The following is a 115,343-nucleotide window of genomic DNA, read 5'->3' as shown; positions in this document are numbered from 1 at the left end:
ACTACACATTAATACCTCGATACAAAAAAAATTACTTCTTGAAATAAATAAATTAGTTGGCTCAGATTGTCAAATTTGGATAACAACTCATAGTATTGGTTTTTTAAGAGCACTTCAAGACGATTTAAAAGATGAGTGCCAAATTATTCAATTCCAAAAAGGAATAAATTGGGCATCGACACCTCAAGTTCTTATTCCAATTAAAAAATCGTTAGTTAAATGGAAGGAGATTTTTGAAACAGCTTTAGACGATTTAACAGGATTAGTAAGTCCAAAACGTATTGTTTATTGTGAAGGTAAAGACAGGCCTGGTGTGAATGGGCTGGAAAAGGGATTTGATGCAAAGGTTTTCAATAATATTTACGGAGAAAAGTATCACAACACACTATTTATTTCAAGTGGCGGAAATACGGAACTTGACCAAAGAAGTGAAATTGCCTTGGCAATTCTCACAAAGGTATTTTCTGAAATTGAAATACTCGTTTTAAAAGACCGAGATGTTTCTTCGGGAAAACAAAGCAATGAAAACGATAGACAACAATACCTACAAAATAACCCGCAACATTTTAGAATTATGAAGCGTTGGGAAATTGAAAATTACCTTTATGACAAAGAAGTTTTATCGGCTTATTGTAGTAAGAATGGGCTGACATTCAATGAAACTGAATATGATAAATTTGTAACCAATATTACTGACCAAAATTTGAAAGACGAAACTGGACGAATTAAGAACTATTGTGGAATTACTACGAGTATAAATCCTGAAATATTCAAACTAACTTTATCACAGTATGTGACAGAAGAAATGGAAGTTTACAAAGAATTAGAGCAATGTATTTTTCACAGACAATAAAATTTAGAAAAAAGGAATAGCCAATAAAAAGTTTTGCAAGAGTGAATAGTCTTGTGACAAGTCTGTAACACCACAGCCCACCGCTTTAAGCAGTGGGCTGTTTCTTTAATTGACCGATACGGTTACAGTTCCAGACAATCAGCTACCCCTGATAGTTATCTTCCAACACCTTGCGAATATCGCTTTCACGGAAAAGTATTTTCCGTTCGAGCTTGATAAACGGTATCAGACCGTCATCTCTGTACTGTTGCAACGTCCGTTTGCTGATATGCAACATCTCGTAGACCTGTTCGCCTGTCAGGTAGATTTCCCTCCGCAACAGAGGGTGGAAATATTCCCTGATATACAGCAGTTCATTTTTGATACCTACCACAGCTTCGAGCAGGGCAAGCATATCCTCGTTTGAATTTCCAATCTGTTTCATTTCTTTTGCTTTTTTAATGGTCGCTCTTCCTGCATTAGTAATTCCACTTCGGATAATCTGAAATAGGTTTTCCGATTGATTTGCGTTGCCCCAAGAATACCCTTTGCCCTGTACGTCTGTAACGTGCGTTTGCTAATGTTCAGCAGTTGGCAGGCTTCCTGTTGGTCGAGCCATTTCGTTGCCTGTTGCAATGCCTTGTAGGGTGCAGTCATTTCCGCAATCAGGTTGGAAACTTCCTTCACTTCCCTATGCAATGCTTTCAAAATCTGAATGTCTAAAACTGTTATTTCCATATTCTAATCAATTTAGACTTCAAATGTATAAGGTGCTTATACAGGGCTTCCCAATGTTGCAGTCAGAGGTAGCATTTGGCGTTCAGTTGCCGAATTGAATAGTTGAAATTGTACCCAAAAAAGAACAAAAAGGTAGCAAAGGTAAGGCGGACAGCCACCGCACCGCCCGACCAAAAGACTACGGCATAATGGCAGGGCAAACAAGGTGGCTTCGCCGAGTTGTTGCGTGGTTGCCCTGCCACCCTTCGGGACTTATTCCGTTTCCTTTTGGTTTGTCAGCTTGTCCGCATTGTTAAAATGGCTTTCTTTTTTTCTGTTTTTTTCTTTTGGAAAATAATTTTAAGAGGGAACAACACACTATACCCGACACCGCACCAGTATCAAAACAAAAGCTTATGCTTAACCAAAATTATCAGCCTGCCTGCGAGCCGTCAGGCATTCTTGCGAGCCTGACAGCAGGAATGCAGGAGTATCAGCATTGCAGATAGTTATCAACTATTCCTGATTGCAGGACTGATAGACTTCCTGCCGACAATCTGATAGAAAAATCCTTTTTCTGTTTTATACGATTGGCAGCACTTGGCGTTCAACGGCTTGCGGTGTATCTGTTATTCTTTCCGAAATTTGATACAGGAAACGGGCATTTCCCTTGCTAACTACAATCCATCTCGAAGAGTGGATTATTGTGTTCATCGGAACACGGCAAGTTGTGTTTTGAGCTGCTCGAAATAAATTCCGCTGCTCAAAACCACTTGCCCTTACGCAGGGAGCTAAACCATTTCTCCGAAGTCGAATGATTACAAATTTCAAATGGATTGTTATAGACGGAAATCAAAGAAAAAAATGGAACAAAGGCGGTAGAAAACCAAAGCTTGACCCTGCACAAAACAGGTATATGTTCAGGCTTACCGATGAAGAAAATGCCCGATTTTTAGCAATGTTTGAGAAATCGGGTGTTCATACAAAGGCTAAATTCATTACTTCCGTGTTGTTTGGAAAAGAAATCAAAACGGTAAAAGTGGATAAGGTTACAATGGATTACTATATGCGATTAACCAATTTCCACAGCCAGTTCAGGAGTATTGGTGTAAACTATAACCAAATCGTGAAGATGTTATACCAGAATTTCTCGGAGAAAAAAGCGGCAGCTTTCCTTTATAAGTTAGAAAAACAAACGGCAGAAATGAGGTTAGCTCCTGTAAATCTAAATCGGTATCCTTTTTTTAAAAAAACAATCAGAGATTATGTTACAACTTCCCTTAATTGAGATACTTCTGCTGTTGAGATACTTCTGAAATTTGCAGTATAAAAATGATAACAATATGAGCATTATAAAAATTTTAATCATTGTTACCAATATCAATATATATGCAAGCGGTAACTATCCCACAGGATTGTGGTTGAGCGAACTCACCCATATTTATGAAGTTGCGAAAGCAAAAGGCTACGACGTTACCATTGCAAGTCCAAATGGTGGTGATATTCCCATAGACCCTGAAAGCCTGAAAACATTTACGCTTGATAAGGTTTCCAAAAAATACTGGAGTGATACTACATTCAGGGAAGAACTGAAACACACCAAAAGTCTGAAAGAGGTGGAAAATGAGAATTTCGATGTCGTATATCTTGCAGGTGGACACGGTACGATGTATGATTTCCCCGATGATAAAACGCTCCAAAAAATCATTTCTGAACAATACGAAAGCGGAAAAATGGTAGCTGCCATTTGCCACGGAGTTGGCGGATTACTCGATGTAAAATTATCCGATGGAAATTATCTGATTAAAGATAAAAAAGTGACTGGCTATAACTGGTTTGAAGAAAGTCTTGCTGGCAGAAAAAAAGAAGTGCCCTTTAACCTTGAAACAGGCTTGAAAGACAGAGGTTCTAATTACAGAAAGGCTCTTATTCCGATGACTTCAAAAGTTGTGGTTGACGGCAACCTGATTACAGGGCAAAACCCGTTCAGTTCAAAGAAAATTGCTAAAGTGGTGATGCGTGAACTGGAAAAACAAAACGCTAAACTGAAAAATTAAAACAATAAACATTAAAAATAATTTAAAATGAAGAAATTAAAAATTCTCGCAATTGTAGTAGTCATAGGTGTAATCCTGCTATTTACTCCCGGCTTTTTCTTAAGCAGTGCTATCGTTAACACTTCTTCAAATAAGGAAAGCGTAAAATCGATAACCAACAATCCTACAGAAAAGGATACGATAATTGAATTAGCGGGTCTTCAGATGCCGGTATTGAAAGGTGGGTTGTTCGATAGGTATCATTCCAATTCGCCGATGGACGTAATTGCAAAAGAAAGACCTGATATTGATTTGAGTTGGTTCAAGACCATTCAGAAAGAGAAAAAAGAAGTTGGCTTCACAACCTATTCTCCGAACTTTTATTACAGCAACAGCAGCATTACTGCCATTTACACAGCAGATATGGGGAAAATAAAAGAGCTAATTCCAAACGAGGTAAAAGATTTGGTAAAACCGATTTCTTATACGCCCGGCAGAGGATTGATAGCTATTACCTCTTATGCCTACCACTATTGTGACAACGATTTATATAACGAATTGTCGATTTCCATCGTAACGACAAAACCCGGTAGTAATAACTGGGGCTTGATTTCGCTGATGGGTGAGCTAAACGATAAAAACCTTTGGGGTTATGTTTTGAAGCTGCCCGTAAATACGGAGTTGGCAAGGGTTCGTGGATTTGTAGGCTACAATTTACCAAAATGGTTGATACCAATTGATTATACTAATGATGGGGACAACTTGACGTTCAATTATTACGATGAAAAAGGAAATTTCGATTTCTCGATGGCAGGGAAAAAACTGGATGTTTCTGCATCAGAACCGGAAATTACCCGTTCCAATTTTATCAATCTGAATAAGCAAGGTCAGCTAACACACGGTTATACTGATGTTCGTTCCGTAAAAAAAGCGAGCAGCAAAAGTGCGGATGACATTCAGTTAAACCTGTCGGATGGTCCTTTATCAACATTCATCAAATCGTTAGGTTTAAAGAAACTGGTTAAGTACGATTACCAACCCGAGTTTCAGGCGGCATTATATACGCCCGAACTGGTACAGGATGAAAAGAAATAATCCAATACTTAAAATTTACAATAATGGAAATCAGCAACACATTTCAATCGCAAAAGACGTTTTTCAATTCACACCAAACAAAAGACATTGGCTTTAGAAAGGAAACATTAAAAAAGTTGAAAGGCATTTTGAAGGACAATGAAAGCCGTTTGTACGATGCTATTTATAAGGATTTTAGAAAAGGAAAATTCGATACTTCTTTAACGGAATTAAATCTCATCTATAATGAAATTAATTTTTTCCTGAAGAACCTGGACAAATTGAGCAACCCCAAAAAAGTAAAAACAGCATTGAGCTTGCAGCCCGGTAAAAGCCATATCCACTACGACCCATTGGGTGTAACGTTGGTAATCGGTGCTTGGAACTATCCATATCAGCTTACACTGGTTCCAATGATAAGTTCCATTGCTGCGGGCAATACCTGTATTGTCAAACCAAGTGAATTGCCTGAAAATACAATGCACCTTTTATCGGAATTAATCAACAACAATTTTCCTTCTAATTACTTATTCGTGGCAGAAGGCGGTATTCCTGAAACAACAGAACTACTAAAGCTTCGTTTTGATAAAATCTTCTTTACCGGAAGTCCGAAAGTCGGGAAAATCGTTTATGAAGCTGCTGCTAAAAACCTGGTTCCTGTTGTGCTTGAATTGGGCGGAAAATCACCTGCTATCGTTACTGAAACAGCCGATTTGAAAATAGCTGCAAAACGACTGGTTTGGGGTAAATTCCTGAACGGAGGACAAACTTGTATTGCACCAGATTATCTTTTGGTAGAGGAAAGTGTCAAGCCAAAATTGTTACAACTGATAAAAGAAAAATTGGAGGAAACCAATTATTCTGATGGTGCAGAACATTACACCAGCATTATTAACAAAAGGAATTTTGACCGTGTTACTTCCCTTATTGATAAGGATAAAATCTTCTTCGGAGGTAAAACAAACGATGAGACTTTGTATATCGAACCTACAATATTGGACAATGTGGATTGGAATGATGCTGTGATGCAGGAAGAAATATTTGGTCCTGTATTTCCCGTCATCAGTTTCAATAACTACGATGATATATTGCAAAAAATAATAGAAGGAGAAAAACCGTTGGCAGCCTACCTGTTTACAAAAAACGATGAGGATAAATCAAAGTTACTCAACCTTGTTTCATTTGGTGGTGGCTGTATCAATGATACTTTGATGCACATTACCAGTGATTATCTACCATTTGGTGGAATAGGAAATTCGGGTATCGGCAATTACCACGGTGAATATGGCTTCCTCTCTTTCACGCACCAAAAATCAATTATTGAGAAAACAACCTGGGGAGAACCTGACTTGAAATATCCGCCTTATTCCGACAAAAAAATGAAGTGGCTGAAAAGGGTGATGTAACAGAGATTAAGTTACAAATCTCATTAATTCAGATACTCTGGTTTTATGTATGTTGCTGAACTTTGTACCACAATTAAAAAACAAAAAAAATATGCAAGTAATATTAGGAGCCAACGGACAAATTGGCGAAGAACTGGCAAGAGAATTGAAAAGAAATTTCACTTCAGATATTAGAATTGTAAGTAAAGAAGCTCAAAAAGTAAACGATACGGATGATGTTTTTTCGGCTGACCTGACCATAAAAGAAAAAGCTATTGAAGCAGTAAAAGGAGCAGAAATTGCTTACTTCACTTTAGGCTTACCGATTAGTTCGGACTTATGGGAAAACCTTTTTCCGAAAATCCTGCAAAACGTAATCGATGCCTGTAAAATTCACGGTACAAAACTGGTGTTTTTTGACAATACCTATATGTATCCGCAAGACGACAGACCACATACAGAAAACACAGCTTTTGAACCTTTGGGCAGAAAAGCAAGGGTAAGAAAACAAATGGCGGAAATGGTTTTGAAAGAAATGCAATCCGGTGGGTTGAAAGCGGTGATTTGCCGTGCTCCCGAATTTTACGGTCCGGGTAAAACGCAAAGCATTACCAACACGCTTATTTTCAATAATATCAAAGAGGAAAAAAAACTGAAAGTTCCTATCAGTGCCGACAAAAAACGAAGCCTGATTTGGACACCCGATGCAAGCCGTGCTACAGCTTTGATTGGCAACACACCAGATGCTTATGGACAAACCTGGCATTTGCCTGTGGATAAAAGCCACCCAACCTATAAAGAGTTTATTGGTTTAGCCTCTAAAGTATATGGAAGAGATTTAAAATTTTCAGTCGTTCCAAAATTTGTATTCCAAATTGGAGCTTGGTTCAATCCAAAAGTGAAAGAGCTATTAGAATTGCTGCCAAGATATGCGTACGATAATCTTTTTGACGACACAAAATTCAGGAAACGTTTTCCCGATTTTCAGGCAACCAGCTACAAACAGGGATTTGAACAAATTAAGTATGAGCAGAGTAGTAAAAAATAAATTAGTAATTTAGCAATGTATAAATGTGAAAATCAGCAAATGAAAGCTCCGTCAAAAGTTTCATCTATTAGTGCATTACATCAGTTCCTGGGGCTGGGCAAACCGTCCAACCCGCTGATTAGTGTATTTAATTTTGATGATGTGAAACTGCAGCCGGAAACCATTTTAAGTACAGTAACTACAGATTTCTATGTGGTTGCCTTAAAGAAAGACTGTGCAGGCGGTAAATGCAAATACGGGCAGCAATATTATGATTTTGACGATGGAATAATGTACTTCATCGCCCCACATCAGGTACTGCAATTTGAGGACGTACTGCTCAATGGAGTAAAAGGATTTGTTTTGGTAGTGCATCCCGATTTTCTGCAAAGCTATCCATTGGCTGCTGCTATAAAAGATTATGGCTATTTTTCTTATTCGACCAATGAAGCGTTATTTCTTTCAGAAAAAGAAGAAAAGTCGGTGATGGACATTGTAGAAAATGTATCCCGTGAGATAGATGCCAATATGGATGGTTTTACGCAGGATTTACTGGTGTCAAATATTGATTTATTGTTGAAGTATTGCGACCGTTTTTACAATCGCCAGTTTCTGACAAGAAAAAAAGCAAACAACGATTTGCTCGCTAAATTGGAAACACTGCTTGACGAGTATTTTAAAGGTGAACAATTATTGACAAAGGGCATTCCTACTGTTCAGTATGTTGCAGGGGAATTACATTTAAGCCCCAATTATTTGAGCGATATGCTCCGGGTGCAGACCGGGCAGACCACGCAACAGCATATACAGAACAGGGTAATAGAAAAAGCAAAAGAATTGCTTTCCACAACTAATAAATCGGTTTCCGAAATTGCCTACGAATTGGGCTTTGAGCATCCGCAATCCTTTCACCGCCTGTTCAAGAGCAGAACTTTGGTATCACCTTTAGATTTCAGGGCTTCGTTTAATTAATCACCAAAAAAAAGACAGATGAATTTAGCAGAAACCCTTGGTTTCCGACGCTCTGTGCGAGTATATGACCGGGAGAAACCCATCGATGCCGAAAAAGTAAAACAATGCCTGGAATTGGCAACACTGGCTCCCAACAGTTCCAATATGCAGTTGTGGGAGTTCCGTCACATAACCAATCCCGAACTGATGGCGAAAGTTTCAAAAGCCTGCCTCGACCAAACGGCTACTTCAACTGCTTCACAAATTGTAGTATTTGTTACAAGACGGGATTTGTTCCATAAGCGTGCAAAATTTGTGTTGGATTTTGAAAAAGAAAATATACGCCGCAATAGCCCGGCAGAACGACAGGCAAAACGTATTAAAGACAGGGAATTGTATTATGGAAAATTGATGCCATTTATTTATTCCCGTTTTTTCGGGATAATTGGTGCTATACGCGTTTTGTTAGCCAAAACGATTGGCGTTTTTCGTCCTATTATGCGGGAAGTATCAGAAAATGATATACGTGTTACAGCTCATAAATCCTGTGCATTGGCAGCACAGACTTTTATGATTGCAATGGCAAACGAAGGCTACGACACCTGCCCTTTGGAGGGCTTTGACAGTAAATTGTTGAAAAAAGCGTTAAAACTGACTTATGGAGCGGAAGTGAATATGGTGGTTTCCTGCGGTATCAGAAAGGGTAATGACGGCATTTGGGGAGAACGCTGTAGAGTACCTTTTGAGGAAGTGTATATCAGAAACTAATTCTCATTTTCAGAGATAAGGTTACAAACTTCTGTAATTGAGTTACAGGTGTCTTATTTTTTATAAAGAATTTTGTTACTCATAAATATCAAATTCTTGAAATGAAAAAACTCTTATTAATAGTAACAAATGTTGGTCATTATGCAAGTGGATTAGATACAGGCTTATGGCTGAGTGAACTAACCCACATATACCATACTGCAAAAGAAAAAAACTGGAATGTTACCATAGCAAGTCCAAAAGGCGGTGAAGTTCCCATTGACCCTGAAAGTCTGAAGCCATTGGTATTGGACAAAGTTTCAAAAGACTATTACGAAAGTAAGGACTTTATGGACGAGCTAAATCACTCCAAAAGCCTTTCTGAAGTACAGAACGAAAGTTTCGATTGTGTGTATTTGGCAGGCGGACACGCAACGATGTACGATTTCCCAGATAATGCCACTTTACAGTCCATTGTCAGCCATCAATACGAAAGCGGTAAAATAGTATCGGCAATATGCCACGGAGTGGGTGGATTACTAAATGCGAAATTGTCTGATGGGACTTATTTAATAAATGGAAAAAAACTAACGGGTTTTGATTGGTTTGAAGAAAGCATTGCCCGCAGAAAAAGAGAAGTTCCTTTTAATTTGGAAGCATCATTAAAAGAAAGAGATGTAATTTATGATAAGGCATTTATCCCGATGACCTCAAAAGTAGTGGTAGATGGTAATTTAATCACTGGACAAAATCCCTTTAGCTCAAAAGAAATAGCAAAAGTAATTACCCGTGAACTTGAAATGCGGTAAGAGCAATTATTAATTTTAAAAAATCAGTTATGGCACAGAACATCAAAGCGGAAAATGACCCGCAAATTCTTTCTGGTATCAGAGAGTTTTTAAAAGAGTTGAATAATAGTGGAAACCCACCATTGGAAACATTGCCTCCGCAGGAAGCAAGACAAGTGTTGGTCGATGCACAAAAGTCTGTAGAAGTAGATTATTCCGGCATCACTGAAGACGAAAGAGAAATTACACAGGATGGCATTACGGTAAATATCCACATCGTAAAACCTGCAAATGCCGCTTCGGAAAACCTCCCGGTCTTTATGTTTACCCACGGTGGCGGATGGATATTAGGCGATTATCCAACACACAGAAGACTGGTTAGGGATTTGGTAGTAAATAGTGGAGCTGCTGCTGTTTTTACAGATTATACGCCATCACCTGAAGCACAATACCCGGTAGCTATCAATCAGATTTATGCCGCTACAAAATGGGTAGCTGAAAATGGTGCTGAAATTGGAGTTGACGGCAAAAACTTAGCGGCAGCAGGAAACAGCGTAGGCGGAAATATGACCGCAGTACTTTGTTTGATGGCGAAAGATAAAGGTGGACCAAAAATAAACTTCCAGTTGCTTTTATGGCCTGTAACTGATGCCGATTTCAGCCGTGGTTCTTGGCACAAATATGCAGAAGGTAGATTTTTAACAGCCCCATTAATGAAATGGATGTGGGATAACTATTTACCCGATACGGAAAAGAGAAAAGAATACTATGCAACGCCATTCAACGCTCCGGCAGAAAAACTGAAAGGGCTTCCTCCGGCATTGGTGCAATTGGCAGAAAATGACATTTTATATGATGAAGGTCTGGCTTATGCCCGTAAATTAGACGAAGCGGGAGTTCCCACCACGATTGAAACCTACAACGGTTTTATCCACGATTATGGCTTATTAAATCCACTTGACCATATTGAATCCGTTAAGTTTTCTTCACAGCAGGGTGCTTTGGCTTTAAAGAAAGCATTGTTTCAATAAGAAATTAGAGTTTTTTGAAAATATAAGGCTGCATCATTCATTTGGTCAGCCTTTTTTATAGAATATTTTTTTAACAGGTTTAACAACATTCGGAATTGTGCTTATCAAGTTTTAAAGAACAATTAAAATCCTGCTTTTTAAAGAGCTCCAAATGTAAAGACGGAGCCTTTAGGTATTTGTAAATAATTATCTTAACGAATATTTAATGACAGAATATTATAGCAAAACGATTGATGATTTAGAAATCAAAATAAATGAATTACTCACGGAGGAAAACAATTTTTTGATTGCCTGTGAAAAGATTATAGAAATTATTGTGAAAGATATTTCTGAATTGAAAAAATATGTGATGAAAAAAGGATTTCAAAATGAACAGGAAGAAATCCATTTTTTCAAGTATCAGAAACCTGTTATTGTTTCAAAGCTCATTTACTATAACGCTATTTATAAAATCGAAACAAGAAGACCCTATGGGAACAAGCGCATAAAGAAATATTTTACCAAAGAACTGAAAAAGCTAAAAAGGTTCTTTGAAAATAACTTCGATTTTTACAAGTATTACCGCAGCAATAATTCTTTTGTGGACGAGAAATTTTTTTTGAGGGAAAAACACGATATAAGACTATGGTTAGACACGTTCTACTTTGAGGCAGACCACCGCTTTTCTACTTCGCACGATTATAAGGTAGCCAAGATAATTGCCAATGACCTGATACAAGTTTATTTGGAGGATAGGCTGAATAATTTCAACCTTAAAAAGAGTTTGGATGCTTCGCTGAACTGGACAGCAAGTAAAACAGCATTGATAGAACTTATATATGGGTTATATTCACAAGGTGTTTTTAGTAATGGAAATGCGGACATCAAAGTCATAGCCAAAACATTTGAAGATACGTTTAATATTGATTTGGGGGATTTCTACCATACCTACTTAGAACTTAAAAGCAGGAAAATAAACCGAACGAAATTCCTTGACAGCTTACGTGATACATTAATTAGGAAAATGGATGAGCAGGATGAGAGATAGGGTTTTGCTGTGTTCACTATGCGAAAAGGAGTTTAACCCTTTTTCTCTATCTCCCTATATGCAAAGCAATACTCGTCGCATTAAAATCTTGCTGTGATTTACAGAAATATTTTTTTGTATATTTGCTATGAGCGAATGGAAACGTATTGAAAAGCAAAGCAATAAGCACCGTTACCAAATCGTTACCTGACTTTTTTGACAATCTTTATAAAAGCTTAGTATTCAACCGATACAGCTTTTTCCTGAAAACTTTAAAATAAAAAACCTTCCTAATTCGGAAGGTTTTTATTTTTTTGCTCAATCCAAAGAGACATGTATTTTGTGCTTTGATTGAAATGATGTTGTAAAACTTGCCCAATAAAATTTTGATTTCGATGTTGAATTAAATTGTCTTCAACATATTTAATTTTCTCCAAAAACTCAGCCTCAAACTTAGTTTTATCATAGTTTTTATTCAGAATTTTGATTCCGTTTTTTTGTGCAATTTGCCACTCCTTCTCATTATTGTAAAGCAAAACAGCTTTCTCTACAAACGCTTCAAAATCATCTTCTACAAAACCATTCCAATCAAAATTATCTTTCATCGCTTCTGCTCCAACACTTGTAGTAATCGACGGTGTTCCGGTTTGCATCGCGTCTACAAATTTTCCTTTTACACCGGCTCCAAATTTAATTGGAGCTAATAATACCTTATAATTCGACATGGTTTCTTGTGCATTTTCCGCGCGACCTTTTACAAAAAAACGTTCTGTTGCATTATTCAATTGTAAAACCTTTTGCGTTGGATATGCTCCGTAAATATGCAATTCCGCTTTCGGGAGTTTTTTTCTTAAAACAGGCCAAATATCTTTTTTTAAGATTTGAACACAATTAAAATTAGGTTCATGAATAAAATTTCCAATAAACATAAAATGTTCTCTTTCATCGAATTTTTTCCAAGAATTCGTTTTTTCTTCAGTAATTTCATCCTCTAAAAAAGGTAAATAATACACGATTTTTTCATCAATTTTAAATTGGTTTTGAAGTATTTCAATTTCCTTTTTCGAAATTATTAAGGATAAATCACAGCGTAAAATTGATGCTATTTCACGTTTTGCCAAATCCGAAAATAACAACTTATCCGAAAAATCTATCCCTTTTTTAGTTGCTTCTTGTCGTGCATTTCGAAGAAAATGCAAATCTTCTGTATCCAAAATTTTAAGTGCATCTGGACATTCTTTCGAAACCCGCCAGCCATATTGCTCCTCAATCATAAAACGATCAAAAACAACAACTTTAGGATTCAACTCTCTCACAAAACCATTAAAACTTTCATCATTTAATTGAATCTCAACTTCGTTTACTCCTTTCGAAGTCAACTCAAAACTAAAATCAGATTTTGATGCTGCACAGGCAAATGTAATTTCAAATTCTGCCCTTCTAAAACAATCAATTAACTGAATCATTCGCGTTCCTGCCGCAGAAGAAGTTGGTTCTGGCCAAACCTGGCCTATGATTAAAAGTTTTTTCATGCAACAAAATTAAGCTTTCTGCACCTTAATTAGCATAATAATTATTTTACTTATCATTTGCTTTATTTTAATGTAAATTTGCAGTCCAAAATTATATAAAATGTCTTATCAATCTATTTTTGAAGAATTTTACGAGCACGTAAAATCAAGTATCAAAGAAGGAACTTTTGCAAAACTTACGATGGCCAAAACTATTGGAGATACTGATCTCAAAAATATTTTTGTTCGGTTACATCTTTTAGAGGATAATACATATAATTTTGCCTTTACTTTTCGATACAAAACTGAAGAAGTAGAGCAATTTCATGGAATTGATCAAACATTTTTGATTTTGAGTTCATACATCAAAAATCCATTTACAAATGCATTATTATTTACGACTGAAAAGGATTTAATATTTAAGGTGAATAAAAAGAATGCAGGAAGTTTAACTGAACAAGCACCTACTTTTAAACATGCTTCTGATGTAATGACCGAAATGATTGAGAAAAAAATCATTTAATAGACAATCTTAGACATTCTGTTTTAAACAATATAATTTCGTAAATTTGGTTTTTTATATTTTTCGAAAATGCTTGGATTAAAACTTTTAACAGACCCGCGTTGGGCTGATATTGCGGAAAGAAATTTAGAAGAAATTTTAACGGATCATGCATGGTGTGAGCAAAAAGCGGCAACAAATGCGATAACAATGATTGCGTATAATTCTGAACATGACGAATTTATCCAAGAGATGTCTGATATTGCAATTGAAGAAATGCAACATTTCAAAATGGTTGTAGAAATTATCGAACGTCGTGGTTATAAATTAGGGCGAGAACGCAAAGATGATTATGTAGGACAATTGATGAAATTTTGCAAAAAAGATGGCTCTCGTAATATGGCTTTTGTTGATCGTTTATTATTTGCAGCAATGATTGAAGCAAGAAGTTGCGAACGTTTTAGAACATTATCTCAAAACATCAAAGATGAGGAATTAGCCAAATTCTATTATGATTTGATGGTTTCGGAAGCCAATCATTATACAACTTTTTTGAATTTCGCACGTAAATTATCTACTGATGTGGATGTCGATAAACGTTGGAAAGAATGGTTGGATTTCGAAGGAAAATTGATTCAATCTTACGGGAACAAAGAAGCTATACACGGGTAAAAGCCGGTTTAAAAATAAGAAAAAAGAGTTCATTCAAATTAAATTTGAATGAACTCTTTTTTCTTTCCTATCCTACATCAATTCATAACTCAAATTCTATACGTAAATTTGAGTAAATCTTGAATAATATGGAATTAGGGATAGGAATGTTTGGTGATCTACATATTGATCCTAAAACCGGTTATACGCAAACTCCTCAACAACGTATGACTGAAATTATAGAGGAAGTAAAATTAATGGATGAAATTGGATTAGATTTTTTTGGCATAGGGGAACATCATCGGTCTGATTATGCTGTTTCTTCACCCGAAATTATTTTGGCCGCATTGTCTACAGTGACCAAAAAAATCAAACTTGGGAGTGCCGTTTCTGTTATCAGCTCAGCTGATCCTGTAAAATTGTATCAAGACTTTTCTTCTGTCGATAATTTATCAAATGGACGGGCTGAAATTATGGCCGGTCGCGGTTCTTTTATCGAATCGTTTCCTCTTTTTGGTTATGATTTAAATAATTATGACGCCTTGTTTGATGAAAAACTTCGTTTACTTTTAACACTGAATGAAAATAAGACTGTGAATTGGCATGGTAATTTTAGAATGCCATTGGTTAATCAAGATATTTACCCCAAACCTGTTCAAGAAAAGCTTCCTATTTGGATTGCTGTTGGTGGAACCAAATCATCTGTCATTCGGGCTGCAACATTAGGTCTACCAATTATCTTTGCTATTATTGGAGGAAATCCGGCTGATTTTAAGTTTCTATTTGATATATACAAACAAGTGTATCTTGAAAACGGGCACGCTCTTGATAAAATGCAAATCGGGGTTCATATGCATTCATTTTTTGGAGATAATAATGAAAAAATTGCCGAAGAATATTTTCCTGTTTATGGTGCTCAAATGAATAGAATTGGAGCAAGTAGAGGTTGGCCAAAATACACTAAACCTCAATTTGATTATGGGCGTTCTGAAAACGGACATTTGATTGTTGGTGATGCATCATTGGCCATTGACCGTATTTTAAAATACCAGGAAATGTTTGGTTTAACTCGTTTTTCTGCTCACATGGATGTTGGAGCTCCTGATCATTTGAATATGATGAGATCAATCGAGATTTTTGGGAAAGATATTCTACCAAAAGTAAAAGAAGCCACAAAATAAAATATTCATATCCTGACAAAAGACATGATTAATTTTCGTGTCTTTTTTTATTTTCGTTAAAATTGTACGAAATGAAGAAGGTTTTAACCGGTATTATTGTTTTAGGAAGTATGTGTATTCAAGCTCAGGAAAGTGACTTTAGAACTTGGGGAATTTTAAATATCAATCAAAAAATTGATAATGATTTTAGTTTCCAATCTGATATACAATACCGCGCATATGAGAATTTAGATCAACTACAGCAACTTTTAATTCGTGGTGGAATTGGGTACAATCTTACCGAAAATAACAATAATGTCTTAGTTGGTTATGCTTATATTCAGAATCGTACACCTTCCGTAGCAGATGACTATGCTCATAGCCACGAGCACCGTTTGTATCAACAATTCAATACAAAACATGCCATAGAACAATTTAATTTTGCACAACGCTTCCGTTTTGAAGAACGGTTTTTAGAACATGATACACAATTTAGATTTCGTTATCAATTGACAACGACTGTTCCTTTAAACAATCCAAAATTGATTGAAAATACATGGTATTTGAAAGCTTATAACGAATTGTTCTTACAGGCAGTTAAAAACCAAACATTTGACCGAAATCGTTTGGGATTAAATCTGGGGTATGTGATTTCTCCTGTATTTAGCTTAGAAGCAGGATACATGCTACAAAGTCTGAAAAAATCGCATACAGATCAATTGATGGTAGGTTTGACAATTAATAATCCTATTAAATAGTCTTCTCTTTTATTTAGGATTTTTTAATACTTAATGTATGAAAATTCATAAAATCTAAAAATCCGCTCAAAAGAGCGGATTTTCTATTTGTAATAAAATAAATATATCATTTCCTATTAAGCCTCACAAGAAGAACAAGAAACTAAGTTTGCAACTAGTTCTTTTGATACTGATTGTGAACGTTGATAGTACAATGTTTTCACACCTAATTGCCACGCTTCAATCATCAAGCGATTAACTTCTTTCACAGGTAAATCCGGTGGAATATTTAAGTTTAATGATTGTGATTGATCCACATATTTTTGACGAATTGCAGCTTGTTGTACAATTTCTAATTGAGAAATCTCTTTGAACGTTTTGAATACATCTTTTTCCTCTTTTGTCAGTTGATCAATGTGCTGAACAGAACCTCCATTTAGCATAATTTCACGCCAAATATCTTCGTTATCCAAACCTTTTTCTTGCAATAATTTTGTCAGATATTTGTTTTTACGCATAAAGTTTCCTTTCGACAAACCTGCTTTATAATAGTTGGAAGCAAATGGTTCTATCCCCGGAGATGTTTGTCCTAAAATTGCAGAAGAAGAAGTTGTAGGCGCAATTGCACATGTTGTCGTATTACGACGTCCATAACCTTTTAATACTTCTGGTTCTCCATAGATACGAGCCAATTCTTCTGAAGCTTTATCTGCTTTGGATTGAATATGTTTAAAGATTTCTGTTGTACGTAATTTCGCCTCCATTCCTTCGAAAGGAATCATATTACGCTGTAAATAAGAATGCCATCCCAGTACTCCTAAACCTAATGCACGATGACGTTTTGCAAAACGATTTGCCGAAGCTAAATAATAATTTCCTTCTGTTTTTTCAATAAATTCTTGCAAAACAGCATCCAAGAAAAAGATTGCTAAACGTACAGCTTCTGTATCTTTCCATTCGTCATATAATTCTAAGTTCATAGAAGATAAACAACAAATAAATGATTCGTCTGCTGATGAAGGCAACATAATTTCCGAACAAAGATTAGATGCATTAATAGACATTCCTAAATCTTTGTAAACTTGTGGTTTATTTTTATTTACATTATCTGTAAAAAATAAATACGGCAATCCTTTTTCTTGACGAGACTCTAAAACTTTAGCCCAAATTTGGCGTTTTTCAGCATCTCCATCAATCATCTCCTGCATCCAATAATCCGGAACACAAACCCCATAAAATAAATTCTGAATTGGGTTTCCAATCGATTTAATTTTCAAAAATTCTTCAATATCATCATGGTCAATATCCAAATAAGCTGCAAAAGCGCCACGACGAGTAGACCCTTGCGAAACAACATTCATCGCAGAATTGAACAATTCCATAAATGATACTGCTCCACTACTCTTTCCGTTATCTGTAATCGCTGCACCACGCTCACGTAAACCACCGAAATACCCTGAAGTACCACCTCCAATTTTTGTTTGCATGATGACCTCTCCTAATTTATGCGTAATTCCTTCAATACTATCAGGAATATGAACATTGAAACAAGAAATTGGTAAACCACGTTCTGTTCCCATATTTGCCCAAATAGGAGATGATAAACTCATCCAACCTCTTTCAATCATTTCTTTGAAAGATTCTTGTAGTTCCGGTTTGTATAAACGTCTTGCTGCCGCAGCAGTAATACGGTCTATTGCTCCCTCAACTGTTTCCCCTTTCAACAAATAACCTCTATTCAAAATTTGTTCAGATTCAGAATTTTTCCACCATAATTTTGGTGTTTCACCCTCAAAAAAGATGTTTTGAATGTCGTCGTGTGGTATCGGATTGTCCATAGTTTTAGAATTTATAATAATGTGATATTGTGAAATAATTTAACTTTATAGTTGTGTTTTTGATGAAAAGTTCCGGTTCTTAAAATAAATCGTCTGCCGAGATACTTTTATCGTGCTTTGTATAATCTACCGGTCTTTTTGCGAAAAAATCGTCTAAGCTGCTTGCAAAAACTTCTTCTTCGAACCACGCCATTGGTTTATATTGTTCTTGTGAAATATGGTATATTTTTTTGAAACCAATTTTCGTAATCGCTTCATCAATACGATACTTCATATAATTCAATAAATCTGCTTTTGTATAATAACCAAATTCTCCTTTTTCGAAAATCCAGTCTAACATCATTTCTTCCTGTTCGATGTAACCACGAACTGCAGTTTCCACCCAATTTTGGTCTAATTCATCTGGTAATAATCCTTCTTCACGAATTTTGTTAATCAAATAAATTCCGGCATTTGCATGAATTTGTTCATCTGTAGAAGTCCAGGCAATGATATTTGCTGTATTTTTCATTAAACCATCAAAGCGAGTGAATGCTAAAATGTTTGCAAATTTAGAAAACAAAGAACTATCTTCAATTACCAATGCAAAGAACAATAATTTTTCTACGATTGATTTATTCTCATCGCGCATAATCTCACCTACAAACGTATTATAACTTTTGAAAATAGGATTTTGCAAGGCTACATTAAATTCGTCTAAATAACCGTTTACTTCTAAAATCCTTGAATACGCTTCACTATGTCTGAATTCACATTCTGCAAAAGTAGCTCCTAATCCGTTTAATTCTGGTTTTGGAAAATAATGATATAAATCTCCCCAGAAGCCTTTCACTGTTACTTCAACTTGCGCTATAGACAAAATAGAACGTTTGTGTATTTCACGTTTCACATCATCTAAATTTGCATGATAATCTTGGATATCTGATGTAAAATCTACTTCTCCATGTACCCAATATGCTTTTTGGATGGCTTCTGTAAAGGTTAAAATTTCAGGATATTCAAACGGTTTATAATTTACTCTCTTATCAAAAATAGACATAGTTTTTTTTGGACTTTTTAGATTAATAAACTTTGATGAAAACGATTTTATTTCATGTAAAAAAATAAAGTTGATGGTCTTATTTTTTTTACAAATTGAACCTCAATAGGGTTACATTTTCGTTTCAATTATTCATCGATTCTTTCAAAATTAAGATAAGATTTCACAATTAAAAATTTTGTACTCTTAAAAATTAAAAAGGTTATCAACAAGTTGTTAATTATTTGATTCGAAGCAAATTAATCTCAATTATTCATCTGTTATAATTTAATTAAAATTATCAACACAACCACTATAACTTATATTATTTTTTCACAAATTAATATAAAAAAATAGGCAAGCCTTGATATAGACTTGCCTAAAGATATTGATTTTAATTCTAAATTTTATCTTGCAATATTTACCGCACGTGTTTCACGAATTACAGTGACACGGACTTGACCTGGATAAGTCATTTCATTTTGGATTTTGTCTGAAATTAAGAAAGATAATTCAGCTGCTTTTGTATCATCTACTTTATCACTTTCTACAATTACACGTAATTCACGACCTGCCTGAATTGCATATGCTTTTTCTACTCCATCAAAATTAAGTGCAGTTGCCTCCAAGTCTTTTAGACGTTGCATATACGACTCTACAACTTGACGACGAGCACCTGGACGAGCACCTGAAATCGCATCGGCTACCTGTACGATTGGTGAAATTAATGATGTCATTTCAATCTCATCGTGGTGGGCTCCAATTGCATTAATTACATCTGGGTGCTCCCCATATTTTTCAGCCCATTGCATCCCCAAAATTGCGTGAGGCAATTCTGACTCTTGCTCCGGAACTTTACCAATATCGTGTAATAAACCGGCACGTTTAGCCAATTTAGGATTCAATCCTAATTCTGCAGCCAATGTTCCGGCTAAATTTGCAACCTCTCGAGAGTGTTGTAATAAATTCTGTCCATAAGAAGAACGGTATTTCATACGACCTATGATACGAACTAAATCTTTATGTAAGCCATGAATACCTAAATCTAAGATTGTTTTCTTACCAACCTCAATAATTTCGTCTTCAATCTGCTTTGTTGTTTTCGCAACTACTTCTTCAATACGAGCCGGATGAATACGTCCATCTGTCACTAAACGGTGCAAAGATAAACGGGCAATTTCACGACGAACAGGATCAAAACATGAAAGAATAATTGCTTCCGGCGTATCATCTACAATGACTTCAACACCTGTAGCTGCTTCTATTGCACGAATGTTACGACCTTCACGACCAATAATACGTCCTTTTATTTCATCTGATTCAATATTAAACACTGATACCGCGTTCTCAATTGCCTGCTCAGTACCAATCCGTTGAATAGAAGAGACAACAATTTTACGTGCTTCGTTTTTCGCATCCAACTCAGCTTCTTCCATAATCTCTTGGATATGAGCCTGAGCTTTAGTTCGTGCTTCATCTTTCAAAACTTCTATTAATTCAGCACGAGCTTCTTCAGCAGAATAATTTGAAATTTTTTCCAGGATTTCTACTTGTTTTTTATGCATCGTATCCACTTCTTTTTGCTTAATATTAAGCTTTTCAGTGCGTGCTTGTATATTTCCTTTCTCAGATTTTATCTGATCTTTTTGTTTCTGAATTTCTGCTAAGTCCGTTTTGATTCTCTCTTCACGTTCTTTTACTTTAAGCTCAGCATCAGCTACTTTTCTTTCACGTTGGTTTACAACCTCTTCGTGTTTAGATTTTAATTCCAAAAATTTTTCTTTTGCTTGAAAAATTTTCTCTTTTTTAATGGCTTCACCATCTTTCTCAGCATCATTAATCAAAGTTTGTGCTTTGCGAGTTGCTTCATCAATCAGTTCTTGATTCTGTTTATCAACTGATTTCTTTGATAAGAAATAACCCACTACTGCACCTACGATTAATGTAACAATTGCAATAATTATTGTCATAATTGGGTCCATAGATTATGTAATGTTTATATATAAAAAAACCTACATTAGTAAAGTATGTTTTGAGTTAACTCCTGTAAACAGGATTTGAGTTAGTCCGTCAGTCAAGTATCCGCTGTCATATAAATGAACCAAAAGGTTGCGGCCCGCTTTCCGAACGGTGTTCACTCGGTAACAAAACTAGTGTTGAGTTAACCAAAATAGCTAGAACTAATGTAGGAATATTGTTTAATGGACAGTTTCACAACTGTCAGAACTTCTCTTATTTTGCGATTGACTGATCAATCAATTCTAATAACTTCGAAATACGCTCTGTTGTCATTTCTTCATTATCTTTCACTTGCTTTTTCAACTTTGCTTCACGTAAAGCTAATTGGATTGTCACCATAGCAAGGGCATCTTGTTTGTCAGAAACAGCGTACTTTTGTTCAAATTGTTTCAAAATACTATTTATCTCTTCTGCGCAAGAAAGTAACATTTCTTCTTCATCAGAATTAATCGTCATTGGATAATGACGTGAAGCAATTTTTATCTCAATTCGTTGAGTTGACATTCTTTTTATTAGTTATTTGTTTTAATTTGAGCGATGCAAGTATCGACTTCTTTTATTAATTTGTTCATTCTTTGCTTCATCATTTGTTTGTACTCCTGATTTCCACTCATTGCATTGACGACTTTTAATCGTTTTACTTCCTCATTTAAATTTAAATTATTCGCTTGCGAATCTCTCAATTTATTTTTTAATCTGGCATTTTCTTCTTTCAACGAATTGATTTCATTTTGCAATTTTTCCAATTCCTGTATCGAGTTTTCAGCGCCTTTTAATATATCTTTATAATTCCCAAGTTGGCCTAAAACACTTAAAACTTTGTTTTCAAGTTCATTAAATTTCACCATTTTTTCCATCTCCTGAGAATTTCAATTATTCTAGCTTCTATTGCAAAAATAGTATTTTTTTGTTTCTAATCAATAGAAAAACCTAAATATTATCAGTTTTTTCTTATTCATTTGACAAATAGAGATTTACTTAGTTTTTTTGGTTTGATTCTCTTTTCTTCACTATTCTTACAACATACTTGATTCCAAAAAACAAAAACGATACCGAAAGAATTGTTGGCAGAAATTGACAAAAAACAATCAGTATCGATTTGAAATAATATAATCCATCTTCCCAACTTTGTTTTAACTCATATCCTAAATTGATTTCTCTGTATGTTTTAAGTTCTGTTTGAGGTAAAACATTCGTTACAATTCGGGGTTCTTCCGATAAACGATAAGCTATAGTCGCATAACTTGTGGTATCATGAATCAAAGCTTTGTTTACTTTATTTTCAATTTGTGTCGAAATTTTAACCGAATTATTGTGTGCATTTTTCAAATCATTTTCATATTTCTGAAATGTCATTTCTTCATTATTAATTAAAATATGCTCGATGATTAATCCTTTTTCTACTGCAAATTTGACATGTTCACGCAGTTGGTTGGAAGGCACTTTAAGTTCTATCAAATAGGTTCGTTGAATTTTATCCATTTTCTTGACACTGTCTTCTGATAATTCAACCTTATCAGAATCTAAGACCTGATTCGCCATTTCACTATTTAAAACAAATCCTTTAAGATTTATCGCGTTCTCTTCAATTTGCTGAGCATCTTTCATCGCATCTTTCACTTTCATGTCAATCAAAGCATTCGATGTAAAAATTTTCCCCTCCACTTCAGGGTTTGCTGCATTAGAAACGATCATCTCTTCTTTGGCTTCCGAACTAATCTCCCTGCTATTTGCACCTTCGTTTTTATTACAACTTGTTATTGATGCAATCACAAAAATTGCTAAAATCATTTTTCGCATAACTGTATTTTTTAAGTTTGATTTAAAAGTAGTTGCAACATTTTTTAACCTTTAACCAAAATACTTTTCTTTTCCTTGTTTATTATTTTACAAATACAAAAAACTACTAATCAAGGTTTTAAATTTATTTTACAAAGAATTATTGTGAAATAGTTTTCAGAAATTCAAAAGATTAAAGATGTTTGTAAAAGATTTAGTTTATTTTTAACTAATTGTTAATTTTTGAAAAGAAAAATGAAAGTGATTAAACCAATTATCCTGAACTTAGTATTAAGCTCTGTTGTGTTTGGACAACGGGCAGAACAACCAAAATCTGAAAATTATCCAAAAAATATATTTCAAAACCCATTAGAAATCACTAATTATTTAGCTGGTAATTTTGGAGAATTACGCTCCAATCATTTTCATGCGGGACTAGATATCAAAACACAACAACGGGAAGGTTTGAAAGTAAAAGCTGTTGGCGACGGATACATCTCTCGTATTAATGTTTCACCAACTGGTTATGGAAATGCTTTGTACATCGATCATCCCAATGGTTACACTTCTGTTTATGCTCATTTGAGAGAGTTTACTCCGGAACTTCAAGCTTATGTTCGTAAACAACAATATGCGAATGAAACATTTAAAATAGAACTTCATCCGAAACCAAATGAAATCCCGGTTAAAATGGGAGATCTAATTGCTCTTTCAGGGAATTCAGGAGGTTCTGGGGGTCCGCATTTACATTTCGAAATTCGTGATACAAAATCTGAAGAACCTATTAACCCATTCTATTTTGGTTTTGATATTCCGGATACACGAAAGCCAAGCATTTTAGGACTATATGCTTACCCTATTTATGGAGATATCAATCAAAAAACAAGTCGGGTTGTAGTGGCTAACGGAGGAACTCTTTCAGCTTCAGGAGCTATCGGATTTGGTGTAAAAGCTTATGATAAACACAATGGAGCAGAAAATAACAATGGAGTTCATCAAATTAATATTTACGTGAATGATGAACCTATTTATACTTTTACTTCCAATCGCTTTTCATTCGATGAGGCACGAGCGATAAATAGTGTTTGCGATTATGGCGATATTCAAAAAAATAACAGCTGGGTCTATCAAGGGTTTGTAAAAGATGGAAATCCTGTAAGAATGTATTCGAATTTAAAAAATAATGGTGTTTTAGAAGTGGAAGAAGGGAAATCGTACAAGATAAAAATTGAAGTTTCCGATTATGCAGGTAATTTATCGACACAATCCTTTACTGTGAATGGAAAACCTTATATAGATTCAGCTAAACTTCCTGAAACGAATCCTATATTTTGGAACAAAGAAAATCATTTTAAAAATCAAGGTATCGAAATCTTTTTTCCAAAAAATATTTTCTATGAAGATTTTGATCTAACCTACAAGTTTCAAAATGGTAAACATTGGGTTGGAGATTACTATATGCCCGTTCATCAATCCTATACACTTGTAATAGAACCAACTGTTGAAATTCCGACTGCTCAATTGGATAAAGCTGTAATTGTTCGTGAATACCAAAAGAGAGGGGGTTGGAAAAAAGATTATTTGACAACAGAACTTAAAAACGGAAAGCTTGTAGCAAATCCAAAAGATTTTGGTGTTTTTTCTGTTATGATTGATAATACTAAACCAACAATTACTCCGTTAAATATCAAATCAGATAGTCAATTTACTCAATCAAATGGCATCATCAAGTTTACAATTAATGATGCGCATTCCGGAATAAAAGACTACAAAGCTTATATCGATGGAAAATGGGTTTTGGCCGAATATGATCAAAAAATTAAACGATTAACAATTAATTTGAATCAAGAACAAATTTCGGTTGGTGACCATCAATTAGAATTAAACGTGAAAGATGAAAAAAACAACACAGCAACGTACTCTACAACATTCAAAAAGATTTCTTAGTACCATAAGTTTATCTCTTTTGGGTGGAATTTTATTTGCACAAACTGCACAAATTAATGGTAAAGTTGTCGACGAAAATAGAATTCCGATTAGTGAAGCGGAAATTATTATAGGTGATCAATCATTTTTTACTGATCAAAATGGTAATTTCAAACTTGACATCCCTTCTAATCAATCGGTCACCATAACATTCAATACGAATGGTTATCATTCGTATGCGCAAACTTTTACTTTAAAAGATAAAAACAAAAAGGAAGTATTTGTCCAATTGGTTCCTGATCAAACCAATGCTATTCAACTAGGAGAAGCGGTTATTTCTTTTCAATCAAACAAAAATAAACCTTTACAAAGCACTGTTCTGAGTGCTGCACAAATGCAGCAAGGACCTAGTTTAACAGGTGGAGTTTCCGATTTATTAAAAACGTTGCCGTTTGTAAACTCAAATACCGAATTGAGTTCACAGTACATGGTTCGCGGAGGAAACTATGATGAAAATTTAATTTACGTTAATGGAATTGAAATTTATAAACCTCAACTCATTCGCTCCGGAGAGCAAGAAGGTTTAGGCTTTGTAAATCCTGCCATGACAGAATTTATCAATTTTTCTGCTGGAGGTTGGGAAGCAAAGTATGGTGATAAAATGTCTTCTGTTTTAGATGTTACCTACAAACGTCCAAAAAAGTTTGAAGGTCAGTTAGAAGCAAGTCTAATGGGAGGAAGTTTAACATTAGGTGGTGCTTCAAAAGACAAAAAACTTTCGGCTATCGTTGGTGCACGTTATCAAAATAGAAATTTAATTTTAAATACCTTAAAAGGTGATACCAACTTTAATCCTGAATATTATGATGTTCAGGCAAATATCAATTATAAATTAAATGACAAATGGAATGTTGCTTTTTTAGGAACAATGTCACGTTCGCGTTACGAAATGTTCCCTATAAAACGTGATACTTATATTAATGCAATGGACAACCCATTGTTGTTAACTGTTCATTACAATGGGAAAGAAGATGACAAATTTGCAACAGAAACAGGAAGTTTATCTTTTACATATCAACCAAATTCTAAATTGGATCTAGGATTGGATATTTTTGCATATCACTCTAAGGAACGTGAATATTTCGATATTCAAGGTTCTTATTTTATTTCACAAGTCGACGACAAAGGAAATGCAACTTCTACCAATGATGTTGGTTCACAAATTGACCATGCTCGAAATAATTTTGATGCATTAGTCGCAGGAATACAGCACAAAGGAAAATACAAAATCAACGGCAACAATGATATTGAATGGGGAATAAAATTTCAGCAGGAGGATATTCGTGATTTATTAGGAGAGTGGCAAGCTATCGATTCTACCGGATATGTGGTTAATCCTGATCCAACGAGTGGTTTGAATTTGAGTTATTATGTTAATTCAAAAAATAAATTAAAAACCAATCGCTTTTCTGGTTACGCACAATACACCAGTAAGTTCATGTGGAATGACGCTAAAGTATTATTCAATGCAGGTGTAAGAGCAGCATATTGGGATTTTAACGAAGAAACAACTATTTCGCCTCGTGCTCAGATTGCGATTAAACCAGATTGGGAAAGTGACATGTTGTTTCGCTTTTCAACAGGTTTATATTATCAGCCCCCTTTTTATCGTGAAATCCGCCGTTTAGATGGTTCTCTGAATGATAAAGTAAAATCACAACAATCGATTCATTTTATTCTTGGAAACGATTATGAATTTAAATGGATGGATCGTCCGTTCAAACTAACAACAGAAGTTTATTACAAAATATTAAATGATTTAAATCCTTATTATGTTGACAATGTAAGAATTCGTTATACAGCAGATAATAATTCGAAAGGTTATGCATATGGTATCGACATGCGCTTATTTGGGCAATTTGTTCCCGGAATTGATTCGTGGTTCTCTGCTTCCTATGCACGCGCTTATCAAAATATTGACGACAAAGGAAATATTCCGTTACCAACAGACCCACTCTTCAAATTATCTGCATTTTTCCAAGATTATATGGAGTTTTTACCTTCATTCAAAGTCAATGTCAATTTGATTTATGCATCAGGTTTACCAAATGGAGCACCTCAGTTTGCTGATCCTTATAATTATCAAACGACTTTATCAGATTACAAACGGGTAGATATTGGTTTTGTAAAGGAAATTATCAATCAAAAAGAATTAAAACCTTCAAAAGGAACATTTTGGAGTAATTTCAAAGAAATTTCAATTGGTGTAGATGTTTTCAATGTGTTTGATATTAAAAACGAAATCAGTAACTCATGGATTCGCGATGTCAATTCAAACGCTGTTTATACAATGCCAAATTATTTGACTGGACGATTTTTTAACGGAAAAATTAATTTCAAATTCTAATCCGAAAAAATATTTATACTTTTACCAAGCACTTCTCACGACAGAAGTGCTTCTTTTTTATCTAAAATCTGACAAAACGACACACAATGGGCATTGGCAAACTATTTGATTCAATCAGAAACAAAAAAACGAATAAGAATATGTCTGACCAAAATATACACGAAGAATTAGAGAACGAAAATCTTCAGGACAACGTTCAAGAGACGGAAAGCAATGTAGAACAGCCACAGGCAGAAACTTCTGAAAAATCAGAATTAGAAATCGTTAAAGAACAATTAGCAAAAGAAAAAGACCAATATTTGCGTCTGTTTGCTGAATTTGACAATTACAAAAAACGTACTTCACGTGAGCGCATGGATATTTTTAAAACAGCAAATAAAGAAGTTATCACCTCTTTATTACCAGTTTTAGATGATTTTGGGCGCGCTTTAAATCAAATTGAAAAATCCGGAGACGACAATTTAACTCAAGGTATTGAGCTGATCAATAATAAATTAACGGAAACGTTACGTGGAAAAGGTTTAAAACAAATGGAAATTAAACCTGGTGATGATTTTGACACTGACTTCCACGAAGCAATCACTCAAATTCCTGCTCCAACAGAGGATTTAAAAGGTAAAATTGTAGATATTGTAGAAACAGGTTATTTATTAAATGACGTTGTTGTTCGTTACGCTAAAGTTGTTGTTGGATTGTAATTTAGATTAAAAAATGTCATCAAAAAGAGATTATTACGAAATATTGCAGATCGAGAAAACTGCAACTTCTGAGCACATTAAGAAAGCTTACCGTAAACTTGCCATTAAATATCACCCTGACAAAAACCCTGGTGACAAAGAGGCAGAAGAAAAATTTAAAGAAGCTGCAGAAGCTTACGAAGTTTTAAGTGACGACCAAAAACGTGCGCGCTATGACCAATTCGGACATGCCGGAATGGGTGGTGCCGGTGGATTTGGCGGTGCCGGTGGCGGAATGAATATGGAAGATATTTTCTCTCATTTCGGCGATATTTTTGGAGGTGGATTCGGTGGCGGATTTGGAGGCCAATCTCGTGGTCCTCGCCGAATGAAAGGTTCTGATTTGCGTATTCGCGTAAAATTGAACTTGGAAGAAATGGTGAACGGAACTGAGAAAAAGGTAAAAGTTAAACGTTTCAAACAAGCTGATGGTGTTACTTCTAAAACATGTCCTTCTTGTGGCGGTTCAGGACAACAGGTTCGGGTAACCAATACATTTTTAGGACAAATGCAAACCGCGACAACTTGTTCGACTTGTCAAGGTGTTGGAAAAGTTGCAGATAAAATTCCTCCGGGAGCAAACAATCAAGGTTTAATTAAAGTTGAAGAAACAATTGACCTTAAAATTCCTGCAGGAGCAAGAGAAGGTATTCAATTACAAGTTCGAGGAAAAGGGAACGATGCCCCATTTGATGGAATTCCCGGTGATTTACTTGTTATCATTGAAGAAGAAGAGCACGATACATTAAAACGTGACGGAAACAACTTACATTTTGATTTATATGTTTCTGTTCCTGATGCAATTCTAGGTACTTCAAAAGAAATTCCTACCGTTAATGGAAAAGTAAAAATTAAAATTGACAAAGGGACTCAATCCGGAAAAGTTTTACGCCTAAAAGGCCAAGGTTTACCTGATTTGAATGGGTATGGAAAAGGTGATTTGTTTGTTCATGTTAACATTTGGACACCTACCAATTTATCAAAAGAACAAGAAGCTTATTTTGAAAAAATGAGAGATGATGATCATTTTTCACCTGAACCTTCAAAAAATGAAAAATCTTTTTTTGAACGTGTAAAAGATATGTTCCAATAAATATAATCAGCATCCAGATGTTCTCTGGATGCTTTTTTTGTATTAAAAAAAGAATTGCCCCATTTTTCGGGATCTATATATCCTAAAAAAGGAAGTCAATAGACTTCCTTTTTTAGGATATATTACATTAGTTGTTTAATCACAATTTCCTTCAACATCACAAGATGCTCCATTTTCGGCATCTTTTAAATGATCCTTTTCATAAGCCTGTGTCAAAGCAGAAACAAAGTATTCTACCGGCTGAGCTCCTGAAATAGCATATTTTCTATCTATGACAAAAAAGGGAACTCCTGAAACACCAATGTTACGCGCATCTAAAATATCAGAAGCTACTTCAAAAACATTTTCATCAGAATTTAACATACCAAGAATTTCAGTTTTATTCAAACCAATTTCTTCACCCAATTCTGCCAATGTTTCGGTATCAGCAATGTTTTTTCCTTCTGTAAAATAGGCTTTAAAAAGTCTTTCTTCTGCTTCAGAACCCTGCCCTTTAGCTTGGGCAAAGTGAATTAACCGATGTGCATCTCCTGTATTGATGACTTTCGAATGCTGTTGCTGAAAATCAATTCCGACTGTTTTCCCCATTTCAGCCAATTGATTATTCATTGCAATCACCTGCTCTTCAGAAATTCCTTTTGCCTGAATCAAATAATCATTGACTGATGTAATTTCAGTTTTAGATAAATCAGGATTGAGTTGAAAACTTTTCCATTCAACTTCTATATTCTCTTTATAAGAAATTTGTTCTAAAGCTTGTTCAAAATGTTTTTTTCCGATGTAACAGAACGGACACATTACATCCGACCAGATTTCAATTTTCATAATGGAAATTTTTGGTGTAAAAGTTTGTAAAATTACGTTATTTATTTCAATGGATTCGGTTATTTTTCGGTTAATTTAAAGTTGAAAAATTATTAACAAAATCTTGAAAAATAATCATGCTAAATTGAGTTTAAAATTTGTTTAAGAAAAGGTTTAAATTACCTTTGCAGTGAACCAGATAAAATGAATTATTTCATTTTTATTCCATAACAAATAACGAACAAACAATATGTCAACACACGTAGTAGTCGGTCTTCAATGGGGTGACGAGGGAAAAGGAAAAATTACAGATGTATTAGCCGAAAAATCAGATTATGTTGTACGCTACCAAGGTGGTAACAATGCTGGTCATACGGTATATGTAGGTGACGATAAATTCGTATTACACTTACTACCTTCTGGAGTTTTACAATGCAAAGGAAAATGTATTATCGCAAACGGTGTCGTGGTAAACCCTGAAGCTTTCTTCTCTGAAATAGAAAAATTAGAAGCAAGAGGTTTATCTACAGATCACGTATTTATCTCAAGAAGAGCGCATATCATTATGCCTTATCACATTTTGTTAGACGAATATCGTGAAGAATTTGCCGGAAAAGATAGTCAAATCGGAACTACAAAACGTGGAATTGGTCCTTGTTATGAGGACAAAGTTGCTCGCGTTGGTATTCGTGCTATTGATTTATTAAATCCTACAGTTTTAGCAGAAAAAATCAAAGAAAACTTAGTGGTTAAGAATGCTTTATTCGAGAAATTATTCAATAAAGAGCCATTAAAATTTGAAGATATTTACGAAAAATACTTAGCATATGGTGAGCGTTTGAAAGAACGAATCATTGATTCTGAGTTAGAAATCAATCAAGCAATAGACGAAGGTAAAAGCGTCCTATTTGAAGGTGCTCAAGCCTTGATGTTAGACATTGATTTTGGTACTTATCCATTCGTTACATCATCATCTCCAACAACTGGTGGAGCTTGTGTTGGCGCTGGTGTTCCTCCTACAAAATTGAAGAATTTAATCGGAGTTTCTAAAGCATATTGTACACGTGTTGGTAATGGACCATTTCCAACAGAATTAGACAACGAATTAGGAGAACAAATCCGTCAGGTTGGTCATGAATTCGGAGCTTCTACAGGTCGTCCTCGCCGTACAGGGTGGTTAGATTTAGTTGCACTGAAACATGCTTGTATGATTAATGGTATTACACATTTAGTCATTACTAAATTAGACGTTATGTCTAATATTGAAGCAATAAAAGTTTGTACAGGTTATAAAACAGAAGATGGAAAAATTATTGATTACTTCACTTCTTCTACAACAAAATTAGCAGACTATGAAGCTCAATATGATGAATTACCAGGATGGAAGGAAGACATTACAAACGTAAAGTCGTTTGATGAACTACCACAAACTGCACAAGATTACATCCACTACATTGAGAAATATTTAGGAATCGAAGTTTATTTAGTTTCGGTTGGTCCGGAGCGCTCTCAAAATATTATTAGAACAACTTTATTTTAATAAATTTACCGTATAGCCTGACATTTTTGTTAGGCTATACCTTTACGAAATATTTTTATGAATGAAATTTTAGAACGATTAAAACAATTGAATTTAGGTATAGATTCTATCGTCCCTATAAAAGGAGGTGATATTAATGACGCTTTTCGATTAGAATCGTTTGATAAAAAATATTTTTTAAAGGTTAATTCCGCCAACAACTTTCCTCATCTTTTCAAGAAAGAAGCAAGAGCTTTAGACGCCATCAAAAAAACAAAAACATTTTCTGTTCCGAAAGTGATTCATGTTGGCGAAGCTGGAAAAGATTTTCAATTTTTGTTATTAGAATGGATAGAATCTTCTACTCCAACTGTAGTGAATTGGGAAAACTTAGGAAGAAACTTAGCAAAACTTCATCAAAATACAAATAAACAATTTGGTTGGTCAGAAGATAATTATATCGCTATTGTTGTGCAACCAAATAATTTTACAACTACTTGGAGTGATTTTTATGCCAACAATCGCATTATGCCGATGATGAAATTGTTGCAGAACAAACAACTCATTACTTCAAAACAAATAAAATCTGCAGAGAATTTATGTAAACAGCTCCATTCTATATTTCCTGAAGAAAAACCGACTCTAATTCACGGTGATTTTTGGAACGGAAATATTTTAGCAAATCCGAAAGGAGAATTTACAGTCATAGATCCTGCAATTTACTATGGTCATCGTGAGATGGATATTGCAATTGCTAAACTTTTCGGTGGATTTGACGAAGCCTTTTTTGATGCTTACCATGAAAGCTTCCCTCTTGAATCCAATTACGAAGAACGTTTACCAATAGCACAATTATTTCCATTACTCATTCATGCTTATCTTTTTGAAGGATATTATGTGAAAGACGTACAAACCATTTTGAAAAAATTTTAAAACAAAACAAACAAAATACAATGAACAAGTATCAAAATCCTTTAGAATCTAGATATTGTAGCGACGAAATGCTGTATATCTTTTCTCCTGAAAAAAAATTCACTACATGGAGACAGCTTTGGATTGCTTTAGCAGAAATAGAAAAGGAACTTGGATTAGATATTACAGACGAACAAATTCAAGAATTAAAAGATAATGCAACAAATATTGATTATCATGTTGCAGCAGCTTATGAAAAGAAATTTCGTCACGATGTGATGGCTCACGTACACACATACGGAGATGTTGCTCCCAGTGCAAAAGCAATTATTCATCTCGGTGCGACTTCTGCTTTTGTTGGCGATAATACAGACTTGATCCAAATTCGTGATGGTTTTCAACACATCAAAGGACAATTAATCAATGTGATTGATGGTTTAGCAAAATTTGCTCGTCAATACAAAGACTTACCTACTTTAGGATTTACACATTTTCAACCGGCACAATTAACAACCGTTGGCAAACGCGCTACACTTTGGTTGCAATCTGTTTTATTAGATTTAGAAGAATTAGAATTCAGAATAGATACATTACGTTTCCGTGGTGTAAAAGGAACTACTGGTACTGCCGCTTCTTTCAAAGAATTATTTGACGGAGATTACCAAAAAGTAAAAACATTAGACAAAAAATTATCTGAACGTTTCGGATTCAAAAATGTTTTCGCCGTTTCAGGACAAACATATGACCGTAAAATTGATGCACAAGCGTTAGAACTATTGTCTAACATTGCTCAATCGGCACATAAATTCACAAACGATTTGCGTTTGTTACAAAATTTAAAAGAGATTGAAGAGCCATTTGAGAAAAACCAAATCGGATCTTCTGCAATGGCTTACAAGCGTAACCCTATGCGTTCTGAGCGTATTGCTTCGTTAGCAAAGTATGTCATGTCTTTGGCTACTTCTCCAGCAATGGTTGCTTCCACTCAATGGTTTGAAAGAACGTTGGATGATTCAGCTAACAAACGTTTAGCTGTTCCTCAAGCTTTCTTAGCAATTGATGCTATTTTAATCATTTGGAACAATATCTTAGATGGTTTAGTCGTTTATCCTAAAATCATCGAGAAACATATCGCAGAAGAATTACCATTTATGGCCACTGAATATATTATTATGGAAGGTGTGAAAAATGGTGGAGATCGTCAGGAATTACACGAAATCATCCGAACTCACTCTATGGAAGCTGCGAAGCAAGTGAAAATGGAAGGAAAGTCGAACGATTTGATAGAACGTATTATTGCAGATGAAAATGTGAAAATTGACAAAGAAAAATTGGTTGAATTATTAGATCCGAAAAACTTTACAGGATTTGCTTCTGAACAAACAGAAGAATTCTTAAAAGATTTGGTTGATCCAATTATCGAAGAAAATAAAGCACTTTTAGGTGCACATACAGACCTTAAAGTGTAAAACACGCTTAAGACAACACATGAAACAAAGAAAGACGTTCGATTTGAACGTCTTTTTTATTTTACTTGGCCATATAAAAATTAGATAAATCGAATAACCAACCTCTCAGAATATTTTGAACTTTTTTTAACATTTTCACTACAAAAAATGAGTATAGCACAAAGCCAACTTTTACAAGTTGGCTTTGTGCTATACTTTGAAACAATAACTCGTAAAAAAGCGACACGAAGTGTTGATCTATTTATGAATATTTTTTTAGGCTTGCATCACAAAAATTGCGGGACGTTTATGAAAATCATACTTTTCATTTTTCCATTCTTTGATGGATAGCGTACGGATATCTTCGTCCTCTAATGTAATGTGACACGCGACACAAATCTTCGTTTCAGTACGAAGAATTTTTGTTAAATCATCCACCATTTGATTATTGCGATATGGTGTTTCCATAAAAATTTGAGCAATTCCGGTTTTAGCACTTTCAGCTTCCAAATGCGCCAATTTCTTTTTGCGTTCTGTTTTATCAATTGGTAAATAACCGTGGAAAGCAAAATTCTGCCCATTCATACCAGAAGCCATCAATGCTAATAAAATGGAAGAGGGACCAACCAAAGGCACAACCTGTATGCGTTTTTGCTGCGCAATCTTAACCAATTGCGCCCCTGGATCTGCAACCGCAGGCAAACCAGCTTCAGAAATAATTCCTAACGTTACGTTTTGATCCAATAATTTAATCAAATCGAACATTTCTTCAGGTTCGGTATCTTTATTCAGAATATAAATATCTAAATCTGCTTGAACTTTTTCCGGACAAACTTGCTTGATAAATTTCCGTGCAGATTTTTCGTTTTCAACGACAAACGTATCAATTGCACGAATAACGTCAAGATTGTATAAGGGCAATACTCTACTGTGTTCACTTTCACCTAAAAGTGAAGGAATCAAATAAACTTTAGCCGTTTTCATTGTATAATTTTAAAGATTGTATTTTTTGATGATGCCGTCTGTAGCTTCATCTAATAATTGATAAACATGTTCGAAAGCATCTTCATCGTTGTAGTACGGATCCGGAACATTCTGTATTAAACCTGTTCCTTCTTCTAATATTAATTTAACTTTAGTTCTTTCCTCTTCAGTCTTGGCTAATTTTTGTAAATCGATAGCATTCTGCTCATCCATTGCTAAAATCAAATCAAACTCTTCAAAAAAGATAGGATTGAAATGCATGGCACGTTGATCAGAAATATCTACACCGTATTTTTTAGCCACTGCGATTGAACGTCTGTCCGGTTGTTCGCCAATATGCCAATCTCCGGTTCCTGCAGAATCAATCAAATGCTGCTCTCCTACCTTCGATTGTAAAATTCCTTCTGCCAACGGAGAACGACAAATATTCCCCAAACAAACCATTAAAATTTTCATCGTAGAAAAGTTTTTGTTTAATCTGCAATTTTGCGTGAAATATCTTCAATATATCCACGGAACTGCTTATCTGTTTCTTGCAAATTTTTCACTGTTTTACAAGCATGTAATACCGTTGCGTGATCACGCTTCCCGATTTGAGTTCCGATACTTGCCAATGAAGCTTTTGTGTACTGTTTTGCAAAATACATCGCCAACTGACGCGCTTGTACAACATCACGCTTACGTGTTTTTGACTGTATATCTTCAATCTTCACTTTAAAGTATTCGCAAACTGTTTTCTGAATATAATCTATCGAAATTTCCTTACGGGCTGTTTGCACTAATTTAGAAAGCGTACGAGCTGTTAAATCTAATGTAATTTCTCGTTTATTTAATGTTGCTTGTGCAATGATAGAATTCAAAGATCCTTCTAATTCACGCACATTCGTATCAATGTTTTGTGCAATATAATCCATTACCTCATCAGGAAACTCAATTCCATCATTTTCTAATTTTTGTTTTAAAATAGAAAGACGGGTATTGTAATCAGGATTTTGTAGGTCTGCTGACAATCCCCATTTGAAGCGAGAAATCAAACGATCTTCCATATCCTGGATATCTGCAGGAGATTTATCAGAAGTTAAAATAATTTGATTTCCTCTCTGATGTAAATGGTTAAATATGTGGAAGAAAACTTCTTGTGTTTTTGCTTTTCCTGATAAAAACTGAATATCATCCATAATCAAAACATCAATCATTTGGTAAAAATGAATAAAATCATTTTGATTATTATTCTTCACGGCTTCTATAAATTGCTGAGTAAATTTTTCCGTCGAAACATACAGAACTGTTTTTTCAGGATGTAATTCTTTCACTTCTAAACCTATTGCATGCACCAAATGCGTTTTTCCTAATCCTACTCCTCCATAGATAAAAAGTGGATTAAACGACGTTCCTCCCGGGCGTTTCGCAATTGCACGACCAGCAGCGCGGGCTAATCTGTTGGATTCTCCTTCAATAAAATTATTGAACGTATAATTGTGATTCAATTGTGAATCAACTTTTAATTTCTGCAATCCAGGAATGATGAATGGATTCATCATTTTACCAGCTTGTAAACTCATTGGAGCTTCAACCTCTTGTGGGCGAGGTTTTTCTTTGTTAGAGCTTGGAATACGAACTGTAAATGGTTCACGTCCTTGCGACTTTTGATCCATCAAAATACTGTATACTAATTTTGCTTCAGAACCAAGTTCTTTTTGTAAGGCACTTTTTAAAATTTTGATATAATGTTCCTCTAACCATTCGTAAAAAAATTTACTTGGTACTTGTATCGTTAAAACATTATGATTTAGTTTGCCCGGGCGTATCGGAACAAACCAAGTATTGAATGCATCTTCCGCAATGTTATCTTTTATAAAAGACAAGCATTTTTCCCACACAGAATTTGCAGTTATCATAGTAATATTGTCCAAAAGTGCTTAAGTTTTAATGTAAATTATTGATATACAGCGAAGTTTCTTAACAAAAGCTTCCCTACAAAATTGTGAACAAATTTTGAATAAAAAAAATGAAATGGGTATTGATATATTAAAAAATACTTTGTATAATCCGGAAAATTCAACAAGTAATTTTAGATAAAATAAAAGTACTGCAAAGATAATCTTTTCGGTCATATTTTGTCTGATAAAACTAATAATTCTTATTTTTGTATGACTATGGAAATTACACAAGAAAAAATTGACTTTGCTACAATCAAAGTAGAAAATCATTTAATTGATTTGGGCATTAAAAATAATTTTTCTCTTTTACGAATCGAAGAAAGTGAAGAAAAAAATATCAGGATTTTTTATTATGAAATTGCAAATCCTACTTTTAAAACAATTATTCAAATTCAATACGACTTCTTAAAAGAAGAACAGAAAGATTCTTCTCAAACTTCTTTTAGTTGGATGGATTACAAAAAAATTACAGAATAGACTTATTCATTTTTTATCAAATTAATGAATAAGTCTTTTTTTTGTGCTTTACTTTTGAATAATAAATGATGTTTTACAACAATTATGGAGAAGATAGAACAAACTGAACAATTAAATGTATTTCGGATCAAAACTCGCATTCTATATAAACATACAGATCAGATGAAAGTTGTTTATTATGGAAACTATCCTGAATTTTATGAAATCGGTCGGGTAGAATTAATGAGAGAGAGAGGTTTTCCTTATGCTGAATTAGAAGCTATGGGAATTCAGATGCCCATCATTGAAATGCATACAAAATATATAGGAAGTGCTCTATATGATGAATTAATCGAGATTGAAGCTACTGTTCCGGAACGTGACAAAGGGGTTCGTATTCGTTTTGACTATAACATATACAACGAAACAGGTAAATTAATTAACCAAGGTTACACCATTTTATGCTGTATTGATGCCGAAACTCGTCGTCCGGTTCGTATCCCTGAACGTATTTGGACAAGTTTAGGTTTATAGATTTATTTAGAATCATTAATTATTTATTAAAACAAATTCTTGCAAATGATTTCTCATTAAATTTGTCTCCTAATAAAACATGATAAAAAACAAATGTCAACACTTCAAGAAAAAATCAATCAAACGATTGTAGACGTTATCGATTTTCCTAAAGAAGGAATTGTCTACAAAGATATCACTCCACTGTTCTTAAACCCTGAACTATCAAACGAAATTGTAGACGCTTTTGTAGATAAAGCAAAAGGCAAAGTAGATGTTGTGTGTGGAATCGAAAGCCGTGGTTTTTTGTACGGAATTCAAATTGCTCAAAAATTAAATGTTCCTTTTGTCTTGATTCGCAAAGCGGGTAAACTCCCTCCTCCTACTATTAGTCAATCATATGATTTAGAATATGGACAGGCTACAATAGAGGTAAATTCAAATTATATAAAAGATGGAGCGCGTGTTTTGATTCATGATGATGTTTTAGCAACTGGAGGCACAGCCGAAGCTTGTGCTAAATTGGTTGAAAAATGTGGAGGAAAAACAGTTCAATTCTCTTTTATTGTCGACTTAACGTTCTTACATGGAAAAAATAAATTGACAAGCTATACAACAGATATTGTTACATTGACTGAATATTAAAAAATAAAATCCACTCATTTATTGAGTGGATTTTATTTTTTCGGTTCTATGATTACCTCTGGTGCCCGGTCCTTACCTATATCCAGCAATGCTTTTATATTAGCCAATACTTCTCGAAAACTCTGTCTATTTTCCGTTTTATAAGGTCCGCTATCCGCATTATATCCAATACAATCTAACCCAAAAACTTTTCCTAAAAAAAGTGCCCTTTTGAGGTGATAAGATTGTGAAATCAAAATAACTTTATTGAATTGAAAAATATTTTTGGTTCGATAAATTGTACTATATGTGTCTAAACCGGCTCCATCCAAATATGTATCTTCAATTTTGACACCTCTCTCTATCAGATACTTTTCCATCACATCAATTTCATTAAAATTTTCATGAATTTTTTCTCCGGATAGTAAAATGACGTCAACCTGATCTTCCTTGTATAACCTAATTGCAGCATCCAAACGATCTTTCAAAAAACGGGTTGGTTGACCATTTTCTTGAACTTTAGCTCCAAAAACAACAGCAATTCGGTAATCTTGAGGAATATTTCCTTGATAATTATAAATGCAATAGGATGTAAAAACTTGTATCATTAACGCGACAATTAATGTAAATACAGCAATTAATCCCGAGATTACCAAACTCTTACGTACTACAAACCTTCCTATTTTTACAAGTCTACTCAAATATTTATAGGCTTAAAATCTTTTAAGATTCAAAAGTCTATAAGATTAGTGATATTTAAAAATTATAAATGTGAAAATTATTTTAAATTTTTCATCGTAATTTTAGACAATGAATAATATTGAGTTAAGAACAGTTACCGTAGAACGTTACTTACAACCTTTGCGTGAAGGGGGTTCTTTACCTGCATTAGCTGATGCAGATGATGGTTTTAAATATGTATTGAAATTTAAAGGAGCCGGACATGGGCCACGAATGTTAATCTCCGAATTATTAGGAGGAGAAATAGCACGTGTATTGGGGTTTAAAGTTCCGGAATTGGTTTTTGCTTTACTCGATGAATATTTTGGTCAGTCAGAAGCAGATGAAGAAATTCAAGATTTATTAAAATTCAGTGAAGGAACAAATCTAGCTTTACATTATTTATCTGGTGCGATAAATTATGATCCTGCTGTCATGAAGATTGAGGACAAATTATCTTCTCAAATTGTTTGGTTAGATGCTTTTTTAACAAATGTCGATCGGACTTTCCGAAATACAAACATGCTGATGTGGCACAAAGAATTATGGTTAATCGATCATGGTGCGTCCTACTATTTTCATCATTCCTGGGATAATTGGGAAAAATCGGCATTGACTCCTTTTCAACCAATCAAAGACCACGTTTTATTAAAAAATGCAACAAAATTAGAAGAAGTTGACACAGAGTTCAAAGCTATTTTGAATGACGAACTTATTGATAAAATAGTCGATTTGATTCCTGATGAATGGTTAGAAACAGAAGTCACACATGCTACTTTTGATGAAATGAGAACAGTTTACAAATCATTTATCAAAACACGATTACAACATTCCGAACTTTTTATAAACGAAGCGAACAATGCAAGAAAAAATCTTATATGAGTATGCCATTCTTCGTTTAGTTCCAAAAGTTGAACGCGAAGAATTTATCAATGTCGGTGTCATTCTATTTTCAAAGAAAGAAGATTATTTGAAAGTCAAATACTTTATCAATGACCAACGAATCAATTCTTTTTGCCACGAATTGGACCTTAATTTTATTGACAGCAATCTAAATGCATTAGCTAAAATCGCGGAAGGAATTCATCCGGAATCGGCAGTTTCCAATTTTGAAACACCAGAACGTTTCAGGTGGTTAACAGCGGTTCGAAGTTCATCTATACAAACATCTCGTCCACACCCCGGAAAAACTATTAATCTTGATAAAACATTGGATAAATTATTCAAAGAACACGTTCTATAAAACATTAAACGTTTAAAAACGAGTGTTTTATTTCTAATTCTTTAACTTTGGTCATACATTAATTTAAAATTATTTATTGCCATGAGTACATTAAGAAACAAGGTTCAATTAATTGGGAATGTAGGAAACAATCCTGAGATTAAAACATTTGAAAACGAAAAGAAATTTGCAAAATTCAGTCTAGCTACAAACGAAAGTTATACCAATAACAAGGGCGAAAAAGTTCAACAAACAATTTGGCATACTATTATTGCTTACGGGTCAATTGTAAATGTCATCGAAAAACATGTAGAGAAAGGCAAACAACTTGCTGTCGAAGGTAAATTAACTTACCGGAATTATCAAGATAAGGACGATCAATCAAAATCGATAACTGAAATTGTATTAGATGAACTTGTACTTCTTTAGCGTTTAAAATAAAAGGGAAACGAACCAAATCGTTTCCCTTTTATTTATTTTATTATCCTAACATTCTAATCGCCGTTTTTAAACCATCGATAAATGTATCTATTTCTTCTTTTGTGTTGTAAACAGCAAACGAGGCACGAACTGTTCCCGGAACCTTAAAATGTTGCATAATCGGCTGTGCACAATGATGTCCTGTACGAACAGCGATTCCTTTTTTATCTAAAATCATTCCGACATCTGAAGAATGCACTCCATCAAATTTTAAGTTGAAAGAAACAGCTCCGGAATGTTCTGCATCTTTTGCATAAATCTCGACTTCATCAAATTCTGAAAGACGTTGAATCGTATAATCCACCAATTCTTTTTCATAATCATGGATATTTTCTATTCCGATCGAATTGATAAAATCTACAGCAGCTCCAAGCCCAATTATTCCTGCAATATCAGGTGTTCCGGCTTCAAATTTGAAAGGTAAACAAGCGTAAGTCGAAATTTCCATCGTTACATCTTTTATCATCTCCCCTCCTCCATGAAAAGGCGGCAATTCGTTCAAAATTTCTTCTTTTCCGTATAATACACCAATACCTGTTGGTCCGTACATTTTATGTCCGGAAAAGACCAATAAATCACATTCCATTTCTTGCACATCAATCGCCGTGTGTGGAGCAGATTGTGCGGCATCAATCAAAACCCAAGCACCTTTTGAATGCGCTTTTTCGATAATCGTTTTGATTGGATTTACAACACCTAATGCATTCGAAACTTGATTAACACAAACTAATTTTGTTTTATCCGTCAATAAATCATCCAACTTCTCAATATCCAAAATGCCTTCTGCTGTTAACGGAATATATTTCAGTTTTGCGCCCGTTCGCTGACACAGCAGTTGCCAAGGAACAATATTAGAATGATGCTCGATTTCGGTAATAATAATTTCATCATCCGCCGTTAAAATATTACGGAGTGAATTTGATACTAAGTTAATTCCTTCTGTTGTTCCACGCGTAAAAATGATTTCGTGATCATGTTTTGCATTGATAAATTTTTGAATTTTACGACGTGACTCTTCCATCAAATCTGTCGCTTCCTGACTTAATGTATGAATTCCACGATGTACATTTGCATTGTACTTTTCGTAATATTCGTCTAAAATATCTAAAACAACTTTCGGTTTTTGAGAAGTTGCACCATTATCTAAATAAACCAACGGTTTTCCGTTGACTTCTCTCTCTAAAATTGGGAATTGACTTCTTATTTGTTGAATATCTATTGACATTTTTTTAAGTTTTGAGTGATGAGTTTTGAGCTATGTGTAATAAAAAAGTAAGTATTCAAAAATAGTTTCAAATACTTACTTTATATTTCAAAATAAGTTCAACTTAAAACTTATTACGTATAACTCGGAACTATATTTTATAATTCGAAATCTAAACTAACTCCTAATTTTTTTGCAATTATAGAGTTTACTCGATTTGAGATTTGTGGAATTTGTACATGTCGCAGAGCGTCTGCAGCAAAGGCATACAATAACATTGCTTTTGCTTCTTTCTTCGGAATACCACGTTGCTGCATATAGAATAAAGATTCCTCCTCTAATTGCCCGACTGTACATCCGTGAGAACATTTTACATCATCAGCAAAGATCTCTAATTGAGGTTTTGTATTAATTGAAGCTCCATCAGATAATAAAACATTATTATTTTGTTGGAATGCATTCAATTTTTGCGCTTCTTTGTGTACATAGATTTTACCATTGAAAACACCTTGTGCTTTCTCATCGTAAATCCCTTTGTACAATTCGTGCGACTCACAATTCGGGAAATTATGCTCTACAAATGTATGATGATCGATATGTTGTTTTCCGTCAATCACCGTGATTCCGTCCATTACAGAGTTACAATTTTCTCCATTTTGGAAGAAGTTCAAATTGTTGCGTACAATTTTCCCTCCAAAAGCGAACGTAAATACATTAGCGCGAGAATCTCTTTCTTGGTTGATGTATGTGTTATCAACTAAAGAAACATCATTAGAATCATTTTGGAATTTGTACCAATGAATCTCAGCATTACGACCAATGTTTACTTCAGTAACTACATTTGTTAAGTTTGCTTTATCGTCTAGTGTTTGATGTCTTTCGATAATTTGAACTTGTGCATTATCTCCAACTACAACCAAATTACGTGGTTGGTACATGGCTTCTTGAGAAGCTCCTGTTGAGAAATAAACAATCTGAATGGGCTTTGACAAAATAACATTATTTGGAATATAAATGTAAGCTCCGTCTTTTGCAAAAGCTGTATTCAAAGCAACTAAACTTTCGTCCTTTTTTGCAATTTTCCCGTAATAATTTTCGATTACCGCTTGATGAGTTGTTTTATGCATTGCGCTTGATAAGACACAAATATCAGCTTCATCATGTGTTGTATTTGACAAAAACGAAGAATATTTTCCATTAACGAACACGATTGTATATGTATCGATATCATTAATCAAATATTTTTTGATGTCTTTGTACTCAATTGCAACTTCATCTTCCGGGAACAATTTGTAATCCACCTTCAACAAAGGAGCAAGATTTGTATATTTCCATTCTTCGTCTTTACGTGTTGGAAAACCTTTTTGATTAAAGATTTCGATAGCTTCTTGACGTAAACCTTCGATTCCTTTATTCACTTTGTTTTTTTCGTTGAACACTAAATGACGAGAAACTAAATTTTCTTTTAAATCAATCATTTTAGATATTGTATTAATGTATTATGTAAGAAGTAAAAAGTACTTTGGACTTAATACATTTTACATTTTACAAAATGTTTAGATTCCTGCTTCTTCTTTTACCCAGTCGTAACCTTTTGCTTCTAATTCTAAAGCCAATTCTTTACCACCAGATTTAATGATTTTTCCGTCTGCTAAAACGTGTACAAAATCAGGAACGATATAATCCAATAAACGTTGGTAATGTGTAATGACCAATACGCCATTGTTTTCATTTTTGAATTCGTTTACACCGTCTGCTACAATACGTAAAGCATCAATATCTAAACCAGAATCCGTTTCGTCTAAGATCGCTAATTTCGGATTTAACATTAACATCTGGAAAATTTCGTTACGTTTTTTCTCACCTCCGGAGAAACCTTCGTTCAGAGAACGTGACAAGAAATCTTTTTTGATTCCTAATAAATCTGCTTTCTCACGAATTAATTTCAACATTTCTGACGCTCCCATCTCTTCTAAACCTTGTGCTTTACGCGTTTCGTTTATAGAAGTTTTGATAAAGTTTGTAACAGAAACACCTGGAATTTCAATTGGATATTGAAACGACATAAAAATTCCTTTTTGTGCTCTTTCTTCCGGTGCTAATTCTAAGATTGATTCATCTAGAAATTCAATTTCTCCATCTGTTACTTCGTACTCTTCTTTACCGGTAATCACATTAGATAAAGTTGATTTTCCAGCTCCATTTGGTCCCATGATTGCATGCACCTCACCTGGATTAATTTGAAGGTTTAAACCTTTTAAAATTTCACGCTCTTCAATACAAGCGTGTAAGTCTTTTATATTTAATAACATTTTATCTTAAATTTTAGATTTTAGGTGTCAGATTTTAGAATCCTCCAACTATGTTATCTATTTATTATTGTTAATTTCTAATTTCTCAATTCTAGTTTCTAGTTTCTAGTTTCTAAAAACTATCCTACAGAACCTTCTAATGAGATTTCTAATAATTTTTTCGCTTCAACGGCAAACTCCATTGGTAATTTGTCTAATACTTCACGGCTAAATCCATTAACGATTAATGCAATCGCTTTTTCTGTATCAATACCACGTTGGTTGCAATAGAACAATTGATCTTCACCAATTTTAGAAGTTGTTGCTTCGTGTTCTAATTGAGCCGATTTATTTTCGATCTCGATGTAAGGGAAAGTATGTGCACCACACTCATTACCCATCAACAATGAATCACATTGTGAGAAGTTACGTGCTCCTTCGGCATTTTTCATTACTTTCACCAAACCACGGTAAGAGTTTTGAGATTTACCAGCAGAAATACCTTTCGAAATAATTGTCGATTTAGTATTTTTACCGATATGAATCATTTTTGTTCCTGTATCCGCTTGTTGGAAATTATTTGTTACCGCAATTGAATAAAACTCACCTACCGAATTATCTCCCTTTAAGATACAAGAAGGATATTTCCACGTCACCGCAGAACCCGTTTCAACTTGTGTCCACGATACTTTTGCGTTTTTCTCACAAACTGCACGTTTTGTTACAAAGTTGAAAACTCCACCTTTTCCTTTATCATCTCCTGGATACCAGTTTTGTACTGTGGAATATTTGATTTCAGCATCATCCATAATGATTAACTCAACTACAGCAGCGTGTAATTGGTTTTCATCACGCATCGGCGCTGTACAACCTTCTAAATACGAAACATAAGAACCTTCATCCGCAATTAATAAAGTACGTTCAAACTGTCCTGTTCCTGCAGAGTTGATACGGAAATATGTTGATAATTCCATTGGACAACGAACACCTTTTGGAATATAACAGAATGATCCGTCTGAGAAAACGGCTGAATTTAAAGCTGCATAAAAGTTATCTGTTGGCGGAACTACTTTACCAATGTATTTTTTTACCAATTCCGGATGCTCTTTAATCGCTTCTGAAATTGACATGAAAATAATTCCTTTTTCTGCTAACGTTTCGCGGAAAGTTGTTTTCACAGAAACTGAATCAAAAACTACATCAATTGCAACTCCGGACAAACGTTTTTGTTCATCTAAAGAGATTCCTAATTTCTCGAAAGTTTTCAATAATTCCGGATCAACTTCATCTAAACTTGCTAATTCTTTTTTAGGTTTTGGAGCTGCATAATATGTAATTGCATCAAAATCTGGTTTTTCGTAAGTCACGTTCGCCCATTCCGGTTCTTCCATTTTAATCCAAGCACGGTAAGCTTCCAAACGCCATTCCGTCATCCATTCCGGTTCCTCTTTTTTGGCTGAAATAGCACGCACGATATCTTCATTCAATCCGACAGGGAAATCTTCATATTCCATTTCAGTCGTCCAACCAAACTCATATTGTTTTTGGCTGGCAAGATCTTCACGTAGATCGTCTTCTGTATATTTTGTGTTACTCATCTTATTATTTATAAAATGTATAGGTAAAATTAAACTGTAAAGGTTGTTGTTTATCAGTTTTATTTCCTAAAAATTTGAATTCCTTTAACCGTTGATTCTGATCTAAAATCACCTCAAATTGTGGATGATTATTTCTCAAAATGTGGTATTTATTTAATGAAATTAATTTAATTTCAGACCAAGGTCCTTCGATTAAATTAACTTTCTCACTTTTAGGTTCAACATCTGGTGTATATTCTTTTGTTTTGAATGGCACCTTAAATATTGAACTGCTATAACAAATCTTGTTGATGTCTTGTCCTAATGATTTTGTGATTCTACAATCGTGCATCAATCGGTCTTCAAAACCTATTTTTTGTTCCAAATATGTTTTTTTCAACATTACATCTCCTTCTAACCAAACGACATCAAAAAGTTTATTTCCATTTTTGACATACATTTTATCTTGGTCATAAAAAAAGTGATTTATTATTATCTCACTTCCTTTTCGTTCTACTGTTTCAGAAGCTATCACACCATCTTTATAGGTATATTTCACTTTTGTTGGTGTTGCCACTTCGTCTGTCAATTCGAAATCTTGAAGGTTTTCGTTTACATCATAATTTGCTTTGTACGCAATTTTCTTGTTTGATGCATTTGTAACTGTAACCGTTTTGATTTTTGATTCATTTAGGTCCAACGCTTTTACAAAAGCTTTTGTTCCAAATAAACCAAAAAACAGATGTTCTGAGTATGCTTTATTCAACTTTTTAGAAAAATCTGTTGGTTGATAAACCATCAAGTCTTTCTCTACGATTGTCTGCTGTCCGAAAGCAACAACACCAATCAAAAGTGTGAAGAATAAAACAATTTTTCTCATATTATACTGCAAAACTTTCTCCACAACCACATGTACGCGACGCATTTGGATTATTAAAGATAAATCCTTTTCCATTTAATCCTCCGGAGTATTCCAACGTCATTCCGACAAGGTATAAAAATGATTTTTTGTCCACCAAAATTTTCACTCCGTTGTCATCAAACACCTTATCTTCTGGTCTTTGTTCTTTTGTAAACTCTAAATTATAGTTTAAACCTGAACATCCTCCACTTGTTACTCCCACACGAACGAAAGATTCTTCGATAGAAGTTCCTTCTTCTTGTAAAAGTGCTATTATTTTATTTTTTGCTGATTCTGAAACTTTAATCATTTGATTTTTATTTTATACGGCAAAGGTACTTATTTAAAATGACTTCAAATAATGAACAATATAAATATTAACAATCGCTTAAGTTTTATAATTTATAACTTTCTTCATCTATTCATTTTCATTCAGATAGTATCGTGAAATACAGTCAGAATTATTCCTTATTTTTTTGAATATCAGAAAAAATCAACTTATTTTAAGCCTAATTTATTTCTTGTACGTTTCAACACTTTTTGCGCTACATCTCTTGCTCTTAAAGCTCCGTTTTCTAGGAATGCATCCAATGTCGCTTTATCATTCATCAACTCATCAAAACGAGTTCTTGCATCAACATACTTTTCTAAAATCAATTCAAATAAAGCTTGTTTTGCATGGCCGTATCCATAACCACCTTTTAGATAATTTTGACGCATTTCCTCTGTTTGCTCAGGAGTTGCAATCAATTTATATAAAGCAAACACATTATCTGTATCCGGATTTTTAGGTTCTTCTAATGGCGTAGAATCTGTTTCGATAGACATTACTTGCTTGCGTAATTGTTTCTCCGGCAAGAAAATATTAATAAAATTATTTCTGGATTTAGACATTTTATGACCATCTGTTCCTGGAATCAACATAATATTTTCGTCGATTGCTGCTTGCGGCAAAACAAATGTTTCTCCCATTTGGTGATTAAATTTCTCTGCTACACTACGTGTAATTTCCAAATGTTGTAATTGATCTTTGCCAACAGGCACAACTTCTGCATCATACAATAAAATATCAGCAGCCATTAGAATTGGGTAAGTAAACAATCCGGCATTAACATCTGCTAAATAATCTGCTTTGTCTTTGAAAGAGTGTGCTAATGTTAAACGTTGAAAAGGGAAAAAGTTCAATAAATACCAAGTTAACTCTGTCGTTTCTGTTACATCTGATTGACGATAAAAAACCACTTTCGACGGGTCTAAACCTAATGCAAGCCATGTTGCAGCCACTTCGTACGTATTTTGTTTTAACACTTCCGCATCTTTAATTTGCGTTAAAGCGTGTAAATCAGCAATAAAAATGAATGAATCATTCCCTTCTTTCTTTGTTAATTCGATAGCTGGTGAAATTGCTCCTAAAATATTTCCTAAGTGCGGAGTTCCAGTAGCTTGAACTCCCGTAAGTATTCTTGGCATTTGTTTAAAAATTTTAAGGAACAAAGATAAACTTAATCAACGAAATGGACTAATTGTAATAAAAGTTTATTGGAATAAATGGAAAAGACTGACGAAAAACATATCGATGAACTAAAAAAGCTTCCCAATTTGTTTAAAGGGCCATGCGATTGTGCGAAATGCTTTTCGAAGAAGTAATGATTTTTTATGATAAACGACTTCTCCTAAAATAACATCACCTATTTCAGTTTTTATATTCTGACATACAGAAGGATTTGTGAAAGTAAATTCTTTAATTCCATAGCTATCATATTCTAAAGTATAAGAATCTTGATTAATCGGAACCTTTATTTTAAACTCACCATTTTCATTTGTATATACAATATTTTTCGAATTTTTAAGATTTACTGGAATGTCATATTCTGGAAAACCATTATCATCATTAATAATTCCTTGTACAACTATTGAGTCATTTTCAGTTTGTGCTTTTGTGATAATTGAAAAGCTTAAAAATCCGATTAAAGATGAAAGTTGTAACCATCTTTTAGATTGATTAGAAATAGATTTTGATTCTTCATATGAATTAAACTGCTCTAAATTTCTGGTTCTAATTTTTACACAAACAGTAGGATTATCATTCAGAAAAGTTTTTAATTCTTTGAATGAATAATGATCCAAATCGTGAACACATTTAGAACAAACATCACAAAACTTTTGTTGCGCGTTTGCATCAGCCATTTGCTTCCAATTCTGATTGCATTTTTCATCAATTTGTAGCTGCATAAAAATCTCCTTTTCAATAAAATTAACCTTTTTTCAAAAATTTCTCAAACCTCAACCAACCTTTTTGCAAAAAGAGGAATCTATAAAGAAAAACAATGTATTAACCTTAATTTTTATTGATATGAGTAACAAAGCTTTTTTAGACATTCTTTTCGAAAATCGAAACAAAGAATATGGCGCTTACCAGTTGAGACAAGTTGCCAACCACGATTTAATGAAATCTCTTTTTATAGGAATCGGAATTGTTGTCTTAATTACAAGTGGAACTATTTATGCGAATAATAGAGCAACGAATGCAACTACAATTCCAAAAGAACACAAAGTAATAGTTGACATGGATGATCTTGATGTAAAACCTCCAAAAAAAGAAGAAGTAATTCCTCCTAAAGAAACTCCTCCGATGGAAGAAAAAACGATTCAACTGAAAACAGATCAGGCAAAACATATTATTCCAAAACCTGTTGAAAGTCCTAAAAAAGAAGAAACGATTCAATCTGTTGACGAGCTTAAAGAGAAAGATTTAGGAACGGAAAATAGAGAAGGAATTGCTTCTACAGGACAAACCGGTGGTGGAGAAGTAAGTGAAACAGGCAATAAAGCAGGAAAACCAAATACTGACGCAGTAGAAGGACCAAAAGAAGTAAAACCTGTCGTGAATACGAACGCAACAATTACAATTAAACAAGCTTCTGTTATGGCTATTTATCCTGGTTGTGAAAGCGAAAGTAAAAAAGGAAATGCGGCCTTAACGAAATGTATGAGTGATAAAATTTCGAAAGAGTTGGGAAGTGAATTGAGTGATTTTGCAGAAACTGCCACTCGAAACAATCTAAGCTCTGCTGTGGCAAAAATGCAGTTTATCGTAAACAAAAATGGAGAAATCTCTCAAGTAAAACCTTTGAACGGAAGTCACCAGGATTTAGGAAAAGAAGCTAAATCTGCCTTAGAGCGAATCAATAAACAAATTCTAAGAAAAGGTAAAAAAATAACACCTGCTAAATTAGAAGATGGTTCTGATGCTAATTTAATTTTTTCTATTCCTGTTAAATTTCAAACAGCAGAATAATTACAATACTTTTCTTTCTGAAACCATTGCATTCATTTTTTTGAATGTGATGGTTTCTTCTTGTTTTACTAATCCATTTGTTAAAAATGAATTATCAAAGTGTATTGATATTCCAAAAACTTTCAATAAAATGCAGATTTGCTCTATAAAATTTAAGTTTTAAGTCAATCTTAACACAATAAAATTGTAACTTCGTCGCGAATTATGAATAAGAATATTGTTTACGGATTGATTGGTTTCGGTTATTTTTTGATCGGAATTTTTACTTGGAAATATCAATTTTTTATCATCAAATTAGATGAGACTAAAGCGATGTTACTTGGTATTTTATTTATTATTTATGGTGTATTTCGTGTTTATCGCGGTATAAAATCGTATAAAAATGATCAAAAAAATTAGTTTACTTTCACTCTCTGCCTTTCTTATTTTTTCTACCTTCAATTGTAAAGACAAAGAAAAACCACTGACAAAAGAGGAACAAAAAACTCCGGTAAAACGTGCTTTACATGAATACGGAAAATTGACAATGACTGTAGATCCAAGCTTCAAAAATCTGGCGCAATCATTAGCAGACATCTATATGGTTGATTATCCTGATGTAAAAATCGAGATAAAAGAAGAAATAGAAGAAAAAGCAATCAAAGATTTTTATGAAGGAGAGATTCCGTTGTTGATGGTAAGTAAACCATTAACAAAAGCACAACAACAACATTTATTTGATAAGACCAGAATTAATTATGTTTCCTCTGTTATTGCTTTAGATGCAACTATTTTTATTACTTCTGTAGACAATCCCGTTTCATCGATTACCAAACAAGACATTAAAGAAAATTTATACCATCAGAATCCTAAAATTACTTTTGTTTACGATCATCCTAATTCAGCCAATTATAATACTGTAAATGACAAATTAAAATTAACTGTCGGTAACGGAACTAAAGTAACGGCAATGGGTGATGCTGAAAAAGTAATTGACTTTCTACAAAAAGACAAAGCTGCGATAGGTATTATCGGATTGAATATTTTAAGTGATAAAGGAAATCCTAAAATTGAGGAGTACTTAAAAAAGATAAAAATACTTTCAATTGTTGATGATAAAGGTAATGCAGTACAGCCTACAATTCCAAATTTAAAATATGGTGTTTATCCTTTTTATCGTGAAATTTATTTGTTAAAAAATGAAATAGGTTTTGGAATAGGCGCAGGATATTCAAGATTTGCCGGTTCGCAACGAGGTCAAAAAATTGTTACACGCGAAAGTCTTCAACCTTATTTTATTTATAAAAGAGAGGTACAGATCAATCATTTAAAACAACCATTACAATAATAAAAAAAGCCTTCCAATTGAAAGGCTTTTTTTATTATTTATCGTTTTTTCTACTGATTTGACCCCATTTATTAATCAAATCTAGCTCCCCAAGGATTCTGCAAATCGAAACCTAAGCTAAATAGCATTCCATTCTTTCGTCCATCCACTTGATAATCTGACAAGCCAATGTCATACGAAATCCCAGCTTTCAAAGAACCCACTTTAAATTTTAGAATTGGAGAGATAAACAAAGGATTACTATTTTTTGAATCCATTCCTTGCTTATACCCCACTCCAATATCAACACCTTGATTGTTTTCTCCAAAGCCAATATGAGACATTAAGTTGATATCCAAATGACGTTCTGAATTCGAATTTAAATTATAAACCAAAGAGGGCTCTAACGCAATTCCTTCTGCAATATTCCATTTGTAACCAGCATTAAAATAATACCAGGTAGGTAAAGGCTCTATATTATTGACATAGTATATGTTTTGACTAAGCGGAATGTCCAAAATAGAAACTCCGGCAAAAAATCCTGCATATTTAAAAGATAATCCTAAGTTTGCAAAAAATGTTGAATATCGGTCTTCTTGTAAAGCCGGATCATTTGGATCTTCAGCTATAATCTTAGAATAATCAAATCGTTGCGAAACATTTGAAGCTCCAACTCCAAATGAAAATACGTTTATCTCATCCCCATCATAACTTCTATCTTCAATTGGAATATGATAAGCTGCATTAATCCCAAATCCAGTCATTTTGACAAACCCGTTTCTATCGTTAAAAAATTGCATTCCTAAAGCTAAACGGTCAATAATAATTCCATGTGCACTTACAGTTTGCGTACTTGGGCTTTCTGGTAAATCGTCCCACTGATTACGATGTGTTCCTGTTATCGAAATCACATTTGGATCTTGACCAGCATAAGAAGGGTTAATTAACATTCTGTCGCTCACCAAATAATGATTGTAAAATGGTAGCCCTTGTTGTGCTTCAACTTTAGCAATTGAAAATAAACCGAATATAATTAGTGATAATTTCTTCATAAATGTGTTTCAATCAATTATTTGATTTTACGTTTAACTAAAATACTACCGGAATAGAGAACTTTCAAATCATCTGATTGTTTTGAAAACTCCAGCATATACCAATAGGTTCCGTCCGCTACAGGATTTCCATTAAGCGTTCCGTCCCATTTTATTATATCTATTCCTTCTTTGTTCAAAATTTGTTTTCCGGAACGGTCAAAAATAATCAATTTGTATGAATTTGATGTATCGTTAACTTTACCATTTTTAGTCATGGGTTGCCATACATCGTTTTTACCATCTTGATTTGGCGTAACAACATTTGGTAAAAAAAGATAGATAACATCTTTTCGTTCTGAGACACCACAATTATTTAACCTGACTTTTACTGTAAAATTATTATCTGTAATATTATCAGGAATAATCAATTCATTTTTTGTTTGCCAATCCACAATAATTCTTCCTACAGAATCAAACAAAGCATATTCTAACTTACCGTTTCCTTTAACCGAAACAACAATACTTTTTTCATTGATAGTAATTTTATCAATTGTAGGGACTGCAGAACTTATCAATTGCAAAGAAAATATTTTAGGACATCCTGACTTTTTATCACGAATTGTAATCGTATAGTTTCCAACTCCTAATTCATATACAAATGCCGAAACTTGATCAACTTCGCTTCCTGTTATTGCAAAAGTATAGTCATTAACATCTATTCCTTTTTCTTTTGCTAACTGCTCAAAATCCAATGTATATTTTGTATCAGAACAAATTTCGCCTGAAGCCGGAATATCAAAAATTGGTAAATCATTTCGTTGATAAAAGAATTTTATCGAAACTACCCCGCAATAATTCGGATCTTCAAAAACGATTTCTACATTTCCTTTATCGGAATTAAATTGATCAAAAATTTCATCAATAGAAGATCTAGAAACTAAAGTTGGATAATGCGATTTGATGTAATCTAAATTTGCCTGAATTTGAGCTTTTGCCCCAGTATTGTCATCTTCACAATATACAATTTCATTGGTTTGATTATACGTTTCTAAGGCAACTACATCTACGACCAAATCTTGTTTCTCGATGACAACGATGTCTTTTTCTACAAAGCACATTGAAGACAATTTATTTTCAAAACGAACTTTTACAATAGCTTTCCCTCCAACAAACACCAACGGTGTTGAACTATTATGTAAAATATAATAATTATAATCCGTTACAGAAGCTACACCAAACAATTCTTTTACCGTATCTCCATTGATTGTAATCTTATCGTCACAGTCTGCATATAAATCTTTTGAAGCATTTGATACTTTTGGTTTGGTAATGACTTGTAATTTCAATTCCATTTCTTCTGACCAACAAGCTTCTCCATTTACCTGAACTTGAAAGCGTAATGATGTAGTCCCATTATCTGCTAAAACTTGCTCGGTAATTCCAGAAAAAGAAATATCTGCTCTTCCCAATTGAGCTTTTAGATAAGTTTCAATTTCTGCTACCGTAAATGTATACCCCATACCAACTTCTGCACAACCGGAATTTAAAGTCGGAATATTGTTTATTAGAGCAAATGAAGATTGATCTAAATTAAATTTCAATTCTACTTGTGTGTCACAGATTGTATTCGAATTATCCGTTGCTAAAGCTTTTACAACAATTTTACCTGTTTCATTCGTTTTAATATAATTGAATAAATCAGCTTCAGCCATTTCCGTCAAACCATCTGCTTGATAAAATCTTAATTTGTAAGAATGGGCGTTTTGAATTATATGAATTGCATTATCCACATCAGTTTGTGAAAAATCTGACAAACAAATTCCATTAATTGATGTATTTGTAATATTGGCAGGAGAAGTTTTAGTCACAATAAAATCCACTTCATTGCTTTCGCAAGCTCCTCCATATTTTGATTTTACTTTTACTTTATAATCTAAAGTTGTAGTAATTGGAGTTGATTGTCCATTAGAAATTGGAGTTCCCATTAAGGTTACGATTAAATCAAAGTCATTTTTAGAAAAACCTATTTTCGTAAAAATCTGATCAAAATCTATTTTATAAAATGGGTCACAAGTCGCATCATCTATATTCTGCTTTATCTCTGGCGTACCTTGTTTTACTTGTATTATTTTTTCGACCGAATCTATAGGACACATTCCATTATAAGAAACAATAATTTTGAGGTCTGTAATACTTCCAGTTGTTAAATTAATTATAGAGTTTTCTACAAAAGCAGTTCCATTTACTGTTTTAATTTTATAATTAGAAAGATTAGTTCCCGATGGAAAAAGTAAATTTAAAAGTGTATTTTCTTTCAATGTATAGTTCAATGTACATTCAAAAACTTGATTAATTATTGAATTAAAATTAAATTGATGTTCCGGAACAAACTTCAACGGAATCGTATAAATATATTTCAAATTGCCAGAAGCGTCTCTTACTTGTGCATAAATTATTGTATCTGAGGTAAAATTCATTCCGGCAGCAACCTCTGTACTAAATGTATTATCTGTAAACAATTTGATATCAGCTAATCCTGAATCAGCTTGCACAGCATCGAAAATTTGTTGATACGTATATGCTTGACCTTTACATAAATTATTAAACGTTGTAATGCTTTTTTCCTCTGCCACATTCACCTTGATATCAAAAGGTTCTGTAGTACTTCCTCCATAAACTGCTATTATAACTGTTTCCCCCTTTCTTAAAATTTCCGAACCTTCAAATGCTTTTGCGTATCCATTGGCTCCCGAAGTTAAATATGTTTCACAAGAATTAGGATCACCTTCCTTCATTCCCTTTAATGTAGAACTTCCCTCAACAGATCTACTTGCTTTTATTGTTGTACTATTTCCTACAAAAACTTCATCTGCATTTTGATCTTCTGTCAATTTCCATGTTAAGAGTTTAAAATCTGGAACTTTAGCTTGTAAATCAAAAGCGAACACCATATCAAAGTTTGCCTTAAATGAAAAATATTTATAGGTTTGTGTAGGATTAAAACTACATCCATCAGTTGCTATTGGTGTAAAATTTATATTACTTGGATAAAAATCCAATGTTTGATTTTCAAAAGTAAATCCACCTAATAATTGATGAATTATTGGTCTTTGCCCCCAAACAAAACCACTAATCATCAACAGAAAAAAGTAAAATATTTTTTGCATAGCTCTTTCGTCATCTATATTTTAGAATAACGCAATTTAGTTTAGATTATTCTATTGTGTATAATGTTTCTAGTTTTCCACAGATAAACTATCTTTGCAACCTGAAAATTTGATTAAGATGTCTTTAGAACAAGAAATAAATAAAAGAAAAACCTTCGGAATTATCGCCCATCCGGATGCCGGAAAAACGACTTTAACAGAAAAATTATTGCTTTTTGGTGGAGCTATTCAAGAAGCCGGTGCCGTAAAAAGTAACAAGATCAAAAAAGGTGCAACTTCCGATTTCATGGAAATTGAGCGTCAGCGTGGTATCTCTGTTGCTACTTCGGTTTTAGCATTCGAATACAAAGGAAAAAAAATCAATATTTTAGATACTCCCGGACACAAGGATTTCGCTGAAGACACTTTCCGCACTTTAACTGCCGTAGATTCTGCGATTGTAGTAATAGATGTCGCAAAAGGGGTTGAGGAACAAACAATCAAATTAGTAGAAGTTTGTCGTATGCGCAAAATTCCAATGTTGGTTTTCATTAATAAAATGGACCGTGAAGGAAAGGACGCATTCGATTTGATGGACGAAGTAGAACAAAATCTTGGCTTGCAAGTTACACCGCTTTCATGGCCAATTGGTATTGGAGCGACTTTTAAAGGGATCTATAATATCTGGGAGAAAAATATCAATATTTTTTCAGGAGACAACAAACAAAAAGTTTCAGAAACAACAAAAATTGAAGATTTATCTAGTCCTGAATTAGATGCTCTAATTGGGAGCAATTATGCTGAAAATCTTCGTAACGAAATTGATTTAATCGATGGCGTTTACCCGGAATTTGATATGCAAGAATACATGAACGGAAATTTACAACCTGTATTTTTCGGTTCTGCATTGAACAATTTTGGTGTACGTGAATTGTTAGACGCATTCATTGATATTGCACCTACTCCTCAATCGAAAGAAACAGATATAAGAGAAATTGAACCATACGAAAATAAATTCTCCGGTTTCGTCTTCAAAATTCATGCGAATATGGATCCGAAACACCGCGACCGTTTAGCCTTTATTAAAATCGTATCAGGGAAATTTGAGCGAAATAAAAATTATTACCACGTTCGTCAAGGAAAAAATATGAAGTTTGCAGCACCCAATGCTTTCTTTGCAGATAAAAAAGAAGTCGTAGACGAATCTTTCGCCGGGGATATTGTAGGTTTACATGATACCGGAAACTTTAGAATCGGAGACACTTTAACAGAAGGAGAAAAATTTAGCTTTAAAGGGATTCCTTCATTTTCTCCGGAACATTTCCGTTACATTAACAATGCTGATCCAATGAAAGCAAAACAATTGGAAAAAGGTATTGATCAGTTAATGGACGAAGGTGTTGCCCAATTGTTTACATTAGAAATGAATAACCGTAAAGTGATTGGAACTGTCGGAGCTTTACAATACGAGGTCATCCAGTATCGCTTAGAGCACGAATATGGAGCAAAAGCAACTTACGAGCCTTTCACTGTACACAAAGCATGTTGGGTTGAAGTAGAGAATGAAAAGTCTGAAGAATTTCAAGAATTTAAACGTGTTAAACAACGTTATTTGGCAAGAGATAAATTTAATCAATTGGTCTTTTTAGCTGATTCTGCATTTACAATTCAGATGACCCAAGAAAAATTTCCTTCAATAAAATTACATTTTGTAAGTGAATTTTAAGTTTGGTCAGATAATTGAATAGTGACTGAAATAATTAAAAAAAATAAATGAAAAAGATCATTTTAAGTTTAACATTGATTTCTGCATTTGCTGTAAATGCAAACGCACAAGATTTGAAATCAATTTTTGGAACAATAAAAAAAGAGGTCGAAAAAGTTAACTCTCCTACCCCATCAGCTCAAACTAATTCTACTGCAAAAGCTGATTCTGAAAAAGTGGTAAATGGTTCTACAGCATCGAAAACAATTTCTGCTGAATCATTGACAAAACTAAACGGATTATCCAATTCTACGGTATCTTCCGGATTAAAAGAAGCTTTATCAATTGGATTAACTGACGGAATAAAATCATTAAGCCAAAAGAATGGTTTTTATAATAATTCTATTGCAAAAATATTGATGCCTGAAGAATTACAAAATGTAGAAAAAACATTACGTTCTTTGGGAATGGGCAGTTTAGCTGATAAAGGAATCAAATTATTGAATTCAGCCGCAGAAGATGCTGTTTCAGAAGCAGCGCCTATTTTTGTAAATGCCTTAACATCAATGACAATTACCGATGCAAAAGATATTTTGATAGGCGGAAATAATGCGGCAACAAATTATTTAAAACTAAAAACAACAACTGATTTAACAAAAGCTTTTCAACCAAAAGTTGAAGCATCTTTAGGGAAAGTCGGAGCCGATAAAGTTTGGAATAATTTGATTACGAAATACAATACATTGACAGGAAACCAAATTGATCCAAACCTTAATGCTTATGTGACACAACAAACAATAAATGGAGTATTTAATATGGTTGCTGAAAAAGAACAAGGTATTCGCGGAAATACTGCTTTACGAACGACCTCATTATTACAACAAGTTTTTGGAGCACAAGACAGTAAAAAATAACATCGTAACTTATAGATGAACTAAAAATCGCTACAAATTGTAGCGATTTTTTTATAGTTTTACACTATCCTTTTTCATTAATAATTTCTGAAATTCTTTTCCTATAAATGGATTGACGATATGTTGAAATCCTTTTTGTAAAGTAAAAACAGTAACTGTTGCATCAGATTCGGGAGAATATATCACATCTGTTCCCCACCATCCACCATGATAATAAGCATTAAACCCCAGATCAAAATGATAAATACCTAAACAATATTTCGATTGGTCTGAAGGCAAAACATAACCAGACATTTCGTTCAGAATCTCCTTATCCTGAATTATTTTACCACCGAATAAATATTGAAAAAACAATGCTGATTCTTTAGCAGTCGAAGCAATTCCTCCTCCTCCATACAAATCCCAAGATGGATTAAGATCATAAGAATCCCATTTGTATTTATCCGCATATTGATGAGCAAGAGCTAAAGTTTGTGAAGGGTACTTTTCTAAATCAATGAACCATGTCCTGGTCAATCCTAATTCGTTGTATTTTAACAAATCGCGAATCGCTGTATAAAATGGTTGACGTGTTTTTTGTTCAATAATTTCAGACAAAAGCAAATAATTGATATCTCCATAACTAAATTTTTCTCCCACTTTCTGTGGGGCTCCAATTTCAATCGCTCTTTTAATTTGTTCTTCCTTTTTCCATTTATATTGTGGATGTTGATTTACAAATTCAAAATAAGCATCATCTACATAATCCTGGATTCCGGCTGTATGTGACAATAAATGTTTTACTGTAATTGCATTCAAATCGTAACCGTCTTTTTCGAACAATTGACGCGTTTTCTTTGATAATAAATTCTTAATAGGTTGGTCAATTGAAATCTGACCTTTTTCCGCTAATCTCAAAATCGCAGCGGCAACATAAGGTTTGGTATTACTCGCAATCAATACAGGTTGTTGATTATTCAATGGTACATTCGTTTTAATATCCGAAACTCCTTTTGCATAACTCCAGGAAATATTTTGTTTTGGAGCTTCAACATGTACAATAATTCCGATTGCATCTTTATTTTTCTCATAAATAGAATCTATTTTGTTTTGAAAAATCATTTGTAATTGTGCAAATCCTAAAAAGGGAATCAACAAAGTATTAAATAAAAGTATTTTTTTCATATGGTGTAATCAACTTTTTTATCAAAAAATAAAATTAAAGATAATAAAAAAAGAGCTGAAAATATTTCAGCTCTTTTAAATGTATTGATTTAAAATAATTATTTAATCTCAACTCGAATGCCTTCGCTCTGCGCGCTCAATTCCGGAGCATACATATTTTGCATGGACGTGATTCCGTTCGAGAAATTACCTGCATTATTCGCTTTCAGATCATATTCAAAAACATAGGTTCCTTTACGCATAAAATCGGAGAAGAAATTTGTCGCCGCATCACGTGTGCTCTCGTAATAACCAAACTCACCTTTCCATTTGTAACCCGAAAGTACATTTACAGGTTCAAAACCACTTGCCCGCATATCTTTGATGTGTACAAACTGCATATTACGGTCCACAGAAATTTCTAAACGAACGGTTACAATATCCCCCACTTTTATAGGTGTAGAAGTTGTAATCTCTTTCAACACCGGGCCATTCGTCGTATTTTGTTTGACAAACAATTTCTTGTTGAAGCGGATTCCTGTTTCAGCAGATTTTATTTTATCCAGATCTTCAAAATATTGCCAATACATTGCACCCCAAGCAACACCCGGAGAAGTTTTAGCCACTTCTACACTACCCATATCCGGTTTGATTTCTTCTTTGTTCCAAGAAGTTTTTACATATCCGGAACCAGATTGCGTATTTTGATCCAAGTCCAGTTTTTGGTTTCCGATTTTAACATCAATTCCTTTTTCGGCATCCAGCCATGATTTTCCGAAATTCATTAACGCATAGACAGCTTTTGTCGTTGCTTTCGTGGAATTCCACTGATTTGTCTGGCGATTTTTTAATAACCAGACTTTCATTTCTTCAACGGATTTCTCATCTTTAGAAACTTCATCAAACGCCTCAATTAACAAGGCTTGTGTTTCAACAGGCGCCTGATACCAGAACCAACCTGGTTGATTTTCTTTCCAATACATGCCCAATTCATCTGAAAGAACTGCTTTTTCTTTGATCGAATTTACCGCAATTTTAGCCGCCGGTTGCATGCCGAAGCGGTTCATCACAATAGCAGCCATGGCTTTTTGTTGCAACGATAAATCTAATTTTGTATCATTCAAATTCTTCAACATGGCTGTTTTCATTTCTTCCAGTTCTTTCGCCAAAGGATATTCTGTTAAGAAGAATGAACGCGCATATAAATAATGCAATCCGTCCGCATAAACAACATCTTTCAATGATTTCTGGTCTTTCTTAAATTCGTTGAATCGTTTTAAATTCTCATCATCAATAAATTGAATGGCTTTTTTGATCAAAGGATTGACATCGATTTCAAATGCTTTGAAATTCACTTCCATTTTCTTCATATTTCCAAAACCTGAAACAATGTGCGTCGTGATGTATTCGTTCGGACGACCACCGTCAAACCAGGCAAATCCACCGTTTGATTGTTGTTTATCCGATAATTTTTGGAAAGCCGATTTCATTTCCGTCTGCATTTGATTCAATTGGAATAAAACCGCAATTTGTTTCATTTGCTCTTCTTCACTCTCGGCATTTTTTACCCAAGGAGTTTCTTCTAAAATGATATTTTTTAATTCCTGGTTCAATTGTAGTTTCGATTTCAACTCTCCTTTTTTATTCCAGTCATCAAAAACGGCTTTAATTTTCGGATTCGAACGAATCACTTTTTCCGAAATCATATTCCCGTACAAACGAGAGAATACTTGTTCCGCACATTCGTAAGGATATTCGCGCAAATAAGGCAGCGAGAAAATAGCATACCAAATCGGGTTGGTTGTCATCTCAAATGTCAATTTGAAATTATCCAATGAAGTCGATTTATTGTTCACCATATTTTCAAATCGGAACGATTTATTTTGCCCTTCTTTCACATAAATCGGCAATGTTTCGGTCACCATCATGCGATTCGTCAAAATCGGTAAAGCCGATTCTTCTCCATCCGAAAAATCACCTGCAGAAGCTACCACACGGTACACCACGGCCTGCACATTTTTAGGCACATCGATTGTCCAGGTTACCTGATCCGAACTTCCTTTTGCCACATTAAAATTCTGAACAGCATTCGTCAATTTGAATTGTGTATCAATCGGTTGATTGGTAAATGCATCAAACAACATCAATTTAGCCGAACCATTTAACGCGTTATCCGATAAATTATTAATCTTTGATGAAACCGAAATCCGGTCTCCTTCTCTCAAGAATCGTGGCATATTCGGTACCACCATCAAGTCTTTTTGCGTGCGAACATTTTGTTCTAAATACCCGGTTTTAAGATCGGGTGTATGCGCCAACGCCATAAATTTCCATTCCGTTAAACTTTCCGGTGTTGTAAATTCTATCATAATGTTTCCGTCCGCATCTGTCTTAAGCGTTGGATAAAAGAATGCAGTTTCATTCAGATTTGTACGTGCTTTTACTTGATCTAAAGCTGCATTCGCCCCTTTCCTGGTTGTAATCACAACGACTCCGTTTGCTCCTCTGGCTCCATATAATGCTGTCGCCTCTTCCCCTTTCAGCACATTTATTGATTGAATATCATCTGAATTAAGATTTGGTGCTTTATCATACACAACTCCATCGATGACATAAAGTGCATTTGGATTATCAACAGATGAAATTCCACGAATTGTTATATTATCTGAACTTGTAATTAGACCAAGCGCTTTATCTTGTAACGCAATATCAACTTCCTCATATGCATTTGCAGAATCCATTTCAATTCCTCCAACTAAGTTAACTTCTCCTCCCCCTGTTTGGCTTATTGATTCTTTTCCTTCTCTATTTACATTTGCTGTCGGAGCGGCAACTTTCATCATTCTGCGGCTCATACGGTATTGATTAAATCCAAAATCAAATAAATTAAGATCTAAACCGGCGTATCCTCTCGCATAGAAGTCATAATTTGTATGATTATAAATGACATTCGAAGGAGTTGTCATGTAAAATTGATACAAATTAAACGGATTGTTTCTTCTCGGATTTGTAAAATTGTAGACATTAAAATCCAACGAATTCGAAGCAAACTGATCCAACGAAGCATCGTACATACTTGCCAAAACCTCTGCTGAAACTTTATCTTTATTCGGTCCTTCAATTTTTAACTGCCATTTTTCTTTTGCACCCGGTGTCAGCTTATCACGTAAAACCTCAGCGGTCACTTTCAGTTGCTTATCTGTAAACGGAACAGCTAAATTCAGACTTCCTGACTGTACATCGTTGAACTTCGTCATGACATAATTCATGTAAATTCCGCCACGATATTCTTCTTTAATCGGAATTTCAACCTTCGATTTTTTGTTTAAATCTAAGAAACCTTTCTCAATAATCACTTGATTCGCTTCTACTTCATAATACACATATGCATCTTTAGCACCGGACTTAAATTCCACTTTTGCGATATCTTTCGGTTCAAAAGTTGATTCATTTGATGAAACGGTTAAAAGTGTTTTAATTTCATTTGCTTTCTTTTCATTCGAAACATAAATCAATTTATCTACCTCCACTTTTTGCGTGCCATCTAACACAAAACCTTTTACCACATAATACCCTTCTGCTAAATTTGACGCTTGATTAAATTTAATTTCATTCGAAACGTTTGTATCAAAATCACTTTCAAAAACTTTTTGGTCTATTTTCCATGTTTTCGGGTTCATTTCATCACCATATGGTTCATTTGGGAATAATTTTTTAAATTCTTCTTTTGAATAATAGTTGTAATCCGTTGTGAATTTTTGACGACGCACGATTTCTTTTGGTGCATTTAATGCATAAATTTCGACATGACCTTTACCTTCTAATGTTTCGTCATTCAAATTTTTTACGGCTACTTTGAATGCTTTTAACTCGTCCGCTTTTGTTTTCTCCGGAATATTGACATTCAACGTCATTCTTGTATCGCCGACTTTTACCGATGAAGATTCTGACTGCGTTTCTCCATTGATATCCGTTGCATTTACTTCAATAAAATAATTGTAGGTCCTTACTTCATCTTTCTTTTTCTCCGAAGCCGGTTTTGCAACAAATTCGAAGTTAAATTTACCTTCAGCATCCGTCGTCGTTTCACCAAAAGTAATTTCTTCGCGTTCTCCCCGATTAGGAGGAATAATGCGATACCAAGGCCAAAATGTAAAAATTTCCTGACGATACACGCGGTACGAAACTTTTGCATTGTCAATATTTGCCCCTGAAAAAGCAATTGCTTTTCCTTCTACTTTTACTTGATCATTCAAACTATAAACACCTTTATTTTTCTCAATTTCTACCTTGAATTTCGGACGTTTATATTCTTCTACTTTGAATGAATAATATCCTTGGCTATTAATAGGTTTAATTGTAAAATTTCCTGTTAATCCATTATTTGGTAAAACAAAATTTCCATTTACAGAACCAAATTCGTTAGTTATTAAATCTACTTTAGAAATTTCTTTTTGATTAACATCATACACCCCAAGAGTTAATTTTGTATTTGGAATAACTTTTCGAGTCTTATCTCTTGAGGTATAAAAAATTCCTTTGAAATAAACCGTTTGTCCGGGACGATAAATTGCCCGATCTGTAAAAATCTTAACCTCATTAGTTGAACGTACATCTTCATTATAATAATTATAGTAATACGTTGAGTAAATTGTATGCTCATCTTTTACGCGGTACTGAAAATTTCTCCATCCGGAAGGAATTTGGATCACCCCATTTTTATCTGCAACAACAACTTTTGTTTCTTTTTTATCATAGTTTGTAAAATTAGAAAGTTCCACCGTAACGTTTGCTTCAGGTTTCCCGGTTTCACGATTGACAACCGATAATTTATCGTTCAACGGATTAACTGCATATTTGGAAACCATCACATCCAGAAAATCAATTTCATCTTTTGTATTGATTTTAAATTCCGCATTATTTGAAAATAACACAATATATCGACCCGCTTTTAACGGATTCAATTTCACGATTGTCGCATGTTTCTGAAAATCATCAAACGATTTAACATCAATCGCATATTGATCAACAACTTTCAAACTATTCAGAAACTTTTGAGCGTCCGCAATTCGATTATCGTTGTAAACGTTTAAAACCTGCAATTTTTGTTTTCCATCAAAACCTTCGTTATACGCAAAAATTTTCACAAAAACTTTCGTTAGGTTTTTATGTGTTAACTGAATGGGCGTATTTTGATTTTCGTTCAAGTATTTTTCAGCTTGAACATTTAATTCCTGCGATTTTATTTTTGAAATCAAGTTGTCAATTACCTTCTTTTCTTCCGTATCAGGATAAAGCTTCGCTACTTTTTCCTGAACACCGAAAATCTTATTGATGTTTGCTAATTTATCCTCTTGCAAACCATAATAATCTGTTGCTAAAGTTGCATACACATAAGCTGAATACCAGGCTTTCGGGTATTTTGCCGCTAAAGCCTCTTTTAGTTTGATCAATTCCTGAATCGAAATTGAATTTCTTTTATTTTCTACTAAAAGAAGTTCATTGTATAAAACAGCATTTTCGAACCCCTTTCGTTTGTTGATGTCAACCAAATCTGTCAGCAATAGTTTTGCTTTCTCCTGATTGTTATTTTGATTTAAATAGTTGATGTATTTTTTGGCTAAAACATCATACAACGTTGGCGTTAAATCGGCTTGTTGCTGAGCCGTTTTTGCTTCTCCGGCTACATTCAAAATCATTTTATAATCTTGTGATTTTGCATCGATCAAGTCATTTTTATATTGAATAGATTTCGAAAAATGGTCATCAATCACCTGATTAAAAGTCTTTTCAGTCCAAAATCGCACATCAGTACCCGATTGATTTTCAACATTGGTACGGCTTTGAATTTTCCAACGATTTTCGTTGAAATACAATTGGTACAATTCTGCTAAATACGAATGAACAATCGCATTGTTCACCGTTGATTTTCCGTCTGCTTCTTTTTTAAACAGTTCAAAAACAAAATTAACATCATCCGTTTCATCTGTAGTCGCTACTTTAATTTTCGCTTCATAGAAAAGCGCTTTTAAATAGCTTTGCTGATTATTTTCTTTTTTTGATAACGTTTTGATTTCATCAATTTTGGGTTGGATGGATTTGAACTGACCATTTTGCATCTGCTGATCAATTTCTTTCCACTTTTGATCAATCGCCTGAGATTGAGCCATAAGCATAGAGTTGGTTAAAATGAATATTAAAAACAAAAGCTGTTTCATAGAGTTTATCTTTTATGAGTAGATGCAAGTTACGCAAAAAAGGTTGCCTGAGAAATGAAAATAATGATTAAATAATTGATTAATACGCATAAAAAAAATCTGAATGTTTCCATTCAGATTTTTTCATATATGAGTTGATTTATTGCCATTTTTATAAATCATCAACATCTAAATCTTCGTCAATTTGTAAATCATTCAATTCGGCATCTTCAGCAAAATCTATCTCATCTTCATCATCCAAATCAACTAATAAATCTTTTTTAGGTGCTTTCAAAGGCATTGAACCAAAACGGTAAACTGTCAGCGGATAATTAAGAACTGCAGGTTTGTCCTCTACAGCAACTAATTCAGCAACAAATGTCCACATTTCCATAAAATCATATACAAAAGCCATACGATCGCCTTGATTAGCAAAAGCTTCTTTGATATAGAAATCTGCCATTGTTTCATCAGTTCCATCATCAGACATATCCTCTAAAGGAATTTCTTTTGTTTGGTTTCCATCTTCATCTAATTCATAGAATGATGCCAACTCTTCACCTTGTAAACTAAAAGCACTAATGATACCTTTGTACAATGTAAATAATGTTTGCTTCTCTTTAATTTCTATGTCTCTAAAAACATCCTCTTTTGCGTCAAGGAATACACGAATTTTATATATCACTTTCTAAATATTTTTCGGTTCCAAATTTAAATCTTTTCCCATATTAATTACAAATTCTAAAGCAGAATTATAATTATTTTCTACCTCTCCTTCTAAGATAGCTTCTTTAATGGCATTTTTAAGAATCCCTATTTCTCTTCCAGGTTGAATATCAAATATTTCCATAATTTGTTCCCCTGAAATCGGTGGTTGAAAATTACGAACTCTGTCGCGTTCTTCAACATCTTTTATTTTTTGTTCAACAACTTCAAAATTTTGTTTAAAACGTTTTTGTTTTTTTGCATTTTTCGTTGTTATATCAGCTTTACAAAGCGTGATTAAGTCATCAAAATCATCACCCGCATCGAATAATAATCGACGTAAAGACGAATCGGTTGCTTCATCTGTTACTACAGCAATCGGGCGAGAACTCATCATGACTAACTTCTGCACATATTTCATCTGTGGTCCTAATGGTAATTTTAATCTTCTAAATAATTTAACCACCATTTTAGATCCAACAAATTCGTGAGAATGAAATGTCCAACCTACTTTTTTATCAAAACGCTTGGTTACCGCTTTTCCAATATCATGTAATAATGCTGCCCAACGTAACCACACGTTGTCCGTATTTACGGAGATATTGTCTACCACTTCCAAAGTGTGATAAAAATTATCTTTATGTTTCTGTCCTTCAACCTCTTCTATCCCTTTCAATGCAACTAATTCTGGTAAAATATGTTGCATTAATCCTGATTGTTCCAACAGCAATAATCCGACCGAAGGTTTATCGGTCATCATAATTTTCTGAAATTCGTCCATTACACGTTCAAAAGATACAATATTAATACGTTCAGCGTTATCAATTATTGCCTGAAAAGAATCTTTTTCGATTTCAAAATTTAATTGTGCTGCAAAACGAATCGCACGCATCATACGTAAAGGATCATCAGAATACGTTACATTTGGTTCTAATGGTGTTTTGATTATTTTATTATTCAAATCTTCAATTCCATTAAAAGGATCTATTAATTCACCGAAAGTCTCTTTATTCATTGAAATTGCCAATGTATTAATGGTAAAATCACGACGCTTTTGATCATCTTCTAAAGTTCCATCCTCTACATGAGGTTTTCGACTATCTTCAGAATAACTTTCTTTGCGAGCTCCCACAAATTCTAATTCTGTTTGTTCGTATTTAAACATCGCTGTTCCGAAACGCTTAAAAACAGACACTTGTGATGTATTTCCTAATTTATTTGCTAATTCTTTCGCTAATAAAATTCCATTTCCAACAGTTACAAAATCAATGTCCTTCTTCTGGCCACGATTTAGTAAATAATCGCGTACAAATCCTCCAACTACATAAGTTTCTTGGCTGATTTCATCCGCAACTTCTGCTACACTTTTAAAAATTGGATTTGATACGGCTTCTAAGATTTTCATTCTGCAAAAGTATATGTTTTGAAATAAAAAACTACTCTCTAATAACTTTTACTTCGTTATCCAGACCTAATTTAATTATCGTTGATGCAGTAAACTGAGGAACAAAGGTTTTTGTTTCTTCAGGATAAAAGTCCACACGTTCTAAAATTTCAGGATTAACTTCCGAAAAGACTTTTGGAGATGATTCTCCAGATAAATTAGCAGATGTTGACACGATTGGCCCTCCTAATTTTCCAATAATTTTTTTACAAAACAAATCTTCCGTCAAGCGAATTGCAATGGTATTATCTTCCGCTATCAACGATTTTGGTAAACCTTTTGGATTATCATAAATAATGGTAATTGGTTTTTCATTCAAGTCAATTAAATCCCAAGCCAGTTCCGGTACCTCAACAATATCTTGTAACATACGTGGTGAATCGACCAAAATGATTAAAGATTTTGAAGAAGGACGGTTCTTTATCTGATAAATTTTTTCGATTGCAGCTTCATTTCTTGCGTCACATCCTAATCCAAGAATTGTGTCTGTAGGATAAAGCATTGTTTTTCCTTGTTTTAGTTTCGCTACAATTTCATTTATATCTGACATTTTTTGATTTTATAAATTTGATTGCAAAGTTATTATAGGAAAATTAAATCTACATTATTTAACTTAAGGTTTTTGAGCTATATTTCGAATTAGCGTTTTAAAATCTTCATGATGAAGGTTTAAGAAATCACTAATTCTGTAACTTCATTTAGTCAATTCAATTGATTATTCGATATATTTCTTCCAAAACCTGTAAGGTTTCGGCTGATTAAACCGATGACATGCCATAGGTAACTTGTTGTTATTCAATTGTAGCGATTTTTTAGGTTTTCTATCCATACAAAATTTCAAAGCTTGTTGCCAATCAGGAATTTTATAGTCTGTATATTTTTGGGGTACATATAACGACCAAAAAACATCTTCTATATGATAATCCGAATCAGGTTTTGTCTCTAAAAATAATTTGATTTGATGTGACTCTTCTTTCGCTATCTGAATAAACTTCTTTGTTTTTCGCAAGGAAAAACCTCCATTACCTACCTTAAATAGACGCTCTGTATTCTTAGGCTTTTTTCCTTTTATTTTCTGAATTATCTCATTTACTTTTTCAAAAGTTAAATTAATAAAATTACGCTCACTCCCAATCCAAGGAGCTCCAACATAATCGTAACCTTCATTACACCAATAATTCAATTCATTTTTAAAAACATAGACATCCAATTGACAAATCAATATAAATTCAAAATCTTTAAATGCCTGATAAAACTTTTCGTCTAATAATAATTGGTTATAAGCATCTATCGATTCGAAGCAATTTGAATTAAAATATTCAATGCGATAATGATTCATTTTATCTAGAAAAGAAGTGTAGTTTGAAGTAGTCAAACCTTCGGGAGCGGCGAAAATTATTTCTAAATCATTAAAATGACGGATAATACTTTGTAATGATTTTTTTTCAAATTCGTCTAAAAAATCTCTATAAATTGGGACAACAATCCCAACTTTCTTTAAATTATTCATTATACCGAGAATACTTTTCCGCAAAAATAAGCATATCTTTGACACTTCAATACAAATCATAGATTAAATCTATATATAGTATAAGTACTCATAACAATGACGCAAAAAATTGTTCTAAATCATAATTTTCCAACAACAAAAAAAGAAATTGAATCTATTGTAAATACATTCGATACAATTGACACTTACATTGCGAAAGGAACAAGAAACTCTATCAAACAAACTACATTACAATCAGGTAAAATTGCAACGATAAAATCGTTCAAAATTCCAAATCTTGTCAATAAATTTGTTTATAAATTCTTTCGAAAATCGAAAGCAGAACGTTCGTTTGAATATGCTGAAAGTTTGATTAAGTTAGGATTTAACACTCCATTTCCAATTGCCTATGTTGAAAATAGAACTCCTTTTTCTTTATTGGATAGTTATTATGTATGTGAATTAGTGTCAGCAGATTTGACTTACCGCGAATTAGTAGAAATTCCCGATTATCCAAATCGCAAAGAAATTCTGCAACAATTCTCAAGATTTACATTTGATTTACACGAGGCAGGAATAGAATTTTTGGATCATTCTCCCGGAAATACATTAATTAAAAAAACCGGCGAAAATCAATACGAGTTTTATTTGGTTGATTTAAATCGTATGAATTTCCATGATACAATGGATTTCGACTTACGAATGAAGAATTTTGCGCGCCTTACTCCTTACAAAGAAATGATTGAAATAATGGGAAAAGAATATGCCCATCTTATCAAAAAGTCAGAAAAAGAAGTGATTGATTCTATGTGGAATAAAACACAAGAATTTCAACTTAAGTTTCATACAAAACAAGCCCGAAAAAAGAAATTAAAAGCTTTTATAGGAAGAAAATAATAAAAAAGCACTTTGATCAAAGTGCTTTTTTATTATGAATATGTTTCTCCATCCATTTACTTTAACTATTTTCTCTATAATCAATAAAAGTAAGTGGTTTTCGACTCTCCGGTTTAAAAATCACCGACTGTAATTCTTGAAACGTTTCAAACTTAATCGATGGTGTCACCCTTAGTTTTGCTCTGAAATAATCTTTAATCTTTGTTAAAAATTCATCTGTTTCGTCGCTCGAAACTAATCGAATTAAAATTTCATCTGTCCCTAGCTCATTTGAATAAATTTCAATCAAATGCAAACTGACTTCATCAAAATGATTTAAAATATCATGCAAAGCAGGTGGATACAATGTCGTTCCTTTGTATTTAATCATATGTTGTTTACGCCCTTCCACAGGACCTAATCGGTACGAATTACTTCCACAAATACATTGCTCCGAATGCTTCCGTAACAAATCTCCGGTTTTGAAACGCAACAATGGCATTCCTTCTATTCCTAAAGTTGTAATGGTCAATTCTCCTAATTCTCCGTCAGCAACCTCCTTATTATTTTCATCTAAAATCTCTGTAATAATCAAATCAGGTTGGTGATGCCCTCCTACACCTTCTTTACATTCTGTAAAAGCAGTACTCATTTCAGTTGAAGCATATGTAGAAAAAAGTTGAATGTTCCATTTTGATGTAATTTTTTGGGATAACAACGAAGCGCCCAAATCTTTGTCTCGCAATGACTCTCCAATACACAAAACAGCTTTTACACCCGAACTTTGATAGTCAATATTATTTTTTTCTGCATAATCCAACATTTTTAGTAAAAATGAGGGAACTGCGACTAAAAATTTAGGTTTATATTTTAAAATTGAATCCCATTGTAATTGCGGAACGCCTGCTCCAACACGAATCACGCCTGCTCCTAATTTTCGCAAGCCAAGGAAATAAGCTAAACCTGCCATAAAACGACGGTCAATAGTTGTCATTAATTGTACCACATCTCCTTTTTTCACACCGATTCGTTGAAACGAATTGTACTCATTTTCAGCCAGTCGTTCCAAATCTTTATCTGTCAATCCAAAAGTTACAGGATCTCCCAGCGTTCCCGAAGTCGTTGAATAATCAATAATTTCATGTTGTGAAACACATAAGAAATCAAGGTTATGTTGTTGTAAATCGTTTTTCGTTGTAACCGGAATCAACTTTAGATCATCGATGGATTGAATTGATCTCCAATCGATATTATTCTCTTGAAATAATGTTTGATAAAATTTAGAATGTGCAGCTAAATAAGCTATTTGTTTTATCAATTTCTGATTTTGAAATTCTTTTATTTCTTCAACCGAACAATATTCTATTGCTTTCTGTGGGCTATTTTGCGAATACATTTTGATAGCTTTTTCTCTGTTTTATTTCGATCCGGAGTCGTCGTGATTTCTTTCGTTAATGCTAATTTATAATAAATAACTGCTTGCTGATAATCTTTCTGTTGAAAATAATAATCCCCAACCAACGCATAAACTTTCCAAAAATCAGGATTATTTTGAATATAGCTTGTGAGAACATTTTCTTTTATCTCTTTTTTCTCTTCTAATAATTTAGTCAGCTTCAAATTCTGAATTCGATATTGTTCATAATTTGCATACTCTTTTGTCAAAAGAAATTTATCTTTTTCAATGCGCAAACTATCCACGCTCATTTTATAATTTAAAATAGAGTCGTTAAAAATTTTATTCAAATCATATGCTGTAAATTCTCCCAATTGGTAGGGATTAGAAGAGATCCATACCAACCGTTTATCAGGTTGAAAAACCACTGCATGATGTGCCAGCAACTGATTGAGTGCTTTCTCGTTTCCGTAACCTAATTTCATATTTTTAAGGCCATTTGTTTCTCGCAATAGATCAACCATTTTTTTAGGATTCAATTGATTTTGCTCTGCTAACTCTTCTTCTATTTTTTCGAAACGATAAACCGAATGACTTTCTTTTTGTTGTCTATTATTTCGTGTATCATCTCTATACTCTTCACTTTGAAAATGATTTGTACAAGCTAAATAAGATTGATTTTGAACCCTGTAAACACCAAACTTCTTTGGTGAAATTTCAATTAAAACAGCACGATGATCTTTTTGGCTTCCAACCATAATACTTTCAGAAACAAAAACTTTTTTATTTTTTGCGATTTCAATGGCTTCATCAATTGTAGAGGCATATTGTAAAATTTCTAGCGCAACAAGTGAAATTGGTGTTTTGGCTTTAAGAGGAATTGATGATTTCCCTGCGTTAATGGTTACTGTAAGTCCTTCTAAATTCATTCCGGATGAAACTCCAATCATTCCTCCCCAAGTCACCGACATATAAGGAAAACCTCTATCTGGTTTCACAAATGAAATTATTTTATTTTTAGCAAAATCATCATTGGCATAAAAATCAAAATTACGGCCAATTAACAATCCTTTATCCTCCGATTTATTGTCCCAGACGGCCAAAGAAGAGCACCCCACAAGCATTAAATCATTCATTGCATGCCCGATATCGTGTGCTCCATGAAGAAAAAGATTTCGATTATACTTATCCATTAACGAATCATACTGATTTCCAGACGATTCAGAAAGTCCATAAATTTGGGCTTTATATTCATTATTGATGTAGTGATGCAACTTTCGATTATAAAATTTCAAAACTTTGAAAAGGAATTTTCTTCTTTTTTCAGAAGGAATAAAATCTGTAATTAAATGCATGAACGCTTGTTCCTGAAATTCGTATAATTCCTTTGTCAAAACACCCGTTTTTTGACCTATTTCCAGTGGATCCCCAGAAACAAAAAGCTCCCAATTTTGAGCTTCATTCTTTTGTAAAAAATTATTTCCAATATAGAATAAAGAATCATTTACTTCATGACGAATATAATCCTTTGAATTGTAAAAAGACAGATCCGGGCGATCTTCCAAAGCTTTCCGTACCCCACAAGAAGCAAAAGAGAATAAAATAAAAAATAAAATGTAAAGAGATTTATTCATTTGCTTTTTCATTTATTTCACGATGTACTTTATTCATTAAATATTCAGCACCAAGAATTTCACAACAGGTTACAAATGCACCAACAGTAACTCCTAAAACACCATGTACACGTACATTTTGACCAGTAAAAAAAACATTTTTCACTTTTGACCTTGGAGAAATGAATGTTTTCATTGGATTGTTACTATCTTTCAGATAGCCATACATATTTCCCTTTTCTGATCCAATAAAATCGCGGTAAGACAAAGGTGAAGAAGAATGAATAGCTTGTATTTTTTCTCGTATATCCGGAAATTTCTTTTCAAGCTTGTTAATCATCAACTCTATTTTCTGACGTTTAAATTCTTCATAAGCTTCTCCTCTATTTCCATAATTATCATTTACATCAACATTGTATGAATCTTCCCATTTTTGTACTTCTTCAAAAGTCATATAAGTCATTACCGTCATACTCTCTGCATATTCTTCATCTTTAGGATCAGAACCAAAGGTTGCTATATAAGTATTTGGCCAATCATTCGTTTCTTTTTCATAGCTGTCCCAAACGTCATTTATGGAAGTAAAATGATAAATATTGTGATTGATATAAGAAAAACTCTCAGGTTTAAAAACCAGATAAACCGTAAAAGCCGAAGGCGTAACTTCTAAACTTTTGACACGTCGTGAAAACGGTTTTCCAAATTTACGTTCCCCCAGCATATCAATTGTTTTCTTAATGTCTATATTCGAGATAAATAAATCCCCAAAATATTGCTTTCCTTCCTTACTTTCACAACCTATAACCTGTTCATTTTCATCCAGAACAAAAGATTCTATTTCCTGGTATTTATAAATTTCTCCTTTGTATTTTTTTAATTCTTTTATCAGAAGTTTGGCGATTTGACTTCCTCCATTTACACAACGCCAAGCCGAATGTATATATGAATTAACCGAAAGTGCATGAATGTACAAAGGCGTTTTTTCAGCCTGACCTACATAAAGAAAATTATTTCCAACCAAGACAGCTTTTAGACGTTCATTCGTAAAAACAGAATCAATGTATTGCTTTGCATTAATCGAAAGAAAATTTTCTTCATCTGCAAAAGTGCCTATATTCAGGTTATACATTGGAAAAGCCAAACAAAGTTCTTCCAACTTCTTGCTGTATTCAATTAGATTCTCTCGCTCCTCCGGAAAAAAAACGGCCAGTTGTTCAACAAAATTTTGATACGTCTGTGCAATCGGGTATTCATTTTCATCGTCATCAAAAGAAATCACATCAAACCCATCTTTATTTAACTGGCGTAAATTGAGCTTATCGGCTATATTCAAATAACTAAAATAATTATAAAGATTCTCGCCTTTAGCTAAACCTCCTATATAATGGACACCTGTATCAAAAATCGTTTTATCACGAACAAAAGTCTGGAGATTTCCTCCAAATTGATTGTTCTTTTCCAATACGACAACCCTCTTTCCCTCTTTTGCCAAAATAACAGCAGAAACCAATCCGCCCAAACCACTTCCTATCACCACTACATCGTAGTTTTGATCAAGTTTATTTTGTATAGACTGTGTATTCATTTGTTTCGTTTTGTTTGACAAAATTATTAAAAAGAGATTCGTTTGTAGTTCTATTTTTTAAGACGACAATTTTCTTAAATTGATTGATTCTTTCTTGATAAAATGCTTCTATTTCTGTTGTAATTAAAAGAGTTTGTTCTTCTTCCACAAAATTAAATTCATGCTGATAAATTAACGATCTGATTTTTGTTATATAATTGGTAGAAGCAATGGCTCTTTTTTCTTTGTCTTTTACAAACGAAACAATTTTACGGTTTGCTTGCTGCATCAATAACAGAAAATCTATTTGACCATAATCATTAGAGAAATGTAGAATTTTTTCATGTTGATTAAATGCGTTATTTAAATCGTAATAACCACTTTTATTCCGCATAAAATCGTTTTTCATTTCATTGACAATTTCAGATTCTTTGTACAAAAAGCTTAAAAACAATTTCTGCTGCCAGTAATTTTCATCTTCATATTTATTTCGAAATTTCTGAAATTCTGACTTAAATTCTCGGCTGATTTTCTTTGTTCGTTCAGAATAATTTGTTCCATATTTTTTGTCGGCCCAGTCGATTCTTTTTCCTATAATTGAATAAATGTGTCCATCAAAAATCATAAAATCACCCTTTGGAATAATTTCGGAATTTCCATGAATATAAACCGGTAAAATGTCAAGTTGTAATTTCTCTGAAAGAAAAAATGCCCCTTTATGAAAACGATTGATATTATTTGTTCTCGAACGGGTTCCTTCAGGAAAAATCATAAGTGAAAAATCATTTCCAATTCTCTTTTTAATTTCTTCTAAATTACCTTCAACTCCACTGGAAACAGGATAAAATCCAGCCATTTTAACGGCACGTCCAAAAATAGGCGACTTGTAGACCCAATCATTTACTAAAAATACAATTTTGGGATGGAAAATTCCAATTGCTAAAGTATCCAAAAAAGAAGTATGATTTGCGATTATAATCGATTGTTTTTTGAAATTTTCATGAGTTGGATTTAAAACTTTCTTAATTACAGTTGGCTTTATCATCAAAACTGATCGCATAAAAATTGACATTCCCCAACCAAAAAGTTTATATTTTTTATCTTTTGGAATAGGTAAGATTATCATCAAAACTCTTAAAGTGATGGAAGTAATTATTCCAAAAATTCCAAAATAAAGAAAGAAAAGTACACTTTGGGCAGCTAACCACAAAGTCATTGGACTTTTACCCTGCTTTGGTCGATTTGAAATAAAAAATCGAAATAAAATCGGATAAAAGATAAAAGTAATCACCAATGCTGCGACAACTCCGACAAGGGAAACAGAAGCAATCGATTTTAAAGCTGGATGTTTCGCAAAAATAAGAGCTCCAATCGCTAGAATCGTTGTAATAACGGCTAACAGGATTGATGTACGATATGTTGGCATTTCATCTTTTCCTGTTGTATATTCTTTCTGTAAGGCACTTGTCATAAAAATACTAAAATCGACTCCATGACCAAAAACCAATGTACAAACAATACTGCTAAAAATATTGAATTTAATATCAAAAAGCCCCATCAAACCTGCTGTAACCAAACCAGACAACGCAATTGGTATCGCACTAATAATCACCAACTCAATACGACGGAAAAAATACCATAAAATCAACAAAACCGCAATAAAAGAATAATTCACAAGATGATTAAAATCGGTTACTAAGTTTCCTAAAAAACTCTCATTCAATTGTTTTCTATCAATTACGATTGTTTCTCCCTTAGTATATTTGGAAACAAAGCGCTCTCGGTTTTCTTCTTTTAGTTTCACTAAAGTTGAAACCGTATAAAATCCATTTTTATGCGAAACAAACTCTTCGAAAAGAGAAGGATTAAACGCGCGGTAATCTTCTAATTTTAACGGTTGATAGGTTTGATCAAAAATTGAAAAGAACTGATGATAACTACCTGGTTTAAAACCATATTCTTTGCCATCATGTATAAATTCATTTTTAACAAAGTTTATTTTTTCTTCTGTCCAGAAATTATTCCAATCGTCAATCTTTTCTTGTTGAACAGCACTTGGTAAAACCAAAGATTGTATCGAGTGATAACTCAAAACTTCGTTCTTTTTTTCCAATTGGTTCAATTCAGTTGTCAATTCGAAATTTTGCTTCAATACTTCGTCAACATCAGTTCCGTAATTGACGACATATAAAGATTTTGAAATTGAATTTGATGATGTTTCTAACTTTTGTTCAGCATTTTTTTGATCAGTTGGCACATAATTAAGTTTCGATAAATCCTTATCAAATGTCACTTTATTAAACGTAAAACAACTCACAATAATCAGAAGTATACAAAATCCAATTAAAATTTTATTATTATGAAAGGAAAAGAAGGCAAATTTCTCTATAATTGATGAGTTATTTTCGATAGAATCCTTCTTCGGATGATATAAATGCGGAATAATCAATAAAGAGAAAATTCCTGAAACAACAACAGTTATTCCGGCAAAAATCCCCAAATCTTTCAACACATCTGATTTTACAAAAAGTAAACACAAAAACGCAATTGCAGTTGTTGTACAACTCATAACTAACGGTTTTGTAATTTCCTTAAATAATGTTTTCGAATCACTATTGTGCTTATAATGCGTCATAATATGCAGCGAATAATCTATTGTGATCCCCAATAAAACGGCGCCAATACTCAACGAAATTGCAGAAATTGTTCCTTGAATAATATACAGCATTGCGAGTGCAAAAAAGAATCCAAAAACAGAAGGAATAAAAATGATAACCGGGACATAAATTTTTCGATAAAAAACAATTAAAATAAGCATTAATGCAATCATCGAAATCAAAACAGTCGTAATAATATCTTGTTTGATTTGCTTTGCATTTGCAACCGCAATAAAGCTTGAGCCAAAATAGCTCAATTCTGATTTTCCTTTATACTGAGGATTTAGATCATCTTTTATTTGTTCTAATCGATCAACAAAATCTGTATTATGTTCTGTTTCACTTCCGGAAAATTTCGGATTAATAAAGAGAAATAATTTTGAATGATCTTTTGTTACAATAAAACCATCATACACTTCAAAATCATCGGTTAAATTCTTTTCTTTTAAGCGATTTAATGCGATAAAAGTCAATCCAAATGGATCTTTCAACATAAACTCTTTCGAGATAATTCCTGTTGGTGTAATTAAATTTTTATAATTCTTCTCAACAATTGAAGCAATAGAATCCTTATTTAATTTCCGATTTAATTGCTGATAATCTTCTTTCTCTAAAAAAATCGGTAAATTCTGCTGAACAAAATCAAAAGTAGAAGCAAAATTATCTAAATCATATTGCCCTTGAATATCGTTGTAATACGTATTCAAAGGTTGAATACTATCCAAAAAATCCGTTGCCTGATTCGTCATATCATCCAGCGAACCGTCGTTTTTTTTCTCAATAATCACAGCAATTTTATCTGTAAACTTTAATTGAGAAATAACTTTAGTTATTGCATCATTTTTCTCATCTTTCGGAATAATTCGTGTAATATCTTCTTCAAATTTTAACCGATTTGCAAAAAATGCACAACCAAATAAAAAGACTAAAAAAAATAAAATACTTAGCCATTTATTTGATCTGATTTGTAGAAATAATTTATAGAAAAATTTATGCATTCTTAATGGTCTTTTGACTGAAAAAAGTCAATAAAAAATAACTCAAAATCCCGCTCACAATACTACAGAATGTTGCTAAAACCAAGCTTCCTATAACATAGCGAAGTACATTTTTCTTGATAATCTCAAATGAAACTAAACTTAAATCCAAATGAAAATTATCACGTAAAATGAAGCCTCCTGTCAATAATGATAAATAAATAATAATCGGAATCATTGGGGGAATGCTAATGTTTGAACAGAAAAAACTGATGACTTTATTTAACCGGAACATAGAAGCTAAGAAAATGGATAAAAATGTTTGAAAACCCCAAAATGGTGCAATTCCAAGAAAGATACCTAAGGCAATTGATAGTGCTTTCACTTTGTTCGTATCATTGCTTCCTAAGATATCTTCTTTAATGAATGTTCGGATATTTTTTTTTTTGAAACTGAACAGAAAATTTCGTGGTTTGATATAAAAAATCGTCAAAAACACTAAAAACGTATTGAGTATACTGATTCGTGTAAAATCTTTGAATGGTCGAAAATGAGAAACCCGCTCATTTGGATCATATAAAATATCAATCGGCGTATTGACGACTTCAATGCCTTTCCATGCGGTACGTACAATAATCTCGATTTCAAACTCAAACTTATTTGTCCAATATCTTTTTGGAATAAATTTTAAAGGATATAAACGGTAACCGGATTGCGTATCATTTAATTTAATTCCAGTTTCAAACCAAAACCAAAAGTTCGAAAATTTATTTCCAAAACTACTTTTCTTCGGAATACCATCTTGCTCCATCTGACGACTTCCGATAATCAGAATTGGTTTATTTTTTTGTTCTAATTCTTCTATAAAATTTGGAATATCATGCGGAAAATGTTGTCCATCCGAATCAATTGTCAAAGCAAAATGATAACCATTTTCCCTCGCCATTTTAAAACCAACCCGCAAAGCATTTCCTTTTCCTTTGTTCTGTGGAATATTCACTATAACAAACTGATTTTGGTACTCTTTTAAAATTTCAGCGGTAGAATCCGTAGAACCATCATTTATAAGAATAAGGTGATTTGTGTATTCTAATACCCCTTCTATCACACGCTTTAACGTTTTGTGATTGTTATAAGTCGGTATAATTACACAAACTTTTAGTTCATCTATTTTATGTCGAATAATCGAAAAATCCATTTTAATTAAGCTTTCTCAATTGTTGGGCAGTAAAAGTATTGTATTTTTTAGCATATGCTTTTACCAAGACTTGAACTTCTTTTGGTGCTGAATTATAATTTTCAACAATGAATGTTTTATCTTCTTGAATATTCTGATTGTATTTGATAAATTTTGGAATATTTTCTTGAATAATCAATCGAATCAAACGGTTTTCAACATTTTTTGGCTCTTTTTTAATCGAATTATTAATCAAAACAGCTCCTTCAGTAAAATATTTTTTCTTTGTTTCTTTATTTTTTATGTACCTCGCTTTCAAAATTTTAGACGCTCCTTTATAAGCAATAATTGTTTGATTATTACCAGAGTAATCATTTAATTTATCATGTAAAATTGAAACATTATTTGCTGATTTTGAAGCATTTTCAAAATCAGTTCTCAATTCAGATAGTGTTAATCCAAAGAAGAATAAAACCGAAAAAAAGATTGATAAGAGAATTTTCATCTATTCAGAACTTTATAAATTGCACTAAATTTTAACGCGTTTGTCGCTTCAAAGAAAGACGAATTTTTAACTTTTACTTCATTATTTTCATGAACAATAGTCAAATTTAAATCCAAAACAGCCTGTTTAAACGGATTAATTGTGGCCATGAATTTGACATTCGAAACTTTTGATAGAAACAAATCTTTTGAAACGATCCCTTCTGTTAATTCCTTTATAATCTGCATCATACAAACCCCTGGTGTGATAGGATTATTTGGAAAATGTCCTCCGAAAATTTCGTGATTCGGATTCAATTCTATCTGAACCTTAAAATTTGAATCATCAACTTTTTCAGATTTCTTTATGGTATATAGATTAGGAATAAGCATCTGTAACTGTTTTGTTCTACAAATATAATCTAAAAAAGGATGAATTTCACGTAAGTTTATTCTTCCTCTAATTCTATATTTACTTTATTAAGTTCTATACTCAAGTTGAAATGATTGTGTTTAATAAATATTCTCTCTGGAAAATCTGTTTGATTAGAAGAAAACTGGTTGATTGTTTTTATTTTATTGTTTTTAAGCCGGACCAATTCATGAAAATAATTGGTCTCATTTGGATCAAAAATTAAACTAACATCTTTTGATTTTAAAATAATATTTGTTGATGTTTTGATGCGTTCATCCAGCTGAAAATCATTTTTCAAAATCGTTTGTAAATCTTCCGCCAGAGTCTTTACAACAACTTTTTTATTCAAATCGGGCATCGCATAATGTAAGATATACTTGTCTTGAGAAATGGATAAATCAAATAGTGTATTTCCGAAATCTGAAGTCATCACAGCTCTATGCGAATCTTCTCCAAGTTTTTTCACCACAAAATTACCTTTCATTTCCTTTTTCATAAACGTAATGTTAAAACGGTAACTATATTCTTTGTTGATCTGATTAAAATACGGATTAACAATTTGTTGTTCTTCTTTATTTTTCTCTTGTGTACCTGGAATTTTATATGTTGTTCCGCAGGCAGTAAGAGTTAGAATAAAAAGATTAAGGATTAAAAACCGAAGCATTGATTGTTTGATTTAAGGATTTGTTGGTAAACAAAATTTTAGTATAATCATCAGAAGGTTCTATTAGTTTGACTTCTGTCACTGTAGATTGACCGGAATAGAACGTCAATTGAATCTCCTTTATATACTTTTTGACATCTTTTAACTTTGGTTGTAATTTAGCAATTCTAGCTTTATCTGTCTTTGAAAAAGTGATGACAAAGTCATTTGTATCAAACAAATTTCCACTTACGCTTCCAACAATTAATTGATTTAATTTTTCAAACTTTTTATTTCCTTGTACATCTACACTCGATTTCTTCCCTTCATCATTAATATAAATTTTCCCATTGTTAAAAATTACATTGTAATCAATCGGTTGAGTATAATTCCAACGCATTGCTTTTGGATTCTGTAAATACAATTTTCCTTTCGAAACAATTGGTTTATCTAAAAAACTCATGACTTTATATTGTGTAAAATCTGCTGTTAAAGTTTGTATTTTCTTTGAATCAGAAACAATATCTTTTTTAAATTTTTCAATTTCACTATTACTCATTTTGCTTTCTTGTGCAAAAATTGTCAAATTAAAAAATACGAATAAAATGAAGATCTTAGTTTTCATATACATCTATTTTCAAGAGTTCGTTTAACGGAACTACTTTATACTTTTCTTTTTGTAAAAATATGAATAATTGTTCTAATACATTTGCCGTTTTATCTGATGTATCGTGCATCAGAATAATTGCTCCCGGTTTTAGTTGTCGTGTAATCCGATTCAGTAACTGCTGCTCATCTTCAATCACCGTATCCAAAGAACGAATACTCCATCCGATTATATGATGTCGGGTTTTGGTTAAAGCTTTTGCTATATGAGGATTTGTCACGCCAAATGGAGGCCTAAAAATCTTGGTTCTCACTTGTGTCGTTTTCACAATAATTTTATTCGTTGAAACAATTTCTTCAATTATTTTTTCTGTCGAATAAAACCCATTTTGAGTTGAGTGATTGTACGTATGATTTCCAATTATATGTCCTGAATGATGAATCTGTTGAAGAACATCCGTATTTTTTTCAATTTGTTTTCCTATACAGAAAAAAGTTGCTTTAACTTGATGTTTAGCTAAAATAGCTAAAATTCTTGGAGTAAATTCAGTTGGACCGTCATCAAAAGTCAATGAAATTATTTTTTCAGAGTGATGATTCCCTCGGTGCAACGCCTTCAAAAAATAATTCAATCGAATGTCAAAGACACCAAAAACAGTAATTGTTAACCAAATAAAAATTGGAATAAATAAATAGAAAAATGACAAATCTGTTATAAAACAACTCAATAACAAGCAAATAATCAGACTTATAAAAATTATATTTACAACTCTAAATTTCATACTGATTGAAGCAGAATTAAACTCAAATCTTTTCCATTGTGTCCATTTACCAAAAGTATGTTTTTATACTTTTCAGCTTTTCTATCATTCTTTTTGAATTGACTTGGTAAGATTTGTTTTTTCAATAATTCACATCCCAAAACAAATCCAAATGCAGAAGAAGTACCATATTCACCGATAAATTCTTTGTATTCATATAAACTTGCTAAACCATTTAGCCGGTTGTTATCTTTTAAACTTTCTTCTCCTGAAATAATGGCGTCAATATCAGATAAATTGATGTGATTCAATTCAATGAATTTAAGTATTTCAGCGTATAAATCTTCATATCCATTACAAATTGAAACAGCCAGAAGCTTAGCATAAGAAGTTACACTTTTCTCATTTGATAAAACACAAAAATGAGCACCTTCGCTATATTTCTTTCCTTGATTGGTTGCAGATTTTATTTCCCCTATCAATTGCAACAATTGATACGTTCGTTCACCAATTTCATCAATTCCTCCTACCAAAGCAGTCTTCACTTCTTCAGTCTCAACTTGCAGACTTCCATCTAAAAGCGCATTTTCAAACGAATTAAACCCGTTTGTATATGTGAAATTATAAGCATTACAACCGAGATGTAAAGCAATTTGTGAACCAACTGTATTGTGCGTAGATTGTATAAAAGCAGTTGGCGTTAAAAACGCTTCATTATTTTGAATGATATTGATTAAAAATTTTTCCGAATCGACTAAACATCCTAAAGCTGTCCCTGTAATAATCGTATCCGGCTGTTCTACCTTAGCTTCCTCCAATGCTTTTAAAGAAGCATAAATTCCCATTTTAACTCCGGAAGCCATTCGACGGCTCATAGCAGGAGAAATAATTTCTTTTAAAGAAGGAGATTTTGCTTTTGAAATAAACTCTTGTAAGAGATCGAATTCATGTCCAACCTCATCGATAAATTGTGCATTGACAAAACCTAAGCCATTTACAAATACATCTTTCATGATTTAGAAAAAATTAAAGTTGAACAATTTCCTCCAAATCCAAATGAATTTGATAACACATTTTGAATATCTTTCTTTTCTAATTTAGTTGCAGGAAAGATATTCAACTCTTCAATCGGAGATCGAAAATTAAGATTCGGATAAATCATATTATTTTGGAGGCTCAATAAACTAAACACAGCTTCTACACTTGCTGCAGCAGCCAACGTGTGTCCTGTATAAGGTTTAGTAGAACTAAAGTTTGGTAAATCCTCACCAAAAATTCTTTTTATTGCCCGCCCTTCAGTTAAGTCATTATTACTTGTAGCAGTTCCATGAACATTGATGTAATCTATTTCGGTTGGTAGAATAGTTGCTGTTTCGAATGCTTTTTTCATCGCCAAGTACGCTCCTTCCCCATTTTCTGAAGAAGCTGTTTGATGAAATGCATCGTTTGCATTTCCCGCTCCAATCAAATAACCAAGGACTTTTTTATTTGACTTTAGAACAGATTCTTCTGACTCTAAAACCAAATAAGCAGCCGCTTCACCAAGATTCAAACCTTTTCGACTTTCATCAAATGGTTGATTAAACTCATCGCTCAAAATCATCAAACTTTTGAATCCATTAATGGTAAATTTAGATAATGCGTCTGTCCCACCAACAATTACACGATCCAATCTTCCTGAATTAATTAAGCGTGCGCCATGCATAATCGCATTCGCAGCAGAGGAACATGCTGTACTAATCGTGGAAACAAAACCCTTTAGCCCTATTTCTGTTGCAATTTGATCGGATGAAGCTCCAGCATCGTGACTCAAAATATATTTTTGCTTATCAGGGAGATTCTCATAATCTAAAAAATAATTTTCCGTCATATCCATTCCTCCCACACTTGTCGAAGAAATCAGTCCTGTTCTGACTTCATTTACATTTTCGATTCCTGCATTTTGCAGAGCTTCTTGTACAGCAATAAGTCCTAACATTGCTGTTCGAGAAAAGCTATGGTTTGAAGGTAGATTTAAAAAAGTTGCCAATTCATCGTTCGATAATTTGATTTCACCCACAAAAATTTCGTTTTTATGAATAGATTCAAAATTTTCGAGGCGTGATAAACCATGCTTTTGATGAATTAATGAATCGAAATTCTCTTCGACATTTTTACCAATTGCCGAAATAATTCCCATTCCTGTTATTGCAACTTTTTTATGCATTATTTTGTTCTGTTTTTCTCAATATAATCTGCCATTACTTCTACTGATTGAAAGATTGTTTTTCCTTCTTTCGGGTCTGTAATTTTGATTCCATATTCTTTATCTAATAATACAATCAACTCCAAAGCATCGATAGAATCAAGTCCCAAACCGTCTCCAAATAAAGGATCATCATTTTTGATATCCTCTACTGATACATCTTCAAGGTTTAAAATTTCAATGATTTTAACTTTTAAGTCGTTAATTAAATTTTCCATAGTATTTTTTATTGTAAACTAATATTGTTTTTAATCTATTAAGTACATTTTCGCTTCGTAATCACCTTGTAAATAATCTATCCAAGCCAAAACAACTTTCTTTGCTTTATTTTTTTGAATTAAATAATTCGCATATTTTTTTAATTGTTCTTCATTGAAATTTTCCGAAATAAAAAAAGCATTTTCGGTTTTCAATTGATGACGAATACTCACTTCACCCAAACAAATATTTGCTAATGTGTAGACAAAAACTGCCGGACTCGGAAAAATTTCATCAGCAGATTGAATACTTTGTTGATGTTTCAAATCTGATTCTAAGCTCGAATTTCGATTTGCAAAAACCAATGCAATATCTTGATTTTCGTTTAATGTATTTTCATCTTTCAACAAAATTTCGGCAGCCAAAAAAGCTAATTTACTTTGATGATCCATTTTATAAAATTTTGGATAATCAATTTCGAAAGATTTGAAAAAATTTTTACAAAATATCTCAAAATCTCCTGAAGAATCTTCAAAATAAAGTTCATTATTCAACCAAACTTGTTCATTTTTAATCTCAACTTTAGTCATTCGGAACTTTTTTTAAAATAATTACAGCATTACTTCCTCCAAAACCAGATGAAGTTTTCAAAATAATATTGACTTCTTTTTGAAGATTTTCTTTTAAAATATTTAATGGAACTGAAACTCCTAATTCATTGAAATTATGGCTTTTCAAAATCAATTTTTCTTGTGCTTGTTTCATCGAAATAATCAATTCTAACAATCCAGAAGCACCCAAAGTATGTCCGTAAAAAGCTTTTAAACTATTTGTCGGAATCGTTTCCATCTGTAAACGATTAAAAGCAATTGCTTCCATTTCATCGTTATACAATGTTGCCGTTCCATGAGCCGAAATATAATCTATTTCATTTGAAGAAATATTTGCTTCTTTCATCGCTGACTCTATACTCAAAACCAAACCTTCACCCGTTCGAGATGGTCCGGAAATATGGTTTGCATCGTTAATTGAAGCTTCACCCAAGATCTGAAAACTATTTTCGTCTTGACTTTTAGAAAGATAAACACAAGCTACAGCTTCGCCTAAATTAACACCTTTTCGCGCTTGATCAAATGGTTTACATAAATCAAAGTCCATTGCCTGGAAAGAATTAAAACCTGTTAAAACAAAGTCTGTCAATTCGTCTAAAGCCAAAACGTAAGCCTCATCACACATTTCCATTTCGATAAAACGTTTGGCTACATTTACTGCTAAAACGCCTGAAACACAAGCATTGGAAATAATTACAGGCTCTGTTATAAATCCAAAATAACCGGCAATTTTCTTTGCAAAATCCGGAATAGATGCTCCTTTAAGAGAACTTGAAAGTTGATGAATATTTCCTTTTGTTGTTGAAATTATAAAAGCAGTTCGTTGTGAAATTTTTGATTTATCAATAATAAATTGAAGAGCCAAAATTCCAATTATTTCTAATCGAGTATAATTCTCATTATCTTTAAGTTGATTTTTAAAATTTAAGAAAATTTCATCATCAACTTTACCAGCATAAAAATCCTTTAAATGACCAAATGAATCTATTTTAGTTAGTGCAGAATTTCCTTTCACCAATTTATCCCAATTGGTTTCAATGGTATTCCCAAAAGGTGTTAAAATATTCGCACGATTAATGTAAACTTTTTCCATTACTATAATCCTACTTTTTTCTTCCATTCTTCAAAAAATGGAGGGAGTGTTAACATCAATTCACCTTCTTCATCTAGAAAAACCTGGATTGTTTCTCCAATACAGACCAATTTTTCATCTTGATTAAAAATCTTGAATTTGTATATCATTTTAGCTGCCAAACTATCTTCAAAAGTCGTTTCTATTCTACATTTATCACCATATTTCAATGGAAATTTATGTTCGCATACTGATTTAATAATCGGTGTTACAAATCCGCTTTTTTGAATATCTAAGTAACTAATTCCAAAATGACGTCCAAAAGCTTCTCTTCCATCTTCAAAATAAGTAATATAATTTCCATGCCACACGATTCCCAGTGGGTCGGTCTCATTGAAACGAACAGCAAAATTGGAATGATGTACTAACGTTTTAATCTTCTCTCTTGAATCTATCATAATATATTGCGGCAAACAAAGTAATAATATAGAACAAAGTTAACAAAATAATATTCGGAACAATCTGTAGAAAAGATTGATTTCGTAAGATTAAACTATAATAAGAATCAAGAGCCCAATTCATAGGTGAAATTTTTGCAAAATGCTGCATAAAATCTGACATGGCAAAAACAGGAATCCAAACACCGCCAATCGCTGCTAAAATCACAACTAAAGTTGCTCCAAATGGTGCAGATTGTTCTTGTGTTTTTGCAATTGTTCCAATCAATAATCCTAAACCAATTGCAGCTAATGAAGCAAAAACTGTTAATCCGTAAATTGAATAGATTATTCCTTCTGTTTTAAAACCCGGTAAACCAATCAATGGAAAAACTAATTTCGCTACGCCCAGTATCATTGTAAACTGCAATAAACTAATCCCCAAATAAGTGATTGTTTTTGCTAGAATTTGAACGGAATAAGGCATTGGGCTTGTCAATAATCGGATATGTGTTCCCAAACTTTTTTCCTTCACAATATTAATTGATAATGGAACGATGATAAAAAATATCGCAAACAACGTCCAAGCTGGAACATTGTGCTGTGTCACATTAGGTTTTAGAACCGATTTCGATTTCTCTGGAACAATTTCCTTAAAATGAATAAATTTTTCGTTTTGAAATCCCAAATCATCAGAGCCTATTTCCTCTTGAAATGCTTTGTAAATACTTTTATTTTCTGTATCTGTAATTAATTTATCTAAAACATTCGACACATTTTCTTTGAAAGCCAACGAAGTAGCAGGATCAAAATACAATTTGATTGTTTTGGGATTTATATGCTGGTTATATTTAACTTGTGTACTATCAAAAGCAAATTCATTTAAAATCTTCTCTACATTTTGATTGATTTTATAATTCAAATCTTTTGATAATTTTGCAGGAATAACAATTCCCACTTGGTATTTTCCTTTAAAAACTTCGGATTGGACTTGTTCTTCCGTTAATTTTTTCCCATCTATCTCGGTCACAATTTTCAAGTTTCCTGAAGTAGAAATATGTTTTTTTATGATTGTAGAAATACTATCGTGATCATGATCGATAAACAAAACCGGAATACTGGCTTCAGCAAAAGAATCATAGGTACTTTTCTGTATTTTAGTTACTGTAACAACCAAAATAAGAGGCATTATAAAAAGGATGATTAATCCTCCAATATCCCGAATCAGCAACAGAACTTCTTTCTTTATACACGCTAAAAGTTGACTCAACATATCACGATAATTTAGTTAAATGAACAAAGGCTTCTTCCAAATTGTGCACACCAAACTGCAAAATTAATTCCTTCGGTTCAGCGGTTATGATCGACTTTCCCTGATTCATAATCGTGACCTGAGTACAAAAATCCTCGGCTTCAGCCATGTGATGAGATGTATAAACAATTGACATTCCTTGCTGATGAAGTTCCTGAAGATAATCCAATAATATTATTTTTGATTGGATATCCACACCAACTGTCGGTTCATCCAAAAATAGAATTTCAGGCTGATGAAGAATTCCGGCCAATAAATTAATGCGCCGTTTCATCCCACCTGAAAATGAATCAATTTTTTTATCCAAAAATTTACTCATTCCAATTTTTTCGGTTAAATCATTAATTTTATCATGTAACTCTTTCGAAGAAACTTTATAAATCTTTCCGAAAAATTCTAAATTCTCTCGTGCTGTCAATGTTGGGTATAATGCATATTCTTGCGGAACTATTCCTATGATTTTCTGAATTTTTTTCAAATCAGTTTTTTGATTAAAATTCTGAATCACAACATTGCCAGAAGTGGACTTTATCAACCCCGAAAGGATAGACATCAATGTTGTTTTACCTGCTCCGTTTGGTCCCAATAAACCGTGAATTTCGTTTTGTTTTATTGTCAAAGTGAAATCTTCTAATGCAAAAACATCCGAATTTTTATACTTTTTGTATAGCTTTTCAATTTCAATCATCTTTGTTAAATGGCTTTTCTTAAACGCTTAAAAAACGATTCTTCCAACTCTGCTAATTCCAACAATTGATCCGAAATTACATTATATATATCTTGGGAATTGTTTCTCTTTTTATAAACCCGGGATGCATTCAAAGCAAAATCGCGCCATTTATCTCCAATTGCAGAAATTTCCATCGCAAAATCATTCAGTTTTGGCTGTTGCAATTTTTGTGAAGCCTCTTGTAAAAATGCAGCATAAATATAACGAAAACCTCCGCCTCCTGTTCCTATTTCTTCTTGCATTCGAACCATCTGAGCCAAAAAATAATTCGTTTTAGCATTCCCTATTTTCGCTGGCATTTTCTTTATTCTTTTTGCTACCATCCTAATTCCACGAACGCCAACAATTGGAACAGGCGCTAACATCTCCCGACACGTTTTCTTAATGCCTTTTTTGATTGCTTTCTCAAAATCTAGATTTTCAGGGACAAATTCCGGGTAATATAAATGTCCTTTCGGTGCTAAAACACCTTTTGAAAAACGTACCTTTTCTAATTCTTTTTCTGATAATTTTGTCGTTTCCTGCATAACAGGATCACTTATTAAATAGGACCCATCCTGTTTACCAAAAACAACCAGATTATGTCCGTTAAAGTGGAATTTATATTCTTCCGGAAAATACGTTAAATTGTAAACACCGACTTGTAAACCACAAGGGCGATTTGCAGAAAGTTGTTCATCCAAAAAAATCTGTGCCGCTTTAGTAGAACGAAATTTATGTCGCTTTACTTTTATACCAAGATTTTTAGCTGCACGATTAAAAATCATTCCCGGCATTGGACGATAACTAATAGCCGGAGCATGATTCACTTTTAGAAAAGGTAAAAACACAAAAAAAAGTCCGGAACCAATTCCAAAAATCATCGGTTCTGAAACATCAATTCCTTTATTTTTCAATAAGTTGGATGCTACTCCATTTTCGCAATGTGCTGATTGAAAATGTATAAAATCAGTTAGGGTTTCCATCAAAATTTTTTAATTCATCTACCGAAATCTCAAATGCTTCGGCATATTTTTTTAGTGTTGCTTCTTTTAATTTAGAAAAAGTTGTCGGTTTTGAGTGTCTTTTCACAAAAAACTTCCAAATTCCGACATAATTAGACAGGATATCCCAATCCATTCGTTTCAATTCCATGAAATATAAAATAGGGCTCGCTTCTCCTTGCATTACTTTCTGTCTTGCTCTTTCTACTCGTTCATCCAAAATTTTCAGGGTTTCAGACTGAACAATGTTTTTTGCTTTCCAACCTGCACTTAATGTTTGAGAAAATTCTCCCTGTTCATCAATTGCATAATAAACTTCGTTGAATTTTTTTAGATGGCCTTTATCTTGTGGTACTTCTGATTGTTTCATTTTTTATGGTTTTGAAGCATCAAATTCATTGTAGCTGTTGCAATCGTTTCTTCAACAATCATCACTTGAGCTTGCATCAAGCTAATAGTAAATTCATCATAATCAAAAACTTCTAACAACGTTGCTTTGGTTGTAATTATCTGATTAACTTTTGGTAATTGCATAATTTCGGCTTGTTTAATCGAACTAATAAAGCCGATAACATCGCCTTTATGGACATCTGAAAAATTGATAAAATAGTTTTGTCCAATAATTGTCGAACAAACTTGTGCCATATTTTCGAGTAAACCGACTTCGGTAAAGTAGTCGTTCTGAATAAATAATTGATTTGGTTTTATCGTAAACAAAGCTTCAACATACGTTTTTTCTATCCACGAAATAGTATCAACAAAAAGCATTGGTTCACGATGTGGAAGAAATTGTTGAATATCAATTTGCTGGTTTACTTTCATAGATTATGTTTCTGCAATCACTGTTTTCATCTCTCCTTTTGCAATTATCTCTCCATTTATTTTCGTTTCAATTGAAACTAAAGTCACTCCCATCACTTCGTGCAAAATTGTAGCGGTTGTGATTAAATTATCATTCACTTTAGGCAAACGGTAAATATCTATTGATTTCATTGAACCGATATACCCTGTCGGTGCTGTTTCTTTTCGAATATAAAATTGATAACCTGTATACAAGGCTACTGTTTGTGCCATGTGTTCTAAGAGTCCTGATTCATTCAACTCTTGACTTGCTACAAAAATTGAATCTACTGTTACAGTTAATCCTCCAACAACTTTTCCTTCTTCATATTCGAAAATAGTATCCACCATAATAATAGGTTCTCGTTGAGGGATCAATTGTTTGATAAACTCTATCGTATGATTAGGTAATTTTATTTTATTCATTTTTTAAACGACTGTTAAATAAGCATACGAATATGAAAAACGACCACTTTCCGGAACGCAAAGCATTATTCTTTCTCCTTTTTTTAGTTTTCCACTATGAAAAAGTTCATCAAGCATCAAAAAGACCGAAGCTGAACCTACATTTCCTACTTTACTCAGGTTCATGAACCATTTTTCTAACGGAATATCAATTCCCTTTTTACAAAATTCATGGTAAAGTCCTTTTACAAAATAATTGGACGAAACATGTGGCAACAAATAGTCAATATCTCCTGAAGAAAGCTGATGCTTATCCATCGCTGCTTTCATACTCTCTACACCTTTTATCAAAATATTTTCATTCAAAATTTTGACATCCTGTTTTAACGAAAACACAGATTCTTTCAGCCATTGCGAAGAAGAATAATCACTCCAAGGTTTCATTTCTCCGTTTTCTAACTTATCTCCTCCTGCATACATACATGTTTCCAATTCGTGTGCATAAGAATATGATTCCATCCACTCTATTTTTAGAGAAAATTTATTTTCGTTTGGCAAATCTTGTAATAAAAAAGCTCCGGCACCATCAGACAACATCCAACGCAAAAAATCTTTCTTAAAAGCAATAATTGGCTGTTCTTCCAATTCTTTCAAATTCTCAATTTCATTTTCGAACTTCTCTGCTTTCATCCATGTTGAAACTCTTTCTGAGCCTGAACAAACTGCATTTTTAGAATTCCCTGATTTAACAGAAAGATATCCAAATTTTAATGCATTCATTCCTGAATTACAAACCCCTGAAGATGAATTTAGTTCAACAGAAACAGTATTTTTTAATAATCCATGTACCATCGCAGCATGGGATGGCAACAGTAAATCGGGTGTAGAAGTTCCGCACGACAACACTTCTATGTCATTTTGTGTGAAACTATCGTCAAATAAATTTAGAATCGCTTTTTCTGTCAATTCTGCATTTGAATGCGTACTATTTCCTGCTTTATCTAATGCGTAATAACGCGTTTTGATTCCATTATTTCTTAAAACGATTCTTCTTGCTTTTGAAGGAAATTGATTAATTTTTCCTAAAAAATCTTCCATTTCTTCATTTGAAACAGGATCATTTGGCAAAAACTTCGAAGTTTTCGTTATATATACATTCTGCATATTATTCTATTCCTTGAAAATATTTCACCTGTTTTTTATACTTAAAATAATTGAACGGATAAAATATTATATATAACAAATTTACTATTGGAGATAATATCCAAATGGCTAAAATTAAATAATAATAAAAGAATTTCAAGTATTTTTCTCGTTGTTTACCTTCTTTGGTTTCTATTATTTTAGACCAAATCTTAAACATGCGATTTCCTTTTTTATCAACAGAAATCAAAAAAGGCTTGACAGTAACAGCTCCAAACTGCACCAATTTCTCTTGTAAATTCGAATAATTATTATTTTGAATTGAAGTTAAAATAATTTTGCCAAATCTTCTACTTTCTTCAATTGTTTTTTGACTAATTCCCGGTAAAGGCAATAAATTGAACATTCGTTTCTTAACTCCGGAAAACATCCAGTTGACAATCGTCATTGCGCTTATTAAATTGGGTGAATGATCCACTAATGCTATATTTCCAGTTAATATCGCATTGTTTTTTTTCAATAGGACTTTGATTTTCTCTTGTGCCAGAAACCACATATTTCGTGATCCACTAATTGTAATAACTTTCGTATTTTCTAAAATCTGTTGTGTTTGATGATCTTTCAGAAACGAATTAATTGGAATGGAAGGCGATAAAAACCAAACTTGATAATACAATAAAATCAAATCATATTTTTGATTCAAAATTTCTGTTGGAATTGGTTTAATACGCTTCTGTTTTTGTAAAAAACTATCCGGAAAAGCATTAAAAAAGGAATAAAAATCCCAAGGAAAAGGAAACTCTTCCTCCATTTCTATTTTATATGTTGACACTTTAATCTCTTGATGATGAATTAAATCATATGTTGTTTGATCTACAATCTCCTTTAATTGTCCTGACTGCGAGTAATAAACAACTAATACATTGGATTTCATGTAAATTAGGTGTTATAGTAGTTTAAAATTCATATTGTTGCGTAATTTACTTCCAAAAATCGAAATAATTAAACCATTGATACGGATATTTTTTTACAATAGTTTCAAGATTGACGCAAAACTCTTTCAGTAGAGCATTTGCATCACGATGTTTAAAGCTCGCTTGACGTGCATATAAATGATAATGCAGATTTTTTTCTTTCATTACGTATACAAAAGCAACTGGCACTTTCAGTCGAGAAGCAATAGAGAAAGGTCCAGCCGGAAAATTTGCTTCTTTACCAAGAAGGTTTTCTGACATCATTTTATTCCCTTCGAAATAGCGATCTCCTGTAAAACAGATTAATTCGTTTCGGCTAAGTGCATGATTTATTTCGAATATGTGTGATAAATCTTCTTGGATTAAGATAAACTTAACCGAAGGTTTCATCGAAATACTTTCCAAATATTCTTTGATTACATTTCGTTCTAAGTCAGTTGTGACTAAATTAATCTGACAATCAAAATCGATATCAGCCAAAAAATGTTCCGCAACTTCAAAATTTCCTACATGAGCGCTAATCAGAATACCGCCTTGTTTCTGATTTAATAAATTTTTCAGTAAATTGATCCCATCAAATTCGTAGGTATATTTATTTCTTAATCCAGCATTAATAGCCGTTTTATCGATAAGCGTCTGTCCAAAAGTATAATAACTTTTATACACGCCTAAAACTGATTTGAAAACTGAAAAATTTAACCGATTACGAAAGTATTCGTAAATAAATTTATTGCTGCGGAAAGCTGTTGTAAAATAATAAAAAGCTACAAAAATTAAGACTGAGTAGGCAGCCTTAATTCCGAGCTTTTTCATAACATAGACAAATATTTTATACCCCAGGACCGTTCCTTTAGAACGACCATCCCATTGTTTCATATCTGTTTTTATTTCTCTAACTTTTGTTCTACAATAGCATAGAAGTCTTCAAAAGTGATCATATTTTGAAAATCTTCTTTTACTAATTTCACACCGAAATTAGATTCAATTATTACCACTAAATCAACATAGTCCAAACTATCTAAATCCAAGGATTCTTTGATATTTTTTTCTTCTGAGATAACAGAAGGATCAACTTCAAACTCATCAATTAAGATAGCATTTAATTTTTCAGCGATTTGACTTTTCACCATATTAGGGATTAATTTTTTTAATTACTAAGGCAGAATTTGTTCCACCAAATCCAAAAGAATTCGACAAATATACGTCAAATTCTTTATTTAAGGTTTCTTTAACAATATTTAATTTAGCTGAGTCCTCGTCTGCTTCTTCAAAATTAATATTCGGAGCAATGAAGTCATTCATCATCATTAGATTAGAATAAATAATCTCACTTGCCCCTGCCATCCAGCATTCGTGCCCTGTCATTGATTTGGTAGAACTCACAAAAGGTTTTGTTTTTCCAAAAACAAGATCAATTGCTTTTGCCTCATTTGCATCGCCAACAGGTGTAGAAGTTGCATGTGCATTGATGTATTGAACTTCTTCTGCCGAAATATTTGCCTGTTTCAAGGCTCTGTTCATTGCTGTAGCCGGCCCATCCACATTTGGTGTTGAAATATGACCACCATTTGATGAAAATCCATATCCTAAAACCTCCGCTATAATTGGAGCTCCGCGTTTCATTGCAGATTCATAGCTTTCCAAAATCAAAGTTGCACCGCCACCACTTGGCACTAAACCATCTCGATTTTTATCGAAAGGGCGACAAGCTTGTTCGGGCTGATTTTCTTTTGCCGAAAAAACACCCAATCCATCAAAACTCGCCATCGCATATTTATTAATCTCCTGAGCTCCTCCGCAGATAATCATATCTTGTAACCCTTCCTTAATCATCATAAAACCTAGTCCAACAGAATGGGAGCCACTTGCACAGGCTGCACTAATTGTCATGTTGATTCCTTTTAATTCGAAGATTGTGGCTAGATTCATCGTAACCGTAGAGTTCATAGATTTGAAAATCGCTCCGGAACCAATTAATTCTGTGTCTTTTTTCTCGCGTACAATATCTATTGCATCAATAATTGCTTTTGATACACTGTCATTCCCATAGATAATCCCAACCTCATTTGTTTTGATATATTCTTCTGTCAAATCTGCATTTTTCAATGCTTCTAAAGTTGCCATATATGCAAATTCAGTTTCTTGACCAATCGTAATTCGCTGGCGGCGATTTAGAAATGGTTTCAAATCCGGAGCTGGAACAGTTCCTGTCAACGCTGATTTGAAACCAAATTCTTTGCGTTCTTCATCAAAAATAATTCCTGATTTACCTTGACGCAGAGACTCGGTTACTTCTTCTAATGATGTTCCTAGACAAGAATAGATTCCCATTCCTGTTATAACTACTCTTTGACTCATTTTACCTAAGAATAAATTCCTCCGTTTATATTAATTACTTCTCCGGTGATATAACTTGACTTTTTAGAAACCAAAAAGCTTACCAAATCCGCCACTTCCTCAGTTTTTCCAAAACGGTTAGCAGGGATCAATTTCATTAATTCTTTTTGATCTAAACTATCCGTCATATCCGTTTCAATGAAACCAGGAGCCACTGCATTTACAGTTACATTTCGTTTCGCAATCTCTTGAGCTAAAGCTTTTGTAGCCCCTATAACCGCTGCTTTAGCAGCAGAATAATTTGTTTGTCCCGGTGTTCCCTTCAATCCGGAAACAGATACAATGTTTACAATTCTTCCAAATCTATTTCTCAATAAAGGATTGATAAAAAAATGGGTTACATTATAAAAACCATTCAAACTTGTATTGATTACATTCGACCAGTCGTCTTGTGATATCCACATAAACAAATTATCTTTTGTAATCCCCGCATTATTTACAATTACCTCAACAATTGCCTCAGTATTTTTTTCAGTCCAATCGGTTAAAACCTGCTGTGTTTGTGTTGCATTTGCAACATCAAATTTTAAGATTTCTCCCGTTCCTCCCAAAGCTTCTACTTCTTTCAAAGTTTCCAACGCTGCTGCTTCGTTCGAATTATAATTTATTAAAAGATGGTATTCATGTTCTGCTGCAATCTTCAAACAAATTGCCTTTCCTATTCCACGTGAACCACCAGTTACAATTGCACATTTCATGCTATATAAATCTATTTTTATTCATTAAAAAGTTCCGCATTATCAAACCATTTGTCTGCTAATACATTTCCATTTTCATCAAGAAAAGACCATTTTCCTTGCTTTTTTACTCGAGCTAATTGACCATTGAACCCTTTATCTTTTTGTGAAAATCCGAAACTTACAGAGATGTCATATAAAGCGGGAATTACTAATTGACCTGCTTTATTTACAAATCCCCATTTACCGCCTTCTTTTACAGGAGCTAATCCTAATTCGCTAAAAACTTCTGCATTATTGTATTTTGGTTGAATAACGACTTCTCCTCCTTCATTGATAAACCCCCATTTACCTTTCTCCTCAATAGGAGCTAGCCCATTCGAAAATGATTTTGCATTAGAAAAAACAGGTGCTATGATCCATTCCCCTTTTTTATTGATAAAACCAAACTTATGATTTTTTCTGGCAAAAGTGTATGAACTAGCGTTGAAGTTCCCAATAAAATCTGCTCCTTCTATAGCTATGAATTGATTATTAGAAACAATTCCAAAATCAGTTCCTTTTTTTGCCCAAACAACATCTTGACTAAACTCTCCAACATCATCATATTCTAAGTTGACAACCAAATTCCCTTCTGTATCAATTACACCCCATTTTTTATTCAATGCTACTTTCGCATATCCATTGATAAAAGTCCTAATAACATGATATGTCGGTTCTACAAGTACATTTCCATTATGGTCTATTAAACCAACCAAATCTCCTTTTCTGATAAAAGCAACACCTTCATTAAAATCATAGACTCTATCAGTTAAAGGATAATTTAGTTGTTCTCCTTTTGTATTAATATATGTCCACTTTTTATCAATTTCAACCATCGCAATTCCAGAATTAAACTTCTTTGCATTGGAATAAATAGGTTCAATTACCCACTGATTCTCCTTATTAATAAATCCCCAACGATTTCCTTTTTTAATTGCTGCAAGTCCTTCGGAGAAATCTTTTGCATCAGAATATTGAGGTTCTATCAAATATTGTCCATTTTCGCCAATAAATCCGATTTTATTTTTTGTTTTTACCAATGCTAATTTCTGAGCAGATAATATTCCGAAAGAAATACTTAAAAATGATAATAAAAGATATTTTCTCATAAGTCATTATTCTAAAAATTCAGTAATTCGTTTTTTACTTTTTTAAGATAAGGATAAATCACTTCATCTTCTTTAAATACAGGAACTATTTCACGAATCGATTCATAAAATCTCTTTCCTTTTGATGATAATTTATCTTGTATTTCTAAATATTCTATCGCTTGTGTAACAGCTAAACTTTGGACAGTCAACACTTCAAATGTATTGTCAATGACTTTTGCGCAAATTGTTGCCGCATTAGTCCCCATACTTACAATATCCTGATTATCATTATTATTGGGAATACTATGCACATACATTGACGTAGAAAGTGTTTGATTTTCTGCCGTTGTAGAGGTTGCTGTAAACTGCGCAGCTTGCAAACCGAAGTTAAAACCAAGCATTCCTAAATTAACAAAAGGCGGTAAAATATTATTAATCTTTGGATTGACTAAATAGTTTAACTGACGTTCACTCAGCATCGACAAACGTGTAACAGCCAATTTTAATTTATCCAATTCCAACGAAACATAATCTCCATGAAAATTACCTCCGTGGTGAACCGTTTGATTCTCAACATCGATAATTGGATTATCACTGGCCGAATTTATTTCATTTTCTAAAACTTCCTTCGCTGCATTCCAAGTATCATAAATTGGCCCTAAAATCTGAGGAACACAACGCAACGAATAATATTCCTGGACTTTTTCTTCAAAAATTCTCTCTGTGCGTTCTTGATACATTTCATCAGCACGTTTTTTCACCAATTTACTGTCATTCAAAAATTCAGACATCTTCTCTGCAACGTATCGTTGTCCGAAATGCTCTTTCGCTTCATTCAATGGTTGTGAATAATGATCGTCAAAAGATTGTACAATTTCATTCATCATCGAGCTTAGTGTAATGGAGAGGTTGATTAATTGATTTACTTTAATCAAATTTACCATTCCAATTCCTGTCATCACCGAAGTTCCATTCATAATAGACAACCCTTCGCGGATATGAACCTCAATCGGTTTTAATTTCTCAAGTTCAAAAACTTCTTTTGTCGATTTTAACTCTCCTTTATAAAAGACTTCTCCTTCTCCTATCAATGTTAAAGCTAAATGTGCTAGTTGAACTAAATCTCCACTCGCACCAACACTCCCATGTTGATAGATAACAGGTAAAATATCGCGGTTTACTAGTTCTTGCATCAGCAACAAAACCGACGGATGAATTCCTGAATATCCCAAGGACAATGTATTAAGACGAGCTATAATAGCAGCTTTTATCTGTTCTAAAGTTAAAGGCTCTCCTATTCCTGTACAGTGGCTTCTGATTAAATTATATTGAAGTTGAATTGTATTTTCTTCTTCAATACGATATTGAGCCATCGGTCCAAAGCCTGTATTTACGCCATAAATTATTTTATTTTTTGAAAATTCTTTTAAAAACTGAAAACTTTTCTCAACTCGATCAAGAATAGATTTATCAAGTGTTAATTTTTTATTTGCAAAAAGTATGTTTTCTACAGTGTCAATTGTTAATTTTGTCATGCTATTGATTAGGTAAAAAAAATTATCGATTTCTTGGTGATTTATTTCCTCAATCAGTTGCAAAAATAATTAAAAAACTATACAAAAAATCATGATTGAAAATACAGATGTTTTAATCATTGGTGCAGGACCTTCAGGATCGGTTGCAGCAGCTTATTTAAGAGAAAAGAACATTCATGTCATTGTCTTAGAAAAAACTCAATTTCCCCGAATTGTTGTAGGGGAAAGTTTAATTCCTCGCTCTATGGATCATTTTGAAGAAGCTGGTTTGTTACCTTATTTAAATAAACAGAATTTTGAAATAAAACCAGGTGCTAGATTTATAAGAGGAGAACAAATCTGTATTTTTGATTTTAGTAAAAAATTTGGCGAAGGACAAGATTGGACTTGGCAGGTTCCTCGCGCGGATTTCGACATGACTTTAGCAAATGCAATCGTAGATAAAGGAGCTGATTTACGTTTTAATGAGGAAGTAATTGAAGTTCAATTTGAAGGAAAAAAATCAATTACTACCGTAAAAAAACAAAATGGAGAAACCTACCAAATCCATGCAAAATTCTTAATTGATGCTAGTGGTTACGGACGTGTACTACCGAGATTATTGAATATTGACCATCCTTCAAAATTAAATCCTCATTCAGCAATTTTTACACATGTTCACGATATCCGACGGCCAGAAGGACGAGAAGGAACTCAGATTTCTTTTGATATTATTGAAACTAAAGTTTGGTTGTGGGTTATTCCTTTCTCGAATGGAAAAACAAGTGTCGGCATCGTTGGTCCTACGGATTATATCAATCGTTTATCTTCTAGTCGAGATACTACGGAAGCTTTACATAATGCTATTCAGAAGTCCGATTTTTATGTCAATCGTTTTGGAAACCTCCCGTTTGAATTTAATCCAATATGGTTAAAAAATTATTCGGCTGCTGTCACTAAAATGTTTGGTGATGGTTATGTTTTAACCGGAAACAGTACAGAGTTTTTGGATCCTGTTTTCTCTTCTGGTGTTTGCTTCGCAACAGAAAGCGGATTAAAAGCTGCTAAACTGGCCATAAAAGAAATTAACAATGAAAATGTTGATTGGCAAACTGATTATGAAGACTACATGAAAGAAGGTATCGAGGTTTTCACGACCTATGTACAGGAATGGTATACCGGAAATTTACAAGAATTGTTTTTTCATCAACCTGAAAATCCTGATGTAAAAGAAAAAATTTGTGCCGTTTTAGCAGGTTATGTTTGGAACAAAGAAAATCCTTTTGTTAGAAAACACAATAGTGTTATTCGCAATATGGCTCATTTGATCAAAATGGTGAAAGAAAAATAATTAAAAAGTCAACTTATGTTGGCTTTTTTCATTTAAAAATAAATCTTTCGTCTCTTATATTTTTCAGTTAGTTTAAGTATTTTTGAACAACACAATCCGCATGACATATGAAATTTCAGTCCATAGATACAGTTGAATCGATTTCGAAAGAAGATTTTATTCAAAATTATCTCAAGAAAAGAAAACCTTTGTTGTTGAAAGGTTATGCCAAGAATTGGAAAGATTTTGACAAATGGAATCTCGATTATATTAAAGATAAGGCCGGAGAGCAAGTTGTTCCATTATATGACAGCAAACCTGCAGATCCTAAAAAAAGTTCGGATACACCTGCAACTTATATGAAATTTAACGAGTATGTTGATTTAATCAAAAAAGAACCTTCTGACTTGAGAATTTTCTTTTTTATTATCAAAGATAAAATCCCCGAGTTACTCAAAAATTTCACCTTCCCCGACCTCGGGTTAAAATATTTTGAGCGTTTGCCTACTTTATTTTTTGGAGGGAGTGAGGCAAAGGTTTTGATGCATTATGATGTGGATATGACAGATTTTTTTCACTTTCAGTTTCATGGAAATAAACGAATTTTGTTATTTGATCCAAAACAATCAAAAGCGCTTTACAAAGTTCCTCTTTCAGTCCATACAATTTATGAGATTGACTATGATAACCCTGATTACGAAAAATTTCCGGCACTAAAACATGCACAAGGGTATGATTTTGTAATGAATCATGGTGATGCCTTGTTTATACCTCGCGGTTATTGGCATTACAACCGTTATTTAGAGCCTGGTTTTTCAATGTCTTTACGCGCTTTCCCAAATGAATTCTTTCAAGTTTTAAATACTGTCTATCATGTATTTATTATGCGCTACACAGATAAATTGATGCGTAAAATTTTCCAACTCAAATGGATTCATTTTAAAGAAAAATTAGCCATCAAAAAAAGTCATCAATATTATAATATTTGAAAACTCTTTTGAGAAAATCATTTCTCAAATAGAAAAAAATCCGTTCGAATATTCGAACGGATTTTTATTTCTTCTAAAAAGTACTTTTTAGTAAGCAGCGTCTTTAATACGAGCTTTTTTACCACGTAATGCTCTGAAGTAGAAGATACGAGCTCTACGAACTTTACCTTTTTTGTTCACTTCAATTTTTTGTAAAGCCGGCATGTTTACTGGGAAGATACGCTCAACACCTACATCACCAGACATTTTACGGATTGTGAAAGTTTCTGTAGTTCCTTGTCCTCTTCTTTGGATAACAACCCCTTTAAAGAACTGAACACGAGTTTTTCCACCCTCTGTAATTTCTTGATAAACAGTAATAGTATCACCTGCTGCGAAAGCTGGGAATTCTTTTTTAGCTACGTATTTCTCTTGTACGTATTTTACTAAATTTTCCATTTTAATAATTTCAATTTATTTATATTGAGCAACTTAAACGTCTTTCGTCAGAGGTTGAACAATGTGGGTGCAAAATTAATCAAAAATCTTGATTACACAAATGATTCTCTTACTTTTATGAATGATTTTTCACTAAATCATTTTTAAAAGATTGATTCGTTAGCTTTGCTGTAATAGATTTCATGGCTAAAATTCGCGCCTCTTTTTTATCATCTGTCTCTATTTCTATCCAAGAAGAAACTTCCGTTCCTGTTTGTTGAAACATCTTATCAATATATGTTGTGTAAACCTCCCATAATTCTTGAGCTTTTTGATCCAAAGCACCTAATTTCCATTGCTTTAATTCATTTTCTTTGCGTTCTTGTAAACGCTTGGCTTGCTCCTCCTTAGAAATAGAAAGAAATAATTTTATCAGAATAATTCCGTCATCTTGTAAAAGCTGTTCCACTTCTACAACCTGTTTTATAAACTTCGTGTATTTTTCATCAGAACAAAAACCAAAAACAGGTTCTACAACAGCCCTATTATACCATGAACGATCAAAAAAAACAATTTCACCCGCGTTAGGCAATTTCTGAAAATAACGCTGAAAATACCATTGGCCTTGTTCCATTTCTGTTGGTTTTGGTAAAGCTTCTACACGGTATTTCTTAGGATTAAGAAACTCTGCTATACGGGATATTGTTCCGCCTTTTCCTGCAGCATCCCGACCTTCAAAAATAATCAGCACGCGTTTGTTTCCCTGAATAACTTTCGATTGTATTTCCAGCAATTTTTCTTGCAATTGTTTTAGTTCTTTCTCATATGCAAGCTGTTCCTTGAATTTCTTTTCTTTAATGATATTATGTTCGACTAAAAAATCAATGATTTCTTGTTTATCATTAATCTTTTCTAAATCATTCAAATCAAATTCAGCCATAGTTTTTAGTTTTAATTTTCTTCTTCTAAATTCTGATGCTTTAAAATACGTTTATTTTTATCATTATATGGAATCTTGACTAAAATATATTCCATCGCTTCTACTCTGGCTTTGTACTTTTTATTCGCATCAATAATTTTCCAGGGTGCTATTTTCGTATCAGTCTTCTCAAACATTTTATCTTTATATTCAGAATAAACTTCAAATAAATCTTGGGCTTTCTGATCGACAGAACTATATTTCCACCTTTTAATAGGTGATTTTATGATGTCATTAAATCGTTTCATTTGTTGTTCTTTTGTAATGGAGAAATAGATTTTAATTAAATATATTCCTGAATTGACCCACATTTTTTCGACATCATTTACCTCATCCATAAATGTTTCGTATTCATCACGTGTACAAAATCCATTCACAGGTTCTACAACTGCTCTGTTGTACCAACTTCTATCAAAGAAAACAATTTCACCTTCCCGAGGTAATTGACGCACATAACGTTGAAAATACCATTGCCCCCGCTCTACTTCATTTGGTCGCGGTAAGGCTACAATTCGATGTTCACGCGGATTTAAATGCTCTACAATTCTGCGAATTGCTCCTCCTTTTCCTGCTGCATCCCGACCTTCGAATACAATGACCACTTTTTGTTTATTTTCAGCCACCCATGTTTGAAGCTTAATCAATTCTTCTTGTAATTCTTCTATCCTGTTCTCATATTTTACAGTTCGAAGTGCTTTTGTAAAATTTAATTTTCCATGGTCTGATTGCAAAAGTCCTACAAGACCTTTTTTTGTTTCAATTAATTTTAAATCTTTCCGTTTTAATTCCATTTTCAGTTTATTAAAATTAATGATTCAATTCTTTTACCATGCGATAATAACGTTCGATTACATTCGGATCAACCATCAAATCTGCTTCAGCTTCCTCCTTGCCTTTATAATTAAATAAGGATAATACATAGCGAATAGATTCTAAACGAGCTAAGTTTTTGTCATTTGCATTTACAATTATCCAGGGAGAGAAAGAATTATGTGTTCTGGTAAACATTTGATTAATGTAAGTCGAAAATTCGTTCCATAACTCTTGACCTTTTGCATCAACAGGGCTATACTTCCATTTTTTAAGCGGATTGTTCAGGCGAGAGTCAAAACGAGCTTGCTGTTCTTCTTTTGTAATAGAAAACCACAATTTAATAATATGGGTACCAGATTCGTATAACATATGCTCAAACTCAGAAACCTGCACCATAAATTGTTCATATTGTTTTTCTGTGCAAAATCCCATAACCGGTTCTACAACTGCTCTATTGTACCAACTTCTATCAAAAAAAACAATTTCACCTGCATTTGGCAGCTCTTTAATATAGCGTGTAAAATACCATTGATTTTGTTCTACTTCAGTAGGTTTATTCAATGCTACAACACGCATAGAACGAGGATTAAGATGCTCTCTAAATCGACGAATCGTACCACCTTTTCCTGATGCATCCCGTCCTTCAAAAATAATGGCTACTTTTTTATTTTCTGTCGAAACCCAATTTTGAAGATTAACCAATTCTGATTGTAATTTTAATAATTCTTTTTCATATTCAAACTTCTTGATCACATTTCTATAGAGAGGATTTTCTTCTTGATTCTCAACCAAAAAATGCATTAATTCATCAGTTGTTGTAAAATCAGAAATCTTACTTTTTTTCATAAATAATTTAGATTGTAAAAATCTTTTTTAAGATAAAAATTTTATCATAGCAAAACGTGAAGAAATCTATAAATCTTTTACTTAAAATCATAAAATTTATCATGTTCAACCTCAATCAATTTGGTTAAATTTGTACTTAAATTAGTTTTTTGCGCATTCTATTTTTCATATTGTTGGTCTTTTCTATCGCATTTCGTCCTCTAATGCCAATGATAGACTATGTTTTGAACTATGATAAAATAGCATATGAACAATGTGAAAATCGGGAGAAACCCGAGGTTCTTTGTAATGGTTTTTGTTATTTAAAAAAAGAAGTCAAGAAAACAGAAAAGAATCAAACAGAAAATCATTTCGTAAAAAATTCGGTTAAGCTTCTCGAAGCAATTATTCCTCATAAAGAAGCTCTTCCTCCTAAAAAATATGCTGTCGAACAAAATCAGTCTACAATCGATTATTATTTAGACATTAATTCTGAATATATTATCCGCTTAGTTTTTCATCCACCTATTGTTTAGTATTTTTCCATCAATCTGAGTTCTAAATCAGAAAAAACAATTTATTAAACATAAAAAATCATTAGAAATGAAAAATTTAAAACATATTTTCGTCCTAACAATTCTAGGCTTCACGTTTAGTTCTTGTCATAAAGAACAACCAAAACAAGATGTTTTTGAAGTAAAACATGTATCGCATGAAGAAATGAAAGCTGTAAAAAAATTAGAGGTTGCAGTTGTAAATGAAGTTGATCCTATTTGCGGAATGAAAACTGCTGATCATTTAAGTGATACTGTAACTTATCAAGGAAAAACCTATGGTTTCTGTTCTGCGATGTGTAAAGAAGAATTTTTGAAAAGTCCGGAAAAACATCTTCATGAATAAACAATTAATCGCTGTAATTGTCATTATTTTAGGTGTAATCGGGTCTGTTTTTTGGTTAAAAAACAGACCAAAAGATGAATTGTATAAAGTCATGAAAGTTCCTGAATTTTCGATGACAAATCAGCATAACCAAACAATTACAGACCGTGATATGCTGGGAAAAGTATATGTCGTAGAGTTTTTCTTTACAAGCTGCCCTACTATTTGTCCTGTTATGAGTCATAATTTACGTTCTGTAGAAGATGAAATAAACGATCCTAACCTTGGTTTCATCTCTGTTACTATTGATCCGAAACGAGATACACCTGATCGACTGTTAGAATATTCGAAACAAATTGGTGTAAAAACACCAAATTGGCATTACCTGACTGCTAATCGGGAAACTATCGAACAGCTTTCCGATAAATTCAATATTTATGTTGGCAAAGATGAAACAACTGCAGAGGGATTGAACCACAGTGGAAAACTGGCTTTAGTGGATAAACAGGGAAATATCAGAAGTAGGTATACAACCTCTGGTGTTCCTCTTTTGTTTTATTCCGGATTGAACTACAAAGATCCTCAAGGAAAAGAACCTTCACTTAGTGGAGCATATCATCCCGAAATAGAATTTTTGAAAGAAGATATTAAAAAGCTTTTAGCTGAATAAAATAATAAATCCCGCTGTTGCGGGATTTATTATTTTAATTTTATTTCGACAATTTCTCCATCTGACTTAACTTCAACAAAAACTTCCAAAAATTCGCTGTAATCTTTAGAATAAGTATTGGACATATAAAATATTTATTTTTTTATATACTTCCCAAATCCTTAAAAAAAGCAACTAGTTGATGATTGCTTGTTACTTGCAATGATTCTTTAAGTGTATTTAATCTTTTTTCTACACTACTTTTACTCGACGGTTTAATATCTTTCTTCACTAAATGAATTGGGATATCTTTTAATAAAATACCATTAGAAAGTAAAGAAACCAATGTGACGTCATAAGAAGTAAACTCAAACGTATTCTTATGCTTGATGGTCCGTTTCATATCCAATTCCAAATGCGTTCCTCCTGAAAAAACTGTTTGTATCGCCTTTTTCAATTCTTTCGAATCTTCTCTTCCTTTGGCCACAAAACCATTGATTTCGTATTTCTTGAAAAGATTATCGACCATATCTGCTTTTCTTTCAACTGAAAAAACGATTACTTTCAACTCCGGCTGAATTAATCTGACAGCTTCAATCAGCTCTCTTCCCCCTTTTATCTTTTGTTCACGATGATCTTCTTCAAATGACAAATCAGAAATCAATAAATCATAAGGCTGGTTATCTAATAATCCTTTTTTCACTTTCAATAAAGCATCATCACAATAAAAAGCATAATCAGGATTTTCTACATTCAAATCCTTTAAAACTTTTTGAACTGAAACATTAAAACTCTCAAAATCTTCTGCAATTAATACTTTTTTAAACATACTTTTATATTGGTTATAGAACTGGGAATGTAATGGTAATTTTTAATCCATTCACATTTTCCATATCAAAAATAACATCTCCATTCAAATTAGAAATACGTGAAACCGTATTTTGCAATCCGTTTTTTGGTTTCAATTCCGAAATTCCGATTCCATTATCCGAATAGTTGATTTTTATTTGTTGATCCTCTTGTTTAAAATTCAAGATGACTCGTGAAGCTTCACTGTGTTTCTTCATATTGGTCAGAAGTTCTTGCATCACTAAGAAAACTTCTGTTTTTGAAGTTTCTGAAACATTCTTCCAAAGCTCATTTTCATTTCCGATAAGAAATATTTTCACTTCATCAGAATCATAAGAACTTAACATTTGAAATAGTTTATCTGCAAAATTGTTATGTTGATTTTCATCCATCTTGTCGTAAGAAATATCACGTGAAATCTCATAAACAAGTTCTAATTTGTTTAATATCTCTTCTTTATTTAGGTGCAAATTATTTTCAATACCTGACATCACATGATAAATTCCATTTGCTACTTTGTCATGTACCTTTTTTGAATATTTCAGTTCTGTTTTTTTGACTTCTAATATTTTTTCTTGTTCTAATTTTTGTTTACGTTTCTTGAATAAGAAATAAGCAAAACATAACAACACAATCAATAACCCAATAAAAATATAAAGTTTTAAAATTGCATTTTTTTTCTTTTCATTCTCTGCTTCTGCTTTCAAAAAATCAGCTTTATTTTTTTCGGAATCATAACGAACTAGGGCAAACTGGTTTTTGGCTTTATTTCGTTCAAGCTGAATGCTATCATTCAATTTCTGATAGGCTTTAAAATATTCTTTAGAATTTGTTGGATTTTCCAACAAGATTAATTGCTGATAAACTTCCAATTGATCATTTGCACTATTATTTTCAAAAGCAATCACTTTTCTTTTGTAAGCATATTTCAATGCTTTTACTTTATCCTTTTCTGAAAAATAATCCGTCAAATGTGCATAACTAGCATTCTGTCCCCACAAATCATTTTCCTTTAATCTTATATTTAATGCCTTGTTTAAATCTTCTTCAACAATTCGTTGTTTCTTTTGCAACCAACTTGTATAAGCTAAATTATCTAAAATGCGAGCATATTCTTTTGGGTTTTCGCTCACCTGTTTATTATTCAATAAATTTTGATAGATTTTTATGGCTTCTTCAAATTGATGATTGTAACGATAGGTATTTGCAATGTTATTTTGATTGATAATAATGGTATTCTGATCAGTAGAAAAATCAATGGATTTCTGGTAGTAATAAATTGCTTCTCTATAAATTCCTAATTCGTGTGTACTTTGTCCTAAACTATTGTATGCACTGGAAAGTATTTCTTTATCGTTTTTTAATTTAGGATTTAAGAATTTTATCGCTTCTATATTTAGTTCTTGGCTTCCAAACCAATCTCCTTTATTATGACCAATATATGCCATATTAATCAAGCATTTTGCTGCCTGAGATTTATTCATTTGTTTTAAGAAAATCTCTTTTGCCTGATTAAAATAAACATATGCACTATCATATTCTTGTTTTTCATAAAATTTCCAAGCAATATCATAGGCTTCATTTTCATAGTGAAAATCCTGATCAGTTCCTCTATCTTGAGTCGATTGACACGAAAAAACAAATAAAATTAAACCAAAAAATAAAGCTTTTTTCAAATCATTGAATTTACTCAATAAAGCTAAAGAAAAAACGGATAGATTACTCTATCCGCTTCAAGTTTATTTTTTAGGAGGTATCTGGCCTGTTTCACCATTTGTGTCGCCATCTACATTATCAGTTGCGACTTGTTCTATTTGATGTTGACTTTGTGTAATTGGGTTTGCATTTTGATTTGGAAATAAGAATCCCAATAAAGCGAATAATAATTCTAACATTGTTTTAATTTTTTACTTTTTGACATAGGTGTTCTTCTTCGCAAAACAGATTGCGAACAGTGTACACAGAAAAAAGAAGCGCTTCTTTAGTGGGAAGTTTTTGTAAAGTGAAAACAGTTAAAGGAAAAATGCTTCCCTTCAGTTAACCTCAACTATTTTCAACATTACGGTTTTAGAAATCAGATTGTTTTGTTTTTGTATTGATTTCTATCGCAAAGTAAATGTGAAACCTCAATAGCGTGTTAGACAAACAATAGACAAGTTTTAGACAATTTTCAGCTACCCTGTTTTACGGGAAACCGTAATTTATTTTGTCCAAAATTTGTCTACTTTGTAAAAGAATTTGGTAAGGAAATGTCTGCAAAAAAACATCTATTCGAAAAAGTCTTTGAGAAAGCAAAAGCTGATTGTGGAAATTGTTCTAAAAATGCTATTTCAAAATGCCTGGAGGATATCTTTTCTGAAGATTATGGATACCGCATTACAAGTAAAACATTCTCGAGGTATTATGACTATTTTCTGAAAGATGAAATCGAAAAAAAGAATATCTCTGTAGAAAAGCTAAACCGGTTAGCAAAATATATTGGTTACGAAAATTTTGGCGTTTTTAATCTTCAATTTACACAACATATTATTAAAGAAAAAGAAAACAAAGAATTTGAAAATAGGTCAGTAGAAATCCATGATCCTCCTGAAAAAAAGTTCAATGAAAATTTTTTAGAAATAGAACACTCTTCACAAAAGAACATTGTTCGTGAAAAAATAAAATTATCTAACAATAAGATTTTAACAGGCAGTGGAATTGCAACAACCCTTATTGCCGGTGGATTATTCTTCAATTCAATAGACTTTAACTCCTCTTGCATGGTTTGGAAAGAAAATCATTATGAAGAAATTGACTGCGATAATACTTCTCCTCAAATGAACGCTGTTCCTTATAATGAAACGATTTTTCAGTTGAAAAAAATTACACAAGTGGATACTTTAAATTTTGAGAATGCAATTAATAAAGTATGGTACATTAAGAATAATGGGGAAATAGAGTTTTACACCAATTATGGTTTGCATCCGGAAAGTGGAAAAACTTTAAAACCTATTACTAAATATATTTTGAATAAATATGTCTTAACAAAAGAACAATAAAAAAACACTCGACATACTACAATGAAGAGTGCTTTGATTAGTAAAGCTACTATAGAAATTTAGAAAATTTTAAAAAGAATACGAACACTAAAGGTGATTACTAAAAATGCTACAGCTAAAACTGCTACTTTCTGAGGTATTTTCCCTGCCAATTTCGCTGCAAATGGAGCTGCAATTGTTCCGCCAATTATCAAACCTGTAATAATAAAGCCATGGCTTACACCCAATGCTACAAAAAAAGTTAAAGAAGCTGAAAGTGTTACAAAGAACTCTGCTAAACTAACTGTTCCTACAACTAAGTTTGATTTTTTACCTTTTGCCAATAATGTCGAAGTAACAACCGGTCCCCAGCCTCCACCTCCAAAGGCATCTAAAAAGCCACCCGCAAATCCTAAAAAACCAACTCGTTCTACCTTTTTACGTTCTATCTTTTTTCTGAATGCTAAAATGATTAATCGAATCCCTATAATTAAAGTATAGGAAGCCAAAATTCCATACGTAATTGTTTCATATTTATTTCCTAAATAAACCAATAACAATGATCCTGAAACAGCTCCAATTACGCCGGGAACAGATAGAGCAATCAACAACTTTTTATTTACATTTCCGAATTTATAATGCGAAAAACCACTTATTCCACTCGAAAACATTTCTGCTGTATGAATACTTCCGCTGATAGAGGGTAAATTAACGCCAAACAGCATCATACTGGTAGAACAAGTTACTCCATACCCCAGTCCTACTGCCCCATCTACCAGCTGAGCAAAGAAGCCAACCGCTAACATAATATAAAAAACAGTTGGAATATCCATTACAAAAGATTTTGCATCGGAAAAACTTACAATTGACGATAAAGCATAACCAACAAATAAAGCAAAGAAAATCAGTGTAATTTCAGTTACTAATCGTCCATATTTTTTTGTTGTTTTTTTTCCTTCAACTGATGGAGCAAATTGATTTGAGTCATTTAATTTACGGTTAAAACCCTCTTTATAATTATTTTTCATTTATGAGTAGTCTAAAATAGCAGTCATACAAAGTGAAAATTCTTACATGATTTGCACACATAATTTTTAAAAACCATCAATAAAACATCAAGGCTGCTACCGTATTTTTTGTAGTTTCATCAATTAAAATAGCATTTCCTGTCTTGATATTCTCTTTGAAAGAATCGAAGAATAAAGGCTGATTGGTTTTCAACTCAACCTGTCCGATATCGTTCAATTTGATTTCATCTGAAGGAATAAATTCAAAATTATTAATATCCCATTGTTGTACAATTCTTTTAATTTTTGCTCGAACTGAATGAAAACGATGTTGCAAGACGTATGTTTTTCCTTGTTGGATAGCATTATTATCTAGCCAACAAATCCAAGCTTTTAGTTCGTTAGATCTTTGAGGTTCTTCAGAAATTTTTACTATGGTATCTCCTCGGCTTATATCAATATCATGCTCAAGATGCACAACTACATTTTCACCAGCTTCTGCTTGTTGAACTTCCTCTAAATGGCGTTCAATTTTCACGATTTTAGATTCTATATTCGCAGGATAAACTACAACTGACTCTCCAACGTGATAAGTTCCGCTTAAAATTTGCCCTGCATAACCTCTATAATCATGATGTGCTTCATCTTTTGGACGAATGACCCATTGAACCTGAAAACGAGCTGGTAATTTTTTATCCGATTCGATTGAAATATTTTCTAATTGATACAATAACGTTTCTCCATTATACCAAGGGATTTTACTAGATTTCTCTACAATGTTATCGCCTACCAAAGCCGAAACTGGGATAAATGTTACTTCATCATAATTCAATTGATCTTGGATATCTTGAAAACTACTTTTTATCGTTTCAAAAACATCTTGAGAATAATCAACCAAATCAATTTTATTGATTGCAATTATTGCTTTCTTAATTCCCATCAATGACCCTATGCTAGCATGACGTTTCGTCTGAGAAGTAACTCCTTTACGCGCATCAACCAAAATAATAATCAATTCTGAATTTGATGCTCCGGTAATCATGTTTCTTGTATATTGTTCATGTCCGGGGGCATCAGCAATAATAAATTTGCGTTTTGCTGTCGAAAAATATTTATACGCAACATCTATCGTGATTCCTTGTTCGCGTTCCGCACGTAAACCATCCGTGATTAAGGATAGATCAATTTCTTCATTCTTATTTGATTTTCGTTTTTCCAATACACCTAATTGATCGGTGTGAATACTATTCGAATCATAAAGTAATCGTCCGATTAGTGTACTTTTCCCATCGTCAACATTACCTGCGGTTATAAATTTTAATGTATTCATTTTTATTACTTACTTAATATCTATAGATTTTATAGAATTTAATTTCAAATTTTTTATCTTAAAAATATCCTTGTTTCTTGCGGTCTTCCATTGCCGATTCTGACAATTGATCGTCCAAACGAGTTTGCCCTCTCTCACTGATTCGTGTATTGATAATATCTTTGATGATATCATCAATTGTTGACGAATCTGAAGGTACCGCTGCTGTACAAGTCATATCGCCTACTGTTCTATAACGTACTTTTTCTACCACAACCTTATCATTCGCATTCGGCTGAATAAAAGCTGAAGTTGCAATTAATTTATCATGGTAGACAATACATTCACGTTCATGAGCAAAATACAGATGAGGTAACTCGATATTATTTTGTTTGATATAATTCCATACATCCAATTCCGTCCAATTGCTTATCGGGAAAACACGTACATTATGACCTTTTTCAATTCTCCCGTTTAAGATATTCCATAATTCAGGACGTTGAAGCTTCGGATCCCATTGGCCAAAATCATCACGAACAGAAAAAATACGTTCTTTTGCGCGTGCCTTTTCCTCATCGCGACGAGCACCTCCTATACATGCATCAAACTCATTTTCTTCAATGACATCTAGCAAAGCATATGTTTGTAATGCATTACGAGAAGGAAAACGACCTGGAGTTTCTTTCAGATTATATTTTTTAATTGCATCTTCTACAGAAGCTACAATCAATTTCTCACCAATTTTATCTACCAAATAATCTCTAAATTTGATAGCTTCCGGAAAATTGTGCCCTGTATCCACATGCACCAAGGGAAAAGGAAATTTTCCTGGACGGAATGCTTTTAAAGCTAAGTGAATTAAAACAATCGAGTCTTTTCCTCCGGAGAATAACAATGCAGGCCGTTCAAATTGAGCTGCTGTTTCTCTCAAGATATAGATTGCTTCATCTTCTAATTGATTTAAATAATTTTTTTCTTGACTAGACATTCTTTCTAACTTAGTTTTTGACAATAAAAAACTCCTCAACTACTGAGAGGAGCTTTTGATATATTATTCCTATTTTAATATGCCACGATACATTCCCCTTCTTTCAAAGAACAGTACATAGATCTATTAAATACGATTTTTTTCATTTTTACTCTATTTCTGCGTCTCAAAATAATATTCTATTTAGACAGACTTAACTATAATAATCTATAAATCCGATAGATTTTATTCTGTAAAAGTAAAAATAAAAATGAAGAAACAAAGTTTTTGACTACATGAAATATAAAAAATTGAATATTTCGGCGACTTCCTTACCTTTGCAAAATGTCAAGAAAAGCAAAGCAAAAAATCATATTAAATAATATAGAAGTTTTACGTGCTGGTGCAAAAGGTGTATCGGTAGGTAAAACAGAAGAAGGTAAAACAGTTCTAATAAAAGGTGCTATCCCAGGAGACGTGGTAGATGTACATGTTTTGAAAAAGAAAAGCAGTTATTTAGAAGGGCAGGCAATTGAAATTCATACGAAATCTCCTTACCGTGTTCAACCGGAATGTGAACATTTTGGAGTTTGTGGTGGTTGTAAATGGCAAGACATGAGTTATGATGCACAACTAAAATTTAAGCACGATGAAGTGGTTAATAATTTAGTTCGAATTGGAGGCTTCAAAGACTTAGCAGCAGAAATAATTCCTATTTTAGGTTCGAAAGAGCAGTATTTTTACCGCAATAAATTAGAATTCACTTTTTCTAATGCACGTTGGTTAACATTAGAAGAAATTCAATCCGGAAAAGAATTTGATGACCGCGATGTTGTTGGATTCCACATCCCCGGGGCTTGGTCTAAAGTTTTGGATGTTACTAAATGTCACCTACAGCGCGACCCTTCAAATGCGATTCGTGTTGAAGCAAAACGTTATGCATTAGAACACAATCTTGATTTCTTCGATTTAAAAAATCAAGAAGGATTACTGAGAACATTAATGATCAGAACTTCTCAAAATGGGCAAGTAATGGTTTTGGTACAATTTTACAGAGAAGAGACAGAAAACCGTGAAGGATTCTTACAAAACTTAAAGAATAAATTTCCAGAAATCACGTCATTATTATATGCCATCAATCCGAAACAAAATGATTCCGTTTATGATTTAGACATTCAGGTTTTTGCCGGAGAAGATCATATTATGGAAAAGATGGAAGATTTGAACTTTAAAATCGGACCAAAATCTTTTTATCAAACCAATCCGGAACAGGCGTATGAATTATATAAATTAACACGTGATTTTGCAGGTTTAACCGGAAACGAGTTAGTATATGATTTGTATACAGGAACCGGAACTATTGCGCAATTCGTTTCGAAAAAAGCAAAAAAAGTAGTTGGAGTAGAATCTGTTCAAGAAGCAATTGATGCGGCAAAAGCAGCCGCAAAATTCAATGGAATTGATAATTGCGATTTCTATTGTGGTGATATGAAAGATGTTTTAAACCAAGACTTTATCAACCAACATGGAATTCCAGATGTCATCATCACAGATCCTCCTCGTGATGGAATGCATAAAAAAGTAGTTGAAAATATTTTATTCATGAATCCAAAACGTATCGTTTATGTGTCTTGTAATTCTGCAACACAAGCGCGCGATTTAGAACTGATGAAAGAACACTATAAAATTGTTAAAGTTCAACCGGTTGATATGTTTCCGCAAACACATCATGTAGAAAATATTGTACTTTTAGAACGAATTTAAAATTCAATCCGAAAAAATGAAAAAAATCCAAAATTTTCTCACTTATTCAATCTTTGTTTCTATCATCGCATTTTCATTTTACAGTTGCGAAGATGATGATATTTGCACGGATGAAGGCGAAGTTCCGCGCATGGTTGCAGATATGTACTACACTATCGACAAAACAACTAAACTAGAGGACACTATTTTCTATTGGGCTTATGTATTAAAAGATTCTAACCTAACTGGTACAAGTGAAGACACTATATTAATTGATCAAGGTTCTGTAAATATGAAATCAACTTTTGCCGCTCCGGTTCGTCAAAATAAGAAAAAAGAAATTTATTATACCATTGCTCAAGGTAAAGATAGAGAAATTAAAGATCCTGCGACCGGGCAAGATACTGTGATCCGTGCAAAACGCGATCGTTTGATTTTAACATACGATACAATCGGAAATGCTTATACTTCTAAAGCTTGTGGTTTTGGATTAACTTTTAAAGGTGCTAATGTAAAACTGGTTACAAAAACTGCTAATAGTTCTGGAAATTGGATAAAAAATATAGAAACTGTAAATACTGAAATTAAAGATGGTTCGACAACTATTATTAAGCTTTTTGCTGACGAGCGCAACTAGTTTTGCTTTTGCGCAAGTAAATAAAACTGACTCAACTAAAGTATCACTTACAGATTCTATTCCAAAGAAAAAAAAACATGATATTTTTATCGGTGTAGATTTATTTAACCCTATTGTAGCAGCTTTTAAAGATAAAAAAGGTGCAA

At 33.1% G+C, this 115,343-nt stretch carries 113 protein-coding genes (2 of these 113 running past the window's edge); 43 read left to right on the top strand and 70 right to left on the bottom strand.

Features of this window, described 5'->3' with window-relative positions:
- Nucleotides 1–853: the 3' portion of an AAA family ATPase gene (locus tag H277_RS0109695; protein ID WP_019975394.1), read on the top strand. 758 nt of this gene lie to the left of the window's left edge; only the last 853 of its 1,611 coding nucleotides appear in the window; its start codon lies beyond the left edge, outside the window; the stop codon is at nucleotides 851–853.
- Nucleotides 854–995: 142 nt separating this feature from the next.
- On the opposite strand, the gene H277_RS0109690 is transcribed toward H277_RS0109695, so the two are convergent.
- Nucleotides 996–1,277, bottom strand: coding sequence for a helix-turn-helix domain-containing protein (locus H277_RS0109690; protein ID WP_019975393.1), 282 nt, complete (start codon nucleotides 1,275–1,277; stop codon nucleotides 996–998).
- Complete coding sequence (locus H277_RS0109685) at nucleotides 1,274–1,570, bottom strand: helix-turn-helix domain-containing protein (protein WP_019975392.1); 297 nt, start codon at nucleotides 1,568–1,570, stop codon at nucleotides 1,274–1,276. Before H277_RS0109685 ends, H277_RS0109690 begins: the two co-directional genes overlap by 4 nt.
- Nucleotides 1,571–2,363: 793 nt before the next feature.
- Between H277_RS0109685 and mobA the strand changes: the two genes are divergently transcribed.
- The 10 genes from mobA to H277_RS0109630 all read left to right on the top strand — a co-directional run bounded on the left by mobA (nucleotide 2,364) and on the right by H277_RS0109630 (nucleotide 11,615).
- Nucleotides 2,364–2,837: a conjugal transfer protein MobA gene (mobA, locus tag H277_RS18910; RefSeq protein WP_019975391.1), complete on the top strand. Its 474-nt coding sequence runs from the start codon at nucleotides 2,364–2,366 to the stop codon at nucleotides 2,835–2,837.
- A gap of 55 nt (nucleotides 2,838–2,892) precedes the next feature.
- Nucleotides 2,893–3,606 (top strand): type 1 glutamine amidotransferase domain-containing protein, encoded by a 714-nt coding sequence (locus H277_RS0109675; RefSeq protein ID WP_019975390.1) that lies wholly within the window; start codon nucleotides 2,893–2,895, stop codon nucleotides 3,604–3,606.
- 27 nt (nucleotides 3,607–3,633) lie between these two features.
- The gene (locus H277_RS0109670; RefSeq protein WP_019975389.1) at nucleotides 3,634–4,680 is read left to right on the top strand and encodes a hypothetical protein; all 1,047 of its coding nucleotides are present in this window, start codon (nucleotides 3,634–3,636) and stop codon (nucleotides 4,678–4,680) included.
- Nucleotides 4,681–4,703: 23 nt separating this feature from the next.
- On the top strand, nucleotides 4,704–6,065 hold the full coding sequence (locus tag H277_RS0109665; RefSeq protein ID WP_019975388.1) for an aldehyde dehydrogenase family protein: 1,362 nt from the start codon (nucleotides 4,704–4,706) through the stop codon (nucleotides 6,063–6,065).
- A 91-nt stretch (nucleotides 6,066–6,156) separates the two neighbouring features.
- On the top strand, nucleotides 6,157–7,092 hold the full coding sequence (locus H277_RS0109660; RefSeq protein WP_026357522.1) for an NAD-dependent epimerase/dehydratase family protein: 936 nt from the start codon (nucleotides 6,157–6,159) through the stop codon (nucleotides 7,090–7,092).
- A gap of 39 nt (nucleotides 7,093–7,131) precedes the next feature.
- The gene (locus H277_RS0109655; protein WP_026357521.1) at nucleotides 7,132–8,043 is read left to right on the top strand and encodes a helix-turn-helix domain-containing protein; all 912 of its coding nucleotides are present in this window, start codon (nucleotides 7,132–7,134) and stop codon (nucleotides 8,041–8,043) included.
- Between the two features lie 18 nt (nucleotides 8,044–8,061).
- Complete coding sequence (locus H277_RS0109650) at nucleotides 8,062–8,790, top strand: nitroreductase family protein (RefSeq protein ID WP_019975385.1); 729 nt, start codon at nucleotides 8,062–8,064, stop codon at nucleotides 8,788–8,790.
- Between the two features lie 101 nt (nucleotides 8,791–8,891).
- The gene (locus H277_RS0109645; protein WP_019975384.1) at nucleotides 8,892–9,578 is read left to right on the top strand and encodes a type 1 glutamine amidotransferase domain-containing protein; all 687 of its coding nucleotides are present in this window, start codon (nucleotides 8,892–8,894) and stop codon (nucleotides 9,576–9,578) included.
- A 29-nt stretch (nucleotides 9,579–9,607) separates the two neighbouring features.
- Entirely contained in the window at nucleotides 9,608–10,588 is a 981-nt protein-coding gene (locus H277_RS0109640) for an alpha/beta hydrolase (RefSeq protein ID WP_019975383.1), read from the top strand.
- A 205-nt stretch (nucleotides 10,589–10,793) separates the two neighbouring features.
- Nucleotides 10,794–11,615, top strand: coding sequence for an RteC domain-containing protein (locus tag H277_RS0109630; RefSeq protein ID WP_019975381.1), 822 nt, complete (start codon nucleotides 10,794–10,796; stop codon nucleotides 11,613–11,615).
- Between the two features lie 269 nt (nucleotides 11,616–11,884).
- On the opposite strand, the gene H277_RS0109625 is transcribed toward H277_RS0109630, so the two are convergent.
- Entirely contained in the window at nucleotides 11,885–13,126 is a 1,242-nt protein-coding gene (locus tag H277_RS0109625) for a glycosyltransferase (RefSeq protein ID WP_019975380.1), read from the bottom strand.
- A gap of 100 nt (nucleotides 13,127–13,226) precedes the next feature.
- On the opposite strand from H277_RS0109625, the gene H277_RS0109620 reads away from it, so the two are divergent.
- The 4 genes from H277_RS0109620 (at nucleotide 13,227) to H277_RS18905 (ending at nucleotide 16,176) form a co-directional block, all read left to right on the top strand.
- Nucleotides 13,227–13,628 carry a hypothetical protein gene (locus H277_RS0109620; protein ID WP_019975379.1) on the top strand — a complete coding sequence of 134 codons (402 nt, stop codon included), beginning with the start codon at nucleotides 13,227–13,229 and terminating at the stop codon, nucleotides 13,626–13,628.
- A gap of 69 nt (nucleotides 13,629–13,697) precedes the next feature.
- Nucleotides 13,698–14,279, top strand: a complete 582-nt coding sequence (locus H277_RS0109615; protein WP_019975378.1) for a MiaE family protein — start codon at nucleotides 13,698–13,700, stop codon at nucleotides 14,277–14,279.
- A 128-nt stretch (nucleotides 14,280–14,407) separates the two neighbouring features.
- The gene (locus H277_RS0109610) at nucleotides 14,408–15,439 is read left to right on the top strand and encodes an LLM class flavin-dependent oxidoreductase (RefSeq protein WP_019975377.1); all 1,032 of its coding nucleotides are present in this window, start codon (nucleotides 14,408–14,410) and stop codon (nucleotides 15,437–15,439) included.
- Between the two features lie 71 nt (nucleotides 15,440–15,510).
- Nucleotides 15,511–16,176 (top strand): DUF2490 domain-containing protein, encoded by a 666-nt coding sequence (locus H277_RS18905; protein WP_019975376.1) that lies wholly within the window; start codon nucleotides 15,511–15,513, stop codon nucleotides 16,174–16,176.
- A gap of 116 nt (nucleotides 16,177–16,292) precedes the next feature.
- Here H277_RS18905 and H277_RS0109600 read toward each other — a convergent pair whose 3' ends face one another.
- The 6 genes from H277_RS0109600 to H277_RS0109575 all read right to left on the bottom strand — a co-directional run bounded on the left by H277_RS0109600 (nucleotide 16,293) and on the right by H277_RS0109575 (nucleotide 22,830).
- Complete coding sequence (locus H277_RS0109600) at nucleotides 16,293–17,993, bottom strand: ribonucleoside-diphosphate reductase subunit alpha (protein ID WP_019975375.1); 1,701 nt, start codon at nucleotides 17,991–17,993, stop codon at nucleotides 16,293–16,295.
- 79 nt (nucleotides 17,994–18,072) lie between these two features.
- Nucleotides 18,073–19,032, bottom strand: a complete 960-nt coding sequence (locus H277_RS0109595) for a ribonucleotide-diphosphate reductase subunit beta (protein ID WP_019975374.1) — start codon at nucleotides 19,030–19,032, stop codon at nucleotides 18,073–18,075.
- A 386-nt stretch (nucleotides 19,033–19,418) separates the two neighbouring features.
- Complete coding sequence (rny, locus tag H277_RS0109590) at nucleotides 19,419–20,981, bottom strand: ribonuclease Y (RefSeq protein WP_033422658.1); 1,563 nt, start codon at nucleotides 20,979–20,981, stop codon at nucleotides 19,419–19,421.
- Nucleotides 20,982–21,243: 262 nt separating this feature from the next.
- On the bottom strand, nucleotides 21,244–21,534 hold the full coding sequence (locus H277_RS0109585) for a cell division protein ZapA (protein ID WP_019975372.1): 291 nt from the start codon (nucleotides 21,532–21,534) through the stop codon (nucleotides 21,244–21,246).
- A gap of 8 nt (nucleotides 21,535–21,542) precedes the next feature.
- Nucleotides 21,543–21,887, bottom strand: a complete 345-nt coding sequence (locus tag H277_RS18900; RefSeq protein WP_019975371.1) for a hypothetical protein — start codon at nucleotides 21,885–21,887, stop codon at nucleotides 21,543–21,545.
- Nucleotides 21,888–22,008: 121 nt separating this feature from the next.
- The gene (locus H277_RS0109575) at nucleotides 22,009–22,830 is read right to left on the bottom strand and encodes a hypothetical protein (RefSeq protein ID WP_026357520.1); all 822 of its coding nucleotides are present in this window, start codon (nucleotides 22,828–22,830) and stop codon (nucleotides 22,009–22,011) included.
- 234 nt (nucleotides 22,831–23,064) lie between these two features.
- Between H277_RS0109575 and H277_RS0109570 the strand changes: the two genes are divergently transcribed.
- The 4 genes from H277_RS0109570 to dnaJ all read left to right on the top strand — a co-directional run bounded on the left by H277_RS0109570 (nucleotide 23,065) and on the right by dnaJ (nucleotide 28,972).
- Nucleotides 23,065–24,756, top strand: a complete 1,692-nt coding sequence (locus tag H277_RS0109570) for a M23 family metallopeptidase (RefSeq protein ID WP_019975369.1) — start codon at nucleotides 23,065–23,067, stop codon at nucleotides 24,754–24,756.
- A complete protein-coding gene (locus tag H277_RS0109565) occupies nucleotides 24,704–27,142 on the top strand; it encodes a TonB-dependent receptor (RefSeq protein ID WP_019975368.1) in 2,439 nt (812 codons plus the stop codon). Before H277_RS0109570 ends, H277_RS0109565 begins: the two co-directional genes overlap by 53 nt.
- Nucleotides 27,143–27,228: 86 nt before the next feature.
- Entirely contained in the window at nucleotides 27,229–27,840 is a 612-nt protein-coding gene (locus tag H277_RS0109560; RefSeq protein WP_019975367.1) for a nucleotide exchange factor GrpE, read from the top strand.
- A 13-nt stretch (nucleotides 27,841–27,853) separates the two neighbouring features.
- Nucleotides 27,854–28,972: a molecular chaperone DnaJ gene (gene dnaJ / locus H277_RS0109555; protein ID WP_019975366.1), complete on the top strand. Its 1,119-nt coding sequence runs from the start codon at nucleotides 27,854–27,856 to the stop codon at nucleotides 28,970–28,972.
- A 135-nt stretch (nucleotides 28,973–29,107) separates the two neighbouring features.
- Here the strand turns inward: dnaJ and H277_RS0109550 are convergent, their stop codons facing one another.
- Nucleotides 29,108–29,797 (bottom strand): DsbA family oxidoreductase, encoded by a 690-nt coding sequence (locus H277_RS0109550; protein WP_019975365.1) that lies wholly within the window; start codon nucleotides 29,795–29,797, stop codon nucleotides 29,108–29,110.
- Between the two features lie 229 nt (nucleotides 29,798–30,026).
- Between H277_RS0109550 and H277_RS0109545 the strand changes: the two genes are divergently transcribed.
- The 3 genes from H277_RS0109545 to purB are packed head-to-tail and all read left to right on the top strand — an operon-like array spanning nucleotide 30,027 to nucleotide 33,676.
- Nucleotides 30,027–31,316 (top strand): adenylosuccinate synthase, encoded by a 1,290-nt coding sequence (locus H277_RS0109545; protein ID WP_019975364.1) that lies wholly within the window; start codon nucleotides 30,027–30,029, stop codon nucleotides 31,314–31,316.
- 57 nt (nucleotides 31,317–31,373) lie between these two features.
- On the top strand, nucleotides 31,374–32,228 hold the full coding sequence (locus tag H277_RS0109540; RefSeq protein ID WP_019975363.1) for a fructosamine kinase family protein: 855 nt from the start codon (nucleotides 31,374–31,376) through the stop codon (nucleotides 32,226–32,228).
- A 20-nt stretch (nucleotides 32,229–32,248) separates the two neighbouring features.
- Nucleotides 32,249–33,676, top strand: a complete 1,428-nt coding sequence (gene purB / locus H277_RS0109535; RefSeq protein WP_019975362.1) for an adenylosuccinate lyase — start codon at nucleotides 32,249–32,251, stop codon at nucleotides 33,674–33,676.
- A gap of 255 nt (nucleotides 33,677–33,931) precedes the next feature.
- Here the strand turns inward: purB and H277_RS0109530 are convergent, their stop codons facing one another.
- From H277_RS0109530 to dnaA, 3 genes are read right to left on the bottom strand one after another with little or no spacing between them, the layout of a single operon-like run.
- Entirely contained in the window at nucleotides 33,932–34,639 is a 708-nt protein-coding gene (locus H277_RS0109530) for an SAM-dependent methyltransferase (protein WP_019975361.1), read from the bottom strand.
- Nucleotides 34,640–34,648: 9 nt separating this feature from the next.
- On the bottom strand, nucleotides 34,649–35,095 hold the full coding sequence (locus H277_RS0109525) for a low molecular weight protein-tyrosine-phosphatase (RefSeq protein WP_019975360.1): 447 nt from the start codon (nucleotides 35,093–35,095) through the stop codon (nucleotides 34,649–34,651).
- 17 nt (nucleotides 35,096–35,112) lie between these two features.
- Complete coding sequence (gene dnaA, locus H277_RS0109520; protein WP_019975359.1) at nucleotides 35,113–36,537, bottom strand: chromosomal replication initiator protein DnaA; 1,425 nt, start codon at nucleotides 36,535–36,537, stop codon at nucleotides 35,113–35,115.
- A 258-nt stretch (nucleotides 36,538–36,795) separates the two neighbouring features.
- Here dnaA and H277_RS0109515 point away from each other — a divergent pair, with 258 nt between their 5' ends.
- The 3 genes from H277_RS0109515 to H277_RS0109505 all read left to right on the top strand — a co-directional run bounded on the left by H277_RS0109515 (nucleotide 36,796) and on the right by H277_RS0109505 (nucleotide 38,193).
- Entirely contained in the window at nucleotides 36,796–37,056 is a 261-nt protein-coding gene (locus H277_RS0109515; RefSeq protein ID WP_146810390.1) for a hypothetical protein, read from the top strand.
- An 84-nt stretch (nucleotides 37,057–37,140) separates the two neighbouring features.
- Nucleotides 37,141–37,569 carry an acyl-CoA thioesterase gene (locus H277_RS0109510; RefSeq protein ID WP_019975357.1) on the top strand — a complete coding sequence of 143 codons (429 nt, stop codon included), beginning with the start codon at nucleotides 37,141–37,143 and terminating at the stop codon, nucleotides 37,567–37,569.
- Between the two features lie 93 nt (nucleotides 37,570–37,662).
- Entirely contained in the window at nucleotides 37,663–38,193 is a 531-nt protein-coding gene (locus H277_RS0109505) for an adenine phosphoribosyltransferase (protein WP_019975356.1), read from the top strand.
- A 32-nt stretch (nucleotides 38,194–38,225) separates the two neighbouring features.
- Here H277_RS0109505 and H277_RS18895 read toward each other — a convergent pair whose 3' ends face one another.
- The gene (locus H277_RS18895; RefSeq protein ID WP_146810392.1) at nucleotides 38,226–38,873 is read right to left on the bottom strand and encodes a SanA/YdcF family protein; all 648 of its coding nucleotides are present in this window, start codon (nucleotides 38,871–38,873) and stop codon (nucleotides 38,226–38,228) included.
- Nucleotides 38,874–38,982: 109 nt separating this feature from the next.
- Between H277_RS18895 and H277_RS0109495 the strand changes: the two genes are divergently transcribed.
- The 3 genes from H277_RS0109495 (at nucleotide 38,983) to H277_RS0109485 (ending at nucleotide 40,543) form a co-directional block, all read left to right on the top strand.
- On the top strand, nucleotides 38,983–39,774 hold the full coding sequence (locus H277_RS0109495) for a HipA family kinase (RefSeq protein ID WP_019975354.1): 792 nt from the start codon (nucleotides 38,983–38,985) through the stop codon (nucleotides 39,772–39,774).
- Nucleotides 39,752–40,135, top strand: coding sequence for a DUF3037 domain-containing protein (locus tag H277_RS0109490; RefSeq protein WP_019975353.1), 384 nt, complete (start codon nucleotides 39,752–39,754; stop codon nucleotides 40,133–40,135). Before H277_RS0109495 ends, H277_RS0109490 begins: the two co-directional genes overlap by 23 nt.
- A gap of 81 nt (nucleotides 40,136–40,216) precedes the next feature.
- Nucleotides 40,217–40,543: a single-stranded DNA-binding protein gene (locus H277_RS0109485; RefSeq protein WP_019975352.1), complete on the top strand. Its 327-nt coding sequence runs from the start codon at nucleotides 40,217–40,219 to the stop codon at nucleotides 40,541–40,543.
- A gap of 52 nt (nucleotides 40,544–40,595) precedes the next feature.
- Here the strand turns inward: H277_RS0109485 and H277_RS0109480 are convergent, their stop codons facing one another.
- The 8 genes from H277_RS0109480 to H277_RS0109445 all read right to left on the bottom strand — a co-directional run bounded on the left by H277_RS0109480 (nucleotide 40,596) and on the right by H277_RS0109445 (nucleotide 48,799).
- Entirely contained in the window at nucleotides 40,596–41,819 is a 1,224-nt protein-coding gene (locus H277_RS0109480; RefSeq protein WP_019975351.1) for an aminotransferase class V-fold PLP-dependent enzyme, read from the bottom strand.
- 137 nt (nucleotides 41,820–41,956) lie between these two features.
- Entirely contained in the window at nucleotides 41,957–43,276 is a 1,320-nt protein-coding gene (sufD, locus tag H277_RS0109475) for a Fe-S cluster assembly protein SufD (protein WP_019975350.1), read from the bottom strand.
- 78 nt (nucleotides 43,277–43,354) lie between these two features.
- Nucleotides 43,355–44,110: a Fe-S cluster assembly ATPase SufC gene (gene sufC, locus H277_RS0109470; RefSeq protein ID WP_019975349.1), complete on the bottom strand. Its 756-nt coding sequence runs from the start codon at nucleotides 44,108–44,110 to the stop codon at nucleotides 43,355–43,357.
- Between the two features lie 119 nt (nucleotides 44,111–44,229).
- Entirely contained in the window at nucleotides 44,230–45,687 is a 1,458-nt protein-coding gene (sufB, locus tag H277_RS0109465) for a Fe-S cluster assembly protein SufB (RefSeq protein ID WP_019975348.1), read from the bottom strand.
- Nucleotides 45,688–45,691: 4 nt separating this feature from the next.
- Nucleotides 45,692–46,546: a hypothetical protein gene (locus tag H277_RS0109460; protein WP_019975347.1), complete on the bottom strand. Its 855-nt coding sequence runs from the start codon at nucleotides 46,544–46,546 to the stop codon at nucleotides 45,692–45,694.
- Nucleotide 46,547: 1 nt separating this feature from the next.
- Nucleotides 46,548–46,877 (bottom strand): HesB/IscA family protein, encoded by a 330-nt coding sequence (locus H277_RS0109455; RefSeq protein WP_019975346.1) that lies wholly within the window; start codon nucleotides 46,875–46,877, stop codon nucleotides 46,548–46,550.
- A 188-nt stretch (nucleotides 46,878–47,065) separates the two neighbouring features.
- A complete protein-coding gene (gene trpS, locus H277_RS0109450) occupies nucleotides 47,066–48,037 on the bottom strand; it encodes a tryptophan--tRNA ligase (RefSeq protein ID WP_019975345.1) in 972 nt (323 codons plus the stop codon).
- A gap of 111 nt (nucleotides 48,038–48,148) precedes the next feature.
- The gene (locus tag H277_RS0109445; protein WP_019975344.1) at nucleotides 48,149–48,799 is read right to left on the bottom strand and encodes a hypothetical protein; all 651 of its coding nucleotides are present in this window, start codon (nucleotides 48,797–48,799) and stop codon (nucleotides 48,149–48,151) included.
- Between the two features lie 121 nt (nucleotides 48,800–48,920).
- Here H277_RS0109445 and H277_RS0109440 point away from each other — a divergent pair, with 121 nt between their 5' ends.
- From H277_RS0109440 to H277_RS0109425, 3 genes are all read left to right on the top strand, one after another.
- The gene (locus tag H277_RS0109440; protein WP_026357516.1) at nucleotides 48,921–49,865 is read left to right on the top strand and encodes an energy transducer TonB; all 945 of its coding nucleotides are present in this window, start codon (nucleotides 48,921–48,923) and stop codon (nucleotides 49,863–49,865) included.
- 204 nt (nucleotides 49,866–50,069) lie between these two features.
- Nucleotides 50,070–50,264, top strand: a complete 195-nt coding sequence (locus tag H277_RS18890) for a hypothetical protein (protein WP_019975341.1) — start codon at nucleotides 50,070–50,072, stop codon at nucleotides 50,262–50,264.
- Entirely contained in the window at nucleotides 50,248–51,192 is a 945-nt protein-coding gene (locus tag H277_RS0109425) for a PstS family phosphate ABC transporter substrate-binding protein (RefSeq protein WP_019975340.1), read from the top strand. Before H277_RS18890 ends, H277_RS0109425 begins: the two co-directional genes overlap by 17 nt.
- A gap of 71 nt (nucleotides 51,193–51,263) precedes the next feature.
- Here the strand turns inward: H277_RS0109425 and H277_RS0109420 are convergent, their stop codons facing one another.
- Both H277_RS0109420 and H277_RS0109415 read right to left on the bottom strand, forming a co-directional pair.
- The gene (locus tag H277_RS0109420; RefSeq protein ID WP_019975339.1) at nucleotides 51,264–52,223 is read right to left on the bottom strand and encodes a PorP/SprF family type IX secretion system membrane protein; all 960 of its coding nucleotides are present in this window, start codon (nucleotides 52,221–52,223) and stop codon (nucleotides 51,264–51,266) included.
- A gap of 17 nt (nucleotides 52,224–52,240) precedes the next feature.
- Entirely contained in the window at nucleotides 52,241–55,372 is a 3,132-nt protein-coding gene (locus H277_RS0109415; protein WP_081623209.1) for a T9SS type B sorting domain-containing protein, read from the bottom strand.
- 118 nt (nucleotides 55,373–55,490) lie between these two features.
- Here H277_RS0109415 and H277_RS0109410 point away from each other — a divergent pair, with 118 nt between their 5' ends.
- Both H277_RS0109410 and H277_RS0109405 read left to right on the top strand, forming a co-directional pair.
- Nucleotides 55,491–57,077: a peptide chain release factor 3 gene (locus tag H277_RS0109410; RefSeq protein ID WP_019975337.1), complete on the top strand. Its 1,587-nt coding sequence runs from the start codon at nucleotides 55,491–55,493 to the stop codon at nucleotides 57,075–57,077.
- A gap of 47 nt (nucleotides 57,078–57,124) precedes the next feature.
- On the top strand, nucleotides 57,125–57,970 hold the full coding sequence (locus H277_RS0109405) for a DUF4197 domain-containing protein (RefSeq protein ID WP_019975336.1): 846 nt from the start codon (nucleotides 57,125–57,127) through the stop codon (nucleotides 57,968–57,970).
- A gap of 51 nt (nucleotides 57,971–58,021) precedes the next feature.
- On the opposite strand, the gene H277_RS18885 is transcribed toward H277_RS0109405, so the two are convergent.
- The 6 genes from H277_RS18885 to H277_RS18880 all read right to left on the bottom strand — a co-directional run bounded on the left by H277_RS18885 (nucleotide 58,022) and on the right by H277_RS18880 (nucleotide 68,969).
- Entirely contained in the window at nucleotides 58,022–59,134 is a 1,113-nt protein-coding gene (locus tag H277_RS18885; protein WP_019975335.1) for a serine hydrolase domain-containing protein, read from the bottom strand.
- Between the two features lie 98 nt (nucleotides 59,135–59,232).
- A complete protein-coding gene (locus tag H277_RS0109395) occupies nucleotides 59,233–65,283 on the bottom strand; it encodes an alpha-2-macroglobulin family protein (RefSeq protein WP_169337516.1) in 6,051 nt (2,016 codons plus the stop codon).
- Nucleotides 65,284–65,482: 199 nt separating this feature from the next.
- Nucleotides 65,483–65,995 carry an IS1096 element passenger TnpR family protein gene (locus H277_RS0109390; protein ID WP_019975333.1) on the bottom strand — a complete coding sequence of 171 codons (513 nt, stop codon included), beginning with the start codon at nucleotides 65,993–65,995 and terminating at the stop codon, nucleotides 65,483–65,485.
- Between the two features lie 3 nt (nucleotides 65,996–65,998).
- Nucleotides 65,999–67,420 (bottom strand): CCA tRNA nucleotidyltransferase, encoded by a 1,422-nt coding sequence (locus H277_RS0109385; RefSeq protein ID WP_019975332.1) that lies wholly within the window; start codon nucleotides 67,418–67,420, stop codon nucleotides 65,999–66,001.
- Nucleotides 67,421–67,451: 31 nt separating this feature from the next.
- The gene (locus H277_RS0109380; RefSeq protein ID WP_026357515.1) at nucleotides 67,452–68,000 is read right to left on the bottom strand and encodes an L-threonylcarbamoyladenylate synthase; all 549 of its coding nucleotides are present in this window, start codon (nucleotides 67,998–68,000) and stop codon (nucleotides 67,452–67,454) included.
- 174 nt (nucleotides 68,001–68,174) lie between these two features.
- Nucleotides 68,175–68,969: a DUF5672 family protein gene (locus tag H277_RS18880; protein ID WP_019975330.1), complete on the bottom strand. Its 795-nt coding sequence runs from the start codon at nucleotides 68,967–68,969 to the stop codon at nucleotides 68,175–68,177.
- 96 nt (nucleotides 68,970–69,065) lie between these two features.
- On the opposite strand from H277_RS18880, the gene H277_RS0109370 reads away from it, so the two are divergent.
- The gene (locus H277_RS0109370; RefSeq protein ID WP_019975329.1) at nucleotides 69,066–69,845 is read left to right on the top strand and encodes a lipopolysaccharide kinase InaA family protein; all 780 of its coding nucleotides are present in this window, start codon (nucleotides 69,066–69,068) and stop codon (nucleotides 69,843–69,845) included.
- Between the two features lie 61 nt (nucleotides 69,846–69,906).
- Here the strand turns inward: H277_RS0109370 and flxY are convergent, their stop codons facing one another.
- Genes flxY through flxA form a run of 30 tightly spaced genes read right to left on the bottom strand, consistent with a single transcriptional unit; the run spans nucleotide 69,907 to nucleotide 98,808 of the window.
- Entirely contained in the window at nucleotides 69,907–71,220 is a 1,314-nt protein-coding gene (gene flxY, locus H277_RS0109365) for a flexirubin biosynthesis putative acyl-CoA ligase FlxY (RefSeq protein ID WP_019975328.1), read from the bottom strand.
- Nucleotides 71,187–72,854, bottom strand: a complete 1,668-nt coding sequence (locus H277_RS0109360) for an acyl-CoA--6-aminopenicillanic acid acyl-transferase (protein WP_033422653.1) — start codon at nucleotides 72,852–72,854, stop codon at nucleotides 71,187–71,189. The genes flxY and H277_RS0109360 overlap by 34 nt, the downstream gene beginning before the upstream one ends.
- Entirely contained in the window at nucleotides 72,847–74,418 is a 1,572-nt protein-coding gene (locus H277_RS0109355; protein ID WP_019975326.1) for a phytoene desaturase family protein, read from the bottom strand. The genes H277_RS0109360 and H277_RS0109355 overlap by 8 nt, the downstream gene beginning before the upstream one ends.
- Complete coding sequence (locus H277_RS0109350; protein WP_019975325.1) at nucleotides 74,393–78,052, bottom strand: MMPL family transporter; 3,660 nt, start codon at nucleotides 78,050–78,052, stop codon at nucleotides 74,393–74,395. Before H277_RS0109350 ends, H277_RS0109355 begins: the two co-directional genes overlap by 26 nt.
- The gene (locus tag H277_RS0109345) at nucleotides 78,045–79,229 is read right to left on the bottom strand and encodes a DUF2062 domain-containing protein (protein ID WP_019975324.1); all 1,185 of its coding nucleotides are present in this window, start codon (nucleotides 79,227–79,229) and stop codon (nucleotides 78,045–78,047) included. The genes H277_RS0109350 and H277_RS0109345 overlap by 8 nt, the downstream gene beginning before the upstream one ends.
- Before the next feature lies 1 nt (nucleotide 79,230).
- Entirely contained in the window at nucleotides 79,231–79,713 is a 483-nt protein-coding gene (locus tag H277_RS0109340; RefSeq protein ID WP_019975323.1) for a hypothetical protein, read from the bottom strand.
- Nucleotides 79,710–80,084: an ApeI family dehydratase gene (locus tag H277_RS0109335; protein ID WP_019975322.1), complete on the bottom strand. Its 375-nt coding sequence runs from the start codon at nucleotides 80,082–80,084 to the stop codon at nucleotides 79,710–79,712. Before H277_RS0109335 ends, H277_RS0109340 begins: the two co-directional genes overlap by 4 nt.
- A gap of 56 nt (nucleotides 80,085–80,140) precedes the next feature.
- A complete protein-coding gene (gene lolB2 / locus H277_RS0109330; protein WP_019975321.1) occupies nucleotides 80,141–80,770 on the bottom strand; it encodes a flexirubin biosynthesis protein LolB2 in 630 nt (209 codons plus the stop codon).
- Nucleotides 80,748–81,374 carry a flexirubin biosynthesis/transport protein LolA2 gene (lolA2, locus tag H277_RS0109325; protein ID WP_026357513.1) on the bottom strand — a complete coding sequence of 209 codons (627 nt, stop codon included), beginning with the start codon at nucleotides 81,372–81,374 and terminating at the stop codon, nucleotides 80,748–80,750. The genes lolB2 and lolA2 overlap by 23 nt, the downstream gene beginning before the upstream one ends.
- Nucleotides 81,364–82,137, bottom strand: a complete 774-nt coding sequence (locus tag H277_RS0109320) for a polysaccharide deacetylase family protein (protein WP_019975319.1) — start codon at nucleotides 82,135–82,137, stop codon at nucleotides 81,364–81,366. Before H277_RS0109320 ends, lolA2 begins: the two co-directional genes overlap by 11 nt.
- Nucleotides 82,134–83,129, bottom strand: coding sequence for a beta-ketoacyl synthase chain length factor (locus H277_RS0109315; RefSeq protein WP_019975318.1), 996 nt, complete (start codon nucleotides 83,127–83,129; stop codon nucleotides 82,134–82,136). The genes H277_RS0109320 and H277_RS0109315 overlap by 4 nt, the downstream gene beginning before the upstream one ends.
- Nucleotides 83,126–84,322 (bottom strand): beta-ketoacyl-[acyl-carrier-protein] synthase family protein, encoded by a 1,197-nt coding sequence (locus tag H277_RS0109310; protein ID WP_019975317.1) that lies wholly within the window; start codon nucleotides 84,320–84,322, stop codon nucleotides 83,126–83,128. Before H277_RS0109310 ends, H277_RS0109315 begins: the two co-directional genes overlap by 4 nt.
- Nucleotides 84,322–84,579, bottom strand: a complete 258-nt coding sequence (locus tag H277_RS0109305; protein WP_019975316.1) for a phosphopantetheine-binding protein — start codon at nucleotides 84,577–84,579, stop codon at nucleotides 84,322–84,324. The genes H277_RS0109310 and H277_RS0109305 overlap by 1 nt, the downstream gene beginning before the upstream one ends.
- A 30-nt stretch (nucleotides 84,580–84,609) precedes the next feature.
- Nucleotides 84,610–85,149, bottom strand: coding sequence for a hypothetical protein (locus tag H277_RS0109300; RefSeq protein WP_019975315.1), 540 nt, complete (start codon nucleotides 85,147–85,149; stop codon nucleotides 84,610–84,612).
- A complete protein-coding gene (locus tag H277_RS0109295; protein WP_026357512.1) occupies nucleotides 85,142–86,263 on the bottom strand; it encodes a beta-ketoacyl synthase N-terminal-like domain-containing protein in 1,122 nt (373 codons plus the stop codon). The genes H277_RS0109300 and H277_RS0109295 overlap by 8 nt, the downstream gene beginning before the upstream one ends.
- A gap of 2 nt (nucleotides 86,264–86,265) precedes the next feature.
- The gene (locus H277_RS0109290) at nucleotides 86,266–86,700 is read right to left on the bottom strand and encodes an acyl-CoA thioesterase (RefSeq protein ID WP_019975313.1); all 435 of its coding nucleotides are present in this window, start codon (nucleotides 86,698–86,700) and stop codon (nucleotides 86,266–86,268) included.
- On the bottom strand, nucleotides 86,675–87,952 hold the full coding sequence (locus H277_RS0109285) for an ABC transporter permease (protein WP_019975312.1): 1,278 nt from the start codon (nucleotides 87,950–87,952) through the stop codon (nucleotides 86,675–86,677). The genes H277_RS0109290 and H277_RS0109285 overlap by 26 nt, the downstream gene beginning before the upstream one ends.
- Nucleotide 87,953: 1 nt before the next feature.
- Nucleotides 87,954–88,679, bottom strand: coding sequence for an ABC transporter ATP-binding protein (locus tag H277_RS0109280; protein ID WP_019975311.1), 726 nt, complete (start codon nucleotides 88,677–88,679; stop codon nucleotides 87,954–87,956).
- Between the two features lie 5 nt (nucleotides 88,680–88,684).
- Nucleotides 88,685–89,686, bottom strand: coding sequence for a BtrH-related acyltransferase DarH (gene darH, locus H277_RS0109275; protein ID WP_019975310.1), 1,002 nt, complete (start codon nucleotides 89,684–89,686; stop codon nucleotides 88,685–88,687).
- Nucleotides 89,670–90,074: a flexirubin biosynthesis protein DarG gene (gene DarG / locus H277_RS0109270; protein ID WP_019975309.1), complete on the bottom strand. Its 405-nt coding sequence runs from the start codon at nucleotides 90,072–90,074 to the stop codon at nucleotides 89,670–89,672. The genes darH and DarG overlap by 17 nt, the downstream gene beginning before the upstream one ends.
- Nucleotides 90,071–90,526, bottom strand: coding sequence for an ApeP family dehydratase (locus H277_RS0109265; RefSeq protein ID WP_019975308.1), 456 nt, complete (start codon nucleotides 90,524–90,526; stop codon nucleotides 90,071–90,073). Before H277_RS0109265 ends, DarG begins: the two co-directional genes overlap by 4 nt.
- A 3-nt stretch (nucleotides 90,527–90,529) precedes the next feature.
- The gene (locus H277_RS0109260) at nucleotides 90,530–90,970 is read right to left on the bottom strand and encodes a hotdog family protein (protein WP_019975307.1); all 441 of its coding nucleotides are present in this window, start codon (nucleotides 90,968–90,970) and stop codon (nucleotides 90,530–90,532) included.
- A gap of 3 nt (nucleotides 90,971–90,973) precedes the next feature.
- Entirely contained in the window at nucleotides 90,974–92,113 is a 1,140-nt protein-coding gene (gene darB, locus H277_RS0109255; RefSeq protein WP_019975306.1) for a dialkylresorcinol biosynthesis protein DarB, read from the bottom strand.
- 1 nt (nucleotide 92,114) lies between these two features.
- Nucleotides 92,115–93,026: a hypothetical protein gene (locus tag H277_RS0109250; RefSeq protein WP_019975305.1), complete on the bottom strand. Its 912-nt coding sequence runs from the start codon at nucleotides 93,024–93,026 to the stop codon at nucleotides 92,115–92,117.
- Between the two features lie 46 nt (nucleotides 93,027–93,072).
- Nucleotides 93,073–93,942, bottom strand: coding sequence for an LpxL/LpxP family acyltransferase (locus tag H277_RS0109245; RefSeq protein ID WP_019975304.1), 870 nt, complete (start codon nucleotides 93,940–93,942; stop codon nucleotides 93,073–93,075).
- 8 nt (nucleotides 93,943–93,950) lie between these two features.
- Nucleotides 93,951–94,196 (bottom strand): phosphopantetheine-binding protein, encoded by a 246-nt coding sequence (locus H277_RS0109240; RefSeq protein WP_019975303.1) that lies wholly within the window; start codon nucleotides 94,194–94,196, stop codon nucleotides 93,951–93,953.
- A gap of 1 nt (nucleotide 94,197) precedes the next feature.
- A complete protein-coding gene (locus H277_RS0109235; protein WP_019975302.1) occupies nucleotides 94,198–95,424 on the bottom strand; it encodes a beta-ketoacyl-[acyl-carrier-protein] synthase family protein in 1,227 nt (408 codons plus the stop codon).
- A gap of 5 nt (nucleotides 95,425–95,429) precedes the next feature.
- Nucleotides 95,430–96,161 (bottom strand): flexirubin biosynthesis SDR family reductase FlxB, encoded by a 732-nt coding sequence (gene flxB, locus H277_RS0109230; protein WP_019975301.1) that lies wholly within the window; start codon nucleotides 96,159–96,161, stop codon nucleotides 95,430–95,432.
- Between the two features lie 17 nt (nucleotides 96,162–96,178).
- Nucleotides 96,179–97,291 carry a WG repeat-containing protein gene (locus tag H277_RS0109225; RefSeq protein ID WP_019975300.1) on the bottom strand — a complete coding sequence of 371 codons (1,113 nt, stop codon included), beginning with the start codon at nucleotides 97,289–97,291 and terminating at the stop codon, nucleotides 96,179–96,181.
- Between the two features lie 11 nt (nucleotides 97,292–97,302).
- Complete coding sequence (flxA, locus tag H277_RS0109220; RefSeq protein ID WP_146810395.1) at nucleotides 97,303–98,808, bottom strand: flexirubin biosynthesis tyrosine ammonia-lyase FlxA; 1,506 nt, start codon at nucleotides 98,806–98,808, stop codon at nucleotides 97,303–97,305.
- 88 nt (nucleotides 98,809–98,896) lie between these two features.
- On the opposite strand from flxA, the gene H277_RS0109215 reads away from it, so the two are divergent.
- Nucleotides 98,897–100,138: an NAD(P)/FAD-dependent oxidoreductase gene (locus tag H277_RS0109215; protein ID WP_026357510.1), complete on the top strand. Its 1,242-nt coding sequence runs from the start codon at nucleotides 98,897–98,899 to the stop codon at nucleotides 100,136–100,138.
- A gap of 107 nt (nucleotides 100,139–100,245) precedes the next feature.
- Nucleotides 100,246–101,106, top strand: a complete 861-nt coding sequence (locus H277_RS0109210) for a cupin-like domain-containing protein (RefSeq protein WP_019975297.1) — start codon at nucleotides 100,246–100,248, stop codon at nucleotides 101,104–101,106.
- A gap of 87 nt (nucleotides 101,107–101,193) precedes the next feature.
- On the opposite strand, the gene rplS is transcribed toward H277_RS0109210, so the two are convergent.
- The 4 genes from rplS to ppk2 (H277_RS0109190) form a co-directional block, all read right to left on the bottom strand.
- Nucleotides 101,194–101,544: a 50S ribosomal protein L19 gene (gene rplS, locus H277_RS0109205; protein WP_019975296.1), complete on the bottom strand. Its 351-nt coding sequence runs from the start codon at nucleotides 101,542–101,544 to the stop codon at nucleotides 101,194–101,196.
- A gap of 115 nt (nucleotides 101,545–101,659) precedes the next feature.
- Nucleotides 101,660–102,463 (bottom strand): polyphosphate kinase 2, encoded by an 804-nt coding sequence (gene ppk2, locus H277_RS18875; RefSeq protein WP_019975295.1) that lies wholly within the window; start codon nucleotides 102,461–102,463, stop codon nucleotides 101,660–101,662.
- 11 nt (nucleotides 102,464–102,474) lie between these two features.
- Nucleotides 102,475–103,293 carry a polyphosphate kinase 2 gene (ppk2, locus tag H277_RS0109195; RefSeq protein WP_019975294.1) on the bottom strand — a complete coding sequence of 273 codons (819 nt, stop codon included), beginning with the start codon at nucleotides 103,291–103,293 and terminating at the stop codon, nucleotides 102,475–102,477.
- Nucleotides 103,294–103,309: 16 nt separating this feature from the next.
- A complete protein-coding gene (gene ppk2 / locus H277_RS0109190) occupies nucleotides 103,310–104,116 on the bottom strand; it encodes a polyphosphate kinase 2 (RefSeq protein WP_373865941.1) in 807 nt (268 codons plus the stop codon).
- Between the two features lie 254 nt (nucleotides 104,117–104,370).
- Here ppk2 (H277_RS0109190) and H277_RS18870 point away from each other — a divergent pair, with 254 nt between their 5' ends.
- The 3 genes from H277_RS18870 to H277_RS0109175 all read left to right on the top strand — a co-directional run bounded on the left by H277_RS18870 (nucleotide 104,371) and on the right by H277_RS0109175 (nucleotide 105,689).
- Complete coding sequence (locus H277_RS18870; RefSeq protein WP_146810397.1) at nucleotides 104,371–104,676, top strand: hypothetical protein; 306 nt, start codon at nucleotides 104,371–104,373, stop codon at nucleotides 104,674–104,676.
- Nucleotides 104,677–104,743: 67 nt separating this feature from the next.
- Complete coding sequence (locus H277_RS0109180) at nucleotides 104,744–105,040, top strand: YHS domain-containing protein (RefSeq protein WP_019975291.1); 297 nt, start codon at nucleotides 104,744–104,746, stop codon at nucleotides 105,038–105,040.
- The gene (locus H277_RS0109175; protein ID WP_019975290.1) at nucleotides 105,033–105,689 is read left to right on the top strand and encodes an SCO family protein; all 657 of its coding nucleotides are present in this window, start codon (nucleotides 105,033–105,035) and stop codon (nucleotides 105,687–105,689) included. Before H277_RS0109180 ends, H277_RS0109175 begins: the two co-directional genes overlap by 8 nt.
- Before the next feature lie 142 nt (nucleotides 105,690–105,831).
- Here H277_RS0109175 and H277_RS0109165 read toward each other — a convergent pair whose 3' ends face one another.
- The 3 genes from H277_RS0109165 to H277_RS20195 all read right to left on the bottom strand — a co-directional run bounded on the left by H277_RS0109165 (nucleotide 105,832) and on the right by H277_RS20195 (nucleotide 108,412).
- Complete coding sequence (locus H277_RS0109165; RefSeq protein ID WP_019975288.1) at nucleotides 105,832–106,497, bottom strand: response regulator; 666 nt, start codon at nucleotides 106,495–106,497, stop codon at nucleotides 105,832–105,834.
- 13 nt (nucleotides 106,498–106,510) lie between these two features.
- Entirely contained in the window at nucleotides 106,511–108,193 is a 1,683-nt protein-coding gene (locus H277_RS0109160) for a tetratricopeptide repeat-containing sensor histidine kinase (RefSeq protein WP_146810399.1), read from the bottom strand.
- A gap of 63 nt (nucleotides 108,194–108,256) precedes the next feature.
- Nucleotides 108,257–108,412, bottom strand: coding sequence for a hypothetical protein (locus H277_RS20195; protein WP_019975286.1), 156 nt, complete (start codon nucleotides 108,410–108,412; stop codon nucleotides 108,257–108,259).
- A gap of 354 nt (nucleotides 108,413–108,766) precedes the next feature.
- Between H277_RS20195 and H277_RS0109150 the strand changes: the two genes are divergently transcribed.
- A complete protein-coding gene (locus H277_RS0109150) occupies nucleotides 108,767–109,555 on the top strand; it encodes a hypothetical protein (RefSeq protein ID WP_019975285.1) in 789 nt (262 codons plus the stop codon).
- Between the two features lie 59 nt (nucleotides 109,556–109,614).
- Here H277_RS0109150 and H277_RS0109145 read toward each other — a convergent pair whose 3' ends face one another.
- The 3 genes from H277_RS0109145 to cysD all read right to left on the bottom strand — a co-directional run bounded on the left by H277_RS0109145 (nucleotide 109,615) and on the right by cysD (nucleotide 112,838).
- On the bottom strand, nucleotides 109,615–110,562 hold the full coding sequence (locus tag H277_RS0109145) for a sulfite exporter TauE/SafE family protein (protein WP_019975284.1): 948 nt from the start codon (nucleotides 110,560–110,562) through the stop codon (nucleotides 109,615–109,617).
- A gap of 76 nt (nucleotides 110,563–110,638) precedes the next feature.
- Nucleotides 110,639–111,871 (bottom strand): sulfate adenylyltransferase subunit 1, encoded by a 1,233-nt coding sequence (locus H277_RS0109140; protein ID WP_019975283.1) that lies wholly within the window; start codon nucleotides 111,869–111,871, stop codon nucleotides 110,639–110,641.
- Nucleotides 111,872–111,929: 58 nt separating this feature from the next.
- Nucleotides 111,930–112,838, bottom strand: a complete 909-nt coding sequence (gene cysD, locus H277_RS0109135) for a sulfate adenylyltransferase subunit CysD (RefSeq protein WP_019975282.1) — start codon at nucleotides 112,836–112,838, stop codon at nucleotides 111,930–111,932.
- 324 nt (nucleotides 112,839–113,162) lie between these two features.
- On the opposite strand from cysD, the gene rlmD reads away from it, so the two are divergent.
- The 3 genes in view from rlmD to H277_RS0109120 are tightly spaced (at most 16 nt apart) and all read left to right on the top strand, a layout consistent with a single transcriptional unit that may run on beyond the window.
- On the top strand, nucleotides 113,163–114,581 hold the full coding sequence (gene rlmD / locus H277_RS0109130) for a 23S rRNA (uracil(1939)-C(5))-methyltransferase RlmD (RefSeq protein ID WP_019975281.1): 1,419 nt from the start codon (nucleotides 113,163–113,165) through the stop codon (nucleotides 114,579–114,581).
- Between the two features lie 16 nt (nucleotides 114,582–114,597).
- The gene (locus H277_RS0109125; protein ID WP_019975280.1) at nucleotides 114,598–115,197 is read left to right on the top strand and encodes a DUF6452 family protein; all 600 of its coding nucleotides are present in this window, start codon (nucleotides 114,598–114,600) and stop codon (nucleotides 115,195–115,197) included.
- Nucleotides 115,151–115,343 carry the beginning of a DUF6048 family protein gene (locus H277_RS0109120; RefSeq protein ID WP_146810402.1) on the top strand. Its footprint extends 494 nt past the window's final position, so only the first 193 of its 687 coding nucleotides appear in the window; it begins with the start codon at nucleotides 115,151–115,153; its stop codon lies off the right edge, out of view. The genes H277_RS0109125 and H277_RS0109120 overlap by 47 nt, the downstream gene beginning before the upstream one ends.

Origin of the sequence: Empedobacter brevis NBRC 14943 = ATCC 43319, from assembly GCF_000382425.1 — a bacterium.
GTDB lineage: Bacteria > Bacteroidota > Bacteroidia > Flavobacteriales > Weeksellaceae > Empedobacter > Empedobacter brevis.
The sequence above is the reverse complement of the archived record's forward strand: the minus strand, read 5'-3'. Positions and strand labels throughout refer to the sequence as shown.

Coding starts and splice junctions, on each gene's coding strand:
- H277_RS0109690 (WP_019975393.1), bottom strand. CDS start 1,277: ATGAAACAGATTGGAAATTCAAACGAGGATATGCTTGCCCTGCTCGAA.
- H277_RS0109685 (WP_019975392.1), bottom strand. CDS start 1,570: ATGGAAATAACAGTTTTAGACATTCAGATTTTGAAAGCATTGCATAGG.
- mobA (WP_019975391.1), top strand. CDS start 2,364: ATGATTACAAATTTCAAATGGATTGTTATAGACGGAAATCAAAGAAAA.
- H277_RS0109675 (WP_019975390.1), top strand. CDS start 2,893: ATGAGCATTATAAAAATTTTAATCATTGTTACCAATATCAATATATAT.
- H277_RS0109670 (WP_019975389.1), top strand. CDS start 3,634: ATGAAGAAATTAAAAATTCTCGCAATTGTAGTAGTCATAGGTGTAATC.
- H277_RS0109665 (WP_019975388.1), top strand. CDS start 4,704: ATGGAAATCAGCAACACATTTCAATCGCAAAAGACGTTTTTCAATTCA.
- H277_RS0109660 (WP_026357522.1), top strand. CDS start 6,157: ATGCAAGTAATATTAGGAGCCAACGGACAAATTGGCGAAGAACTGGCA.
- H277_RS0109655 (WP_026357521.1), top strand. CDS start 7,132: ATGAAAGCTCCGTCAAAAGTTTCATCTATTAGTGCATTACATCAGTTC.
- H277_RS0109650 (WP_019975385.1), top strand. CDS start 8,062: ATGAATTTAGCAGAAACCCTTGGTTTCCGACGCTCTGTGCGAGTATAT.
- H277_RS0109645 (WP_019975384.1), top strand. CDS start 8,892: ATGAAAAAACTCTTATTAATAGTAACAAATGTTGGTCATTATGCAAGT.
- H277_RS0109640 (WP_019975383.1), top strand. CDS start 9,608: ATGGCACAGAACATCAAAGCGGAAAATGACCCGCAAATTCTTTCTGGT.
- H277_RS0109630 (WP_019975381.1), top strand. CDS start 10,794: ATGACAGAATATTATAGCAAAACGATTGATGATTTAGAAATCAAAATA.
- H277_RS0109625 (WP_019975380.1), bottom strand. CDS start 13,126: ATGAAAAAACTTTTAATCATAGGCCAGGTTTGGCCAGAACCAACTTCT.
- H277_RS0109620 (WP_019975379.1), top strand. CDS start 13,227: ATGTCTTATCAATCTATTTTTGAAGAATTTTACGAGCACGTAAAATCA.
- H277_RS0109615 (WP_019975378.1), top strand. CDS start 13,698: ATGCTTGGATTAAAACTTTTAACAGACCCGCGTTGGGCTGATATTGCG.
- H277_RS0109610 (WP_019975377.1), top strand. CDS start 14,408: ATGGAATTAGGGATAGGAATGTTTGGTGATCTACATATTGATCCTAAA.
- H277_RS18905 (WP_019975376.1), top strand. CDS start 15,511: ATGAAGAAGGTTTTAACCGGTATTATTGTTTTAGGAAGTATGTGTATT.
- H277_RS0109600 (WP_019975375.1), bottom strand. CDS start 17,993: ATGGACAATCCGATACCACACGACGACATTCAAAACATCTTTTTTGAG.
- H277_RS0109595 (WP_019975374.1), bottom strand. CDS start 19,032: ATGTCTATTTTTGATAAGAGAGTAAATTATAAACCGTTTGAATATCCT.
- rny (WP_033422658.1), bottom strand. CDS start 20,981: ATGACAATAATTATTGCAATTGTTACATTAATCGTAGGTGCAGTAGTG.
- H277_RS0109585 (WP_019975372.1), bottom strand. CDS start 21,534: ATGTCAACTCAACGAATTGAGATAAAAATTGCTTCACGTCATTATCCA.
- H277_RS18900 (WP_019975371.1), bottom strand. CDS start 21,887: ATGGAAAAAATGGTGAAATTTAATGAACTTGAAAACAAAGTTTTAAGT.
- H277_RS0109575 (WP_026357520.1), bottom strand. CDS start 22,830: ATGCGAAAAATGATTTTAGCAATTTTTGTGATTGCATCAATAACAAGT.
- H277_RS0109570 (WP_019975369.1), top strand. CDS start 23,065: ATGAAAGTGATTAAACCAATTATCCTGAACTTAGTATTAAGCTCTGTT.
- H277_RS0109565 (WP_019975368.1), top strand. CDS start 24,704: ATGAAAAAAACAACACAGCAACGTACTCTACAACATTCAAAAAGATTT.
- H277_RS0109560 (WP_019975367.1), top strand. CDS start 27,229: ATGGGCATTGGCAAACTATTTGATTCAATCAGAAACAAAAAAACGAAT.
- dnaJ (WP_019975366.1), top strand. CDS start 27,854: ATGTCATCAAAAAGAGATTATTACGAAATATTGCAGATCGAGAAAACT.
- H277_RS0109550 (WP_019975365.1), bottom strand. CDS start 29,797: ATGAAAATTGAAATCTGGTCGGATGTAATGTGTCCGTTCTGTTACATC.
- H277_RS0109545 (WP_019975364.1), top strand. CDS start 30,027: ATGTCAACACACGTAGTAGTCGGTCTTCAATGGGGTGACGAGGGAAAA.
- H277_RS0109540 (WP_019975363.1), top strand. CDS start 31,374: ATGAATGAAATTTTAGAACGATTAAAACAATTGAATTTAGGTATAGAT.
- purB (WP_019975362.1), top strand. CDS start 32,249: ATGAACAAGTATCAAAATCCTTTAGAATCTAGATATTGTAGCGACGAA.
- H277_RS0109530 (WP_019975361.1), bottom strand. CDS start 34,639: ATGAAAACGGCTAAAGTTTATTTGATTCCTTCACTTTTAGGTGAAAGT.
- H277_RS0109525 (WP_019975360.1), bottom strand. CDS start 35,095: ATGAAAATTTTAATGGTTTGTTTGGGGAATATTTGTCGTTCTCCGTTG.
- dnaA (WP_019975359.1), bottom strand. CDS start 36,537: ATGATAACTGCAAATTCTGTGTGGGAAAAATGCTTGTCTTTTATAAAA.
- H277_RS0109515 (WP_146810390.1), top strand. CDS start 36,796: ATGGAAATTACACAAGAAAAAATTGACTTTGCTACAATCAAAGTAGAA.
- H277_RS0109510 (WP_019975357.1), top strand. CDS start 37,141: ATGGAGAAGATAGAACAAACTGAACAATTAAATGTATTTCGGATCAAA.
- H277_RS0109505 (WP_019975356.1), top strand. CDS start 37,663: ATGTCAACACTTCAAGAAAAAATCAATCAAACGATTGTAGACGTTATC.
- H277_RS0109495 (WP_019975354.1), top strand. CDS start 38,983: ATGAATAATATTGAGTTAAGAACAGTTACCGTAGAACGTTACTTACAA.
- H277_RS0109490 (WP_019975353.1), top strand. CDS start 39,752: ATGCAAGAAAAAATCTTATATGAGTATGCCATTCTTCGTTTAGTTCCA.
- H277_RS0109485 (WP_019975352.1), top strand. CDS start 40,217: ATGAGTACATTAAGAAACAAGGTTCAATTAATTGGGAATGTAGGAAAC.
- H277_RS0109480 (WP_019975351.1), bottom strand. CDS start 41,819: ATGTCAATAGATATTCAACAAATAAGAAGTCAATTCCCAATTTTAGAG.
- sufD (WP_019975350.1), bottom strand. CDS start 43,276: ATGATTGATTTAAAAGAAAATTTAGTTTCTCGTCATTTAGTGTTCAAC.
- sufC (WP_019975349.1), bottom strand. CDS start 44,110: ATGTTATTAAATATAAAAGACTTACACGCTTGTATTGAAGAGCGTGAA.
- sufB (WP_019975348.1), bottom strand. CDS start 45,687: ATGAGTAACACAAAATATACAGAAGACGATCTACGTGAAGATCTTGCC.
- H277_RS0109460 (WP_019975347.1), bottom strand. CDS start 46,546: ATGAGAAAAATTGTTTTATTCTTCACACTTTTGATTGGTGTTGTTGCT.
- H277_RS0109455 (WP_019975346.1), bottom strand. CDS start 46,877: ATGATTAAAGTTTCAGAATCAGCAAAAAATAAAATAATAGCACTTTTA.
- trpS (WP_019975345.1), bottom strand. CDS start 48,037: ATGCCAAGAATACTTACGGGAGTTCAAGCTACTGGAACTCCGCACTTA.
- H277_RS0109445 (WP_019975344.1), bottom strand. CDS start 48,799: ATGCAGCTACAAATTGATGAAAAATGCAATCAGAATTGGAAGCAAATG.
- H277_RS0109440 (WP_026357516.1), top strand. CDS start 48,921: ATGAGTAACAAAGCTTTTTTAGACATTCTTTTCGAAAATCGAAACAAA.
- H277_RS18890 (WP_019975341.1), top strand. CDS start 50,070: ATGAATAAGAATATTGTTTACGGATTGATTGGTTTCGGTTATTTTTTG.
- H277_RS0109425 (WP_019975340.1), top strand. CDS start 50,248: ATGATCAAAAAAATTAGTTTACTTTCACTCTCTGCCTTTCTTATTTTT.
- H277_RS0109420 (WP_019975339.1), bottom strand. CDS start 52,223: ATGAAGAAATTATCACTAATTATATTCGGTTTATTTTCAATTGCTAAA.
- H277_RS0109415 (WP_081623209.1), bottom strand. CDS start 55,372: ATGCAAAAAATATTTTACTTTTTTCTGTTGATGATTAGTGGTTTTGTT.
- H277_RS0109410 (WP_019975337.1), top strand. CDS start 55,491: ATGTCTTTAGAACAAGAAATAAATAAAAGAAAAACCTTCGGAATTATC.
- H277_RS0109405 (WP_019975336.1), top strand. CDS start 57,125: ATGAAAAAGATCATTTTAAGTTTAACATTGATTTCTGCATTTGCTGTA.
- H277_RS18885 (WP_019975335.1), bottom strand. CDS start 59,134: ATGAAAAAAATACTTTTATTTAATACTTTGTTGATTCCCTTTTTAGGA.
- H277_RS0109395 (WP_169337516.1), bottom strand. CDS start 65,283: ATGGCTCAATCTCAGGCGATTGATCAAAAGTGGAAAGAAATTGATCAG.
- H277_RS0109385 (WP_019975332.1), bottom strand. CDS start 67,420: ATGAAAATCTTAGAAGCCGTATCAAATCCAATTTTTAAAAGTGTAGCA.
- H277_RS18880 (WP_019975330.1), bottom strand. CDS start 68,969: ATGAATAATTTAAAGAAAGTTGGGATTGTTGTCCCAATTTATAGAGAT.
- H277_RS0109370 (WP_019975329.1), top strand. CDS start 69,066: ATGACGCAAAAAATTGTTCTAAATCATAATTTTCCAACAACAAAAAAA.
- flxY (WP_019975328.1), bottom strand. CDS start 71,220: ATGTATTCGCAAAATAGCCCACAGAAAGCAATAGAATATTGTTCGGTT.
- H277_RS0109360 (WP_033422653.1), bottom strand. CDS start 72,854: ATGAATAAATCTCTTTACATTTTATTTTTTATTTTATTCTCTTTTGCT.
- H277_RS0109355 (WP_019975326.1), bottom strand. CDS start 74,418: ATGAATACACAGTCTATACAAAATAAACTTGATCAAAACTACGATGTA.
- H277_RS0109350 (WP_019975325.1), bottom strand. CDS start 78,052: ATGCATAAATTTTTCTATAAATTATTTCTACAAATCAGATCAAATAAA.
- H277_RS0109345 (WP_019975324.1), bottom strand. CDS start 79,229: ATGGATTTTTCGATTATTCGACATAAAATAGATGAACTAAAAGTTTGT.
- H277_RS0109340 (WP_019975323.1), bottom strand. CDS start 79,713: ATGAAAATTCTCTTATCAATCTTTTTTTCGGTTTTATTCTTCTTTGGA.
- H277_RS0109335 (WP_019975322.1), bottom strand. CDS start 80,084: ATGCTTATTCCTAATCTATATACCATAAAGAAATCTGAAAAAGTTGAT.
- lolB2 (WP_019975321.1), bottom strand. CDS start 80,770: ATGCTTCGGTTTTTAATCCTTAATCTTTTTATTCTAACTCTTACTGCC.
- lolA2 (WP_026357513.1), bottom strand. CDS start 81,374: ATGAAAACTAAGATCTTCATTTTATTCGTATTTTTTAATTTGACAATT.
- H277_RS0109320 (WP_019975319.1), bottom strand. CDS start 82,137: ATGAAATTTAGAGTTGTAAATATAATTTTTATAAGTCTGATTATTTGC.
- H277_RS0109315 (WP_019975318.1), bottom strand. CDS start 83,129: ATGAAAGATGTATTTGTAAATGGCTTAGGTTTTGTCAATGCACAATTT.
- H277_RS0109310 (WP_019975317.1), bottom strand. CDS start 84,322: ATGCATAAAAAAGTTGCAATAACAGGAATGGGAATTATTTCGGCAATT.
- H277_RS0109305 (WP_019975316.1), bottom strand. CDS start 84,579: ATGGAAAATTTAATTAACGACTTAAAAGTTAAAATCATTGAAATTTTA.
- H277_RS0109300 (WP_019975315.1), bottom strand. CDS start 85,149: ATGACTAAAGTTGAGATTAAAAATGAACAAGTTTGGTTGAATAATGAA.
- H277_RS0109295 (WP_026357512.1), bottom strand. CDS start 86,263: ATGGAAAAAGTTTACATTAATCGTGCGAATATTTTAACACCTTTTGGG.
- H277_RS0109290 (WP_019975313.1), bottom strand. CDS start 86,700: ATGATAGATTCAAGAGAGAAGATTAAAACGTTAGTACATCATTCCAAT.
- H277_RS0109285 (WP_019975312.1), bottom strand. CDS start 87,952: ATGTTGAGTCAACTTTTAGCGTGTATAAAGAAAGAAGTTCTGTTGCTG.
- H277_RS0109280 (WP_019975311.1), bottom strand. CDS start 88,679: ATGATTGAAATTGAAAAGCTATACAAAAAGTATAAAAATTCGGATGTT.
- darH (WP_019975310.1), bottom strand. CDS start 89,686: ATGGAAACCCTAACTGATTTTATACATTTTCAATCAGCACATTGCGAA.
- DarG (WP_019975309.1), bottom strand. CDS start 90,074: ATGAAACAATCAGAAGTACCACAAGATAAAGGCCATCTAAAAAAATTC.
- H277_RS0109265 (WP_019975308.1), bottom strand. CDS start 90,526: ATGAAAGTAAACCAGCAAATTGATATTCAACAATTTCTTCCACATCGT.
- H277_RS0109260 (WP_019975307.1), bottom strand. CDS start 90,970: ATGAATAAAATAAAATTACCTAATCATACGATAGAGTTTATCAAACAA.
- darB (WP_019975306.1), bottom strand. CDS start 92,113: ATGCAGAATGTATATATAACGAAAACTTCGAAGTTTTTGCCAAATGAT.
- H277_RS0109250 (WP_019975305.1), bottom strand. CDS start 93,026: ATGAAATCCAATGTATTAGTTGTTTATTACTCGCAGTCAGGACAATTA.
- H277_RS0109245 (WP_019975304.1), bottom strand. CDS start 93,942: ATGAAACAATGGGATGGTCGTTCTAAAGGAACGGTCCTGGGGTATAAA.
- H277_RS0109240 (WP_019975303.1), bottom strand. CDS start 94,196: ATGGTGAAAAGTCAAATCGCTGAAAAATTAAATGCTATCTTAATTGAT.
- H277_RS0109235 (WP_019975302.1), bottom strand. CDS start 95,424: ATGAGTCAAAGAGTAGTTATAACAGGAATGGGAATCTATTCTTGTCTA.
- flxB (WP_019975301.1), bottom strand. CDS start 96,161: ATGAAATGTGCAATTGTAACTGGTGGTTCACGTGGAATAGGAAAGGCA.
- H277_RS0109225 (WP_019975300.1), bottom strand. CDS start 97,291: ATGAGAAAATATCTTTTATTATCATTTTTAAGTATTTCTTTCGGAATA.
- flxA (WP_146810395.1), bottom strand. CDS start 98,808: ATGACAAAATTAACAATTGACACTGTAGAAAACATACTTTTTGCAAAT.
- H277_RS0109210 (WP_019975297.1), top strand. CDS start 100,246: ATGAAATTTCAGTCCATAGATACAGTTGAATCGATTTCGAAAGAAGAT.
- rplS (WP_019975296.1), bottom strand. CDS start 101,544: ATGGAAAATTTAGTAAAATACGTACAAGAGAAATACGTAGCTAAAAAA.
- ppk2 (WP_019975295.1), bottom strand. CDS start 102,463: ATGGCTGAATTTGATTTGAATGATTTAGAAAAGATTAATGATAAACAA.
- ppk2 (WP_019975294.1), bottom strand. CDS start 103,293: ATGGAATTAAAACGGAAAGATTTAAAATTAATTGAAACAAAAAAAGGT.
- ppk2 (WP_373865941.1), bottom strand. CDS start 104,116: ATGCATTTTTTGGTTGAGAATCAAGAAGAAAATCCTCTCTATAGAAAT.
- H277_RS18870 (WP_146810397.1), top strand. CDS start 104,371: ATGATAGACTATGTTTTGAACTATGATAAAATAGCATATGAACAATGT.
- H277_RS0109180 (WP_019975291.1), top strand. CDS start 104,744: ATGAAAAATTTAAAACATATTTTCGTCCTAACAATTCTAGGCTTCACG.
- H277_RS0109175 (WP_019975290.1), top strand. CDS start 105,033: ATGAATAAACAATTAATCGCTGTAATTGTCATTATTTTAGGTGTAATC.
- H277_RS0109165 (WP_019975288.1), bottom strand. CDS start 106,497: ATGTTTAAAAAAGTATTAATTGCAGAAGATTTTGAGAGTTTTAATGTT.
- H277_RS20195 (WP_019975286.1), bottom strand. CDS start 108,412: ATGTTAGAATTATTATTCGCTTTATTGGGATTCTTATTTCCAAATCAA.
- H277_RS0109150 (WP_019975285.1), top strand. CDS start 108,767: ATGTCTGCAAAAAAACATCTATTCGAAAAAGTCTTTGAGAAAGCAAAA.
- H277_RS0109145 (WP_019975284.1), bottom strand. CDS start 110,562: ATGAAAAATAATTATAAAGAGGGTTTTAACCGTAAATTAAATGACTCA.
- H277_RS0109140 (WP_019975283.1), bottom strand. CDS start 111,871: ATGAATACATTAAAATTTATAACCGCAGGTAATGTTGACGATGGGAAA.
- cysD (WP_019975282.1), bottom strand. CDS start 112,838: ATGTCTAGTCAAGAAAAAAATTATTTAAATCAATTAGAAGATGAAGCA.
- rlmD (WP_019975281.1), top strand. CDS start 113,163: ATGTCAAGAAAAGCAAAGCAAAAAATCATATTAAATAATATAGAAGTT.
- H277_RS0109125 (WP_019975280.1), top strand. CDS start 114,598: ATGAAAAAAATCCAAAATTTTCTCACTTATTCAATCTTTGTTTCTATC.